This window comes from Sphaerisporangium rubeum, from assembly GCF_014207705.1.
In the GTDB taxonomy this organism is placed as follows: domain Bacteria; phylum Actinomycetota; class Actinomycetes; order Streptosporangiales; family Streptosporangiaceae; genus Sphaerisporangium; species Sphaerisporangium rubeum.
In genome coordinates this window covers 1,374,575-1,488,571 of record NZ_JACHIU010000001.1, presented here as the reverse complement: position 1 = coordinate 1,488,571, position 113,997 = coordinate 1,374,575, and the positions used below count along the sequence as shown (strand labels likewise).

Annotated in this window: 115 protein-coding genes and 1 tRNA gene (2 of these 116 only partly in view); 25 read left to right on the top strand and 91 right to left on the bottom strand. The window is 70.2% G+C overall.

The annotated features are described in order from the left end of the window. On the top strand, positions 1–66 hold the 3' end of the coding sequence (locus BJ992_RS06455) for a hypothetical protein (RefSeq protein WP_184979017.1). Its footprint begins 1,572 nt before the window's first position; the window shows 66 of its 1,638 coding nt (coding positions 1,573–1,638); its start codon lies off the left edge, out of view; the stop codon is at positions 64–66. Positions 67–553: 487 nt separating this feature from the next. Here the strand turns inward: BJ992_RS06455 and tsaD are convergent, their stop codons facing one another. From tsaD to BJ992_RS06405, 10 genes are all read right to left on the bottom strand, one after another. Beyond that, positions 554–1,618, bottom strand: coding sequence for a tRNA (adenosine(37)-N6)-threonylcarbamoyltransferase complex transferase subunit TsaD (tsaD, locus tag BJ992_RS06450; protein ID WP_221474708.1), 1,065 nt, complete (start codon positions 1,616–1,618; stop codon positions 554–556). A 408-nt stretch (positions 1,619–2,026) separates the two neighbouring features. Then, the gene (gene rimI, locus BJ992_RS06445; protein WP_184987647.1) at positions 2,027–2,488 is read right to left on the bottom strand and encodes a ribosomal protein S18-alanine N-acetyltransferase; all 462 of its coding nucleotides are present in this window, start codon (positions 2,486–2,488) and stop codon (positions 2,027–2,029) included. Between the two features lie 23 nt (positions 2,489–2,511). Next, positions 2,512–3,171 carry a tRNA (adenosine(37)-N6)-threonylcarbamoyltransferase complex dimerization subunit type 1 TsaB gene (gene tsaB, locus BJ992_RS06440; protein WP_184979015.1) on the bottom strand — a complete coding sequence of 220 codons (660 nt, stop codon included), beginning with the start codon at positions 3,169–3,171 and terminating at the stop codon, positions 2,512–2,514. Between the two features lie 156 nt (positions 3,172–3,327). Then, complete coding sequence (locus BJ992_RS06435; protein WP_184979014.1) at positions 3,328–3,873, bottom strand: class F sortase; 546 nt, start codon at positions 3,871–3,873, stop codon at positions 3,328–3,330. Positions 3,874–3,889: 16 nt separating this feature from the next. Continuing rightward, complete coding sequence (locus tag BJ992_RS06430; protein ID WP_184979013.1) at positions 3,890–4,471, bottom strand: hypothetical protein; 582 nt, start codon at positions 4,469–4,471, stop codon at positions 3,890–3,892. 205 nt (positions 4,472–4,676) lie between these two features. After that, the gene (gene tsaE, locus BJ992_RS06425; RefSeq protein ID WP_184979012.1) at positions 4,677–5,147 is read right to left on the bottom strand and encodes a tRNA (adenosine(37)-N6)-threonylcarbamoyltransferase complex ATPase subunit type 1 TsaE; all 471 of its coding nucleotides are present in this window, start codon (positions 5,145–5,147) and stop codon (positions 4,677–4,679) included. Beyond that, positions 5,144–6,277, bottom strand: coding sequence for an alpha/beta fold hydrolase (locus tag BJ992_RS06420; RefSeq protein ID WP_184979011.1), 1,134 nt, complete (start codon positions 6,275–6,277; stop codon positions 5,144–5,146). Before BJ992_RS06420 ends, tsaE begins: the two co-directional genes overlap by 4 nt. A gap of 11 nt (positions 6,278–6,288) precedes the next feature. Continuing rightward, positions 6,289–7,404, bottom strand: coding sequence for an alanine racemase (gene alr, locus BJ992_RS06415; protein ID WP_184979010.1), 1,116 nt, complete (start codon positions 7,402–7,404; stop codon positions 6,289–6,291). 66 nt (positions 7,405–7,470) lie between these two features. Beyond that, positions 7,471–8,979 (bottom strand): NAD(P)H-hydrate dehydratase, encoded by a 1,509-nt coding sequence (locus BJ992_RS06410; RefSeq protein WP_184979009.1) that lies wholly within the window; start codon positions 8,977–8,979, stop codon positions 7,471–7,473. Between the two features lie 49 nt (positions 8,980–9,028). Next, positions 9,029–9,406 (bottom strand): holo-ACP synthase, encoded by a 378-nt coding sequence (locus tag BJ992_RS06405; protein WP_246496535.1) that lies wholly within the window; start codon positions 9,404–9,406, stop codon positions 9,029–9,031. On the opposite strand from BJ992_RS06405, the gene coaA reads away from it, so the two are divergent. From coaA to BJ992_RS32600, 7 genes are all read left to right on the top strand, one after another. Beyond that, positions 9,405–10,328, top strand: a complete 924-nt coding sequence (gene coaA, locus BJ992_RS06400) for a type I pantothenate kinase (protein WP_221474706.1) — start codon at positions 9,405–9,407, stop codon at positions 10,326–10,328. The genes BJ992_RS06405 and coaA overlap by 2 nt on opposite strands. A gap of 10 nt (positions 10,329–10,338) precedes the next feature. Then, positions 10,339–11,307, top strand: coding sequence for a DUF389 domain-containing protein (locus BJ992_RS06395; RefSeq protein ID WP_246496534.1), 969 nt, complete (start codon positions 10,339–10,341; stop codon positions 11,305–11,307). A gap of 40 nt (positions 11,308–11,347) precedes the next feature. After that, a complete protein-coding gene (locus BJ992_RS06390; RefSeq protein ID WP_184979006.1) occupies positions 11,348–12,259 on the top strand; it encodes an ABC transporter ATP-binding protein in 912 nt (303 codons plus the stop codon). Then, positions 12,252–13,214, top strand: a complete 963-nt coding sequence (locus BJ992_RS06385) for an ABC transporter permease (protein ID WP_221474705.1) — start codon at positions 12,252–12,254, stop codon at positions 13,212–13,214. The genes BJ992_RS06390 and BJ992_RS06385 overlap by 8 nt, the downstream gene beginning before the upstream one ends. Next, complete coding sequence (locus tag BJ992_RS06380) at positions 13,211–14,128, top strand: ABC transporter ATP-binding protein (RefSeq protein WP_343072514.1); 918 nt, start codon at positions 13,211–13,213, stop codon at positions 14,126–14,128. Before BJ992_RS06385 ends, BJ992_RS06380 begins: the two co-directional genes overlap by 4 nt. Continuing rightward, positions 14,125–14,841, top strand: a complete 717-nt coding sequence (locus tag BJ992_RS06375) for an ABC transporter permease (protein WP_184979005.1) — start codon at positions 14,125–14,127, stop codon at positions 14,839–14,841. The genes BJ992_RS06380 and BJ992_RS06375 overlap by 4 nt, the downstream gene beginning before the upstream one ends. Before the next feature lie 130 nt (positions 14,842–14,971). Next, entirely contained in the window at positions 14,972–16,387 is a 1,416-nt protein-coding gene (locus tag BJ992_RS32600; RefSeq protein ID WP_184979004.1) for a cellulose binding domain-containing protein, read from the top strand. A 3-nt stretch (positions 16,388–16,390) separates the two neighbouring features. Here the strand turns inward: BJ992_RS32600 and BJ992_RS06365 are convergent, their stop codons facing one another. Then, a complete protein-coding gene (locus BJ992_RS06365) occupies positions 16,391–16,762 on the bottom strand; it encodes a hypothetical protein (protein ID WP_184979003.1) in 372 nt (123 codons plus the stop codon). Between the two features lie 145 nt (positions 16,763–16,907). Between BJ992_RS06365 and BJ992_RS06360 the strand changes: the two genes are divergently transcribed. Continuing rightward, entirely contained in the window at positions 16,908–17,453 is a 546-nt protein-coding gene (locus BJ992_RS06360) for a hypothetical protein (RefSeq protein ID WP_184979002.1), read from the top strand. Positions 17,454–17,592: 139 nt separating this feature from the next. On the opposite strand, the gene glmM is transcribed toward BJ992_RS06360, so the two are convergent. From glmM to rplM, 3 genes are read right to left on the bottom strand one after another with little or no spacing between them, the layout of a single operon-like run. Continuing rightward, positions 17,593–18,954, bottom strand: a complete 1,362-nt coding sequence (glmM, locus tag BJ992_RS06355) for a phosphoglucosamine mutase (protein WP_184979001.1) — start codon at positions 18,952–18,954, stop codon at positions 17,593–17,595. Next, positions 18,951–19,475, bottom strand: coding sequence for a 30S ribosomal protein S9 (gene rpsI / locus BJ992_RS06350; RefSeq protein ID WP_184979000.1), 525 nt, complete (start codon positions 19,473–19,475; stop codon positions 18,951–18,953). Before rpsI ends, glmM begins: the two co-directional genes overlap by 4 nt. Before the next feature lie 51 nt (positions 19,476–19,526). Then, positions 19,527–19,970, bottom strand: coding sequence for a 50S ribosomal protein L13 (gene rplM, locus BJ992_RS06345; protein WP_184978999.1), 444 nt, complete (start codon positions 19,968–19,970; stop codon positions 19,527–19,529). Between the two features lie 363 nt (positions 19,971–20,333). Here rplM and BJ992_RS06340 point away from each other — a divergent pair, with 363 nt between their 5' ends. The 3 genes from BJ992_RS06340 to BJ992_RS06330 all read left to right on the top strand — a co-directional run bounded on the left by BJ992_RS06340 (position 20,334) and on the right by BJ992_RS06330 (position 27,614). Next, positions 20,334–21,077: a CAP domain-containing protein gene (locus BJ992_RS06340; protein WP_184978998.1), complete on the top strand. Its 744-nt coding sequence runs from the start codon at positions 20,334–20,336 to the stop codon at positions 21,075–21,077. A gap of 35 nt (positions 21,078–21,112) precedes the next feature. After that, positions 21,113–22,999, top strand: coding sequence for a hypothetical protein (locus BJ992_RS06335; protein ID WP_184978997.1), 1,887 nt, complete (start codon positions 21,113–21,115; stop codon positions 22,997–22,999). A gap of 439 nt (positions 23,000–23,438) precedes the next feature. Then, the gene (locus BJ992_RS06330) at positions 23,439–27,614 is read left to right on the top strand and encodes a hypothetical protein (RefSeq protein ID WP_184978996.1); all 4,176 of its coding nucleotides are present in this window, start codon (positions 23,439–23,441) and stop codon (positions 27,612–27,614) included. A 282-nt stretch (positions 27,615–27,896) separates the two neighbouring features. On the opposite strand, the gene truA is transcribed toward BJ992_RS06330, so the two are convergent. The 50 genes from truA to BJ992_RS06080 form a co-directional block, all read right to left on the bottom strand. Next, positions 27,897–28,808 carry a tRNA pseudouridine(38-40) synthase TruA gene (truA, locus tag BJ992_RS06325; RefSeq protein ID WP_184978995.1) on the bottom strand — a complete coding sequence of 304 codons (912 nt, stop codon included), beginning with the start codon at positions 28,806–28,808 and terminating at the stop codon, positions 27,897–27,899. A 352-nt stretch (positions 28,809–29,160) separates the two neighbouring features. Further along, complete coding sequence (rplQ, locus tag BJ992_RS06320; RefSeq protein WP_184978994.1) at positions 29,161–29,706, bottom strand: 50S ribosomal protein L17; 546 nt, start codon at positions 29,704–29,706, stop codon at positions 29,161–29,163. Positions 29,707–29,824: 118 nt separating this feature from the next. Beyond that, positions 29,825–30,841 carry a DNA-directed RNA polymerase subunit alpha gene (locus BJ992_RS06315; RefSeq protein WP_184978993.1) on the bottom strand — a complete coding sequence of 339 codons (1,017 nt, stop codon included), beginning with the start codon at positions 30,839–30,841 and terminating at the stop codon, positions 29,825–29,827. A 116-nt stretch (positions 30,842–30,957) separates the two neighbouring features. After that, positions 30,958–31,584: a 30S ribosomal protein S4 gene (rpsD, locus tag BJ992_RS06310; RefSeq protein WP_184978992.1), complete on the bottom strand. Its 627-nt coding sequence runs from the start codon at positions 31,582–31,584 to the stop codon at positions 30,958–30,960. Positions 31,585–31,604: 20 nt separating this feature from the next. Then, positions 31,605–32,009: a 30S ribosomal protein S11 gene (gene rpsK / locus BJ992_RS06305; RefSeq protein WP_184978991.1), complete on the bottom strand. Its 405-nt coding sequence runs from the start codon at positions 32,007–32,009 to the stop codon at positions 31,605–31,607. Between the two features lie 40 nt (positions 32,010–32,049). After that, on the bottom strand, positions 32,050–32,430 hold the full coding sequence (rpsM, locus tag BJ992_RS06300) for a 30S ribosomal protein S13 (RefSeq protein ID WP_184978990.1): 381 nt from the start codon (positions 32,428–32,430) through the stop codon (positions 32,050–32,052). Positions 32,431–32,625: 195 nt separating this feature from the next. Next, a complete protein-coding gene (gene rpmJ, locus BJ992_RS06295; RefSeq protein WP_003956441.1) occupies positions 32,626–32,739 on the bottom strand; it encodes a 50S ribosomal protein L36 in 114 nt (37 codons plus the stop codon). Positions 32,740–32,844: 105 nt separating this feature from the next. Continuing rightward, positions 32,845–33,066, bottom strand: a complete 222-nt coding sequence (infA, locus tag BJ992_RS06290) for a translation initiation factor IF-1 (protein ID WP_012887858.1) — start codon at positions 33,064–33,066, stop codon at positions 32,845–32,847. Positions 33,067–33,563: 497 nt separating this feature from the next. Then, positions 33,564–34,034, bottom strand: a complete 471-nt coding sequence (locus BJ992_RS06285; protein ID WP_184978989.1) for a hypothetical protein — start codon at positions 34,032–34,034, stop codon at positions 33,564–33,566. Between the two features lie 174 nt (positions 34,035–34,208). After that, positions 34,209–34,646: a DUF1707 domain-containing protein gene (locus tag BJ992_RS06280; RefSeq protein WP_184978988.1), complete on the bottom strand. Its 438-nt coding sequence runs from the start codon at positions 34,644–34,646 to the stop codon at positions 34,209–34,211. Between the two features lie 73 nt (positions 34,647–34,719). Continuing rightward, positions 34,720–35,544 carry a type I methionyl aminopeptidase gene (gene map / locus BJ992_RS06275; protein WP_184978987.1) on the bottom strand — a complete coding sequence of 275 codons (825 nt, stop codon included), beginning with the start codon at positions 35,542–35,544 and terminating at the stop codon, positions 34,720–34,722. Between the two features lie 147 nt (positions 35,545–35,691). Further along, positions 35,692–36,345 carry an adenylate kinase gene (locus tag BJ992_RS06270; protein ID WP_184978986.1) on the bottom strand — a complete coding sequence of 218 codons (654 nt, stop codon included), beginning with the start codon at positions 36,343–36,345 and terminating at the stop codon, positions 35,692–35,694. Further along, on the bottom strand, positions 36,345–37,652 hold the full coding sequence (secY, locus tag BJ992_RS06265; RefSeq protein ID WP_184978985.1) for a preprotein translocase subunit SecY: 1,308 nt from the start codon (positions 37,650–37,652) through the stop codon (positions 36,345–36,347). The genes BJ992_RS06270 and secY overlap by 1 nt, the downstream gene beginning before the upstream one ends. 168 nt (positions 37,653–37,820) lie before the next feature. After that, a complete protein-coding gene (gene rplO / locus BJ992_RS06260) occupies positions 37,821–38,288 on the bottom strand; it encodes a 50S ribosomal protein L15 (RefSeq protein ID WP_184978984.1) in 468 nt (155 codons plus the stop codon). 2 nt (positions 38,289–38,290) lie between these two features. Continuing rightward, entirely contained in the window at positions 38,291–38,473 is a 183-nt protein-coding gene (gene rpmD, locus BJ992_RS06255) for a 50S ribosomal protein L30 (RefSeq protein WP_184978983.1), read from the bottom strand. Between the two features lie 3 nt (positions 38,474–38,476). Beyond that, positions 38,477–39,109 carry a 30S ribosomal protein S5 gene (gene rpsE, locus BJ992_RS06250; protein ID WP_184978982.1) on the bottom strand — a complete coding sequence of 211 codons (633 nt, stop codon included), beginning with the start codon at positions 39,107–39,109 and terminating at the stop codon, positions 38,477–38,479. Between the two features lie 49 nt (positions 39,110–39,158). Beyond that, a complete protein-coding gene (gene rplR / locus BJ992_RS06245; protein ID WP_184978981.1) occupies positions 39,159–39,539 on the bottom strand; it encodes a 50S ribosomal protein L18 in 381 nt (126 codons plus the stop codon). A 2-nt stretch (positions 39,540–39,541) separates the two neighbouring features. Next, complete coding sequence (gene rplF / locus BJ992_RS06240; RefSeq protein ID WP_184978980.1) at positions 39,542–40,084, bottom strand: 50S ribosomal protein L6; 543 nt, start codon at positions 40,082–40,084, stop codon at positions 39,542–39,544. A 19-nt stretch (positions 40,085–40,103) separates the two neighbouring features. Then, positions 40,104–40,502, bottom strand: a complete 399-nt coding sequence (rpsH, locus tag BJ992_RS06235) for a 30S ribosomal protein S8 (RefSeq protein ID WP_184978979.1) — start codon at positions 40,500–40,502, stop codon at positions 40,104–40,106. Between the two features lie 175 nt (positions 40,503–40,677). Then, positions 40,678–40,863, bottom strand: a complete 186-nt coding sequence (locus BJ992_RS06230; RefSeq protein ID WP_184978978.1) for a type Z 30S ribosomal protein S14 — start codon at positions 40,861–40,863, stop codon at positions 40,678–40,680. 38 nt (positions 40,864–40,901) lie between these two features. Then, a complete protein-coding gene (gene rplE, locus BJ992_RS06225) occupies positions 40,902–41,471 on the bottom strand; it encodes a 50S ribosomal protein L5 (protein ID WP_184978977.1) in 570 nt (189 codons plus the stop codon). Next, entirely contained in the window at positions 41,471–41,770 is a 300-nt protein-coding gene (gene rplX, locus BJ992_RS06220; protein WP_221475217.1) for a 50S ribosomal protein L24, read from the bottom strand. The genes rplE and rplX overlap by 1 nt, the downstream gene beginning before the upstream one ends. A 9-nt stretch (positions 41,771–41,779) precedes the next feature. Then, on the bottom strand, positions 41,780–42,148 hold the full coding sequence (gene rplN, locus BJ992_RS06215; protein WP_184978975.1) for a 50S ribosomal protein L14: 369 nt from the start codon (positions 42,146–42,148) through the stop codon (positions 41,780–41,782). Positions 42,149–42,287: 139 nt separating this feature from the next. After that, on the bottom strand, positions 42,288–42,569 hold the full coding sequence (gene rpsQ, locus BJ992_RS06210; RefSeq protein ID WP_184978974.1) for a 30S ribosomal protein S17: 282 nt from the start codon (positions 42,567–42,569) through the stop codon (positions 42,288–42,290). Beyond that, positions 42,562–42,798, bottom strand: a complete 237-nt coding sequence (gene rpmC, locus BJ992_RS06205) for a 50S ribosomal protein L29 (protein WP_184978973.1) — start codon at positions 42,796–42,798, stop codon at positions 42,562–42,564. The genes rpsQ and rpmC overlap by 8 nt, the downstream gene beginning before the upstream one ends. Positions 42,799–42,853: 55 nt before the next feature. Then, positions 42,854–43,270: a 50S ribosomal protein L16 gene (rplP, locus tag BJ992_RS06200; RefSeq protein ID WP_184978972.1), complete on the bottom strand. Its 417-nt coding sequence runs from the start codon at positions 43,268–43,270 to the stop codon at positions 42,854–42,856. Positions 43,271–43,272: 2 nt separating this feature from the next. Then, a complete protein-coding gene (rpsC, locus tag BJ992_RS06195) occupies positions 43,273–44,118 on the bottom strand; it encodes a 30S ribosomal protein S3 (RefSeq protein ID WP_184978971.1) in 846 nt (281 codons plus the stop codon). After that, on the bottom strand, positions 44,118–44,486 hold the full coding sequence (gene rplV / locus BJ992_RS06190; RefSeq protein WP_184978970.1) for a 50S ribosomal protein L22: 369 nt from the start codon (positions 44,484–44,486) through the stop codon (positions 44,118–44,120). The genes rpsC and rplV overlap by 1 nt, the downstream gene beginning before the upstream one ends. A gap of 28 nt (positions 44,487–44,514) precedes the next feature. Next, positions 44,515–44,793, bottom strand: a complete 279-nt coding sequence (rpsS, locus tag BJ992_RS06185; protein WP_184608224.1) for a 30S ribosomal protein S19 — start codon at positions 44,791–44,793, stop codon at positions 44,515–44,517. 11 nt (positions 44,794–44,804) lie between these two features. After that, the gene (gene rplB / locus BJ992_RS06180; protein ID WP_184978969.1) at positions 44,805–45,638 is read right to left on the bottom strand and encodes a 50S ribosomal protein L2; all 834 of its coding nucleotides are present in this window, start codon (positions 45,636–45,638) and stop codon (positions 44,805–44,807) included. 48 nt (positions 45,639–45,686) lie between these two features. Next, positions 45,687–45,989, bottom strand: coding sequence for a 50S ribosomal protein L23 (gene rplW / locus BJ992_RS06175; RefSeq protein ID WP_184978968.1), 303 nt, complete (start codon positions 45,987–45,989; stop codon positions 45,687–45,689). Further along, positions 45,989–46,639 (bottom strand): 50S ribosomal protein L4, encoded by a 651-nt coding sequence (rplD, locus tag BJ992_RS06170; protein WP_184978967.1) that lies wholly within the window; start codon positions 46,637–46,639, stop codon positions 45,989–45,991. The genes rplW and rplD overlap by 1 nt, the downstream gene beginning before the upstream one ends. Then, positions 46,636–47,289 carry a 50S ribosomal protein L3 gene (gene rplC, locus BJ992_RS06165; protein ID WP_184978966.1) on the bottom strand — a complete coding sequence of 218 codons (654 nt, stop codon included), beginning with the start codon at positions 47,287–47,289 and terminating at the stop codon, positions 46,636–46,638. Before rplC ends, rplD begins: the two co-directional genes overlap by 4 nt. Positions 47,290–47,303: 14 nt before the next feature. Then, positions 47,304–47,612 carry a 30S ribosomal protein S10 gene (rpsJ, locus tag BJ992_RS06160; protein WP_030912931.1) on the bottom strand — a complete coding sequence of 103 codons (309 nt, stop codon included), beginning with the start codon at positions 47,610–47,612 and terminating at the stop codon, positions 47,304–47,306. Between the two features lie 266 nt (positions 47,613–47,878). Next, positions 47,879–49,072: an elongation factor Tu gene (gene tuf / locus BJ992_RS06155; RefSeq protein WP_184888245.1), complete on the bottom strand. Its 1,194-nt coding sequence runs from the start codon at positions 49,070–49,072 to the stop codon at positions 47,879–47,881. A gap of 59 nt (positions 49,073–49,131) precedes the next feature. After that, a complete protein-coding gene (gene fusA / locus BJ992_RS06150; RefSeq protein ID WP_221474703.1) occupies positions 49,132–51,180 on the bottom strand; it encodes an elongation factor G in 2,049 nt (682 codons plus the stop codon). Between the two features lie 90 nt (positions 51,181–51,270). Continuing rightward, positions 51,271–51,741 carry a 30S ribosomal protein S7 gene (gene rpsG, locus BJ992_RS06145; RefSeq protein WP_184978964.1) on the bottom strand — a complete coding sequence of 157 codons (471 nt, stop codon included), beginning with the start codon at positions 51,739–51,741 and terminating at the stop codon, positions 51,271–51,273. Between the two features lies 1 nt (position 51,742). After that, the gene (gene rpsL, locus BJ992_RS06140; RefSeq protein ID WP_184978963.1) at positions 51,743–52,117 is read right to left on the bottom strand and encodes a 30S ribosomal protein S12; all 375 of its coding nucleotides are present in this window, start codon (positions 52,115–52,117) and stop codon (positions 51,743–51,745) included. Positions 52,118–52,674: 557 nt separating this feature from the next. Beyond that, on the bottom strand, positions 52,675–56,547 hold the full coding sequence (locus tag BJ992_RS06135) for a DNA-directed RNA polymerase subunit beta' (RefSeq protein WP_184978962.1): 3,873 nt from the start codon (positions 56,545–56,547) through the stop codon (positions 52,675–52,677). A gap of 22 nt (positions 56,548–56,569) precedes the next feature. Beyond that, complete coding sequence (gene rpoB, locus BJ992_RS06130; RefSeq protein WP_184978961.1) at positions 56,570–60,037, bottom strand: DNA-directed RNA polymerase subunit beta; 3,468 nt, start codon at positions 60,035–60,037, stop codon at positions 56,570–56,572. A 483-nt stretch (positions 60,038–60,520) separates the two neighbouring features. Next, positions 60,521–61,096, bottom strand: coding sequence for a hypothetical protein (locus BJ992_RS06125; protein WP_246496533.1), 576 nt, complete (start codon positions 61,094–61,096; stop codon positions 60,521–60,523). Then, on the bottom strand, positions 61,093–61,614 hold the full coding sequence (locus BJ992_RS06120; protein ID WP_184978960.1) for a hypothetical protein: 522 nt from the start codon (positions 61,612–61,614) through the stop codon (positions 61,093–61,095). The genes BJ992_RS06125 and BJ992_RS06120 overlap by 4 nt, the downstream gene beginning before the upstream one ends. 229 nt (positions 61,615–61,843) lie before the next feature. Continuing rightward, on the bottom strand, positions 61,844–62,233 hold the full coding sequence (rplL, locus tag BJ992_RS06115; protein WP_184978959.1) for a 50S ribosomal protein L7/L12: 390 nt from the start codon (positions 62,231–62,233) through the stop codon (positions 61,844–61,846). A gap of 101 nt (positions 62,234–62,334) precedes the next feature. Beyond that, on the bottom strand, positions 62,335–62,877 hold the full coding sequence (rplJ, locus tag BJ992_RS06110) for a 50S ribosomal protein L10 (protein WP_184978958.1): 543 nt from the start codon (positions 62,875–62,877) through the stop codon (positions 62,335–62,337). 380 nt (positions 62,878–63,257) lie between these two features. Continuing rightward, entirely contained in the window at positions 63,258–64,097 is an 840-nt protein-coding gene (locus tag BJ992_RS06105) for an SCO4651 family lipoprotein (RefSeq protein WP_184978957.1), read from the bottom strand. Between the two features lie 243 nt (positions 64,098–64,340). Continuing rightward, positions 64,341–65,060: a 50S ribosomal protein L1 gene (gene rplA / locus BJ992_RS06100; RefSeq protein WP_184978956.1), complete on the bottom strand. Its 720-nt coding sequence runs from the start codon at positions 65,058–65,060 to the stop codon at positions 64,341–64,343. Positions 65,061–65,188: 128 nt separating this feature from the next. Continuing rightward, entirely contained in the window at positions 65,189–65,620 is a 432-nt protein-coding gene (gene rplK / locus BJ992_RS06095; protein ID WP_184978955.1) for a 50S ribosomal protein L11, read from the bottom strand. 173 nt (positions 65,621–65,793) lie between these two features. Further along, positions 65,794–66,588, bottom strand: coding sequence for a transcription termination/antitermination protein NusG (nusG, locus tag BJ992_RS06090; protein ID WP_184978954.1), 795 nt, complete (start codon positions 66,586–66,588; stop codon positions 65,794–65,796). Between the two features lie 88 nt (positions 66,589–66,676). Then, the gene (secE, locus tag BJ992_RS06085) at positions 66,677–66,943 is read right to left on the bottom strand and encodes a preprotein translocase subunit SecE (protein WP_184978953.1); all 267 of its coding nucleotides are present in this window, start codon (positions 66,941–66,943) and stop codon (positions 66,677–66,679) included. Between the two features lie 75 nt (positions 66,944–67,018). After that, positions 67,019–67,091, bottom strand: a tRNA-Trp gene (locus BJ992_RS06080). A gap of 178 nt (positions 67,092–67,269) precedes the next feature. On the opposite strand from BJ992_RS06080, the gene BJ992_RS06075 reads away from it, so the two are divergent. Both BJ992_RS06075 and BJ992_RS06070 read left to right on the top strand, forming a co-directional pair. Beyond that, positions 67,270–68,475: a pyridoxal phosphate-dependent aminotransferase gene (locus BJ992_RS06075; RefSeq protein WP_184978952.1), complete on the top strand. Its 1,206-nt coding sequence runs from the start codon at positions 67,270–67,272 to the stop codon at positions 68,473–68,475. Positions 68,476–68,607: 132 nt separating this feature from the next. After that, a complete protein-coding gene (locus tag BJ992_RS06070) occupies positions 68,608–69,627 on the top strand; it encodes an adenosine deaminase (RefSeq protein ID WP_184978951.1) in 1,020 nt (339 codons plus the stop codon). Positions 69,628–70,169: 542 nt separating this feature from the next. Here the strand turns inward: BJ992_RS06070 and BJ992_RS06065 are convergent. Both BJ992_RS06065 and BJ992_RS33660 read right to left on the bottom strand, forming a co-directional pair. Next, complete coding sequence (locus BJ992_RS06065) at positions 70,170–71,843, bottom strand: hypothetical protein (protein ID WP_184978950.1); 1,674 nt, start codon at positions 71,841–71,843, stop codon at positions 70,170–70,172. A gap of 33 nt (positions 71,844–71,876) precedes the next feature. Then, positions 71,877–73,565 carry a sigma factor-like helix-turn-helix DNA-binding protein gene (locus tag BJ992_RS33660; protein ID WP_184978949.1) on the bottom strand — a complete coding sequence of 563 codons (1,689 nt, stop codon included), beginning with the start codon at positions 73,563–73,565 and terminating at the stop codon, positions 71,877–71,879. Between the two features lie 233 nt (positions 73,566–73,798). On the opposite strand from BJ992_RS33660, the gene BJ992_RS06055 reads away from it, so the two are divergent. Then, positions 73,799–74,449: a hypothetical protein gene (locus BJ992_RS06055; RefSeq protein ID WP_184978948.1), complete on the top strand. Its 651-nt coding sequence runs from the start codon at positions 73,799–73,801 to the stop codon at positions 74,447–74,449. Between the two features lie 106 nt (positions 74,450–74,555). On the opposite strand, the gene BJ992_RS06050 is transcribed toward BJ992_RS06055, so the two are convergent. Both BJ992_RS06050 and BJ992_RS06045 read right to left on the bottom strand, forming a co-directional pair. Then, positions 74,556–75,287 (bottom strand): hypothetical protein, encoded by a 732-nt coding sequence (locus tag BJ992_RS06050; RefSeq protein WP_184978947.1) that lies wholly within the window; start codon positions 75,285–75,287, stop codon positions 74,556–74,558. Then, entirely contained in the window at positions 75,274–75,858 is a 585-nt protein-coding gene (locus BJ992_RS06045) for an RNA polymerase sigma factor (RefSeq protein WP_184978946.1), read from the bottom strand. Before BJ992_RS06045 ends, BJ992_RS06050 begins: the two co-directional genes overlap by 14 nt. 188 nt (positions 75,859–76,046) lie before the next feature. On the opposite strand from BJ992_RS06045, the gene BJ992_RS06040 reads away from it, so the two are divergent. The 4 genes from BJ992_RS06040 to BJ992_RS06025 all read left to right on the top strand — a co-directional run bounded on the left by BJ992_RS06040 (position 76,047) and on the right by BJ992_RS06025 (position 79,473). Further along, positions 76,047–76,760, top strand: a complete 714-nt coding sequence (locus tag BJ992_RS06040) for a class I SAM-dependent methyltransferase (RefSeq protein WP_343072512.1) — start codon at positions 76,047–76,049, stop codon at positions 76,758–76,760. A 105-nt stretch (positions 76,761–76,865) separates the two neighbouring features. After that, on the top strand, positions 76,866–77,384 hold the full coding sequence (locus BJ992_RS06035) for a hypothetical protein (protein ID WP_184978944.1): 519 nt from the start codon (positions 76,866–76,868) through the stop codon (positions 77,382–77,384). 17 nt (positions 77,385–77,401) lie between these two features. Then, the gene (locus BJ992_RS06030; protein WP_184978943.1) at positions 77,402–78,112 is read left to right on the top strand and encodes a response regulator transcription factor; all 711 of its coding nucleotides are present in this window, start codon (positions 77,402–77,404) and stop codon (positions 78,110–78,112) included. Further along, positions 78,109–79,473, top strand: a complete 1,365-nt coding sequence (locus BJ992_RS06025) for a sensor histidine kinase (protein WP_184978942.1) — start codon at positions 78,109–78,111, stop codon at positions 79,471–79,473. The genes BJ992_RS06030 and BJ992_RS06025 overlap by 4 nt, the downstream gene beginning before the upstream one ends. A gap of 533 nt (positions 79,474–80,006) precedes the next feature. Here the strand turns inward: BJ992_RS06025 and BJ992_RS06020 are convergent. The 5 genes from BJ992_RS06020 to BJ992_RS06000 form a co-directional block, all read right to left on the bottom strand. Further along, positions 80,007–81,152 carry an acetyl-CoA C-acetyltransferase gene (locus tag BJ992_RS06020; RefSeq protein WP_184987637.1) on the bottom strand — a complete coding sequence of 382 codons (1,146 nt, stop codon included), beginning with the start codon at positions 81,150–81,152 and terminating at the stop codon, positions 80,007–80,009. Between the two features lie 119 nt (positions 81,153–81,271). Then, positions 81,272–82,153 (bottom strand): class F sortase, encoded by an 882-nt coding sequence (locus tag BJ992_RS06015; protein WP_343072511.1) that lies wholly within the window; start codon positions 82,151–82,153, stop codon positions 81,272–81,274. Between the two features lie 13 nt (positions 82,154–82,166). Beyond that, a complete protein-coding gene (locus BJ992_RS06010) occupies positions 82,167–83,063 on the bottom strand; it encodes a RodZ family helix-turn-helix domain-containing protein (protein WP_184978941.1) in 897 nt (298 codons plus the stop codon). 237 nt (positions 83,064–83,300) lie between these two features. Continuing rightward, positions 83,301–84,149, bottom strand: a complete 849-nt coding sequence (locus BJ992_RS06005) for a class F sortase (RefSeq protein WP_246496532.1) — start codon at positions 84,147–84,149, stop codon at positions 83,301–83,303. A gap of 101 nt (positions 84,150–84,250) precedes the next feature. Further along, positions 84,251–85,594, bottom strand: coding sequence for a hypothetical protein (locus BJ992_RS06000; RefSeq protein WP_184978940.1), 1,344 nt, complete (start codon positions 85,592–85,594; stop codon positions 84,251–84,253). A 217-nt stretch (positions 85,595–85,811) separates the two neighbouring features. Between BJ992_RS06000 and BJ992_RS05995 the strand changes: the two genes are divergently transcribed. Beyond that, a complete protein-coding gene (locus tag BJ992_RS05995) occupies positions 85,812–86,957 on the top strand; it encodes an acyl-CoA dehydrogenase family protein (protein ID WP_184978939.1) in 1,146 nt (381 codons plus the stop codon). Between the two features lie 90 nt (positions 86,958–87,047). On the opposite strand, the gene BJ992_RS05990 is transcribed toward BJ992_RS05995, so the two are convergent. Genes BJ992_RS05990 through BJ992_RS05975 form a run of 4 tightly spaced genes read right to left on the bottom strand, consistent with a single transcriptional unit; the run spans position 87,048 to position 94,627 of the window. Beyond that, entirely contained in the window at positions 87,048–89,801 is a 2,754-nt protein-coding gene (locus BJ992_RS05990; RefSeq protein WP_184978938.1) for an FtsX-like permease family protein, read from the bottom strand. After that, on the bottom strand, positions 89,798–92,983 hold the full coding sequence (locus tag BJ992_RS05985; protein WP_184978937.1) for an FtsX-like permease family protein: 3,186 nt from the start codon (positions 92,981–92,983) through the stop codon (positions 89,798–89,800). Before BJ992_RS05985 ends, BJ992_RS05990 begins: the two co-directional genes overlap by 4 nt. A gap of 19 nt (positions 92,984–93,002) precedes the next feature. Continuing rightward, positions 93,003–93,698 carry an ATP-binding cassette domain-containing protein gene (locus BJ992_RS05980; protein WP_184978936.1) on the bottom strand — a complete coding sequence of 232 codons (696 nt, stop codon included), beginning with the start codon at positions 93,696–93,698 and terminating at the stop codon, positions 93,003–93,005. Further along, positions 93,695–94,627, bottom strand: a complete 933-nt coding sequence (locus BJ992_RS05975; protein ID WP_184978935.1) for an ABC transporter ATP-binding protein — start codon at positions 94,625–94,627, stop codon at positions 93,695–93,697. The genes BJ992_RS05980 and BJ992_RS05975 overlap by 4 nt, the downstream gene beginning before the upstream one ends. Positions 94,628–94,805: 178 nt before the next feature. Between BJ992_RS05975 and BJ992_RS05970 the strand changes: the two genes are divergently transcribed. Next, complete coding sequence (locus tag BJ992_RS05970; protein ID WP_184989463.1) at positions 94,806–94,985, top strand: hypothetical protein; 180 nt, start codon at positions 94,806–94,808, stop codon at positions 94,983–94,985. 6 nt (positions 94,986–94,991) lie between these two features. Here the strand turns inward: BJ992_RS05970 and BJ992_RS05965 are convergent, their stop codons facing one another. The 4 genes from BJ992_RS05965 to pdxH all read right to left on the bottom strand — a co-directional run bounded on the left by BJ992_RS05965 (position 94,992) and on the right by pdxH (position 100,328). Beyond that, positions 94,992–97,214, bottom strand: a complete 2,223-nt coding sequence (locus BJ992_RS05965; RefSeq protein WP_184978934.1) for an ATP-binding SpoIIE family protein phosphatase — start codon at positions 97,212–97,214, stop codon at positions 94,992–94,994. A gap of 159 nt (positions 97,215–97,373) precedes the next feature. Continuing rightward, positions 97,374–98,078, bottom strand: coding sequence for an iron-dependent transcriptional repressor DtxR (locus BJ992_RS05960; protein ID WP_184978933.1), 705 nt, complete (start codon positions 98,076–98,078; stop codon positions 97,374–97,376). Positions 98,079–98,274: 196 nt separating this feature from the next. Next, positions 98,275–99,591 carry an MFS transporter gene (locus BJ992_RS05955; protein WP_184978932.1) on the bottom strand — a complete coding sequence of 439 codons (1,317 nt, stop codon included), beginning with the start codon at positions 99,589–99,591 and terminating at the stop codon, positions 98,275–98,277. Positions 99,592–99,674: 83 nt separating this feature from the next. After that, positions 99,675–100,328, bottom strand: coding sequence for a pyridoxamine 5'-phosphate oxidase (gene pdxH / locus BJ992_RS05950; protein ID WP_184978931.1), 654 nt, complete (start codon positions 100,326–100,328; stop codon positions 99,675–99,677). A gap of 168 nt (positions 100,329–100,496) precedes the next feature. Here pdxH and BJ992_RS05945 point away from each other — a divergent pair, with 168 nt between their 5' ends. Further along, positions 100,497–101,603: a citrate synthase 2 gene (locus BJ992_RS05945; protein ID WP_184978930.1), complete on the top strand. Its 1,107-nt coding sequence runs from the start codon at positions 100,497–100,499 to the stop codon at positions 101,601–101,603. 196 nt (positions 101,604–101,799) lie between these two features. Further along, positions 101,800–102,912: a phosphoserine transaminase gene (serC, locus tag BJ992_RS05940; RefSeq protein ID WP_184978929.1), complete on the top strand. Its 1,113-nt coding sequence runs from the start codon at positions 101,800–101,802 to the stop codon at positions 102,910–102,912. On the opposite strand, the gene BJ992_RS05935 is transcribed toward serC, so the two are convergent. From BJ992_RS05935 to BJ992_RS05895, 9 genes are all read right to left on the bottom strand, one after another. After that, a complete protein-coding gene (locus tag BJ992_RS05935; protein ID WP_281390310.1) occupies positions 102,909–103,370 on the bottom strand; it encodes a BlaI/MecI/CopY family transcriptional regulator in 462 nt (153 codons plus the stop codon). The two genes, serC and BJ992_RS05935, sit on opposite strands and share 4 nt — an antisense overlap. 113 nt (positions 103,371–103,483) lie before the next feature. After that, a complete protein-coding gene (locus BJ992_RS05930; RefSeq protein WP_184978927.1) occupies positions 103,484–104,125 on the bottom strand; it encodes a rhomboid family intramembrane serine protease in 642 nt (213 codons plus the stop codon). A gap of 175 nt (positions 104,126–104,300) precedes the next feature. Continuing rightward, positions 104,301–105,065, bottom strand: a complete 765-nt coding sequence (locus BJ992_RS05925; protein WP_184978926.1) for a crotonase/enoyl-CoA hydratase family protein — start codon at positions 105,063–105,065, stop codon at positions 104,301–104,303. Between the two features lie 32 nt (positions 105,066–105,097). Beyond that, a complete protein-coding gene (locus BJ992_RS05920) occupies positions 105,098–105,871 on the bottom strand; it encodes an SDR family oxidoreductase (RefSeq protein WP_184978925.1) in 774 nt (257 codons plus the stop codon). 48 nt (positions 105,872–105,919) lie between these two features. Further along, positions 105,920–106,261 carry an STAS domain-containing protein gene (locus BJ992_RS05915; RefSeq protein ID WP_184978924.1) on the bottom strand — a complete coding sequence of 114 codons (342 nt, stop codon included), beginning with the start codon at positions 106,259–106,261 and terminating at the stop codon, positions 105,920–105,922. 114 nt (positions 106,262–106,375) lie between these two features. Further along, positions 106,376–107,128: an energy-coupling factor ABC transporter ATP-binding protein gene (locus tag BJ992_RS05910; protein ID WP_221474701.1), complete on the bottom strand. Its 753-nt coding sequence runs from the start codon at positions 107,126–107,128 to the stop codon at positions 106,376–106,378. Beyond that, the gene (cbiQ, locus tag BJ992_RS05905; protein WP_184978923.1) at positions 107,125–107,889 is read right to left on the bottom strand and encodes a cobalt ECF transporter T component CbiQ; all 765 of its coding nucleotides are present in this window, start codon (positions 107,887–107,889) and stop codon (positions 107,125–107,127) included. The genes BJ992_RS05910 and cbiQ overlap by 4 nt, the downstream gene beginning before the upstream one ends. Further along, positions 107,889–108,917, bottom strand: coding sequence for an energy-coupling factor ABC transporter permease (locus BJ992_RS34155; RefSeq protein ID WP_184978922.1), 1,029 nt, complete (start codon positions 108,915–108,917; stop codon positions 107,889–107,891). The genes cbiQ and BJ992_RS34155 overlap by 1 nt, the downstream gene beginning before the upstream one ends. A gap of 93 nt (positions 108,918–109,010) precedes the next feature. Further along, complete coding sequence (locus tag BJ992_RS05895) at positions 109,011–110,783, bottom strand: glycosyltransferase (protein WP_184978921.1); 1,773 nt, start codon at positions 110,781–110,783, stop codon at positions 109,011–109,013. 233 nt (positions 110,784–111,016) lie between these two features. Between BJ992_RS05895 and BJ992_RS05890 the strand changes: the two genes are divergently transcribed. Both BJ992_RS05890 and BJ992_RS05885 read left to right on the top strand, forming a co-directional pair. After that, a complete protein-coding gene (locus tag BJ992_RS05890) occupies positions 111,017–111,343 on the top strand; it encodes an STAS domain-containing protein (RefSeq protein WP_343072510.1) in 327 nt (108 codons plus the stop codon). Positions 111,344–111,645: 302 nt separating this feature from the next. After that, a complete protein-coding gene (locus BJ992_RS05885) occupies positions 111,646–113,955 on the top strand; it encodes a HelD family protein (RefSeq protein ID WP_184978919.1) in 2,310 nt (769 codons plus the stop codon). On the opposite strand, the gene BJ992_RS05880 is transcribed toward BJ992_RS05885, so the two are convergent. Further along, a protein-coding gene (locus BJ992_RS05880; protein ID WP_184978918.1) for a response regulator crosses the window boundary here: on the bottom strand, positions 113,945–113,997 show its 3' portion. Its footprint extends 604 nt past the window's final position; only the last 53 of its 657 coding nucleotides appear in the window; its start codon lies off the right edge, out of view — the gene reads right to left on this strand; its stop codon occupies positions 113,945–113,947. The two genes, BJ992_RS05885 and BJ992_RS05880, sit on opposite strands and share 11 nt — an antisense overlap.

Here is a 113,997-nt window from a genome sequence, read left to right as displayed (position 1 = left end):
CTCGAAGAAACCATGCTCGCCCTCGCAGAAGCCCTCCTACGTCCCCCCCGCCCCCCCAAGGACTGACCCGACCTCACCCACCAAACCGCCGTACCAGGCGCCGATCCCACCGCGCCGGCGCCACAGCAAAAACCCCAGCCCGATGCGACGAAGAAGACACGTCCCGGACCAACACGACCCGGACCAACACGACCCGGGACGACACGACCCAGGGACGACGCCCCAAGGACTGACCCGACACATCGGCCAACCGCCGTACCAGGCGCCGAATTCACCGCACCACACCCCACCGCGCCGGCGCCACCGCAGGACCCCAGCCGACACGCCAGAAAAAACACAGCCGACCGTCACCACCGGAGTCTCACCACCAGACCCTCACGAACCGGGACGACATGAGCCGGGCTGCCACCAGGCCCTCACGACCTGGACGACACGGCCGGATAAGCCCGGCCTGGGATGGCATGGTCACGCCAACACGGCTCGGCGGCCGATACGACAGGGATGGCATGAATCCAGCCGACATGGTCTGGAACGACGGGGCGGGTGTGGTCGGCTACAGGCGGGTCGTGGTGACCGGGAGGGAGGAGTCGGCGGGGATGGTCAAAGATGACGGGGGGGCGCCGGTGGTCACCAGTTCGGAGCCTAGGGCGGCGACCATGGCGCCGTTGTCGGTGCACAGGCCGGGGCGGGGGACGCGGAGGCGGACGCCGGCTGTGTCGCAGCGTTCCTGGGCCAGGGCTCTCAGGCGGGAGTTGGCGGCCACTCCGCCGCCTATCAGGAGGTCTTTCACCCCGTGGTGGCGGCACGCTTGGAGGGCTTTGCGGGTCAGGACGTCCACTACGGCTTCTTGGAAGGACGCGGCTACGTCGGGGACGGAGACGGTGTGGCCTTCGCGCTCCCTGGCTTCAACCCAGCGGGCCACGGCGGTCTTGAGGCCGGAGAAGGAGAAGTCCAGGGTTCCGTCGTCGTACTTGCCTCTGGGGAAGGCTATTGCGGTGCCTGAGCCGCTTCTTGCGGCGCGGTCGATGTGGGGGCCCCCGGGGAAGGGGAGGCCCAGCACTCGGGCCACTTTGTCGAAGGCTTCGCCGGCGGCGTCGTCGACGGTCGAGCCGAGGGAGGTCAGGTCTCCGGCCACGTCGGGGACCAGGAGCAGTGAGGAGTGGCCGCCGGAGACCAGCATCGCGATGCAGGGCTTCGGCAACGGGCCGTGTTCCAGTTGGTCGACGGCCACATGCGCGGCCAGGTGGTTGACGCCGTACAGGGGGACGCCTAGACCCAGTGCGTACGCCTTGGCGGCGGCCACGCCTACGAGCAGCGCTCCGGCGAGGCCCGGGCCGGCGGTGACCGCTACCGCGTCGATGTCGGAGAAACGCACACCGGCCTTCTCCAGCGCGCGTTCCACTGTCGGGGCCATGGCCTCCAGGTGGGCCCGGGACGCGACCTCCGGCACGACTCCGCCGAATCTGGCGTGTTCCTCGACGCTGGACGCCACCGTGTCCGCGAGCAGTGTGTGGCCGCGCACCAGGCCGATCCCCGTCTCGTCGCACGAGGTCTCGATGCCGAGCACCAGCGGTTGATCAGTCACAGCTTCCCCACCTCGTCCAAGCCCTCGACACATGACCGCCCCGGCGCGGGACCAGGGAATCGTCCAATGCACCCGGCCGCTCCCGCATGATCCTTCCAGTCCAGGCCGGCCTCATATGACCGTCCCGGCGCGGGACAAGCGGCTCGTCCACCACATCCGGCCGCTCCCGCATGATCCTTCCAGTCCAGGCCGGCCTCATATGACCGTCCCGGCGCGGGACAAGCGGCTCGTCCACCACATCCGGCCGCTCCCGCATGATCCTTCCAGTCCAGGCCGGCCTCATATGACCGTCCCGGCGCGGGACAAGCGGCTCGTCCACCACATCCGGCCGCTCCCGCATGATCCTTCCAGCCCGAGCCGGCCTCATATGACCGTCCCGGCGCGGGACAAGCGGCTCGTCCACCGCACCCAGCCTGCCCCGCATGATCCCTTCCCGTCCGGTCATCGGGCCGGGCCGGGCTCGCCGGCCGCGTCACCGGGCAGCGTGAGCACCATCATGATCGCGTCGGTGCCGTCGTCGTAGTAGCGACTGCGCAGGCCGATGCGCTCGAAGCCGAAGCGCTCGTACATGGCCTGCGCGGCCGGGTTGTCGGCGCGGACCTCGAGGAAGACGGCGGTGACCGCGCGCCGCTCGGCCTCGGTGAGCAGTTCGCGCAGCATCGCGCTTCCGATGCCGGCGCGCTGGCGGCCGGAGGTGACGGCGATGGTCTGCACGTCGGCCTGGTCGCCGGCCGCCGCCAGGCCCGCGTAGCCGACGATCTCGCCGTCCTCGACGGCGACGATGTAGTGGCGGGTGCGCGGCTGGTCGTGCAGCTCGCCGCGCAGCATGCCTTCGCTCCAGGCGTCGAAGGGGAACGTGGCCCGCTCGATCGCGAGCACGGCGGCGAGGTCGTTCTCCTCCATCTGCCGCAACGAGACCACGAGATTCACGCCGTCACCTTCTTGGGTGGGCCGGGCACGCGTGCGTCGGGCCGGCGAAGGTAGATCGGCCGTGCCTGTGTGAGCACGTCGCCGGGGTCCTCCGCGGCGAGCCTCTCGGCGGCCAGGGCCGCGAGGGCTCCGCCGGAGGGGTACTCGGGGACCGGCAGGAGGCGGCTCTCGCCGAGCACGGCGGCGTACATGTGGCCCCCGGCTCCGGCGACCGGCAGCTCTCCCGGCACGGCGTCCGGGTGGTCGACGGCGGGGCCGTCGACCCTTGTACGGCGGTCGGCGTACCGGGCCCAGAAGACTTCTTTCCTGCGCGCGTCGGTCAGTACGAGGAACGGCTCGTCCAGGCCGCTTCCGTAGGCCACCGCGTCGAGGCTGCACACCCCGTAGGCCGGCACACCCAAGGTGCCGGCCAGCGCCTGAGCCGTCATCAGCCCCACCCGCAGGCCCGTGTAGGGACCGGGGCCCGTGCCCGCCACGACCGCCGTGACGTCCTGAAGCGACACCCGCGCCTCGGACAGGACCGCGCGGATCGCCGGCGCGAGCAACTCCCCGTGCCGCCGCGCGTCGACCACCGTCGACTCCGCGAGCACCCGCTCCCCGTCGTGCACCGCCACGGTCACAGCCGGAGTAGCCGTATCAAAACCCAAGACCAGCACGAACACGAAGCCTATCCGCTCCGGCCGACAGGACCGACCTGTGCGGTCCAAGGCGGAAGGAGGGCCACGGCCAGCCGAGGGAGGGGTCGGACGACGCGGGAAAGGTGCCGGGACCGAACCCGGGGAAGTGCGGACGACTCGAAGGGAATGCCGGGGTCAGGCCAGGGAGGCGTAGACGATGATGTTGTCCAGGTATTCGTGGGTGGAGCGGTCGAAGGCGCCGCCGCAGGTCACGAGGCGTAGGCCGTCCTCGATGTAGACGCGTTCGGTGGGGAAGTGGTCCTTGGGGATCTGTTCGACGGAGTCGACCTTGTAGTTGGCGGTCTTTCCGTCGCTGCGGACGACCTTGATGCTCGCGCCTTTCCTGACCTGACGCAGGCGGTAGAAGACGGCGGGGGCCGTCTTGGTGTCCACGTGGCCGATGATGACGGACGGGCCGGGGTCGCCGGGGACCTCGCTCTGGTCGAACCAGCCTGCCGTGGCGGGTTTCTCGTACGGCGGCAGCTCGACCTCGCCGTCGCGCGCCATGCCCAGTTTCATCAGGGGGGCCTTGAGGTTCAGGGAAGGGATCTCCAGGCGTCGCGGGGTGGCGGTGGTCTTCTTGGGCTCTTCCGGGGTGCCGGAACGGCCGGTGAGGGCGAACAGGACGGTTCCTGTGACGAAACCGGCTACGACGATCTTGAGCCACTTGGAGTCGGCCATGTTCTGCGGAAAGGCGCTATCGGGACCTGCGGCGGGCGAGGGCTATGCCACCGGCCAGGGCTCCGGCGAGTACGGCGGCGGTCAGGCCCACGGGGATGCCGGAGGGCTGGTCCTCGGCGGCGCCTGCCGCGGTGCCGCCGCCGCCGGCCCTCGGGGCCCGGGTGGGGACGGCGCGGGTGCGGGTGGGCTTGGGGCTGGGACGCGCGGTCACGGTCAGGGTGGCGGCGCCGGTGTCGTTGGTGCCTTCGCATTTGACCTCGACGCGGAAGGTGCCGGGTGCGGCGTCCTCGTCGACCAGGGCGAAGCCGCGGACCTCGGGGGACGGCGCGGTGGTCTCCTCGGGGGTGGCGCCGGCCGCCGGGGTGACGGGAGGCGGCTGGGTGAGGGTGACGACACCGGTGAAGGCGTCGGATCTGGCGGTGGCACGGTAGTCGGTGCCGCCTTGCGGGAGCGGACAGAAGGCGCGGACCCGGATGGATCGGGTGGCGCCGCCCTGCACCCGGTCGGGGATGAGCTGCACGCGGATGTCCTGACGGCTCATCGTGGGGGCCGGGGTCGCCGTGGGATCACCGGCCTGGGCCGAGGCCGTGCATCCCATGGCCGTGACTAAGCATGCTCCTGCAACCGTGATCCGCCCGACCCTGTGCACCGGCGCACTCCACTTCGCGTCCGACCTGAACCCGCTTATGACCACGCCTAGGCGTTACGCCACCTGAATACCCAGAATTATCCGGCCAACCCTTGGAACGATCTTCCTAATCGGGGAAGGGCCGCGTCAAGGCACGCCAGACTACCGGTCTAGATCAGCTCACGGCCGCCGGTTCGAACCACTCGGGGACGCGGGCCCACCTCGGGCCGACGCCGCGCACGCGGATCACGCGCTCGTCCCCGGTGTCGCCGCGCTGCACCGACACTTCGAGCCGGTCGTCGGCGAGGCCTTCGACCAGGCCCTCTCCCCACTCCACGACGGTCACGGAGTCCGCCAAGGAGGCGTCGAGGTCGAGGTCGTCGACCTCCAAGGCGCCGCCGAGGCGGTACGCGTCGGCGTGCACGAGCGCGGGGCCGCCGGCGAGCGACGGGTGGACCCGCGCGATCACGAATGTCGGCGACGTGATGGGACCGCGGACCTTGAGCCCTTCGGCGATGCCCTGCACGAGGGTCGTCTTGCCGGCGCCGAGCGGCCCCGACAGCACCACGAGGTCGCCGGGCCGCAGCTCCCGTGCCAGTTCCTCGCCGAGCACCCGCGTCGCCTCGGCCGTGTCCGCGCGCCTCACAGCACATCTCCTGCCTTCGAGTCGTCCTGAGCCTGCGTGCCGGCGGTGTCCGGACCCGGCGCTTCCAGTACGGCGGCCGGCTCGGCGTCGGCCGCCGCGACGGCCGCCAGGAGCTCGGTGACGGCCTCGCCGACCTCGGCGGGCTTCTCCAGCAGTACCAGGTGGGACGCGCCGGGGATCACGGTCAGCCGCGCGCTCGGCAGGCCGGTGGCGATGGCCCGGCTGTGCTCGACCGGGGTCAGCCAGTCCTTCTCGCCGACGACGACCGAGGTGGGGACCTTGTTGAGCACGTCGAGCGCCGAGAGCTTGTCGTGGGACATCAGAGCCGGGTAGAAGTCGGCGATGACGTCGGTCGGTGTGGAGCGGATCATCGACTCGGCGAAGTCGACCACGGTCGGGCTGATGGTGGACGGGTCGCCGAACCCGAGGTAGCGCAGCGCGAGGAACGACAGGTCGGTGCCGGCCTGCCTGCCGCGGTCGATCAGCGCGGCGCGGCGGCCGAGCACCGACATCGCCGGCGGCGTGGCCCAGTGGACGGCTTTGGAGATCAGCGCGGGCAACCCGAGGGTGATCTCGGCGAGCCGCCCCGCGGACGTGGCGATCAGCGCCACGCCGCGGATCTTCTCCCCGAACAGCTCGGGGTGGCTGTCGGCGAGCGCCATGACCGTCATGCCCCCCATGGAGTGCCCCACGAGCACGCACGGCCCCGGCACCAGGGTCTTCAGGATCTCGGCCAGGTCGAACCCCAGCCGGTCGATCGTGCAGTCCTCCGCGGGGGTGCGGGTGGACCTGCCGTGGCAGCGCTGGTCCCAGAACACCATGCGGTAGGTGTCGCGCAGGTCGCGGCGCTGGTAGTGCCAGGAGTCGAGGTTCAGCGTGTACCCGTGGCAGAACACGATGGTCAGCGGCGCGTCCTCGGGCCCATCCACCTCGGCGTGCAACTCAACGCCGTCGGACGTCTTGACGGTCACCTGACGGCCCCGCAGCTCGCCGAAGGGCTCGCTGGACTCCAGATCGGGCCGCAGCCGGATGCGTCCCACGGCGTACCGCTTCGCCAGGGCACCCGCCGCCAGCCCCGCCGACGCGGTACCGACGATCGCCCCCGCGATGCCGACCTTCCGCCGCGACATTCGACCTCCTCTTACCGGTGAACGCGCGGGACGCGCGCACCAATCCTCGTCACGATCTCATGGGTGATCGTGCCCAGGGAATCGGCCCACTCCTGAACGGTCGGCTCACCGGATGCGCCGGGCCCGAACAAGATCACCTCGTCCCCCTCACGCACGTCGTCGTCCGCCATGTCGATCATGAACTGGTCCATGCAGACCCGGCCCGCGATGGTACGCCTGCGGCCCGCGGCGAGGACCTGCCCACGGTTGGTCGCCGCACGCATCACGCCGTCGGCGTATCCGAGCGGCACCAGGGCCAAGGTGGTCTCCCGCTCGGTCGTGTACAGGTGGCCGTACGACACGCCGGTGCCGGGTGTGACGCGTTTCACCATGGCGACCCGCGCCACGAGCGTCATCGCGGGCCGCAGCCCGAAGTCGCCGAGCTCGGGGATCGGACTGAGGCCGTACACGGCGATGCCGGGCCGCACCATGTCGTACCTGGCGGCGGGGAGCGACACGGTGGCCGCGGAGTTGGCGATGTGGCGCAGGACGTGGGACCCGCCGGCGCCGGCCTTCTCGGCGACGGCGATCGCCTCGTCGAACACCGCGAGCTGGCGCGCGATGGACGGGTGCCCCGGGATGTCGGCGCAGGCGAAGTGGGACCAAAGGCCCGCGATCTCTACGGCACCGGTGGCCTGGAGCGCGAGCGCGCGGTCGACCAGCGCGGGCCAGCCGGCCACGGTGGCGCCGCCGCGCGAGATGCCGGTGTCGGCCTTGAGGTGCACCTTGGCGGCGTGGCCCGCACGGCCGGCCGCGGCGGCGATGCCGTCGAGCACCCAGATGTCGCCGGCCGACAGCTCGACGCCGGCGGCGACCGCCTCGTCGAGCGGCTCGCCGGGGGTGATGATCCACGACAGGATCGGCGCGGTCACTCCGGCGGCGCGCAGATCGAGCGCCTCACGGATGAAGGCCGTGCCGAGGCGGGACGCGCCGGCGCCGAGCGCCGCGCGCGCGCACGGTACCAGGCCGTGGCCGTAGGCGTCGGCCTTGACCGCGACCATCATCTCCGCGCCTGGCGCGTGCTCGCGCAGCCGCGCGACATTGTGCTCGATCGCCGAGAGGTCCACCCGCGCCTCGGCGGGTGTCATGAGAGATCCGCTGATGGGGAGACTCACCCTTTCAGTGTCGCAGCCACCCGGCCTGACTGGACCGGTTCACGCGTCCGCCACCAGGGAGCGGATCACACCGGGGAGCTCGCGCGCGATGTCGAGCGCCGCGATCGGCGCCTCGCCCCCCTGTGGCCCGGCCGCCGCCGCGCGGCCGGCGAGTCCATGGAGGTGCGCGGCGCAGGACGCGGCGTCGCGCGGGCTCAGCCCACCGGCGAGGAAGGCCCCGGCGATGCCGGCGAGCACGTCGCCGGTGCCTCCGGTGGCGAGCCAGGGGGTGCCCGTGACGTTCACGAGGACCGGCCTGCCTTCCTCCGCCACCAGGGTAGTCGACCCTTTGAGCAGCACCGTGACGCCGAGCTCGGCGGCGGCGCGGCGCGCGAAGTACAGCCGCCGCGCCTCGATCTCATCGGCGTCCACCCCGAGGAGGCGGCCGAGCTCCCCGGTGTGCGGGGTGATCACCGTCGGTGCCGAGCGGCGCAGCAGCGAACGGTCGCGTGCCGCCAGCGTGAGTCCGTCGGCGTCGACCAGCGCCGGCACGTCGAGGGCCAGCGCGGACGCGGCCACGGCGTGCGCGTCGTCGCCGGTCCCCAAGCCGGGCCCCACGACCCAGGCCTGGACCCGTCCCACGTCCTGGACTCCACGCTCAGGCGTGACGACCGTGGTGACCGCCTCCGGCCACCTGGCCCGCACCTGCCGTACCGGCTCCTCGGCGCTCGCGAAACGCACCAGCCCGGCCCCGGCGCGTACGGCACCCGCCACGGTCAGCACGGCGGCGCCGGTGAAGCGGTCGCTGCCGGCCAGCACCCCGATCACGCCTCTGCGGTACTTGTTGGACTCGGCGCCGGGCCGGGGCAGCAGCGCCGCCACGTCGGGCCCGGTGAGCGCCGTGACGCCGGGGGCCGGCAGGTGCGGCCGCAGGCCGATGTCCACGACCCGCAGCGACCCGGTGCGACCGGCCCCCGGGTCGACCAGCAGGCCCGCCTTGGCGGCGCCGAACGTCACGGTGAGATGGGCCTGTACGGCGTCCCCCTCGACCTCGCCGGTGCTCGCGTCCACGCCGCTCGGCACGTCCACCGCGATCACCACGCCTGGCGCCGTCGCCGTCAGCCTGGCGAGGGCCGCGTACGGCTCACGCAGCGCTCCCGCGCCGCCGATGCCGGTCAGCCCGTCCACCAGCACGTCGGCCCGCTCGATCAGGCCGCGCAGCGCGGGGTCGGACTCCGGCCCCCCGGCGGCCTCCCGCAGGTCGACCGGCCGGCCGCCTGCGCGGGTCAGCGCGGCGAGCCCGCCGTCGTGGGTGCGGCTCCCCGCGAGCACCGCGTCCACCCGCGCGCCGCGTCGTGCGAGCGCGGCCCCCGCGTACAGCGCGTCGCCGCCGTTGTCCCCGCCGCCGATGAGCAGCACGATCCGCGCGCCGTACACCTGTGGCACGGCCTCGGCGCAGGCCACCGCGAGCCCGGTGGCGGCGCGGCTCATGAGGGTGCCCTCGGGCAGCAGGGCCATCAGCGACCGCTCGGCGGCCCTGATCTCGTCGGATGTGTACGCGCTCAGCACCTCACCGAATCTAGCCGGTCCGCGATCATCCGCACGAAACCGGGCCGCGTCAGCCCTCGGCGACGACGTACGCGACGGCCAGCCCGCCGTCGTGGCTGAGCGACACGTGCCACCGGGTCACCCCGAGCGCGGCGGCCACCTCGGCGGCCCGGCCCGTCACCGACAGCCGGGGACGGCCGTGCTCCCCCGTGACGATCTCGGCCTCCCGGTGGTCGAGCCCGGGGGGTGCGCCGAGGGCCTTGGCGACGGCCTCCTTGGCGGCGAACCGCGCGGCCAGCGAGTGCGGCGGCAGGTCGCGCTCGGCCTCGGTGAACAGCCGGTCCCGCAGCCGCGGCGTGCGGGACAGCGCCGCGGAAAGGCGCGCGACGTCCACGACGTCCACCCCGATGCCGACGATCACACTGATCAGCATAGAGTTCGCAACCATGGAGGCACCGCATCCGTACGCCGAGCTCAGCCGTGCGCAGTGGCGTGAGCTGCGCCTCAACACGCCTCTGACGCTGACCGCCGGCGAGCTCGAGGAGCTGCGCGGCGTCGACGACCCGATCGACCTGGCCGAGGTCACCGACATCTACCTGCCGCTGACCCGGCTGCTGAACCTCCACTTCACCGGCGCCAGGCAGCGCGGCGCGGCGGTGAACACCTTCCTCGGCGACGACCACACGCCTCCGCCGTACATCCTCGGCATCGCCGGCAGCGTCGCGGTCGGAAAGTCGACCACGGCCCGCCTGCTGCACACGCTGCTGGCCCGCTGGCCCGAGCACCCAAGGGTCGATCTGATCACCACCGACGCGTTCCTGCACCCGAACAAGGTGCTGGAGGAGCGCGGCATCTCCCACCGCAAGGGGTTCCCCGAGAGCTACGACCGCCGCGCGCTGGTGCGTTTCGTCGCCGACGTCAAGGCGGGGGCCGAGGAGGTGCGCGCGCCGGTCTACAGCCATTTGGAGTACGACATCGTGCCGGGTGCCTCGCAGACCGTGCGGCGGCCGGACATCCTCATCGTGGAGGGTCTGAACGTGCTCCAGCCGGCGCCGCCGGCGGCGCTCGCGGTCAACGACTACTTCGACTTCTCGATCTACGTGGACGCGCGGGTCGAGGACATCCGCGCCTGGTACGTCGACCGGTTCCACAAGCTGCGCCGCACCGCGTTCGCCGACCCCAAGTCGTACTTCTCCTACCTGGCCGAGCTGTCGGACGACGACGCCACCCGGTTCGCCAAGCAGGTCTGGCGGGACGTGAACGAGCGGAACCTCGTCGAGAACATCGCCCCGACACGGGGACGGGCCGGGCTCATCCTGTACAAGGGCCCCGATCACTCCGTGAGGCGCGTACGCCTGCGCCGCACCTAGAATCCCGCTCATGCTGCTGCACCTGAGGGTGATCGCTCCTCCCGCACGCACCCCCGACGTGCTGCGCATGCTCACCGGAGCGGCCGGGGTCACCAACGTGATCGAGCTGCCGGGTGCGGGGAGGCGGCCGGAAGGCGACCTGGTGATGTTCGAGGTGACCCGTGAGGGGGCCAACGCCGTCATCGAGCACCTCAAGGAGCTCGGCATCGCCGAGGACGGCTCGATCGCGGCCGAGCGGGTCGACCTGTCGCTGTCCAGGGTGGCCGACGAGGCCGAGGAGCAGGTGCCAGGCGCGCCGGACGACGCCGTGGTGTGGGACGAGCTGGCCGCGCAGGTGTCGGACGACTGCCGGGTCACCTGGGCCTTCCTGACGTTCCTCGTCATCGCGACGCTGCTGGCGGCGATCGGCGTGATCCTGCCGTCCCTCATCGTGATCGTCGGCGGCATGGTGCTCGGCCCGGAGTTCGGCCCGGTGGCGGCGATGTCGTTCGGGCTGCTGCGCCGGGACGGCAGGCTGGTCGTCACCGCGATGCGCGCGCTGGTGATCGGGTTCCTCGTGGCCATCACCTTCACGTGGGCCTGCGCCGTGCTGCTCGAGCTGCTCGGCTGGATCGGGCCGCAGACGCTCAACGGCCACGACGAGGTCGACTTCATCGTCAAGCCCGACCGGTGGTCGTTCATCGTGGCGTTGCTCGCGGGGGCCGCGGGGGTGCTGTCGATCACCGCGGGGAAGTCGTCGGCCATCATCGGGGTGTTCATCTCGGTCACCACGGTCCCCGCCGCCGGGTACGCCGCGGTCGCCGCCGCGACCCGGCGGTGGGACGAGGTGACCGGCTCGGTCGCGCAGTTGTCGGTCAACATCACCGGCATGGTGATCGCCGGGTTGGTCACCCTGCTGGTGCAGCGGCTGGTCTGGTCCAGGTACGGCCTGCGTATCACGCCGCCCGCCGCACGTAGGAGACGCGACTCCTCCGTGTGAGGGAGTCGGCCGGGCTGCGGCCTTGGATAGTGTCCGTGGCATGACCATCCTCGCCACCGAGGGCCTCACCAAACGTTTTCCCCGGGTGACGGCGCTCGACCGGCTCACCGTCACCGCCGGGCCCGGAGTCACGGGCCTCGTCGGCGCGAACGGCGCGGGGAAGTCCACCCTGATCAAGATTCTGCTCGGCCTGCTGCCACCCACCGAGGGCCGCGCCGCCGTGCTCGGGCTGGACCCCGCCACCCAGGCGCTCGACATCCGCCGCAAGGTCGGCTACATGCCTGAGCACGACTGCCTGCCGCCTGACGTGTCGGCCACCGAGTTCACCGTCCACATGGCCCGCATGTCGGGCCTGCCGCGCGGCGCCGCACGCGAGCGCGCCGCCGACACGCTGCGGCACGTCGGCCTGTACGAGGAGCGCTACCGTCCCATCGGGGGTTACTCCACCGGCATGAAGCAGCGCGTCAAGCTGGCCCAGGCCCTGGTGCACGACCCCAGCCTGCTGTTCCTCGACGAGCCGACCAACGGCCTCGACCCGCGGGGCCGTGACGACATGCTCGCGCTGATCCGGCGCATCGGCGCCGAGTTCGGCATCAGCGTGGTCGTGACGTCCCACCTGCTCGGCGAGCTGGAACGGGTGTGCGACCACGTCATCGTGATCGACGGGGGCCGGCTGCTGCGTTCGTCGGCCATCGGGGAGTTCACCCAGGCCACCCACTCGATCACCGTCGAGGTCGAGGAAGGCGGTGAGGCGCTGGCGGAGCGGTTGCGTGCCGCCGGGCACGCCGTCACCGAGCACGGACGGCTGCTCATCGTGGACGACGGCGCGCCTGGCACCCACGACCTGGTGCGGGACGCGGTGTGCGACCTGAACCTGTCGCTGGTGCGCCTGGAGCAGGGCCGCCACCGCATCGAGGACGTCTTCCGGGAGGAGGCGGCGGCACATGTCTGAGACGAGCGCAGGGCCCGGCCCGGGGTTCGGCCCCAAGGCAGGCCCGGAGACAGGCGCTGAGGCAGGCGCGACCACTGTGGCGGGCCGGCCGTCGGGGGTCATCCACGACATCGGGTACCGCCACTACGACGGGCCGCGCCACGGACGGGGACACGCGTTCGCCGCGCTCACGGTCAACAGCCTGCGCGGGGTGTACGGTCTCGGCCGCACCGCGCGGTCCAAGATCATGCCGTTCCTGCTCTTCGGGGTGATGACACTGCCGGCGGTCGTGTCCATCGCGGTGATGGCGTTCGTCAAGCAGCAGGGGCTGACCTACCCGGCGTACGCCGTCACCATGCAGGCCGTGCTCGCGGTGTTCCTCGCCGCGCAGTCGCCGTACCTCGTGGCGCCTGACCTGCGGTTCCGGGTGCTGCCGCTGTACATGTCGCGGCCCACGACGGCGCTGGACTACGTGGCGGCCAAACTGACGGCCATGACGCTCGCGCTGCTGATCCTGATCGGCGCGCCGCTCACCTTGCTGTTCGCCGGCGAGCTGCTGGTGGACCTGCCGGGTCCCCCGCACACCGGTGAGTACTTCGCCGCGATGGGGACCGCGGTGATCTACGCGGTGCTGCTGTCCGCGGTCGGCGTGGCGCTGGCGTCGTTCACACCGCGCCGTGGTCTCGGCGTCGCCTCGGTGATCACGGTCTACCTGCTGACGTCGGCGGTGTCGGTGGTCCTGGTGGGGCTGCTGATGTCCACGAGCAGGGACGCCGCCGCCGCGTGGGCCTGGCTGGTCAACCCGTTCTTCCTGGTCGACGCGGTGCAGAACTGGCTGTTCGGCGTGCAGGCCAACAATGACAGCGGCTACCCGCCGGATCTCGGCGGCCCGGTCGCCGCGGCCGCCGTGGTGGCGATCATCGCGCTGTGCGTCGCCGCTCTCGTCCTGCGGTACCGGAAGGCGGCCTCGTCGTGAACATCGAACTGGCCCAGGTCTCCCGCTGGTACGGCAACGTGGTGGCGGTCAACGACGTCACCATGACGATCGGCCCCGGCGTCACCGGGCTGCTCGGCCCGAACGGCGCCGGCAAGTCCACCCTGCTGCACATGATGGCCGGGTTCCTCGCGCCGTCCACCGGCACCGCCACGCTGGACGGCAGGCCGATCTGGCGCAACCACCAGATCTACCGCTCCATCGGCCTGGTACCCGAGCGCGAGGCCGTGTACGGCTTCCTCACCGGCTGGCAGTTCGTGCTGTCCGGCGCCAGACTGCACGGCCTGCCGTCCCCCGAGGACGCCGCGGCCAAGGCGCTGGCGATGGTCGAGATGGAAGGCGCCAAGGACCGTCGCATCGAGACCTACTCCAAAGGCATGCGCCAGCGGGTCAAGGTCGCCGCGGCCCTGGTGCACGACCCGCAGGTGCTGCTGCTCGACGAGCCGTTCAACGGCATGGACCCGCGCCAGCGCCTCCACCTGATGGACCTGGTGCGCGAACTCGGCGCCTCGGGACGCACCATCTTGTTCAGCTCGCACATCCTGGAGGAGGTCGAGCGGGTCGCGCAGCAGATCGAGGTGCTCGTCGCGGGCCGGCACGCCGCGTCCGGCGACTTCCGGGAGATCCGCAGGCGCATGACCGACCGCCCCCACCTGTTCCGCGTGCGTTCCAGCGACGACCGGCGCCTCGCCGCCGCGCTGATCGCCGACGCGTCCTCAGGCGCGGTGTCGCTCGGGGACGCCGGGCTGGAGGTGCGGGCCGTGGACTTCCGCAGGTTCACCTGGCTGCTGCCGAGGGTCGCCAGGGACGCCGGGATCACCCTGACCGAGGTGTCCCCCGCCGACGAGGACCTCGAAAGCGTCTTCTCCTACCTGATCTCCGGGAGCACACGATGAACTCCGTCGTCGCCGGCATCACGTTCCGCGCCGTGCTCGGCCGCCGCCGCGTGCTGCTCCTGCTGCTGCTTCCCTTGCTGCTGCTCGGTCTCGCCGTGCTGCTGCGCGCGCTCGGCAGCACCGACGAGAAGGCCGCGATCACGCTCATGCAGGTGTACGCGATCGGCACCATGCTGCCGCTGCTCGGCCTCATCGCCGGCACCGGCGCCATCGCGCCGGAGATCGACGACGGCACGATCATCCATCTGCTCTCCAAGCCCATCTCGCGGCCGGTGATCGCCACCACCAAGTTCGCCGTCGCGGCGGTGCTGCTCGCGCTGTTCGCCGCGGTGCCGACGTTCCTCGCGGGATACCTGCTGCTGCGCGGCGAGGCCGGCATCGCGTACGGCTTCGCGGTCGGGTCGCTGGTCGGGGGTGTCGCGTACGCCGCGGTGTTCCTGCTGCTCGGGGTGGTCACGCGGCACGCGGTGACGGTCGGCATCATCTACGCCGTGGTGTGGGAGAACCTCGTCGGCGGCTACGTGCCGGGTGCGCGCAACTTCTCCATCCAGCAGTGGGCCCAGACGTTCGCCGCCGAGATCAGCACCTCGGGGTTCATGAACGCCACGGTGAGCATGGGGTTCGCGGTGCCGGCCGTGCTGATCGTCACCATCGGGTCGGTCGTGTGGGCCGGTCAGCGGCTGCGGGTGCTGTCGCTCACCGGCGACGAGTGACCGCGTAACTTTCACGCTCCACAGCACGGCGACCTGCGCGGATCCGGCTCCGGCCGGATCCGCGCTGTCGCGCGCGGCCGAGCGGGTCTACCGTTCGCCGCGGCCGTGCGTCCGTCCCTGGAGGCGTGTCATGATCGTCCGGGTGTTCTCCCGTCCGTTGCGGGCCGTGCTGGTGTTCGTCTGTGTCGCCGCACTCGTGGCCACCGGGACGGCCTGGCGCGCGTACGCGGTGCCGGACACCTCGTCCCCCGTCACCGGCAACTCGACGTACTTTGATGCGCTCGGCTCACCGTACGGGGGGTGCGGGCTGCCCCAGGCGCAGCTGGACAGCCCGCACTTCGTCGCGCTGAACGTCTACAACACTCCACGGGACTACAACTTCTACCCGCGGCCCATCACACCGGACCAGGCCGCCAAGATCGGCGTGTGGGACAACGGCCGCAACTGTGGACGTTTCGTACGGGTGTCGTTCGGTGACTTCTGCACCGGGGTGAACGACGGGGCGGCGAACCAGGCGTTCTGCCGTAACGGCTCGTGGGTGGCGGACGCCTACAACGGGGCCACCCTGACCATGGTCGTCGCCGACAGCTGCGGGGACACCAACGCCTGGTGCCGGGACGACCCCTACCACCTGGACCTGTCCAAGCACTCCATCAACCAGTTCGTGAAGAACGGCGCGCCGGTGGGAGACCTGCTGCCGAACCACTTCAACAACCGGCGGGTGACGTGGTCGTTCATCCCGGCACCCGACTACACCGGTGACATCCGCATCGGGTTCCTGCAGGGGTCACAGCGGTACTGGACGGCCATCGCGGTGTCGCACCTGGCGAACGGCATCCACGGGGTGGAGTACTACTCCGGCGGCACGTGGCAGCCGGCGCAGATGAACAGAGACATGGGGCAGTCGTTCCTCCTGTCGCCGATCGTGAGCGGGGGGACCGAGTACCGGATCCGGGTGCGGGACGTCACCGACCAGTTCGTCAACGGCGGCAGGGAGTACACGTTCTCGCTTCCCTCGGCCTGCGGCACGCAGTGCTCGGCGGCGTACACGGCGGCGACGTACACGACCAGCGGCGGCTCCACCGCCACCCCGACCCCGACTCCCACCGCCACGCCGGCCCCGACGCCGACGCCGACACCGACACCGACGCCGACTCCTACGCCAACGCCGACACCGACACCGACACCGACACCGACACCGACACCGACACCGACACCGACACCGGGAGCGTGCCGGGTGGCGTACTCCACCAACGACTGGGGTGGCGGCTTCGGCGCGAACATCACCATCACCAACACCGGGCCGGCGATCAGCTCGTGGACCCTGCGGTTCGTCTACCCGACCACGCAGCGGATCCTGCTCTCGCAGGGCTGGTCGGCCAACTGGACGCAGAGCGGCGCCGCCGTCACCGCCACCAACGTGGCGTGGAACGGATCGCTCGCCACCGGCGCGTCCACCCAGATCGGCTTCAACGGCACCTACACCGGCAGCCTCGTGCGTCCGGACAGCTTCACCCTCAACGGAGCGGCCTGCACGGCGACGTGAGGCTCAGCGCCGGAACATCAGGCGCACGCAGACGCCGACGGCGATGGCCCCCACCGCGAACAACAGCAGCATGCAGGAGACGGCGAGGCCGACCAGCCACAGGCCGCCGGCGTCCGGCGCGGGGTCCGCTCCGCGCCAGACCGCAAGCAGGGCCGGCGGGACCGCGAACGGCACCAGGGCCGCCACGGCCGTACGCACCGTGGCGGCCATGCCGAGGATCACCCCGCCGAGCAGCACGGCGGCGAACATCCACGGGTAGAGCAGCGAGCGGAAGAACTCCCCATCGGTGCCGGTGACCGTGAGCACCCACGTCACCAGGGCGCCTGCGGCGAACGAGCAAGTGGCGAGCAGCCGATGGCGGTACCGGTGCGTCACGAACAGCCACCCTAGAGTACATACGCCGGCCGGCGGACATGGCGCGATAAATGCGGTTGAGTCTCCAGTAACTGGAGGGTGGAGGGTTGTCCTCGGCACGCCGGAAGGCGTCGCCTTGATACCACGACCCTGGGAGATGAGAGAAATGGCGGAACTGGGAGGCCTCACCGCTCGCGAGCGGCAACTGATCATCGACGAGTTCGTCGAGCAGGCGTTCGCGGGCATCGACCCTGACGCGACGGGGGCCAGGATCGCCGAAGGCATGCGTATCCTGCCGCAGGACGCGCCGGACGAGCTCCAGCCGGAGAAGGCGGCGGCCTGGGCCGAGCTGACCGGGTTGCTCGCCGACGGCTCCTTCCGTGACCGGGTGCGGCAGATGGCGGTGACCGGAGCCCGTGGCCAGGAGGAGCCGCGCTACGACCCGGCGCCGATCACCGAGCACGCCGGCGCCGCCGTGGCGGCCGGTGTCGCGCCTGACTCCGCGCAGGCCAAGGAGATCGTGGACCGCGTCGTCGGCGCCGGCGCCACGGCCGAGGAGAAGGCCACGATCGCCGGTCAGATCGAGACGTTCGCCGACCGGCGGGTGGAGCGCTACTGGGAACTGATGGGTGTGCTCAACGACCGGCCGGCCTTCCCCTCGGCCGTCCCGGCCTTCGAGTGGTTCGCCGCCGCTCTGCGCGCGCACGCCTGACCGGCCACGTGGCGCGGTGTGGCGTCCACGACGAGAACAGGGACGTTCCTCGCACCTGACCGGACGACCACGCGGAGAAAGAGAAACAGCCGGGCCCGGATGACTCCGGGCCCGGCCGCGTGACATCTCGTCGCGACGGTCAGCCGCAGGTCCTGCGCACCACCTCGGCCAGATGACCCGCGAGGCGCTCGGCCTCCTCCTCGGACTCGGCCTCCACCATCACGCGCACCATCGGCTCGGTGCCGCTCGGACGGATCAGCACCCGGCCGGTGTCGCCGAGGGAGCGTTCCACCTCCGCCACCGCGGCGGCCAGCTCACCGGACGCCGCCGCCTTGGCCTTGGAGACGTCCCTGACGTTCACCAGCACCTGCGGCAGGCGTGACATCGCCGACGCCAGCTCGTCGAGCGGACGGCCGGACCGGGTCACCTGCGCGAGCAGGTGGAGCGAGGTGAGCAGGCCGTCCCCTGTGGTGGCGTGGTCGAGCATCACCACATGCCCGGACTGCTCACCGCCGAAGTTGTAGCCGTTCTCCCGCATCGCCTCAAGGACGTAACGGTCGCCGACCGCCGTCTCGACCATGCCGAGACCGGCCTTGCGCAGAGCGAGCTTGAAGCCGAGGTTGGACATCACGGTCGCCACCACGGTGTCCTTGGCGAGAGTGCCGGCGTCGTGCATGGCGAGCGCCAGGACCAGCATGATCTGGTCGCCGTCCACCACCTGGCCCGACGAGGTGATCGCGAGGCAGCGGTCGGCGTCGCCGTCGTAGGCGATGCCGGCGTCGGCGCCGGACTCGACGACCGCGGCACGCAGCCCGTCGAGATGGGTGGAGCCCACACCCTCGTTGATGTTGAGACCGTCAGGCGACGCGCCGATGGTCTCCACCACCGCACCCGCGCGCAGCAACGCCTCCGGCGCCACCATGTGCGCGGCGCCGTGCGCGCAGTCCAGCACGACCCGCATGCCGTCCAGCCGTCCCGGCAGGGACGTCAGCAGGTGCGACACGTAGCGGTCCGCCTCGCCGAACGCGTCACGAACGCGGCCGACCGCGGCGCCGACCGGCCGGTTCCACTTCTCACCGAGCCGCTGCTCGATGTCGTTCTCCACCGCGTCCGGCAGCTTGAAGCCGCCGCGCGCGAAGAACTTGATGCCGTTGTCCGGCGCCGGGTTGTGCGACGCGGACAACATGACGCCGAGGTCGGCGCCGAGGGCCGAGGTCAGGTGCGCGACCGCGGGAGTGGGGAGCACGCCGAGGCGCAGCACGTCCACACCCGACGACGCGAGGCCGGCGACCACGGCGGCCTCGAGGAACTCCCCCGAGGCACGCGGGTCCCGGCCCACGACGGCGACCGGGCGGCCACGCCGCCCGACGCTCGACTCGAACGCACCGGCATCACCGAGGACATGAGCGGCCGCGACCGAGAGGTCCATGGCCAGCTCCGCCGTGAGGTCGCGGCCCGCGACCCCACGGACGCCGTCGGTGCCGAACAGACGGCCCGTCAACGCTTGCTGTACTGAGGAGCCTTACGGGCCTTCTTGAGGCCGTACTTCTTGCGCTCCTTCTCCCGCGCGTCACGGGTCAGGAAGCCTGCCTTCTTCAGCGGCGGCCGGTTGACCTCGGTGTCCAGCGCGGTCAACGCGCGGGCGAGGCCCATGCGCAGCGCGCCGGCCTGGCCGGTCACGCCGCCGCCGTCGATGCGCGCGAAGACGTCGAACTGGTCCTCGGCGCCGAGCGTCACGAACGGCTCGTTGACGATCTGCTGGTGGACCTTGTTCGGGAAGTAGTTGTCCAGCGAGCGGCCGTTGATGGTCCACTTGCCGGTGCCCGGCACGATGCGCACCCGGGCGACCGCCTCCTTACGACGGCCGGTCCCGTACGAGTTGCCCGTGGTGATGGGCTTGCGCGCGGGGGCGTCGCCGGCGGGAGCGGACTCGGTGGTGTACTCGGACGGGAACTCCTCAGAGCTGTCCGTGATGTCCACTTCGCCCTCGAAGGGCGTCTCGACACCGGTGGGCTCAGCCACGGTTCTCCTCTAACTTTCGATCTTTACGTCAGCCGTCGGCCGACGGTGCGGCTACTGGGCGGTCTTGGTGAGCTCGAACGGCACCGGACGCTGAGCCGCGTGCGGGTGCTCGGAACCGGCGTACACCTTGAGCTTCTTGGCCATCCTGCGGCCGAGAGCATTCTTGGGAAGCATGCCCTTGACGGCCTTCTCGACGGCCCGGTCCGGACGCTTCTCCATCAGCTCGCTGTAGGGGACCGCGCGGAGGCCACCGGGGTAGCCGGAGTGGCGGTACGCCTTCTTCTGCTCGAGCTTGTTGCCGGTCAGAGTCACCTTGTCGGCGTTGATGACGATGACGAAGTCACCGGTGTCGACGTGCGGCGCGAAGATCGGCTTGTGCTTACCGCGGAGCAACGTCGCGACATGGGTGGCCAGCCGACCCAGCACCACGTCGGTGGCGTCGATGACGTACCACTGACGTTCGACGTCGGTGGCCTTAGGGGTGAACGTGCGCACGGTGGTAAGCCTTCTGGTCGGGTTCGGCAATCGATCACGGAGGTCATGGGCGGGCACACGACGGCCCAGACCTTCCGTCTCCACACAACGGGAGATGACGCCGGACGCGCCGCACACCGGTCTCGACGGACCGATCCGCACACAACAAATGAGCAGACTACCGGCCGGAGCGGGTGCCGGTCAAAACGGACCGCCTGCCCGGGGCCTGCTCGTCCAGTGTACGGCCCGTCCGGCGAGTGTCCGGCGAAACCGGTAACCCGTGTCTCTTCTTTAACATTGGACAACCTCTCTATATTTGACAGCGGTATGTGCCAGCGCTTCCATCTCCGGCATACCCAGCGGTTTCCCCGTCGCCGGACCCATGTGGGTCTGTTGGCGTGCCTGGCCGGCTTCCTGTTCGGCGCGATCACGATCTCCTGGCTGAACCCGGCCCGAGAGGTACCGCGTGATCTCTACCTCCAGCCCGCCACACCGGCACCCGCGAGCAGCCGTCTGCTGGCGGCACCCGAGCCCGCCGACACGCGGCCGCCGCTCGCCCCCGTGGCCCGGCCCGAGACGCAGCACACCGGCCGGCCGCACAGCGTCGCTTCCCACACACCGCGCGGCACCGACGACAAGCCCTCCAACGTCATCGACGGCTCAGGCTCCGGCGGCACGTCCGGCACCAGGGTCGGCACCGCGAGCGGCACCGGCGGCGACGGCTCCCCCGGCGCGGAGGGGCTGCCACCCGCGCAGCTGGAGGCCGCGGCCGTCCGGCTCACCAACCAGGAACGCACGCGGCGCGGCTGCGCTCCCCTGCGGGTGGACGGCCGCCTCACCAGGTCCGCGCGAGCACACAGCCGCGACATGGCCGCCAAGGGGTACTTCGACCACAACTCCCCGCAAGGCGTCACGCCGTGGCAGCGCATGGCGCGCGCCGGCTACTCCAACAGCGCGGCCGAGAACATCGCGCGCGGCTACGCGTCGGCCGAGGAGACGGTGCGCGGCTGGATGGCCAACGCGGGGCACCGCCGCAACATCCTGAACTGCCAGATCACCACGGTCGGCGTCGGCGTCGCGTACGGCGGCGGCGACATATGGTGGACCCAGGACTTCGGCTATTCCTGACCTGTCCGGTCGCGCCGCCGGGTTAGTCTCGGCGCATGGGTTACCCCGGGGAACAGCCGCCGCGCCGCCAGCCGTACCGCCCGTACGAACCCCCGCCCACCCCTGAGGGCGAGGAGTCGTCCACCGGTCCCGCCGACCCCTGGCCCAGCGCGTCCGCCACCCCTGACCCGTCGCCGTCCGGCTCCTCCTCCGGCGAGCCCTCGCCGTGGTCGGCGTGGTCGCCGTCCAGCTCAGGGCCGTCCTCCGCGCGGCCCGGCGAGACGCGCCGGCCGCTGAGCCGCATGGAGGAGCGACGGCGCCGTGCCGAGGCCGCGCAGGCCCAGACGGAACAGGCCCAGACAGAGACGTCCTCCGGTTTCGACGCCTTCGGCACCGGGTCGCGGTCCGGCGGATCCACCGGCACCGGTTCCTTCGCGGGCCTGCCGGGTGGCGGATCGCCGGAGAGCGGCGGTTCACCCGCGCAGACCTCCGGCCCGTTGCCGCCGTCGCGCGGGCCGTTCGGGACCGGGGAGTTCCAGGCGTCGTCGTTCGGAGCCGGACGCGACTTCGGTGAGGACGCGGCGGCGCGACCTCTGGAGGGCCCGCGGCGGTCCCCGGAGAGCGGGCCCTCCGGCCCCCGGCCCGCGGAAGGTCTTCCGGTCCGGTCCCCCGGCACCGGCCCGTTCCCGGCGAGGGCGGGTGCGGCAGGGCCGCAGGCCCCCGACCCGTTCGCGGCGTGGGCGGCGCCGGCCGTTCCCGCGGCCGAGCCAGGGCAGGAAAGCTCGTTCACGGCGCGGCAGGCGCCGAGCAGGCCGTTCGCCGAGTCCCGCACCGACCAGCACTTCCAGGAGCAGCGCACCGGCTCCTCCGACACGCTGCGCACCCCCACCGACCCCTTCCAGGCGGTACGCGGAGCCGGCCAGGAGCAGACCACGCGCCGCGGCCCGTTCGCCGCGCCGACCGCCGCCGAGACCACCTCCGGCCCGCGGACCACCACCGGCGACCTCGGCGACCCCCCGGCGTCCGGGACACGCGGCGGCTTCTCCGCCTTCGGCGAGTCCACGGCGGCCGGACCACGCGGCGGCACGGGTTTCGGCGAGTCCGCGGCCGCCGGGACGCGTGGAGGCAAGGCCGCCGGCGGCTCGTCAGGTCGTCGCGGCGACGGCGGCAAGGCGCAGCCACCGATGCGTGAGTACCGCAGCGAGCCCGAGGAGCCGCGCCGCCGTTCCAAGCTCCCGATGGTCCTCGCGGGCGGCGTGGCCGCGCTGCTCGCCGCGGGCGGCGCCGCCGTGATCATCACCAGCGGCGGCGACACCCCCGCCGCGCCGGCCACGACCCCCCGTCCCGCCAACCAGGTGCCGATCGTGGTCGGGGCCGACAACAAGGACGGCTACACCGCGTCCCGCAAGACCGACCCCCAGCCGCTGACCCTGAACGAGCTGTTCGGCCGCAAGAAGATCACCGCCAAGGGCCGCGACTACCACATGACCGTGCGCCGCGCCGACAAGAAGTGCAAGGACGCCGTCCACGGCACCGCACTGCAGAAGGCCCTGGCCTCAGGCGGCTGCACCCAGCTCCTCAGAGCCAGTTTCCGCGACTCCTCCAGCACCCTCATCGGCACGGTCGGCGTGGCCAACCTGCGCACCGCCGCCGCGGCCGCCAAAGCCGGCAAGACCGGCCGCGGCGGCGAGCTGGAGGACTACGTCAACCCCCTCCAAGGCAAGGACCCCGCCACCAAGCTCCTCGGCAGCGGCACCGACTCCTACGCCATCGCCTGGTCCCAGGGGCACTACCTGATCCTCCTGTGGTTCCAGTACAAGGACGGCCACAAGCCCACCAAGACCGAACTCAAGCGCCTCAACCGCGCCGCCATCGACATCACCGAGGCCACCATCTTCCCGGCCCTGGACACCCGGGTCCTCACCGGAGCGCGCACAAGCTGACCCCTCCCCACCGTCGCGCCTGTGGTCTGCCGACCCCTGCCACGTGTGTCTCCCTCCGACGCCGCATCCGTTCCCGTGCGACCGTCTCCGCCGCCGACATACGGCCACGTCCCGGTAGTGGACATGACGGATCAGGTCCCCAGCCGTCATCGCCACCAGGCAGGCAGGAAGGCTGAGCTTTTGTACAGCCGGTGCCTGGCGGAACGGAGCCCCCGGAGGTGCCGGACGGCATGGCACCGGTGCACGATCCGGCTCCAAGGCCAAGGAGCACGGCACGGCTCCTTGCAGGCTCCTCATGACGGTGGCCGTTGAAATCCAGCGAACCTCTTCCCCGAAATCCGTCTATTTGTCTACTTATGCCGACAAATCGGACGGGAACCTAGACCGGGAAACACCCATAGCGGTATGCCGGTCCTCGACTCTGGATACGCTTCCGCGTATGCGTGGCCAGGATTCCGGCTCCGAACACGACCGCCAGTCCGAGGGCTCCGGGGCTCCGGCGATGCCACCCCCGAGCTTCGGCCAGGCGCATCCCTCCGTGCCGCAGCCCGAGCAGACCAGAGCGGACCAGCCGACCTCAGGAACCTCCACCTGGTTCCGTGAGCCGGCCCCCGACCAGCCTCCCGGCCCCCCCACCGCGTCACCTGCCGGCCCCGGCCACCCCTCTGGCGCCACTCCGGCCTCCAACCGGCCCGTACCGCCTCCTTGGCCTCCCACCGCATCCCCCGCCGGCCCCGGCCAACTGTCCGGCGCCACTCCGGCCCCGGCCGACCTCGCCGGCCCCTCGCCGGCTCAAGGCATCGGCCCCGACTGGACCCTCCCCACCACCTCGGCTCCACACACCCCGCCTGCGGGCTCCACGCCGGCATCCACTCCCGGTGCGGGCTCCCCCGGCGCCACACGCCCCGGGACGGACTTCAGCTTCGGCGCCGACGCGCAACCCTGGGCACCGGACGAGCGTTTCCCCACTGAGAACGAGTGGTTCACGGCCCCGCACCCCGCTCCGGGCTCACCCGGCACCTACCGGCACTCTGACACAGCCTCCGGGACGGACCGCGACGTGACCTGGGGAAGCGGCACCGTCCCTCCGCCGCAACCCCCCTACCGGCCCTCCGACGCCGTCCCGCCGTCACCGCAGGACGTCCGGTGGCCGCTCCCCGCACCGGTCGCGTCACCTCCCCCCGCGCCGGTCGCGGACCCCGGACCGGCCCCCTGGGATCCGTTCGGCGCCGCGGCCACCAAGGACGCGCCGTACGGCCAGGACGCACCTGCGCGCGCGCCTCAGCCCGACCCGCTGACCGCGCCGTACGAGTCCCTCACCGCGCCGTACGACCCGCCGCTTTCCGCCTCGTACGGCCGTCCCCCCGCTCCGTACAGCCCTCAGCAGGACACCCCCACGTCCTCTCCGGCGCAGGACACGCGATACCAGCTCCGCGACACCCCGTACCTGCGCCAGAACCCGCCGTCCCACGCCGGCCCCCAGGACGCGCCGCTCTACCCGCACGACGCACCCCCTCTTCCCGGCATGCCCCCTCAGCCGTCATCGCCGCCGAAGGACGCGCTCCACACAGCCGGGAACGCGCCGTCCACCCCCGATCTCCCCCTCCCCGTCCCCCAGGACGCTCTGTGGTCACCGCCACACGCCGCACCACCTCAGGACGCTTCACCGTCCTCTCCGGCGGAGCCACCGACCAGTCAGGTACGGAACCGAAACCTCCCGCCGTACGGCGACATCCCGGTCTGGCCGCCGACACCCCCCGAGGGGCCTCCGGCCCCACCCCCGCCGACGGCCCGGCCCACCACCGGCGACCTCCTCTCCGCCGCACCGTCACCCGCGCCGGCGTCCCCCCTCACCCCACCGGCGACAGACCCACCGTCCACGCCGCCCCCCGGCGCACCGGCGCCGGCCGCACCCGCTTCCGGTACCGCGACTCCGGTGACGCCGTCGGTCCCCCTCTCGCCTCCGGCGGCCTGGGGCGCGTCCTCCGGGTCCGCGTCCGTGACGTCCTCACCGGTCCCCCCTCCGCCTCCTGTGCCTCCGCAGCCGGAGCCGTCCCCCACGATCCCGCCTCCCTCTCCTCCGCCTGAGCCGACCCCGAACATCCCGGCCCCGCGCCCCCCGGGCCCCGACGCCGTCCCTCCGGGCCCGGCCGATCTCGCTCCCGGCTCCGGCCAGGGCCAGAAGCCACCAGCCACGCCGCCGCGTCCCGAGTCCACCGTCCGGCCTCCCGCACCCGACACCGGCCGACAGGAACGCACCACGGCCCAGGGACCGGCCTCGCACCGGGCCCCGGGCACTCCCCTTCCTCCGGCACCGGTGACCTTGCCTGGGCTGACCTCCCGCCACTTCACCGAGCCGAGCGGGCCGGCGTCCGGAGGTGGTTCCGCCACCGACGCCACGTCACCACCACAGGGTTCCAGCCCTCCCACCGGCCCGGCCGTCCCCGGCTCAGGCGTCACCGGCCCCCCGGCCCCGGACTCGGCCCGCACCGCTCGTCCCACCCGGGACCCCTCCCGCACCGGCCGTCCCGCACCCGGCACACCGCTGCCTCCGGCCCCCCTGACCAGTACGGCCCTGTCCTCCTCACCTGCCTCCCCCACCAAGGACAATCGCCGTCGCGACGACGACCGAGCCTCGGACACCCCAGGACCGGCCTCCCCGGCCGGCCACTCGTCCACAGCCGGTGGACAGCCACCGAGCCCCACAAGCACCAGAGTTCCTTCCGCTCCTGCGGGCTCGGGACAACCATCCGGCCCCACAACCGCCGGACAACCACTTGGCCCCCCAAGCACCGGACAATCGTTCGGCCCCTCAAGCACCGGTCAGCCCTCCGGCCCCGAAGGCACTGGACGGCCCCCCGGCCTGACCGGCGATGAACAGCCGTCCGGCCCGTCCAAGACCGCGAAGCCCTCCGGCCCCACGGACGCGCGACCACTGACCGGAACCCTGCTACCTCCCCCCAGGCCACCCGGCACCCCGCTTCCCCCCGCCCCCCGAAGCCTGGACCCCCTGTCCACACCGGCCCCGGCCACGCCGCCGAACACTTCTCCCTCGTCCCACCCCGCCAAGACACCGGCGAGCGCGAATCCCACTGACTCGATCCCCTCCGGCCCTCCCGCCACCGCCGTCCCCGGCACCTCAACACCGGGAACAACCCCTGGCGACTCCACCCTCGGAACAAGCCCCGTCGGCCCCGCATCCGGGGCCACTCCCGGCGGCCCCACCCCTGGGACAAGCGCCGTCGGCCCCACATCCGCCGCACCTCCCGCCACCACATCCGCCGGACCTTCACCGACCAACCCCACCCCGGCAGCCACCGGCGCGTCCCCCGGAACCAGTGCGGCGATCCCTCCCACCACCGGCATGACGACCGGGACCCCAGCCGGTCCAGCCCCCACACCCGCCACCGGTTCGCCGGGACCGGGGCCGGCCATCGTCACCGGCGACCCGATCGACCCCACCAGCCTCATCACCCCCACCACACGCACCACCCCTCTGAAGCCGAACAGCCCCGCCTCCGCGTCCAGCCCTTCCTCAGGCACCGTGCCGCCTGCCAGGACGGCCGGTCACGGAGCAGCACCCGCCGGTACGACGGCCGGCGAGCCGTTCGGCGGCGCCATCGGCACCGGTGGGCCAGGAAGCGGTGATAGACCGTCCGGAACCGTGGAACGGCCGGCCGGAACCACGGAACGGCCGACCGGAACCACGGAACGGCCGACCGTGATCACGGCACGGTCGACCGGAGCCGCGGAGCGGTCGACCGGGGCCGTGAAGTGGCCGCCTGGGACCACCGAGGGATCGTCGGGAGTCGTCGAGCGTCCGCCGTTCGTACCGCCAGGAGCCTTGGTGCCGGTGTCGACCGGCACGCCGGTCCCCCCACCGCAGCGCAAGACGCGGAAGAGGACAGTCCTCGCGGCAGGACTCGCGGTGGCGGTCGCGGCACTCGGCACAGCGGCGTGGTTCGGCTATCAGACCTACTCGAAGCCCAGTGACTCGCTGACCCTGCCGCCGCCGATTCCCTCCGTCGACCCGCAGATCCCGGAACCCGAGAACACGGTGCCTGCCGAACCCGCGCCGGTCGAGACCACGATGCTGGACTCCGAGCAGAGCGACCCACGCAAACTGACCCTCAAAGAGGCCTTCCCACGCCAACGCGTGGTGATCAACGGCCGTACCTACCTGCGGGTCAAGGCCGACATCACCGCCAAGTGCGACAAGGTCGCCGCAGGCGTGTTCGCCGCCGCACTCAAGAAACAGAAGTGCAGCCGCGTGCTACGCGCCACATACGTCGACGCCAGAAAGAAGTACGCGATCACGACTGGCATCGCGGTCTTCCCCACCAAGGAGGCCGCGGTCGCCGCCGACCAGAAGAAGAACCTGGCCAAGACGATCTGGTTCCGCGGCCTCGCCGGCCCAGCAAGCAGCGGAGCCAACAAGGCCGACATCTCCGGCGGCTACGCGGCCGGCCTGGTCTGGGGCCGCTACATCGTCTTCAGCTTCGCCACCTACAGCGACGGCCACACCCCCACCAAACAGGAAAAAGACCTGGCCCCCGTAAGCGGCGCCCTCCGCGACCAGACAGCCACCGTCCTGGAGAAACGCCTGACCAAGTAACCCACCCCCACCGCGCCGACGCCAAAACGCTCGGCGCGGCCCCCGGCCGATCACCGCGGAACGACGCCGAATTCACCCCACCACGTCGGCACCGTCCAAGCCCTCGTCACACCGACCCAAGAACACGCGGCACGCCGCGAACGGCGCCGAATTCACCGCACCACGTCCCACCGCGCCGGCGCCTTCCGACACCCTTCCGACGACGAACAGCGTGCGCCGATCTCTCCCCGATCCGGCTACGCGACCTCCTCTCACCTCGTTCCCTCCCGGACAAGCGGAGCGTCATGTGGGCCGGGTCAGGGTGCGGAGGCGGCGGGTGAGGTGGGTTCGGGGGAGGAGTTGGTCGGGGGGTGGGTAGTGGACTTCTTCCAGGCAGAGGCCGTGGGCGGGGGCTACGTTGACGCCGGAGTCGCGGGTGCCGGAGGTCAGGACGGTGGCGGGCCAGTGGGGGGGTCGCAGGGATTCGCCTACGGCCAGGAGGGAGCCTACGAGGGCTCGGACCATGGAGTGGCAGAAGGCGTCGGCGATCACGGTGGCCGACAGGAGTCCGTCGGGGGTGCGGGTCCAGTCGAGGTGCTGGAGTTCGCGGATGGTCGTGGCACCGTCGCGGCGTTTGCAGAAGGCGGCGAAGTCGTGTTCACCGAGCAGGCCGGCGGCGGCGGTGTTCATGGCGGCGACGTCCAGGGGACGCGGGTACCAGAGGACTTCGCGGCGGCGCAGCGGGTCCACACCACCCGGAGCGTCGCAGACCCGGTACACGTAGCGCCGCCACAGGGCGGAGAAACGCGCGTCGAAGCCTTCAGGCGGCTCGGTGACGGCGTGGACCCGGACGTCGAGGGGCAGAACACCGGCGAGGCGGCGACCGAGTGCCAGGAGCCGCTCAGCGGTCGTCAGCCGGCCCTGGTCGGCCCGCCGTTCCACCGCGGCGAGGGCCGCGCGGGGGAGGTCGACGTGCGCGACCTGGCCGCGGGCATGCACGCCGGCGTCGGTACGGCCGGCGACCGTCAGAGAAGGACCGGGATTCAGCCGCAGCACCCTGGCGAGTGCCGCCTCGAGTTCCCCTTGCACCGTCCGCCGGTTCGGCTGCCGTGCCCACCCGGAGAACTCGGTCCCCTCATACGCCAGATCGAGCCGAACCCGCACCACGTCTGCCCCCGTAGGGACGTCTGTAGTCACCGCCGTCTCCTCTCCCATCTCCCGTCCTCACCTCCTCGCACTCACCGTACGTGGATCCCGCCGTCCGAACCGGTCGCCGCCGGCCACCCCACCCGCCACCGGACGAGGAGCTCGAGGACCGGATCCGTGGCCGCCGGCCTCCACACCTCCGGACCACACGATCACCATAGGGAGATCTGGACGGCCGAGCGGTCGTCGCTCGCGCGATCGCCGTACGGAGATTCGCCACGGGTGGACCGGTCCTCGACGTTCTCCCCATCTTCGATCCGTGTGGCCGGCTGGTGAGGGTCGACGCGCCATCGGGGCAAACGAACGGGCCCGCCTCACCTCGAGGTGGGGCGGGCCCGCTGTGGAACGGTGGTGCGGTGGGTCAGGACTCGTCCTTCTTGTCCGCGGGGGTGGAGTCCTTGTCCGCGGGGGTGCTGTCGGTCGCGGTGGGCTCGGTGCCGTCGGTGGTCTCGTCGGCGGGGGCGTCGGACTCGGGGAGTTCGACGACCTCCTCGGCGGGAGCCGGAGCCGGGGCGGCCGGGGCCTTGCGGGTCGTGGTGGTGGCGTTCAGGGGCTCGGAGACGAGCTCGATCACGGCCATGGGGGCGTTGTCACCGCGACGGGGGCCCAGCTTGGTGATGCGGGTGTAGCCGCCGGGACGCTCCGCGAAGGTGGGAGCGATCTCGGTGAAGAGGTGGTGGACGACGCCCTTGTCCTTGACCACGGTGAGGACCTGGCGACGGTTGTGGATGTCGCCCTTCTTCGCCTTGGTGATCAGACGCTCGGCGAGCGGCCGGAGGCGCTTGGCCTTGGCCTGGGTGGTGCGGATCTTGCCGTGCTGGAACAGCTGCGTGGCGAGGTTCGCCAGGATGAGCCGCTCGTGCGCGGGGCTGCCACCGAGGCGAGCGCCCTTGGCGGGCTTGGGCATGTTCGTTCTCCTTTGGGATAACCCGCTCCGGCCGTATCAGGTACCGGGGTCGGGCCGGGGGCCACCGAACCCGCGGATTCGTGGCCCCCGTTCTAAAAAAGGCGGGTGGTGAGCCCGGTCAGTACTGCTCGGTCTCGACGTAACGCGCGTCGTCGTCGTCGTAGTCGCCACCGGCGACGGCGCTCGGGTCGAACCCGGGAGGCGAGTCCTTGAGCGCGAGCGACATCTCGTGCAGCTTCTGCTTGACCTCTTCGATGGACTTGGCACCGAAGTTACGGATGTCCAGCAGGTCCTGCTCGCTGCGCGCGACCAGCTCGCCGACGGTGTGGATGCCTTCGCGCTTGAGGCAGTTGTACGAGCGGACGGTGAGGTTGAGCTCCTCGATCGGCAGCGCCAGGTCGGCGGCGAGCGCCGCGTCCGTCGGCGACGGGCCGATGTCGATGCCCTCGGCCTCGACGTTCAGCTCGCGGGCCAGGCCGAACAGCTCGACCAGGGTCTTGCCGGCGGAGGCCACCGCGTCGCGGGGCTTCATCGACGGCTTGGTCTCGACGTCCAGGATCAGGCGGTCGAAGTCGGTGCGCTGCTCGACTCGGGTCGCCTCGACCTTGTAGGTGACCTTGAGCACCGGCGAGTAGATCGAGTCGACCGGCACGCGGCCGATCTCCTGGCCGGGCTGCTTGTTCTGCGCGGCGGAGACGTAACCACGGCCGCGCTCGACCGTGAGCTCCATCTCGAGCTTCGCCTTGCCGTTCAGCGTGGCGATGTGCAGGTCGGGGTTGTGCACCTCGACACCGGCCGGCGGCGCGATGTCGGCGGCGGTGACCTCACCGGGACCCTGCTTGCGGAGGTACATCACGACCGGCTCGTCGTGCTCGGAGGAGACGACCAGCGCCTTGAGGTTGAGGATGATGTCGGTGACGTCTTCCTTGACCCCGGGAACGGTCGAGAACTCGTGCAGCACGCCCTCGATGCGGATGCTGGTGACGGCCGCCCCCGGGATGGAGGACAGCAGCGTGCGCCGCAGAGAGTTGCCGATGGTGTAGCCGAAGCCGGGCTCCAGCGGCTCGATCACGAACCGGGAGCGGGTCTCCTCGATCGACTCCTCGACGAGGGACGGGCGCTGTGCGATCAGCATGTAGGTCTCCCCTTTGTTCCGCGGGGCCCGCTATTTGACCACCGCGTCTGGGTACTTCATCGCCTGTGCCGTACGGCCCAGGATACGGGCCGTACGGCGTGAGGCGCTTCGAGCCGCTACTTGGAGTAGAGCTCGACGATCAGCTGCTCCTGGACCTGCGTGTCGATCTGCTGGCGGACCGGGAGCTGGTGCACCAGGACCCTCAGCTTGTCCGGCACGACGCCGAGCCAGGCCGGGACGGTGCGGTCGCCCGCGGTGGCCCGGGCCACCTCGTACGGCATGAGGTTGCGCGACTTCTCGCGGACCTCGATGATGTCGTGCTCCCGCACCCGGTAGGAGGGGATGTCGACCTTCTTGCCGTTCACGAGGATGTGACCGTGGCGCACCTGCTGGCGGGCCGCGTCGCGGGACACGGCGAGGCCGGCCCGGAACACGACGTTGTCCAGGCGGCTCTCCAGGATCTGGAGGAGGTTCTCGCCGGTCTTGCCGGTCCGGCGGTTGGCCTCTTCGTAGTAGTTGCGGAACTGCCGCTCGAGAATGCCGTAGATGCGGCGGGTCTTCTGCTTCTCACGAAGCTGAAGCTGGTACTCCGACTCCTTGGGCCGGCCGCGGCCGTGCTCGCCCGGCGGGTAGGGACGGATCTCGATGGGGCACTTCGGGGACTCGCACTTGGTGCCCTTGAGGAAGAGCTTGGTCTTCTCTCGCCGGCACAGCTTGCAGTCCGCTCCGGTGTAACGAGCCATATCTTCTGTATCTCCTGGCCTCAGACGCGACGGCGCTTGGGCGGACGGCAGCCGTTGTGGGGAACGGGGGTGACGTCCTGGATGGACCCCACCTCCAGGCCGGTGGCCTGCAGGGACCGGATGGCGGTCTCGCGACCGGAGCCCGGGCCCTTGACGAACACATCGACCTTGCGCATGCCGTGCTCCATGGCGCGGCGGGCGGCGTTCTCGGCGGCCATCTGCGCGGCGAACGGGGTGGACTTGCGGGAGCCCTTGAACCCGACGTGGCCGGCACTGGCCCAGGAGATCACGTTCCCGCTGGGGTCGGTGATCGAGACGATCGTGTTGTTGAACGTGCTCTTGATGTGGGCGTGCCCGTGAGCGACGTTCTTCTTCTCCTTGCGGCGCACCTTCTTCGGTGCGGCCTGGCGGCTCTTCGGAGGCATGTAGCCAAATCTCCTGAGGTGGTCGGTCCTGCTGCGCGGACTACTTCTTGCCGGGCTTCTTCTTGCCGGCCACGGTCTTCTTCTTGCCCTTGCGGGTACGCGCGTTGGTCTGCGTGCGCTGACCGTGCACAGGAAGGCCGCGGCGGTGCCGGATGCCCTGATAGCAGCCGATCTCGATCTTGCGACGAATGTCGGCCTGCACCTCACGGCGCAGGTCACCCTCGATCTTGAAGGTGGCCTCGATGTAGTCGCGCAGCGGGACCAGCTCGGTGTCGCTGAGCTGGTGCACCCGGAGGTCCCCGCTGATGCCGGTCGCGTTGAGGATCTCCACAGCGCGGCTGCGGCCGATTCCGTAGATGTACGTGAGAGCGATCTCCAGCCGCTTGTCGCGGGGGAGGTCGACGCCAACCAGGCGAGCCATGGTCGGGCATTCTCCTTCGTGTGGCGGAGGTCCTGCGCGTCACTACCCCTCCCCATGCCCGGGGTGAGGGCCCCGGCCTCCGACCGGGGGTCGTCCACGTGGTACGGCCGGAGCCGCCTGCGCGGATGTGATGCGCGTTTACATGTCGGCCGGGTCAGTCGCCGCCGTCGAAGAGGCGGGCCGGCCCGGGGGCGATCAGCCCTGGCGCTGCTTGTGGCGCAGGTTGTCGCAGATCACCATGACGCGACCGTGCCGGCGGATCACCTTGCACTTGTCGCAGATCTTCTTGACGCTCGGCTTGACCTTCATAGTCCTTAGTCATTCCTCAGACGGCCCGCCCACCGGCCTGGTAGGACCCGCCGTCGCCGCGCGGAGCACGGCCTGGCAGGTCTTCCTCGCCGCCGGTAAGGGGGCTTACTTGTAGCGGTAGACGATCCGCCCACGACTCAGGTCGTAGGGGCTCAGTTCGACGACCACCCTGTCGTCGGGAAGAATCCGGATGTAGTGCATCCGCATCCGTCCGCTGATGTGGGCCAGGACCTTATGGCCGTTGTCGAGCTGCACCCGGAACATCGCGTTCGGGAGCGACTCCACCACAGTGCCCTCGATCTCGATGGCGCCGTCCTTCTTGGCCATGTCCCTCGCGTTTCACTGATCGGTCGTCTGAGGTCTCGGAACACTACGCAGCCGCGACCACGCGCGAAGAGAGAGCGGCGCTCACAGGGCCGCACGACACGCGATGGTCATAGTGAACCGACAAAGGAGTGTACGACAACCGGCGAGGAATTGCGAAACGCCTGGCGCTTGTCCGGACACAACCGGCCTCCATGCTACCCCAGATCCGGCCGGCGACGTGGATCTCCATGCTCCGGCACAGGGGTACGCGCCCGCCCGCCGTACGGTTCCGCCGACACCGCCGGTCGGACGGGCGCGTGCTCATCACTCCCCTCCGCTACAGATCAGCTACCCGGCTACAAACCGGGAAACTGGCCATGAGTGGTAAAGCCTGTGTCCATTGCCTGTGAAAAGGAGAAAGAGCGGACGCTCCCCCGAGCGCCCGCTCTGATCCCCAAATCTCACCCCCGCGTCCGACACCCCCTCGCGGAGACCGGACGGTGGACCCTCCTCCAGGTCTAGAAGACGTCCTTGTAGCCACCGCAGTCGTCGAAGCGGTCGTCGCCCTCGCACACACGGATGTCGAAGTCGTCGAAGCCGTCGCTCTTGCGGAAGCCGCCGAACTTGCTGAAGTTCAGCCGGCCGAACGTCTTGTAGTACTTGGTGTGGAAGCCGCGGTCGTCGTGCCAGCGGAACCACACGTAGCTGTAGTCACGGTCGTGGTCGCGGTCGAACAGGCTGCCGTAGAACCAGTAACGGCCGTCCGACTTGGTCCAGTAGCCCTTGAAGTACGACCGGTCGCCGGAGTCCTCGCCCCTGCCGAAGCGGGAGTGGATCGGGCCGAAGAAGTGGCGCGAGGACTGCGCCGCGGCGGTGCCGCTCGTCCCCGCGGCCGACGCCGAGGCGGCGGGAGCGGTGACGGCGGCGAGCCCCGCCGCCAGCGACCCGGCGAGGGCGGTGCTGACGAGCAGGTTGCGAAGGTTTCGCACGGTTCCTCCTGGTTGCGAGCGTCCTCGGGAATCGAGGACGGTTCCCCGTGCCCGGTGAGCGGTGCCGCTCGTTTCCGGACAGCGCTCACATTAGGAAGCCGTGACCCACCGATCTGCGTACGAATACACACTCACCGCCGAACGTGCACAACGACACATTAGGACGCTTCGAAATCACTGTTCCTTGTTCGGAGGATGATGACTCATGTCGAAGCCGAAGATCGAGCCGATGAGCAGGATCACCCCCCACGGCCCCCCGACCCACATGGGCCAGAAGTAGTCGCCAGGGCTGGTCATCAGGTAGATGACCGTGCAGATCGCCACCACCATGGCCCACGACCCCCAGGCGGCCTTGAGCCCTTTGCGAACGGCGTCGTCACGGCCGGCCCGCGCCGGCGCCTCGGCCTTCGCCGGCGTGGCGGCGAGGTCGGTGCTCGGCAGGTCGGAGGTGATCCTCTGCAGCTCGCCGTACGTGCGGCTCTGGTAGACCAGCTCCAGCCGCTCGCTGAACTCCTCCATGGTGAGCCTGCCCTGCGCGGCGTGCTCGCGCAGCTCACCGGCCACCCTGTCCCGGTCGCCGTCCGACGCCCGCATCTCCGGTGCCGCCGCCATCACACCTCAACTCCCTGACGCGCATGCGACCGTCCCCAAGACAGGCGACGCGGGCCTGACGACCCGCCGCGCCTCAGGAACCGGCTCGCCCTCCCAGCAACTCGGTGAGCCGTGCCTCTCCCCCGTCAAGGGCAGTAAGCACCCAAGGCCCATTATCGGTCACGGCGACGCTGTGCTCGAAGTGCGCCGAGGGCTTGCCGTCGACGGTGACGACGGTCCAGTCGTCGGCGAGCACCCTGGTGCGCTCGGTGCCGAGGTTCACCATCGGCTCGATGGCGAAGCACATGCCGGCCTCCAGCTTCGGACCCCGGCCGGGCTTGCCGTGGTTGGCCACCCACGGGTCCATGTGCATCTCGGTGCCGATGCCGTGGCCGCCGTACTCGTGCGGGATGCCGTAACGGCCCTGAGAGCGCACGTACTTCTCGACCGCGTGCCCGACGTCCGACAGGTGCCGGCCGACGGCCAGGGCCGCGATGCCGCGCCACATGGCCTCCTCGGTGACGCGCATCAGCTCGGTGAGCGCCGGGTCGACCTCGCCGACGGCCACGGTGATGGCCGAGTCGCCGTGCCAGCCGTCGAGGATGGCACCGCAGTCGATGGACAGGATGTCGCCCTCGCGCAGCGGCCGGTGGTCCCCCGGGATGCCGTGGACCACCTCGTCGTTGACCGACGCGCAGATGGTCGCGGGAAAGCCCTGATAGCCCTTGAAGGACGGCACGGCGCCTTCGTCGCGGATGGCCTTCTCGGCGATGGCGTCCAGGTCCAGCGGAGTCATGCCGGGACGCGCCGACGTCCGCAGCAGTTCGAGCGTGCGTCCGACCACCAGACCCGCGGCCCGCATCTTGCCGAGCTGCTCAGGCGTCTTGACCTGGATTCCGTGCTTGTTCTTCTTGAACACTGAAGTGGCACCCCCTGGGCGGGTTCAACGGCTGGGCAGGCGTCGCGATTCCCCCGATTGTCCCCCAACACGGCGAACGCCACCCCTGGAGTATCACCCCAGAAGTGGCGTAGGCCAACGAACTTCTCTGTCTGCCGGCGAACTCGATCAGTCGGCGAAACGACGCAGGACCTGCATCGCGCGCTGCGTGATCTCCTCCACCGGGCCGGTCGCGTCCACCCCGTGCAGGATGCCCTCGTCGGCGTAGAACGAGATCAGCGGCGCGGTCTGCTGTTGGTAGACGACCAGCCGGTGGCGGATCGTCTCCTCGCGGTCGTCGTCGCGCTGGAACAACTGGCCACCGCAGACATCGCACACCCCCTCCTTGGAGGAGGGATCGAACACCACGTGCCACACCTTGCCGCAGGAACGGCAGGTGCGGCGCCCCGCCAGCCGCCGTACGACCTCCTCGTCGTCGACGACGAGCTCGAGGACGAGATCGAGCGAGGTGCCGAACTCGGCCAGCATCTTGTTCAGCGTCTGCGCCTGCGGCACGTTCCGCGGGAAGCCGTCCAGCAGGAAGCCCTCCTGCGCGTCCGGCTTCGCGAGGCGGTCGCGGACCATGGCGATGGTGACCTCGTCGGGCACGAGGTCTCCACGGTCCATGTACTCCTTGGCAAGCTTGCCGAGTTCCGTGCCGCCCGACACGTTGGCACGGAAGATGTCACCTGTCGAAATCTTCGGGATGGACAGGTTCGATGCGATGAACTGGGCCTGTGTCCCCTTGCCCGCTCCGGGGGGCCCGACCAGGACGAGGCGCACTACTTGAGGAAGCCCTCGTAGTTCCGCTGCTGCAGCTGGCTCTCGATCTGCTTCACGGTGTCCAGCCCAACTCCAACCATGATCAGAATGCTCGTGCCTCCGAACGGGAAGTTCTGGCTCGCACCCGCCACCGCCAGAGCGATGATCGGGACCATGGAGATCAGGCCGAGGTAGAGCGAGCCGGGGGCGGTCAACCGCATGAGCACGTAGCTGAGGTACTCGGCGGTCGGCCGTCCCGGACGGATGCCTGGGATGAATCCACCGTACTTCTTCATGTTGTCCGCGACTTCAACGGGGTTGAAGGTGATGGACACGTAGAAGTACGTGAAGAAGATGATCAGCACGAAGAACGTGATCATGTACACCGGGTGGTCGCCGGTGACGAGGTTCTGCGCCAGCCACTCGACGACGGCGTTCGGGTTCTGCTGCTGGCCGAAGAGCGACACCACGAGCTGCGGGAGGTACAGCAGCGAGGAGGCGAAGATGACGGGGATGATGCCCGCCTGGTTCACCTTCAGCGGGATGTAGGTGGACGTGCCGCCGTACATGCGGCGTCCCACCATGCGCTTGGCGTACTGCACGGGAATGCGGCGTTGCGCCTGTTCCACGAACACGACCGCCGCGATCATGAACACTCCGACCACCATCACCACGACGAAGGTGAAGGCGTTCTGGCGGAAGATGTTCAGCAGCTCGGACGGGAAGACGGCGATGACCTGAGTGAAGATCAGGATCGACATGCCGTTGCCGACGCCGCGGTCGGTGATGAGCTCACCGAGCCACATGATCACCGAGGTGCCGGCGGTCATGGTGATGACCATGGTCACGATGGTGAAGACGTCCTGGTTCACCAGGACGGACTGGCGGCAGTTCGGGAAGAGCTGCCCGGTGCGGGCCAGCGCGACGAACGCGGTCGACTGGAGGACCGCGAGGCCGATGGTCAGGTAACGCGTGTACTGCGTGATCTTGGCGTTACCGGCCTGCCCCTCCTTCTTCAGGGCCTCCAGGCGCGGGATCACCACGGTGAGCAACTGAAGGATGATGCTCGCGGTGATGTACGGCATGATTCCGAGTGCGAACACGGAAAGTTTCAGCAGTGCGCCACCGCTGAACAACTGCACCATGCCGTAGATGTTGGCGGCGTCGCTCGCCTGCGCCTCTTTCAAGCACTGCTCGACGTTGGTCGTGTGCACGCCGGGCGTCGGAAGCACCGAGCCCAGCCGGAACAACGCGATGATTCCTAGCGTGAACAGCAGTTTGTTGCGCAGGTCGGGCGTACGGAACGCCCGGGTAATCGCGGTCAGCACGGCCCCTCCTGCGCGCCTTTCAGGCGGTTTGGGTCAGCGAAGGTCTGGGAGTGATCCATCGGCACATCTCTGATCAATGAACCCTGGACAGCCCCTCTGTCCAGCGCACTCTAACGCACTACGGGCGCGGAGGCTCACAGTGATCCTCCGCGCCTCGCACTGCACCGCCTACAACTCGGTGACGGAGCCACCGGCCGCAGCGATCTTGTCTTTCGCGGAGGCGGAGAAAGCGTGCGCTCGCACGTTCAACGCCACCGAGATGTCGCCGGTTCCCAGGACCTTCACCGGCTGGTTCTTGCGTACCGCGCCACGCTCCACGAGGGTGTCCACCGTGACGTCTCCGCCGTCGGGGAACAGCTCGCCGAGCTTGTCCAGGTTCACGACCTGATAGGTCGTCTTGAACAGCGCGTTGGAGAAGCCCTTGAGCTTCGGCAGCCGCCGCTGGAGCGGAACCTGGCCGCCCTCGAAGCCGAGAGGGACCTTGGAACGGGACTTGGTGCCCTTGGTGCCACGACCGGCGGTCTTGCCCTTGGAGGCCTCGCCGCGGCCCTTGCGGACCTTGGCGCGGTTGGCTCCCTTGGCCGGCCGCAGGTCGTGGATACCGAGCGGACGCTCGTTGTTCTCTGCGTTAGCCATGACTATTCGACCTCTTCAACCACGACGAGGTGCGTCACCTTGGCGACCTGTCCCCTGACCTCGGGGCGGTCCTCCTTGACGACGACGTCGCCGATCCGCTTCAGGCCCAGCGAGCGAAGCGAGTCGCGCTGGTTCTGCTTGCCACCGATCTTGGACCGGACCTGGGTGATCCGAAGACGCGCCATCGGTCAGCTCACCGCCTTGGCGGCTGCCGCGGCCTCGGCGATGCCCTCGGCGCGGGCCTTGAGCATGCGTACGGGGGCCACGTGCTCGATCGGGAGCCCACGGCGCGCCGCGATCTCCTCGGGCCTGCTGAGGCCCTTCAGAGCCGCCACGGTGGCGTGGACGATGTTGATCGGGTTGTCGGAGCCGAGCGACTTCGACAGCACGTCGTGGATGCCGGCGCACTCCAGCACGGCGCGCACCGGGCCGCCGGCGATGACACCGGTACCGGCGGACGCCGGACGCAGCAGCACGACACCCGCGGCGTCCTCGCCCTGCGAGGTGTGCGGGATGGTGCCCTGGATGCGCGGCACCTTGAAGAAGTGCTTCTTGGCCTCTTCGACACCCTTGGCGATCGCCGCGGGCACCTCCTTGGCCTTGCCGTAGCCGACACCGACCAGGCCGTTGCCGTCGCCGACGACGACCAGGGCGGTGAAGCTGAAGCGCCGGCCGCCCTTGACGACCTTGGCCACCCGGTTGATCTTCACGACGCGCTCGATGTACGAGACGCCCTTGTCTGCGGCACCACCGCGGCGATCGTCGCGACGGTCACGCCGCTCACCACCGCCGCCGGCGCCGCGACGCGGAGCTGCAGCCATCAGTGGTTCCTCTCCTCATTGCTCTTGGTCACGTTGCTGGCCGGAGACATCAGAACTCCAGCCCGCCTTCACGGGCGCTGTCCGCGAGCGCCGCGATGCGGCCCGCGTAGCGGTTGCCGCCGCGGTCGAACACGACGGCGTTGATCCCGGCGGCCTTGGCCCGCTGAGCGAGGAGCTCGCCGACCTTCTTCGCCTTGTCGGTCTTGGTGCCGTCGGCGGTGCGCAGGGAGGAGTCCAGGGTGGACGCGCTCACCAGCGTGTGACCGGCGGTGTCGTCGACGATCTGCACGAACAGGTGCCGCGCGGAACGGTTGACGACCAGACGCGGACGAACCGCCGAGCCGACGACCTTCTTGCGGACGCGGCGGTGACGGCGCGAGCGCGAGAGAGCGCGCGCGGCCCTGTGCTTGGCGATCTTGGTGAAGGCCATGACTACTTACCAGCCTTTCCGACCTTGCGGCGGATCACTTCGCCCTGGTACCGCACGCCCTTGGCCTTGTAGGGGTCGGGCTTGCGCAGCTTGCGAATGTTCGCCGCGACCTCGCCGACCTTCTGCTTGTCGATGCCGTCCACGTGGAACAGGGTCGGCCGGTCGACGCGGAAGCTCACGCCCTCAGGGGCGTCGACGATCACGGGGTGGCTGAAGCCCAGCGAGAACTCCAGCTGCGTCGGGCCCTTGGCCTGGACGCGGTAGCCGACGCCGTGGATCTCCAGCGTCTTGCTGTACCCCTTGGTCACGCCGTCCACCATGTTGGCGATCAGCGTGCGGGACAACCCGTGCAGCGCGCGGACCTTGTTCTCGTCGTTCGGGCGGGAGACGGTGATGTTCCCGTCGTCGCCGCGACCGACCTCGATCGGCTCCGCAACGGTGTGCGAAAGTGTGCCCTTCGGCCCCTTGACCGTGACAGCCCGGCCGTCGATGGTGATATCGACACCGTTCGGTACGGGGATGGGCAGCCGTCCAATTCTCGACATGCTGTTGTGCCTCCCCTCGTCACCAAACGTAGGCGAGGACTTCCCCGCCCACACCACGCTTGCCGGCCTGCTTGTCGGTCATGAGGCCACCGGACGTCGAGATGATCGCGACGCCGAGACCGCCCAGGACCTTGGGCAGGTTGTCCTTCTTTGCATAGACCCGCAGACCGGGCTTGGAAACCCGGCGCAGGCCCGCGATGGACCGTTCACGCGTAGGCCCGAACTTGAGCTCCACCACGAGGTTCTTCCCGACCTTGGCGTCCTCGACGGACCAGGACTGGATGTAGCCCTCCTGCTGGAGGATCTCGGCGATGTGCGCCTTGATCTTCGAGTACGGCATGTTCACGGTGTCGTGATACGCCGAATTCGCGTTTCGCAGACGCGTAAGCATGTCCGCGATCGGGTCGGTCATCGTCATGGCCGGTGGCCCTCCTCACCGCGGTTTCCCGCATGGGACCTACGGTGTGGTCGTGGGCGCCGCGTGTGCGGCACCCGGTTGATATGTCTTCTTCGATGTGCGGCCGGCACCGTGCGGGCCCCTCCCGGAGGGGGCTCTCGTGACGCCGCCCCTGCAAGAGGAGCCCGCGCGGGGTCTACCAGCTCGACTTGGTGATGCCCGGCAGCTCGCCGCGGTGCGCCATCTCACGGAAGCACACGCGGCACAGGCCGAACTTGCGGTAGACGGCGCGAGGCCGCCCGCACCGCGAGCACCGGGTGTAGGCCCGGACGCCGAACTTCGGCTTGCGCGCCGCCTTGGCGATCAGGGACTTCTTGGCCATCAGGCCTTCCTTTCGCGAATCTCAGCCGTCCCGGCCACTTACGCGTCCTTGAACGGGAAGCCGAGAAGCTTGAGCAGCGCCCGGCCCTGGTCGTCGTCGGTCGCGGTGGTCACGACCGTGATGTCCATGCCCCGCTGGCGGTCCACCTTGTCCTGGTCGACCTCGTGGAACATCACCTGCTCGGTCAGGCCGAAGGTGTAGTTCCCGTTGCCGTCGAACTGCTTGGGGGAAAGGCCGCGGAAGTCACGGATACGCGGGAGGGCCAGCGACAGCAGCCGGTCGAGGAACTCCCACATGCGGTCGCCGCGCAGCGTCACGTGCGCGCCGATGGGCATGCCCTCACGCAGCTTGAACTGCGCGATGGACTTGCGCGCGTGCGCGACGGCCGGCTTCTGACCGGTGATGGCGGTCAGGTCGCGGACGGCGCCCTCGATCAGCTTGGAGTCCCGAGCCGCCTCGCCGACACCCATGTTCACCTTGATCTTGGTGAGCCGGGGGATCTGCATGGCGTTCTCGATGCCGAACTGCTCGCGGAGCTTGTCGGCGATCTCCGCGCGGTAACGCTCCTTGAGGCGAGGCGCGGGCCTGGTCTCAGTGGTGGCGGTCATCAGTTGTCCTCACCCGATTCGTCGGCCTTGGCGGCCTTCTTGGCGGGCTTGTCGTCCTTCTTCTCTTCATCCTTGAGCTTCTTGACGTTGCTCACGTGGATGGAGGCCTCCATGGTCTGCACGCCGCCTTCCTTGGCGCCGCGCGGACCCTGGTGGGTCACCTTGGAGTGCTTCTTGACCATGTTGACACCCTCGACGATGACGCGGTCCTCCCGCGGCAGCGCCTGGATCACACGGCCCTTGGCACCCTTGTCCTTACCGGCGATGACCAGGACGAGGTCACCCTTCTTCACATGCAGCTTCGGCATTTACAACACCTCCGGCGCGAGCGAGATGATGCGCATGAACTTCTTCTCGCGCAGCTCGCGACCCACCGGACCGAAGATACGCGTGCCCCGAGGGTCACCGCTGTCCTTGATGATGACCGCGGCGTTCTCGTCGAAGCGGATGTAGGAGCCGTCGGGGCGGCGGCGCTCCTTGGCGGTGCGCACCACGACAGCCTTGACCACATCACCCTTCTTGACACCCGCGGCGGGAAGGGCGTCCTTCACCGTCGCGACGATGATGTCGCCGATACCCGCGTAGCGCCGACCCGAGCCGCCGAGCACCCGGATGCACAGGATCTCCTTGGCACCCGTGTTGTCGGCGACCTTGAGCCGCGACTCCTGCTGGATCACGTCAACTCCCGTGTGTCACGCCGGTTCTCATTCTCTGAGCCTGGCGGAACTAGATTCTGGTCTCATGCGCCCGTCACCGGCCGCGCCGGTGACGGGGGTGACGCTCCGGCGAGCCCCTCGCGGGACCCGCCTGAGCGACTTACTTGGCCCGCTCGAGGATCTCCACGACCCGCCACCGCTTGGTGGCGGACAGCGGCCGGGTCTCCATCAGGAGCACGCGGTCGCCGACGCCGCAGGTGTTGCCCTCGTCGTGGGCCTTGTACTTGGTCGTACGGCGGATGACCTTGCCGTACAGCGGGTGCTTGACGCGGTCCTCGACGGCGACGACGACGGTCTTGTCCATCTTGTCGCTGACGACCAGACCCTCACGGGTCTTGCGGTAGTTCCGCGCCTGCTTGGTGGTCTCTGTTGTCTCAGCCATCGCTCGGCTCCTTCTCGACCGTGACGATGCCGAGCTCGCGCTCGCGCATCACGGTGTAGATACGGGCGATCTCGCGCCGGACGGCGCGGAGCCGACCGTGGCTTTCCAACTGACCGGTCGCCGCCTGGAAGCGGAGGTTGAACAGCTCCTCCTTGGCTTCCTTGAGCTTCTGCACCAGCTCGTCCTGGTCAGAAGTCCGCAGCTCACCGGCGGTCAGGCCCTTGGCCATCACGCCTCACCCACTTCACGCTTCACAGTCCGGACGTCCTTGATCACGCGCGTCATCAGACCTCGACCTCGCGCTTGACGAACCGGCACTTCATCGGGAGTTTGTGCATCGCGCGCCGGAGGGCCTCACGGGCCACCGGCTCGGACACACCGGACAGCTCGAACATCACGCGACCCGGCTTGACGTTCGCGATCCACCACTCCGGCGAACCCTTACCGGAACCCATGCGGGTCTCGGCCGGCTTCTTGGTCAGCGGGCGGTCGGGGAAGATGTTGATCCACACCTTGCCGCCACGGCGGATGTGCCGGGTCATGGCGATACGCGCGGCCTCGATCTGGCGGTTGGTCACGTAGTGGTGCTCAAGCGCCTGGATGCCGAACTCACCGAACGTGACCCTGGTGCCGCCCTTGGCGGCGCCACTGCGGTCAGGCCGGTGCTGCTTGCGGTGCTTGACCCTGCGCGGGATCAGCATGGTCAGCTCCCTTCAGCACCCGGCTGCTCGGCCGGGCCGCTCTCGGACGCCCCAGCGGGCGCGGGGGTTTCGGTCCGCGGGCCACGGCCGCCACCACGGGGGCCGCCGCCGTCACGGCCACGGCCGCCACCGGCGCCACGGCCGCCGCGCTGCGGACGGTCGGTGCGGTCCCGGCGCTGGCCGGCCCGCGCGCCGGCCGCCTGGGCCTCACGCTCGGCGCGGCTGGTCGGGGCCTCACCCTTGTAGATCCACACCTTCACGCCGATGCGGCCGAAGGTGGTGCGGGCCTCGTAGAAGCCGTAGTCGATGTCCGCGCGAAGGGTGTGCAGCGGCACACGGCCCTCGCGGTAGAACTCCGACCGCGACATCTCGGCGCCGCCGAGACGACCGGAGCACTGGACACGGATGCCCTTGGCGCCGCTCTTCATCGCCGACTGCATGGCCTTGCGCATGGCCCGCCGGAACGACACCCGGCTGGACAGCTGCTCGGCCACGCCCTGGGCGACGAGCTGAGCGTCGACCTCGGGGTTCTTGACCTCGAGAATGTTGAGCTGGACCTGCTTCTTGGTCAGCTTCTCGAGGTCGCCACGGATGCGGTCCGCCTCGGCGCCGCGGCGGCCGATGACGATGCCCGGCCGGGCGGTGTGGATGTCGACCTGGACACGGTCGGTGGTGCGCTCGATCTCGACCTTGGAGATGCCGGCCCGCTCCATGCCCTTCTGCAGCATGCGGCGGATCGCGACGTCCTCGGCGACGTACGACTTGTACAGCTTGTCGGCGTACCACCGGCTCTTGAAGTCGGTCGTGATGCCGAGTCGGAACCCGTGCGGGTTAACCTTCTGGCCCACTAGCGGGTCCTTCCCTTCGGCCTGCCCTGGCCCTCGGGCCGGGACTCGACGATCACAGTGATGTGGCTCGTCCGCTTGTTGATCCGATAGGCACGACCCTGCGCGCGGGGACGGAACCGCTTCAGCGTCGGCCCCTCGTCCACCCACGCGCGGCTCACGACCAGCGTCTCGCGATCGAGCTTGTAGTTGTGCTCGGCGTTCGCGACCGCGCTCGACAGCACCTTGTAGATCGGCTCGCTCGCCGCCTGGGGGGCGAACTGCAGCACGGCCTGCGCCTCCGAAGCGGGCAGCCCGCGAATGAGGTCCACCACACGGCGGGCCTTCTGGGGCGTGACACGGACGAACCGCGCCTGAGCCCTGGCTTCCATCGCTTACTCCTCGTTTCCTGAAGGCGCTTTACCGCCGGCTACGCCGGTCTTCCTTGACGTGGCTGCGGAAGGTCCGCGTCGGCGCGAACTCGCCCAGCTTGTGGCCGATCATCGACTCGGTGACGAACACCGGGACGTGCTTGCGGCCGTCGTGGACGGCGATCGTGTGGCCGAGCATGTCCGGCACGATCATGGAGCGCCGCGACCACGTCTTGATGACGTTCTTGGTGCCCTTCTCGTTCTGCGTGTCCACCTTCTTCATCAGGTGGTCGTCAACGAAAGGACCCTTTTTAAGGCTACGTGGCATTTACGCTGCTCCTACCGCTTCTTCTTGCTCCGCCGACGGATGATCAGCCGGTCGCTGGCCTTGTTGGCACGGCGGGTGCGGCCCTCGGGCTTGCCCTTGGGGTTCACCGGGTGGCGACCACCGGAGGTCTTGCCCTCACCACCACCGTGCGGGTGGTCGACCGGGTTCATCGCGACACCGCGGACGGTCGGACGCTTGCCCTTCCAGCGGTTACGGCCGGCCTTACCGATGTTGATGTTGGCCTGCTCGGCGTTGCCCACCTGGCCGACCGAGGCGCGGCAGCGCACGTCGACCTGGCGCATCTCACCCGAGGGCATGCGCAGCGTGGCGAGCTGACCTTCCTTGGCCAGGAGCTGGATCTGCGCGCCGGCCGAACGGCCGAGCTTGGCACCGCCACCGGGCTTCAGCTCCACGGCGTGGATGAAGGTACCGGTCGGGATGTTGCGCAGCGGCAGGCAGTTGCCCGGCTTGATGTCGGCCGCGGGGCCGTTCTCGATGCGGTCGCCCTGCTTGATGCCGGTGGGGGCGAGGATGTAACGCTTCTCGCCGTCCGCGTAGTGAAGCAGCGCGATGCGCGACGTGCGGTTCGGGTCGTACTCGATGTGCGCGACCTTGGCCGGGATGCCGTCCTTGTCGTGCCGCCGGAAGTCGATGATCCGGTACGCGCGCTTGTGCCCGCCGCCCTGGTGACGCGCGGTCACCCGGCCGTGGACGTTGCGGCCGCCCTTGCTGTGCAAGGGGGCAAGCAGCGACTTCTCCGGCGTGCTGCGCGTGAGCTCGGCGAAGTCCGAGACGCTCGCGCCGCGACGACCGGGTGTCGTCGGCTTGTATTTACGGATGCCCATCTTTTTCGTTCATCCTTCAATCAGTGATGCGGTGCGGTGCGGAAGGGGTCAGCCGACCGGGCCGAAGATGTCGATCCGGTCGCCCTCGGCGAGGCTGACGATGGCCCGCTTGGTGCTCGGGCGCTGGCCGTAGCCGAACCGGGTCCGCTTGCGCTTGCCCTGGCGGTTGATCGTGTTGACGCCCGTGACCTTGACGCCGAAGATCTGCTCGATGGCGATCTTCACCTGCGTCTTGTTGGCCGTCTTGCGCACCAGGAACGTGTACTTGTTGTGCTCGTCGATCAGGCCGTAGCTCTTCTCGGAGACGACCGGCTTGATGATGACGTCACGCGGGTCGGTGATCTTCTCCATCAGGCTTCTTCCTTCCCGCTGTCACTCAGCCGGGCGACGACCTGGTCGTACGCCTCGCGGGTGAACACGACGTCCTCGTGGACGAGCACGTCGTAGGTGTTGAGCTGGCCCGCCGACAGGAGGTGGACCTCCGGGGCGTTGCGCAGGCTCAGCCAGGACAGCTCGTCGTTCTCGTCGAGGACGACGAGAACGCTGCGGGCCTGGGAGATCTTGCGCAGGGCCGTGATGGCCGCGCGGGTCTTCGGGGTGTCCCCGTCGACGAGGCCGCTGACGACGTGCACACGGCCGCCGTTCGCCCGGTCGCTGAGGGCTCCGCGCAGCGCGGCGGCCTTCATCTTCTTCGGGGTCCGCTGGGAGTAGTCGCGCGGCACCGGGCCGTGGACGACGCCACCGCCGGTGAACTGCGGCGCGCGGGTCGAACCCTGGCGGGCCCGGCCGGTGCCCTTCTGGCGGTACGGCTTCTTGCCGCCGCCGCGGACCTCGCCACGGGTCTTGGTCTTGTGCGTGCCCTGCCGGCGAGCGGCGAGCTGCGCGACCACGACCTGGTGGATCAGCGGGATGTTGACCTTGGCGCCGAAGACGGCCTCCGGCAGCTCGACCGTCCCGGTCTTCGCGCCGGCCGGGTCGAGGACGTCGATGGTGGTGCTCACTTGTCGGCCCCCTTCTTGGCGGCGGTGCGAATGAGAACGAGGCTGCCGTTGGCACCGGGGAGCGCACCCTTGATCAGGATGATGCCCTTCTCGGCGTCCACGGCGTGCACCTTGAGGTTCTGGACGGTAGTGCGGACGTTGCCCATGCGGCCCGCCATGCGCACGCCCTTGAAGACGCGGCCGGGGGTCGCGCACCCGCCGATGGAACCCGGCGAACGGTGCTTGCGCTGGGTGCCGTGCGAGGCGCCGAGGCCCTTGAAGCCGTGACGCTTCATGACACCGGCGAAGCCCTTGCCCTTGCTCTTGCCGGTGACGTCCACGAACTGGCCGGCCTCGAAGGTGTCGGCGAGGAGCTCCTGGCCGATCTCGTAGTCGGAGGCGTCCGGGGTCCGGATCTCGGTGAAGTAGCGGCGCGGGGTGATGTCGTGCTTACGCAGGTAGTCACCCAGGGGCTTGTTCACCTTGCGCGGGTCCACCTGCCCGTAGCCGAGCTGGACGGCCGAGTAGCCGTCCCTGTCCTCAGTGCGGACACGGGTCACCACGCACGGACCGGCCTCGACGACGGTGACCGGGACGATCCGGTTGCCCTCGTCGAAGACCTGGGTCATGCCGAGCTTCTTGCCCAGGACGCCCTTGATCTGCTTAGCCATGTCAGTGCGTTCCCTCAGAGCTTGATCGAGATGTCGACGCCGGCGGGGAGGTCGAGACGCATGAGCGAGTCGACGGTCTTCGGCGTCGGGTCGATGATGTCAATCAGCCGCTTGTGCGTGCGCATCTCGAAGTGCTCGCGACTGTCCTTGTACTTGTGCGGCGAGCGGATGACGCAGTACACGTTCTTCTCGGTCGGCAACGGCACCGGGCCCGCGACCTTCGCGCCGGTACGCGTCACCGTCTCGACGATCTTCTTGGCCGAGACGTCAATGACCTCGTGGTCATAGGCCTTAAGCCGGATGCGGATCTTCTGTCCCGCCATAGTGGCCTCGGTGTCCTTCGCTGTCGTCCAACAAGTTTCGTGCGGCCTGTGCCGCTTTGGCGTGTCCCACCTGTGCGGTGACCCGGACGCGCATGCCTCCGTGATCTTGCAGCCGTCTCGGCCATCAGGAACGAGCCTGCTGCGAGATCACGGCCTGGCCCGGGGTGCGGGCCCGCTGTGGGCTCCGGGGCCGCCCTGAGGTGGCCCCCTCGTGGTGCGGCGGCCGGTCCCGGTCTCCCGAGCCCGGCCGCCGACCCGCGGTCGAACTACTTGATGATCTTCGTGACGCGGCCGGCACCGACGGTGCGGCCACCCTCACGGATGGCGAACTTGAGACCGTCCTCCATCGCGATCGGCTGGATGAGCTGGACGGTCATCTCGGTGTTGTCACCGGGCATGACCATCTCGGTGCCCTCCGGCAGGGTCACGACGCCCGTCACGTCCGTGGTGCGGAAGTAGAACTGCGGGCGGTAGTTGTTGAAGAACGGCGTGTGGCGGCCGCCCTCGTCCTTGGACAGGATGTAGACCTGCGCCTCGAACTCGGTGTGCGGGGTGGTCGTGCCCGGCTTGATGATGCACTGGCCGCGCTCGACGTCCTCGCGCTTGATGCCGCGCAGGAGCAGACCGACGTTGTCACCGGCCCGGCCCTCGTCAAGGAGCTTGCGGAACATCTCGACACCGGTGACGGTGGTCGTGGTGCTCTTCTCCTTGATGCCGATGATGTCGACGGTCTCGTTGACCTTGACGATGCCGCGCTCGATACGGCCGGTCACGACGGTGCCGCGGCCGGTGATCGAGAACACGTCCTCGATCGGCATGAGGAACGGCTTCTCGGTGTCACGAACGGGCTCGGGGACGTTGTCGTCCACGGCGTTCATGAGCTCGATGATGGAGTCGCCCCACTTCTCGTCGCCCTCGAGCGCCTTCAGCGCCGAGACGCGCACGACCGGCAGGTCGTCACCCGGGAACTCCTGAGCGGAGAGGAGCTCGCGCACCTCGAGCTCGACGAGCTCCAGGATCTCCTCGTCGTCCACCATGTCGGCCTTGTTCAGCGCGACGACGATGTACGGCACACCGACCTGGCGGGCCAGGAGCACGTGCTCCTTGGTCTGCGGCATCGGACCGTCGGTGGCGGCGACCACGAGGATCGCGCCGTCCATCTGCGCCGCACCCGTGATCATGTTCTTCACGTAGTCGGCGTGACCGGGGCAGTCCACGTGAGCGTAGTGCCGCTTCTCGGTCTGGTACTCGACGTGCGCGATGGAGATGGTGATGCCTCGGGCCTTCTCCTCCGGCGCCTTGTCGATCTTGTCGAACGGAGTCGCCTCATTGAGGTGAGGGAACCGGTCGTGGAGCACCTTGGTGATCGCCGCGGTCAGAGTGGTCTTGCCGTGGTCGATGTGCCCAATGGTGCCGATGTTCACGTGCGGCTTGGTCCGCTCGAACTTGGCCTTGGCCACTGCTCTGTCTCCTTAGAGATTCTGACTTGACTTGCTAGTCGTCCGGCTGCGAGGCGGTACTACTCGCCCCGAGCCTTCGCGACGATCTCCTTGGCGATGCCAGGAGGCACCTCCGAGTAGGAGTCGAACTGCATGCTGTAGACCGCCCGGCCCTGGGTCCTGCTGCGCAGGTCGCCCACGTAACCGAACATCTCCGACAGCGGAACCAGGGCGCTGATGACCTTGGCCCCGGTCCGGTCCTCCATCGCCTGGATCTGCCCGCGGCGACCGTTGAGGTCACCGATGACGTCACCCATGTAGTCCTCGGGCGTGGTGACCTCGACGGCCATCATCGGCTCCAGGATTACGGCGTCCGCCCGGCGCGCGGCCTCCTTGAAGGCCATCGAACCGGCGATCTTGAAGGCCATTTCCGACGAGTCGACCTCGTGGTAGGCACCGTCCCGGAGGGTGACTTTGACACCCACCATCGGGTAGCCGGCCAGCACGCCGAACTCGGCGGCCTCCTGCGCGCCCGCGTCCACCGACGGGATGTACTCCCTGGGGATGCGGCCACCGGTGACCTTGTTCTCGAACTCGTAACCGTCGTTGCCCTCGCCGAGCGGCTCCACGTCGATGATCACGCGCGCGAACTGACCGGAACCACCGGTCTGCTTCTTGTGCGTGTACTCGACCTTCTCCACCTTGCGGCGGATGGTCTCGCGGTAGGCGACCTGCGGGCGGCCGACGTTGGCCTCGACCTTGAACTCCCGGCGCATGCGGTCCACCAGGATCTCCAGGTGGAGCTCGCCCATGCCCCAGATGACGGTCTGGCCGGTCTCCTCGTCCCTGCGGACCTGGAAGGAGGGGTCCTCCTCGGCCAGGCGCTGGATCGCGGTGCTGAGCTTCTCCTGGTCGCCCTTGGTCTTGGGCTCGATGGCCACGTTGATGACCGGGGCGGGGAAGTTCATCGACTCCAGCACCACCGGGCTGGACGGGTCGCTGAGGGTGTCACCGGTGGTGGTGTCCTTCAGGCCCATCACGGCCACGATCTGACCGGCGTGCGCCGACGAGCGCTCTTCGCGCTTGTTGGCGTGCATCTGGTAGATCTTGCCGATCCGCTCCTTCTTGCCCTTGACCGAGTTCACCACGCTGGTGCCGGTCTCCAGGGTGCCGGAGTAGATGCGGATGTAGGTGAGCTTGCCGAGGTGCTGGTCGCTCATGATCTTGAAGGCCAGAGCGGAGAACGGCTCGGTGGTGTCGGCGTGACGCTCGATGACCTTCTCCTCGTCGCCGACCGCGTGGCCCTTGAAGGCCGGGATGTCGATCGGGGCGGGGAGGTAGGCGACGATCGCGTCGAGCAGGGGCTGCACACCCTTGTTCTTGAACGCCGTGCCGCACAGCACCGGGTTCACCGCGCTGCTCAGAGTGGCCCGGCGGATGCCGGCGACCAGCTGCTCCTCGGTGGGCTCGACACCCTCGAGGAACAGCTCCATGAGCTCGTCGTCGTTCTCGGCGACGGTCTCGACCAGCTTGTCGCGCCACTCACGGGCCACCTCGGCGTGATCGGCCGGGATGTCGACGGTGTCGTACATCTCGCCCTTGGCCGCCTCGGCGCTCCAGAGCAGGCCCTTCATCTTCACCAGGTCGATGACGCCCTTGAAGTCGGCCTCCACACCCCACGGAAGCTGGATCACGAGCGGGGTCGCGCCGAGACGCGAGACCATCATGTCGACGCAGCGGTGGAACTCGGCGCCGACGCGGTCCATCTTGTTGACGAAGCAGATACGCGGGACGCCGTAACGGTCGGCCTGACGCCACACCGTCTCGGACTGCGGCTCGACGCCGGCGACGGCGTCGAAGACCGCGACCGCGCCGTCGAGGACGCGCAGCGAGCGCTCCACCTCGACCGTGAAGTCGACGTGGCCGGGAGTGTCGATGATGTTGATGGTGTGATCGAGCCACACGCAGGTGGTCGCGGCGGAGGTGATGGTGATGCCGCGCTCCTGCTCCTGCTCCATCCAGTCCATGGTGGCTGCGCCCTCGTGGACTTCACCGATCTTGTAGTTGATACCGGTGTAGAACAGGATGCGCTCGGTCGTCGTGGTCTTTCCCGCGTCGATGTGGGCCATGATCCCGATGTTTCGGACCCTGGCCAGGTCAAGAGCGGTCGTAGTGGCCACTTCTCTCGCGTCCTCGTCGTCTCGTCGTCGCCGCCGGGGTTACCAGCGGTAGTGGGCGAAGGCCTTGTTGGACTCGGCCATCTTGTGGGTGTCCTCGCGCCGCTTCACGCTGGCGCCGAGGCCGTTGCTGGCGTCGAGCAGCTCGTTCATCAGCCGCTCGGTCATGGTCTTCTCGCGGCGTGCGCGGGAGTACTGCACCAGCCAGCGGAGGGCCAGAGTGGTGCTGCGCGCGGCGCGCACCTCGACCGGCACCTGGTAGGTGGCACCGCCGACGCGGCGGCTGCGCACCTCGAGAGTGGGCTTGACGTTGTCCAGAGCGCGCTTCAGCGTCACCACGGGGTCGTTGCCGGACTTGTCGCGGCACCCCTCAAGCGCGTTGTACACCACGGTCTGCGCGAGCGAACGCTTGCCGTTCAGCAGGACCTTGTTGATGAGCGCGGTGACCAGCGGCGAGTTGTACACCGGGTCCGCGACAAGCTGGCGACGCCCAGCGGGGCCTTTGCGCGGCATGTCAGCTCTTCTCCTTCTTCGCGCCGTAACGGCTACGGGCCTGCTTGCGGTTGCGGACACCCTGGGTGTCCAGCGAACCGCGGATGATCTTGTAGCGAACACCCGGCAGGTCCTTCACACGGCCGCCGCGCACCAGCACGATGGAGTGCTCCTGAAGGTTGTGGCCGACACCCGGGATGTAGGCCGTGACCTCGATGCTGTTGGTGAGCCGCACACGGGCGACCTTCCGCAGCGCCGAGTTCGGCTTCTTCGGAGTCGTGGTGTAAACGCGGGTGCAGACGCCGCGCCGCTGGGGGCTCCCCTTGAGCGCCGGCGTCTTGGTCTTACTGACCTTGTCCTGCCTGCCCTTGCGGACCAGCTGCTGAATCGTGGGCAACCGCGTCTCCGTTCGTACTTCGCCGGTGAATCGAAAAGTCATGCGATTCGCAGGTACTGCCGGTGTCATGACCTGCTGTTTTCCCACCCGCTCCGACCCCCGCGCTCGGGCGTGTCGCGATCTTCGCCGACTACTCCCGGCGAGGCCGGACCGTGGAGGGTCACGCGCCGCCCGGCCGACCTCGTCAGAGGCGCACGGTGCGCACGCATGTGAGCCCGCGAGACCACGGGCACGAAGGGCAAGACTACCCACCCCACCGCAACACGTCAAAACGGTTGCGCCACCAGCCGCCACGTGAGCGGCTCCTGTGCGTGCCGTGCCCCCCGGAGCCGGTTTCCGTCCGGCCGCCGATCGGGCTCTTGTCAAGTTTACCGGCACGCGGAGAGTTCTCTCGACGATTTACGCGTGTTGATCGCCTGACCTGATCCGCGCCGGGGAACCCCTGCGAACAGGTGTGCGGACCGGCCGCAGGCGCATCGTCCGGAGCAGGAAAAGCAGGAGGCGCCCCACCCCCGTAGGGGCGGGACGCCTCGCGCCTGGCTCTGCGCCGACCCGCGTCAGCGGTTGTACTGCCCGAAGTCGTACTCCTCCAGCGGGACGGCCTCGCCGCTGCCGGTGCCGAAGGTGTAGTCGGTCGCGGAGCCGTCGTAGCCGCCGACGGTGTACATCGCCGCCTTGGCCTCCTCGGTCGGCTCCACCCGGATGTTGCGGTACTGCGACATGCCGGTACCGGCCGGGATCAGCTTTCCGATGATGACGTTCTCCTTGAGGCCGAGCAGCGAGTCCGACTTGGCGTGGATCGCCGCGTCGGTGAGGACTCGCGTCGTCTCCTGGAAGGACGCCGCCGACAGCCACGACTCGGTGGCCAGCGACGCCTTGGTGATGCCCATCAGCACCGGACGGCCGGAGGCGGGGGTGCCGCCCTCGGCGACGACCTCGCGGTTGACCATCTCGAAGCGCGGACGCTCCACGAGCTCACCGGGCAGCAGGTCGGTGTCACCGGACTCCAGCACGTTCACGCGCTTGAGCATCTGCCGCACGATGATCTCGATGTGCTTGTCGTGGATCGACACACCCTGCGACCGGTAGACCTGCTGGACCTCGGCCACCAGGTGCAGCTGCACGGCCCGCGGGCCGAGGATGCGCAGCACCTCGTTGGGGTTGACGGCGCCGGCGATGAGCTGCTGGCCCACCTTGACGCGCTGCCCCTCCGACACCAGCAGGCGCGACCGCATCGAGACCGGGTAGGCGATCTCGTCGGAGCCGTCGTCCGGAGTGATGACGATCTTGCGGGTCTTGTCGGTCTCGTCGATCCGCACCCGGCCGTCCGCCTCGCTGATCGGTGCGACACCCTTGGGGACGCGCGCCTCGAACAGCTCCTGGACACGGGGCAGACCGTGGGTGATGTCGGCGCCGGCCACACCACCGGTGTGGAAGGTCCGCATCGTCAGCTGGGTGCCGGGCTCACCGATCGACTGGGCCGCGATGATGCCGACGGCCTCGCCGACGTCCACCAGCTTGCCGGTCGCGAGCGAACGGCCGTAGCAGGTGGCGCAGACGCCGATCTTGGCCTCGCACACCAGCGCGCTGCGGGTGCGGACCGTCTCGACGCCGGCCTCGACCAGCGCGGTGACGATGACGTCGTTGATGTCGACGCCGGCCGCCGCGACGACCTTGCCGTCCACCTCGACGTCCTCGGCCAGGATGCGTCCGTGCACGTTGCTCTCGGCGTTCTCGGCCTTGGACAGGGTGCCGGCCGAGTCACGCTCGCCGACGTGCAGGGGAACGCCGCGGTCGGTGCCGCAGTCGATCTCACGCACGATGACGTCCTGCGCGACGTCGACCAGGCGCCGGGTGAGGTAACCGGAGTCGGCGGTGCGCAGCGCGGTGTCGGCGAGACCCTTCCGCTGGCCGTGGGTGGAGATGAAGTACTCCAGCACCGACAGGCCCTCGCGGAACGAGGACTTGATCGGCCGCGGGATCGTCTCACCCTTGGTGTTGGACACCAGGCCGCGGATGCCGGCGATCTGCCGGACCTGCATCTTGTTGCCGCGCGCGCCGGAGTTGACCATCATCCAGACCGAGTTGGTGGCCGGGAAGGCGTTCACCATGTCGGTCTCGACGTCGGCGGTGGCGTGCGTCCAGATCTCGATGAGCTCCTGGCGGCGCTCCTCGTCGGTGATCAGGCCGCGCTCGTACTCGCGCTGCACCTTGTCGGCGCGGCGCTCGTACGACTCCATGATCGCCGCCTTGTTCGGCGGGGCCACCACGTCGTCGATCGAGATCGTGACACCCGAGCGGGTCGCCCAGTGGAAGCCGGCGTCCTTCAGCGCGTCGAGCGCCGCGGCCACCTCGACCTTGGGGTACTTCTCGGCCAGCTCGTTGACGATCGTCGAGAGCTGCTTCTTGCCGATCTGCGCGTTGATGAACGGGTAGTTCTCCGGGAGCGTCTGGTTGAACAGGCACCGGCCGAGCGTGGTCTCCAGCCGGTAGGAGTCACCGGCCTCCCAGCCCTCGGGGGCCGACCAGCCGCGCGGCGGCGGAGCGGTGACCCGGACCTGGATCTTGGCCTGGATGTCCAGCTCGTGCCGGTCGTGGGCCATCAGCGCCTCGGAGACCGAGGCGAAGACCCGGCCCTCGCCCTTGGCGTCGTCGCTCTGGGTGGTCAGCCAGTAGAGACCGATGATCATGTCCTGGGTGGGCATGGTCACCGGCTTGCCGTCGGCCGGCTTGAGGATGTTGTTGGTCGAGAGCATCAGGATGCGTGCCTCGGCCTGGGCCTCCGCCGACAGCGGCAGGTGGACCGCCATCTGGTCGCCGTCGAAGTCCGCGTTGAACGCGGTGCAGACGAGCGGGTGGATCTGGATGGCCTTGCCTTCGACCAGCTGCGGCTCGAAGGCCTGGATGCCGAGGCGGTGCAGGGTCGGCGCGCGGTTGAGCAGCACCGGGTGCTCGGTGATGACCTCTTCGAGCACGTCCCAAACGACCGCGCGAGCACGCTCGACCATGCGCTTGGCCGACTTGATGTTCTGCGCGTGGTTCAGGTCGACCAGGCGCTTCATCACGAACGGCTTGAACAGCTCCAGCGCCATCTGCTTGGGCAGGCCGCACTGGTGCAGCTTGAGCTGCGGGCCGACGACGATGACCGAACGGCCGGAGTAGTCGACGCGCTTGCCGAGCAGGTTCTGGCGGAACCGGCCCTGCTTGCCCTTGAGCATGTCGGACAGCGACTTGAGCGGCCGGTTGCCGGGACCGGTGACCGGACGGCCGCGCCGGCCGTTGTCGAACAGCGCGTCCACGGCCTCCTGGAGCATGCGCTTCTCGTTGTTCACGATGATCTCGGGGGCCCCGAGGTCGAGAAGCCGCTTGAGGCGGTTGTTCCGGTTGATGACCCGGCGGTACAGGTCGTTCAGGTCGGAGGTCGCGAAGCGGCCACCGTCGAGCTGGACCATGGGACGCAGGTCCGGCGGGATCACCGGGATGCAGTCCAGCACCATGCCGTTCGGCGAGTTGCGCGTGGTCAGGAACGCGGACACGACCTTGAGCCGCTTGAGCGCGCGGGCCTTCTTCTGGCCCTTGCCGCTGCGGATGGTCTCGCGCAGGGACTCGGCCTCGGCGGCGAGGTCGAAGTTGTTCAGCCGCTCCTGGATGGCCTGGGCCCCCATGCCGCCGCGGAAGTAGCGGCCGAAGCGGTCGCGCATCTCGCGGTACAGCAGCTCGTCGCCCTCGAGGTCCTGGACCTTGAGGTTCTTGAAGCGGCTCCAGACCTCCTCCAGCCGGTCCAGCTCACGCTGGGCCCGGTCACGGAGCTGGCGCATCTCACGGTCGGCGCCTTCGCGCACCTTGCGGCGCACGTCACCCTTGGCGCCGGACGCCTCCAGCTCGGCCAGGTCGGCTTCGAGCTTCTTCTGCCTGGCCTCGATGTCGGCGTCGCGGCGCTGCTCGATGTGCTGGCGCTCGACGGAGATCTTGGCCTCCAGGGACGGGAGGTCCCGGGAGCGCATCTCGCCGTCCACGAACGTGATCATGTAGGCGGCGAAGTAGATGACCTTCTCGAGGTCCTTCGGCGCCAGGTCCAGCAGGTACCCGAGGCGCGACGGGACGCCCTTGAAGTACCAGATGTGCGTGACCGGCGCGGCCAGCTCGATGTGGCCCATCCGCTCGCGGCGCACCTTGGCGCGCGTGACCTCGACGCCACAGCGCTCACAGATGATGCCCTTGAAGCGGACGCGCTTGTACTTGCCGCAGTAGCACTCCCAGTCGCGGGTCGGACCGAAGATCTTCTCGCAGAAGAGCCCGTCCTTCTCCGGCTTGAGGGTGCGGTAGTTGATGGTCTCGGGCTTCTTGACCTCACCGTGCGACCACTGGCGAATATCGTCGGCCGTGGCGAGGCCGATGCGGAGCTCGTCGAAGAAGTTGACGTCGAGCACTTGTTATCCCCTCGCTTGGAAATCAGACCTCTTCGACACTGCTCGGCTCACGCCGGGACAGGTCGATGCCGAGCTCCTCCGCCGCGCGGAAGACGTCCTCGTCGGTGTCACGCATCTCGATGGACATGCCGTCGCTGGAGAGCACCTCGACGTTGAGGCACAGCGACTGCATCTCCTTGATGAGGACCTTGAAGGACTCAGGGATGCCCGGCTCGGGGATGTTCTCGCCCTTGACGATGGCCTCGTAGACCTTCACGCGGCCGAGAACGTCGTCGGACTTGATGGTCAGCAGCTCCTGGAGCGCGTACGCGGCTCCGTAGGCCTCCAGGGCCCAGACCTCCATCTCACCGAAGCGCTGGCCACCGAACTGGGCCTTACCGCCGAGCGGCTGCTGGGTGATCATGGAGTAGGGACCCGTCGAGCGAGCGTGGATCTTGTCGTCCACCAGGTGGAGCAGCTTGAGGATGTAGATGTAGCCGACCGAGATGGGGTGCGGGAACGGCTCCCCGGAACGGCCGTCGAACAGCCTGGCCTTGCCGTTGACGCCGACCATGCGCTCGCCGTCCCGGTTGACCAGGGTGTTCTCCAGCAGGCCGGTGAGCTCTTCCTCGTGCGCGCCGTCGAACACCGGAGTGGCGACGTTGGTGCGCGGCTCGACCTGGCCGAAGCCCTTGTCGCGCAGCCGCTCGGCCCACGCCTCCTCGATGCCGGAGATGTCCCACCCTCTGGCGGCGATCCACCCGAGGTGGGTCTCCAGCACCTGGCCGACGTTCATGCGGCCCGGCACGCCGAGCGGGTTGAGGATGATGTCGACCGGGGTGCCGTCCTCGAGGAACGGCATGTCCTCGACCGGCAGGATCTTGGAGATGACACCCTTGTTGCCGTGACGGCCGGCCAGCTTGTCGCCGTCGGTGATCTTGCGCTTCTGCGCGACGTACACCCGCACCAGCTCGTTCACGCCGGGGGGGAGCTCGTCGCCCTCCTCGCGGCTGAACACGCGGACACCGATGACCTTGCCCATCTCGCCGTGCGGCACCTTGAGGGACGTGTCGCGGACCTCGCGGGCCTTCTCGCCGAAGATGGCGCGCAGCAGGCGCTCCTCGGGGGTCAGCTCGGTCTCACCCTTCGGGGTGACCTTGCCGACCAGGATGTCACCGGGGACGACCTCGGCGCCGATGCGGATGATGCCGCGCTCGTCGAGGTCGGCCAGCACCTCCTCGGAGACGTTCGGGATGTCCCGCGTGATCTCCTCGGGGCCGAGCTTGGTGTCACGAGCGTCGACCTCGTGCTCCTCGATGTGGATCGAGGACAGCACGTCGTCCTGCACCAGGCGCTGCGACAGGATGATCGCGTCCTCGTAGTTGTGACCCTCCCACGGCATGAACGCCACCAGCAGGTTCTTGCCGAGCGCCATCTCACCGTCGTCGGTGCACGGGCCGTCGGCGATCACCTGGCCGAGCTCCACCCGGTCGCCCTCGTGCACGATGGGCTTCTGGTTGAAGCAGGTTCCCTGGTTGGAGCGCTTGAACTTCGCCACGCGGTAGGTGGTGCGCGTGCCGTCGTCGTTCATCACGGTGACGTAGTCGGCGGAGACCTCTTCGACGAGGCCGGCCTTCTCGGCGGTGATGACGTCACCGGCGTCGGTCGCCGCGCGGTACTCCATGCCGGTGCCGACCAGCGGGGCCTCGCTCTTGAGCAGGGGCACCGACTGGCGCTGCATGTTGGAGCCCATGAGCGCGCGGTTGGCGTCGTCGTGCTCGAGGAACGGGATCATGGCGGTGGCGACGGACACCATCTGGCGCGCCGACACGTCCATGTAGTCGACCTCGCTCGGCCGGATGAACTCGACCTCGCCGCCCTTGCGGCGGACCAGGACGCGGTCCTCGGCGAAGGTGCCGTCGGCGCGCAGCGGCGTGTTGGCCTGCGCGATGACGTGGCGGTCCTCCTCGTCGGCGGTCAGGTAGTCGATCTCCTCGGTGACGCGGCCGTCCACGACCTTGCGGTAGGGGGTCTCGACGAAACCGAAGGAGTTGACCCGGCCGAACGACGAGAGCGAGCCGATGAGGCCGATGTTGGGGCCTTCAGGCGTCTCGATCGGGCACATGCGGCCGTAGTGGGACGGGTGCACGTCGCGGACCTCGAAGCCGGCCCGCTCACGGGACAGACCACCGGGGCCGAGCGCGGACAGACGCCGCTTGTGCGTCAGGCCGGCCAGCGGGTTGGTCTGGTCCATGAACTGCGACAGCTGCGAGGTGCCGAAGAACTCCTTGATCGACGCCACGACGGGGCGGATGTTGATCAGGGTCTGCGGGGTGATCGCCTCGACGTCCTGCGTGGTCATGCGCTCGCGGACGACACGCTCCATGCGGGCCAGGCCCAGGCGGACCTGGTTCTGGATGAGCTCGCCGACCGTGCGCAGGCGCCGGTTGCCGAAGTGGTCGATGTCGTCGGTCTCGACGACGACCTCGCCGTTCGCCCCCGGCATCGCGACCTCGCCGGCGTGCAGCCGGACGATGTACTCGATGGTGGCGACGATGTCCTCTTCGGTGAGGGTGCCCTGGTTGATGTCGGAGTCGACACCGAGCTTCTTGTTGATCTTGTAGCGGCCGACCTTGGCGAGGTCGTAACGCTTGTGGTTGAAGTAGAGGTTCTCCAGCAGGGTCTGCGCGGACTCCTTGGTCGGAGGCTCACCCGGCCGCAGCTTGCGGTAGATGTCGAGCAGCGCGTCGTCCTGACCGGTGGTGTGGTCCTTCTCCAGGGTGGCGCGCATCGACTCGTACTGGCCGAAACGCTCCAGGATCTGGTCGCTGGTCCAGCCGAGCGCCTTGAGCAGCACCGTGACGGCCTGCTTGCGCTTGCGGTCGATGCGGACGCCGACGCTGTCGCGCTTGTCGATCTCGAACTCGAGCCAGGCGCCGCGCGAGGGGATCACCTTGCAGCCGTACAGGTCCTTGTCGGACGTCTTGTCGACGCTGCGGTCGAAGTAGACGCCGGGGGAACGCACAAGCTGCGACACCACGACACGCTCGGTGCCGTTGATGATGAAGGTGCCCTTGGACGTCATGAGCGGGAAGTCGCCCATGAACACCGTCTGGCTCTTGATCTCACCGGTGGTGTTATTGATGAACTCCGCCGTGACGAACATCGGGGCGGAGAAGGTCATGTCCTTGTCTTTGCACTCGTCGACCGAGTACTTGGGCGGCTCGAACCGGTGGTCGCGGAACGACAAAGACATCGTGCCGGAGAAGTCCTCGATGGGACTGATCTCCTCGAAGATCTCTTCTAGCCCGGACTGGGCCGGGACGTCCTTGCGGCCGGCCTGGCGAGCCGCGTCGACCCGCGCCCGCCATTTCTCGTTCCCGAGCAGCCAGTCGAACGACTCGGTCTGCAGGGCGAGAAGGTCGGGAACTTCGAGCGGCTCCTGAATGCGCGCGAAAGAGACGCGGCGGGGACCAGCGGGTACGGCGAAGGCGTTGCGCGAGGCTGCCAACAGATGTCCTTCCGAGGGCTCGCGGACTGACTACACGCACGCCAGACGACCACACACTCGAAGGCCACGAAGGTTACCTAGAGAAGCGGGTCGTCAAAGGGCAGCGCAAAGGGGCAGTGTAGCCGATGGGCATACACCTGTCCACTCAGTCTCGCTCTGCGCACTCACGTTGGACGCAGCATCGCCCGTCAGCGCCGAAACGTCAAGCCCGTAAGCCCGGATTCGCGACGATCGTGAGTCGTCACGCAGGGTTTTCTCCCCGCGGCGGACCACACGGTCAGCCGGATCCAGACGATACCCGCGAGGCGGATCGGCTAACGCTCGGTCACGCCGTGGGTCGAAGGCTTACCCGCCGTCGACACTGACGTGCCTGGTATCTGCCCGGTCCACACCAAGGCCAAACCCGGCCTTTGCTAACAATTTGATAACCCGCCCCGCCCATCACCGGCGTGTCCGGACGTGCGGCATCCGACCTGGTCACGCTCAGTCAGTCGGTGCGTTGCCGATCAAGGTCGACAGCTCGGACACCAGCCAGCGGCCGTCACCGTTGACCAGGACGAATCTCGCGCGGTTCTGCGAAACCTGTTTCAAAGGGACCGATCCCCCGGCGGGGATCTTGGTGGTGGCGAGGTTCATGAAGATCACCACCTGTACCCGGTCAGGTGTGGCCGACTCGACCGCCGCGGCGGCGACCACGGCCTGCTGCACGGTCTGCTGACGTTTGACGGCCGGCGGCAGCACCGTGCCGAGTTCGCGGTAGTGGTCGGCGAGAGCCCCTGTGGCGTACCCGCGGGCCCGCGCGAGATCGGCGTCGATGGTGCGGTAGTCGTAGGAGAGCATGTCAGGCGCGTACGTGCGAGCCGCCGCGAGCGCCTCGGCGGCGGCCGTCTCGCTCTGCCTCAGCTCACGCAGGCGCAGATAGCCGGCCCCCACCAGGAACGCCAGAGTGACCACCAGGACGGCCAGCAGCGCCACCAGCACGCTGAAGGACCACGAACGCGTGCGCGTGCGGCGACGGCGGCTGGGTATCCCCTGCATCGCCTCGGCGGCGGTGCTCATGGGACGTTCTCCAGCTTCGAGGCCCACCACAGGCCGTCTATCTTGGTGACCTCGACGTTCCATCGGTAGTAGCGGTCCTGCGGCGCGGTCTTCGCGCCCTCCCAGCTCACCACCGAGTCGGCCACCACCAGCACGCGGGCCACCGACCGGTGCGCGTCCATGGACACCAGGCCCGCGGCGCGCACCACGCCGGTCTGCACGGCCTTGTTGGCCCGGGTCGCCGCCTTCAGCCGCTCGGCGTCCCTGGCGTAGTCGGCCCTCGCCTGGCCGGTGGAGGACTCGATGACGCGTTCCACGTCACGGTCCACGGTGCGGTGGCTGACCGCGAGCAGGCTGAGCGCGTACCGCTGAGCGGCCTGGATCGCGGCCACGCGGTCGAGCGCCGCCCCGCGTGCCTGGTCGAGCTCGGCCCCCACCCGCACCCACGCGAACCCCAGCACCGCCGCCGGCACGAGCAGGAAGACCAGCACGGTCAGGCGCCGCCGCCGCGGACGGGGCCGTGCCGCGTGCTGCGCCACGTGCGCCCTCCTCTCGCCACGGCCCTCGGAAAGGGCCGAACCGGCCCGTACGGTCGGGCGGATCATAACCCGATACAGGTCCCGCGATCCCGGTCCATAGCGGTCCGTTCACCCTCGGAACCCGGGAAACACGAAAGGGACGGACACCCGGCACCTGGGTGGCCCGTCCCTTTCGGATGGAGCGTTTCGACGCGCGCGTCGGCGCGTCAGATCCTCGGAGAGGAGAACGTCACTTGACGGTGACGGTGGCGCCGGCGCCCTCGAGGGCGGCCTTGGCCTTCTCCGCGGCCTCCTTGTTGACCTTCTCGAGCAGCGCCTTCGGCGCGCCGTCCACGAGGTCCTTGGCCTCCTTCAGCCCGAGGCTGGTGAGGGCCCGGACCTCCTTGATGACCTGGATCTTCTTGTCGCCGGCGGCCTCGAGGATGACGTCGAACTCGTCCTGCTCCTCGACCTCCTCGGCGGCACCCGCGCCACCACCGGCCGGGGCCGCGACAGCGGCGACCGGCGCGGCGGCCTTGACGTCGAAGGTGTCCTCGAAGAGCTTCACGAAGTCGGACAGCTCGAGGAGGGTCATCTCCTTGAACGCGTCGAGCAGCTCGTCGGTGCTGAGCTTCGCCATGGTGGTACTTCCTTCGCTTGTGTCAAAACGGTGTTAAGGACCGCGGTGTGCGCAGCGATCCCCGCTCGCGAGCCCGCACAGGACGGGCCGCGGGTCCCGAGCTACTCGGACTCGGCCTGCTCCGCGCCGGCGCCGGCCTGCTTCTCGCGCAGAGCCTCGACGAGGCGCACGAGCTGCGTGGGCAGCGCGTTGAACGTGGCGGCGGCCTGGGACTGCTTGGCCTTCAGGGCGCCTGCCAGCTTGGCGAGCAGGACCTCACGCGACTCGAGGTCGGCGAGCGTGGTGATCTCGGCCGGCGTCATCGCCTTGCCGTCGACGACACCACCCTTGATCACCAGCAGGGGGTTGGCCTTGGAGAAATCACGCAGGCCCTTCGCCGCCTCGACCACGTCGCCGGTGACGAACGCGATCGCGGTCGGGCCCTGGAACAGATCGTCCAGGGAGCTGACCCCGGCCTCGTTGGCCGCGATCTTGGACAGGGTGTTCTTCGCCACGGCGAACTTCGCGTTGCCCCGCAGAGCGGTGCGAAGCTCCTTCAGCTGCGCCACGGTGAGGCCGCGGTACTCGGTCAGGACCGCCGCGCTAGAGCCCTCGAAGCGATCCTTGAGCTCGGCGACAGCGGTCGCCTTCTCAGCCCTCGCCATGGGCCTCCTTCCAGATGTGCCGCCGGTACACGGCCGAAGGACCCATGGAAAAGCGAACGAGCCCCGGCGCAGGCGCGCGGGGCTCACACAGACGGCGTGCGGCACGAGGCGCACGCGGACCATATGGAAACTCTCGACACACCTGCGCTGGTCGCCCACGATCGTGGGACCTTCGGCCACAGAGCCAGGACAAGGCTCAGTGACGACCGGCGGTCTTCGGCGAGACCACTGTACGCGCCAGGACGGCCTCCCACCAAATCGGTTTCCCCGTGACGGTCCTGTACGGCATCGAGCCACGGCCGGAAGGCCGGTTCCCGCCACAGACAACGGTACGTCCCGCACCGGCCGGTGCGGGACGTACCGAGGCGTACAGGCGGTGGTCAGCCACCGATGGCGCCGCCGTTGCCGTTGAGGCCCTTCGGCAGGTCGCCGACCTGGTCGGCCGGCGGGGCCGTGACCTCGGCGGCCTCGTTGAACTGGCTGAACTGCAGAGCCGCCTTGAAGGTGCCGCCCTCGGCGGCGCCGTTCATCTCCATCTTGCGCGGCAGGTTCTCGGCGTCGATCCACGCGTCGAACTTCATGTCCTTGAGCTCGCCGAGCTGAGGCTCCAGCTTCTGGCGCATCTCGGGGTCGAGCTGCTGCACGGCCGCGGCCACCGGGAAGGTGCCCTTGTAGTGCGTGGTGTCCACACCGCCGACCGTCTCGGTGCCGACGGCCTTGACGTCCTTGGACCCAGTGATCATCTTGACGCTGGTCTTGAGGTCGAGCTGCTGCGCCTGAGCGAGGAACTGAGAGGCGTCGACACCGGCCGAGCGGCCGAGCTCGGCGAGGTCGAGCTTGATCCAGGACTTGGTGCCGCCGAGGAGCTTGTTCAGCATCTCGACCTTCATGTACGCCGTCTGCCCGAGCAGGATCACCCGCACGCCACCCGGCACGTTCTGGCCGCCGGCCGAGATCTTGTCCAAGGTGACGTCCGAGGCCACCTGGGGCTTCTGGTGGTAGACCATGGTGCCGGTGACCGAACCCGCGCCGTCCTTGGGTGAGGTGAAGTCCACCGAGATCTGCGCCTGGTAGGAGTCCACCGACTCGGCGCTCTTCACGCTCGCCTGCAGCGCCTCCGCCGCTGCGAGCTTGACCGAGCCGAGAGGCTGCGCCGTGCTCTGCGTCGGCTGACCGCAAGCCGAGACCGCGATCAGCATGGCCGCGCCGGCAGCCACCATCGCGGAAGTAGTTCGCCGCTTCACTTCGATTCCCTTCTATCCCCCCGGACGTGTTTTCGACCCTACGCGCCCCCTCTACCCCGTGCGGCGAGTTCTTTCCAGCAGACATGCCCGCACGCAGCGGGCCGACGCGATCACAGATGATCTGACCTGCGAGGACACGACCTGAGGAGGAAATGAGAAAAGGCCCCGCGCCGACGTGGCGTGGGGCCTTTCCCGCGGCTGCGCTGCCGGTGAGGACCGTCAGGCGTCGAGCTCGGCGGTGATGCCGCGCGTGATGTTGGGGTCCACCGGGATGCCGGGGCCCATGGAGGTGGAGAAGGTGATCTTCTTCAGGTAACGGCCCTTGGCCGCGGTCGGCTTGAGCCGGACCACCTCGTCGAGCGCGGCGGAGTAGTTCTCCAGGAGCTGACGCTCGGGGAACGACACCTTGCCGATGATGAAGTGCAGGTTCGCGTGCCGGTCGACCCGGAACTCGATCTTGCCGCCCTTGATGTCGGTCACGGCCTTGGCGACGTTCGGCGTGACGGTGCCGGTCTTGGGGTTCGGCATGAGGCCACGGGGGCCGAGCACGCGGCCGAGACGGCCGACCTTGCCCATGAGGTCCGGCGTGGCGACGACGGCGTCGAACTCGCTGAGCCGGTTGCCCTTGGAGATGTCGTCGATCAGCTCGTCCGCGCCGACGATGTCGGCACCCGCGGCGCGGGCCTCCTCGGCACGGTCACCGGTCGCGAAGACCAGGACCCGGGCGGTCTTGCCGGTGCCGTGCGGGAGGTTGACGGTGCCGCGGACCATCTGGTCGGCCTTGCGGGGGTCGACACCCAGCCGCAGGGCGACCTCGACGGTCGCGTCGAACTTGGTGACCGAGGTGCTCTTGGCGAGCTTGGCGGCCTCGACCGGAGAGTAGAGGTTCTCCGGGTTGATCTGGTCCGCCGCCTTGCGGTAGGTCTTGCTGCGCTTCATTTCTCTCCTCGTGGAGTGCGTGGTCGTGGGCCAGCGCGTGGCCCTCCCACCGATGGCGCCGGTACGGCCGTGCCGTCCGGCCCGTGATTCGGGTGCCACCGACGCGGATCATCCAGATGGACGACCGGTCAGTCGGCGATGGTGATGCCCATCGACCGCGCGGTGCCGGCGATGATCTTCTCGGCGGCCTCGATGTCGAGCGCGTTGAGGTCCGGCATCTTCGTCTCGGCGATCTGGCGCAGCTGCTCCTTGGTGAGCTTGCCGACCTTGTCGCGGAGCGGGTTGGCGCTCGCCTTGTCGAGGCCCGCGGCCTTCTTGATCAGCTCAGGCGCCGGCGGCGTCTTCGTGATGAAGGTGAAGCTGCGGTCTTCGAAGATGGTGATCTCGACGGGGATGATGTTGCCCCGCTGGGCCTCGGTGGCGGCGTTGTACTGCCGCACGAAGTCCATGATGTTCACGCCGTGCGGACCGAGCGCGGTACCGACCGGCGGCGCGGGTGTGGCCTGGCCGGCCGGAAGCTGCACCTTGACCAGTGCCGCGATCTTCTTCTTTGGAGGCATTGTCCTACTCCGGGTCCGTTTACTCCTGCGAGACTTCCACGGAGGTGGAAGCCACCGAGGGCATGCGCCGGCCAGGCGGCCATCCCTCGGGATTCACCCCGCGTCGGCTCTCGGCCCGCGGGGACGACTTACCAGTGTATGCGTGGCGGCGGATCACCGAGACCCGGACGGCGTCAGATCTTGGAGACCTGGTTGAACGACAGCTCCACCGGGGTCTCACGGCCGAAGATGGACACCAGCACCTTGAGTTTCTGCGACTCGGCGCTGATCTCGCTGACCGTGGCGGGGAGCGTGGCGAACGGGCCGTCCATGACGGTGACCGACTCGCCGACCTCGAAGTCGACGGTGGCGGCCGCGGCCTTGGCGGTGGTGGTCTTGGCCTGCTCGGTCGGCTCAGGCGCGAGCAGCTTGGCGACCTCGTCCAGGCTGAGCGGGCTCGGCCGGTTGGACAGGCCGACGAAACCGGTCACACCCGGCGTGTTGCGGACCGCGGACCAGGACTCGTCGGTCAGCTCCATGCGCACCAGGACGTACCCCGGCAGCACGCGCTCCTTGACCGGGGTGCGCTTGCCACCCTTGATCTCGGTGACGGTGTGCGTCGGCACCTCGACCTGGAAGAGGTAGTCCTCCATGTTGAGGGACTGGGTGCGCGTCTCGATGTTGGACTTCACGCGGTTCTCGTAACCCGCGTAGGAGTGGATGACGTACCACTCGCCGGGGAGGCCGCGCATCGTGCGCTTGAACTCCTCGACGGGGTCCACGTCGGGAACGACGTCACCGTCTTCGTCCACACCGGTTTCGTCAACGGCGACGGCCGGGGTCTCGGCCTCGCCGGACTCCTCGGCCTGCTCGGTCTCACCGGCACCGCCGGCCTCGCCGGTCGCGTCGGTGATCTCGATCGCCTGCTCCGGCTCGCCCTCCCACTCGTCGTCGTGGGACGCGCCGGCCGGCAGTGGGGACTCGGACACAGTGACTCTTTCTCTCTCGTCGATAATGCGATTATCCGCCGTGCCTCAGCCTAGGGCCTTGAGGACACGGCGGTCGCGGCGCCGGGCTCTACGGGGTGCTGGACCCGCCGAAGACCGCGAGCACACCCTTCGTGAGCAAGAAGTCCAGCCCGGCCACGATGCCGACCATGATCAGCACGAAGATCAGGACCACGGTGGTGTAGTTGATCAATGCCTTCCGCGTCGGCCAGATGACCTTGCGGAGCTCCGCCACGATCTGCCGGTAGTAAAGGGCCGGAGAAGTGCGCTTCTTCGCGGGCTGGCCAGACGGCTTGCTCGGCCGGTCCGCGGCCTCGCCGCGCGTGTCGATCGCCACAGTCCTCACCTGATCCGTCGTTCCAACGCAACTTTACGGCGGCATACACGCCATCGGTGCGCGGACCGCACTCCGCAGGGCACGAGGGACTCGAACCCCCAACCGCCGGTTTTGGAGACCGGTGCGCTACCAATTGCGCTAGTGCCCTCTGCCGTGAGCCAGCTTACCCATGTGTCATGGGCCGCGTCGCTCACTAGTTGCAGAAGTGTACGGGGGAATGGGCCCCACGTCGAACCAACCCGTCACGCAGGACGGACGAACCCCCGCGTGTCCACATCATGGATATGCGGCGGAAGCGGTGGGAGACGTCTGGAAGCATGGTACCCATGACCCGTCCTCGCATCTCAGCGCGCATCTCCGCCATATCAGAGTCCGCCACGCTAGCGGTGGACGCCAAGGCCAAGGCCATGAAGGCCGCCGGTCGCCCGGTCATCGGCTTCGGCGCCGGCGAGCCCGACTTCCCGACACCCGACTACATCGTCGAGGCCGCCGCCGAGGCCTGCAGGAACCCCCGGTTCCACAAGTACACCCCGGCGGGTGGCCTGCCGGAGCTCAAGAAGGCCATCGCCGCCAAGACGCTCCGCGACTCGGGCTACGAGGTGGACGCCTCCCAGGTGCTGGTGACCAACGGCGGCAAGCAGGCCGTGTACGAGGCGTTCGCCACGCTGCTCGACCCCGGTGACGAGGTGCTGGTCATCGCGCCGTACTGGACCACCTACCCCGAGGCGATCAAGCTGGCCGGCGGTGTGCAGGTCGACGTGCCGACCGACGAGACCACCGGCTACCTGGCGTCGGTCGAGCAGCTCGAGGCCGCGCGCACCGAGCGCACCAAGGTGCTGCTCTTCGTGTCGCCGTCCAACCCGACCGGCGCGGTGTACTCCCCCGAGCAGGTCGAGCAGATCGGCCGCTGGGCCGCCGAGCACGGCCTGTGGGTCGTCACCGACGAGATCTACGAGCACCTGGTGTACGGCGACACGCGGTTCGTCAGCATCGCGACCGTCGTCCCCGAGCTGGCGGACCGCGTCGTCATCCTGAACGGCGTCGCCAAGACGTACGCCATGACCGGCTGGCGTGTCGGCTGGCTGATCGGCCCCGCCGACGTCGTGAAGGCCGCCACCAACCTCCAGTCGCACGCCACGTCCAACGTCTCCAACGTCGCGCAGTGGGCCGCGCTCGCCGCCGTGTCCGGCGACCTGTCCGCCGTGGAGCGCATGCGTGAGGCGTTCGACCGGCGACGGCAGACCATGGTCCGCATGCTCAACGAGATCCCCGGCGTGGTGTGCCCCGAGCCGTTCGGCGCGTTCTACGCCTACCCGTCGGTCAAGGCGCTCCTCGGCAAGGAGATCCGCGGCCGGCGGCCGTCCTCGTCGGCGGAACTGGCCGAGCTGATCCTGGAGGAGGCCGAGGTCGCGCTGGTGCCTGGCGAGGCGTTCGGCACGCCGGGCTACTTCCGGCTGTCATACGCGCTCGGCGACGACGACCTCGTGGAAGGCATCAGCCGCCTCGCGAAGCTGCTGTCGGAAGCGCACTGAGGTTCCGGCCGGGTCCACCCGACGGCACATCGGACGCATCAGGTGACACACCGGACGTACCAGGTCAGGAGTAGCCGGCGGCAGGTCCGTTCGCCGCACTGAGGGCCTCTCGGGTTGCGGCAGGATATGGAGATGGCACGCCCGCTCCACACCCTGCCCAAGGCTCACCTGCACCTCCACTTCACCGGCTCCATGCGGCACACGACGCTGCTGGAGCTGGCGGCCGAGCAGGGGGTGCACCTGCCGGACGCACTGGTGCAGGACTGGCCGCCGCGGCTGCGTGCGACCGACGAGCGCGGCTGGTTCCGCTTCCAGCGCCTGTACGACATCGCGCGCTCTGTGCTGCGCCGCGAGTCCGACGTCCGGCGGCTGCTGCGTGAGGCCGCGCAGGACGAGGCGGCCGAGGGGTCCCGCTGGCTGGAGATCCAGGTGGACCCCTCGGGCTACGCGTCCCGCTTCGGCGGCCTCACCGCGACTCTTGAGCTGGTCTTGGACGCGGCCCGCGACGCCGCGGCCGCGTCCGGGACCGGCATCGCGGTGATCGTGGCCGCCAACCGCACCCGGCACCCCCTGGACGCCAAGACCCTCGCGCGCCTCGCCACCCAGTACGCCGGCCAGGGTGTCGTCGGCTTCGGCCTGTCCAACGACGAGCGCCGGGCCCGCGCACGCGACTTCGACGGCGCCTTCCGCATCGCCAAGCGCGCCGGCCTGCTGGCCGTCCCCCACGGCGGCGAGCTCTCCGGCCCCGCCAGCGTCGCCGAATGCGTGGACGACCTGTCCGCCGACCGCATCGGCCACGGCGTCCGCGCCGCCGAGTCCCCCCGCCTGATGGAACGCCTGGCCGACCGCCAGATCACCTGCGAGGTCTGCCCCACGTCCAACGTCGGCCTGGGTGTGGCCCGCACCGCCGAGGACGTCCCCCTGAAACGCCTCTTCGACGCCGGCGTCCCCATAGCCCTAGGCGCCGACGACCCCCTGCTGTTCGGCGCCCGCCTCCTCCCCCAGTACGAGCTCGCCCGCTCGTCCTACGGCTTCACCGACCCCGAACTCGCCGAACTGGCCCGCCAGTCCATCCGCTCCTCCACGGCCCCCGAGTCGTACAAGAAGGAACTCCTCGCCGGCATCGACACCTGGCTCACCGAAGACCGGTAAACCGCACCGCCGTACAACGGCGCCGACTTCACCGCACGTGGTCCCGCCGTCGCGGCGCCGGGTCAGAGGGCCGGAGCAGAGACGGGGACATGGCCGGACAGGACGGCCGGAACAGACCACGCGGACCGCCGTACGACCGCGCCGACTTCACCACACGTAGATCCCACCACCACGACGCCAGGTCAGAGGGCCGGAGCAGAGACGGGGACAGGGCCGGACAGGACGGCCGGAACAGCGCGACGCGGACCGCCGTACGACCGCGCCGACTTCACCGCACGTAGATCCCACCGTCGTGGCGCCGGGTCAGAGGGCCGGAGCGGGGACGTGGCCGGACAGGGACGCGCCGGGTCGGTTCACGGGTCGATCGGGGCATGGGGCGCCGAGCGGGATGTGGTGGATTTTTGATCTGGGGGTGTCTCTGGCTCTCGGCGGTTACGGCGGCATCGCCTCGGTGGGGTGCCGATTCGTAGCACGTGTGTACACGTGCATGGCAACGGCCGTCCGGCGGAGGTGCCGGACGGCCGTCGCTGGGGTCGGTGGGGTTACTGGGAGTGGATGTAGATGACGTTGAAGACTTCGGAGAGTTTGTTGAGGTCGGCGGTGATGCTCTTTTCGGGGTCGCTGGCGTCGAAGGTGACGGCCAGGCGGCCGAGGCCCTTGCGTGCCTGGAGGGCTTTCCACATGGTGTTGTTCGCCAGGCCCTGGTCCAGGAGGCGCCAGGTGGTGCCGTCCCAGTTCTGGCGGTGGGTCCAGAGCATGACGGTCTGGACGCCGGCCTGGAGGGGGAGGTCGACTCTCAGTTTGGCGGCGGCTTCCGCCTGGGCTGCCGTCAGTTTGTTGGCACCGCTGTGAGCCAGGCCGACCTCGCGTGCGCCGATGTGGACCCGGGTGTCCCAGCCTCTGGCGCGGACGCCGATCCACTGGTTGCGGAGGGCCTTGTCGGGGGTGATCTTGTACTTGGAGTACTCGCTGGCGAACAGGCCGCTGGAGACGTTGACGTGGTCGACGTCGCCGGTGAGGACGTACTTCTCGACGTTGGCGCGGGTGATCAGCGGGTACTTGGTGCGCAGCGCGGCGACGCAGGTCTCGGAGGCGCCGCAGCCCATCTCGGGGACGACGACGTCGACGGCGAGCTGGCGGCCGGCCGGCATGGCGGCGCGCAGGGCCGTGGAGGAGTCCTTGACGAACTTGCGGACGTCGGCGGCGGTCTTGAAGCCCCAGTAGCCGAGGTCCTGTGCGAACTTGACGCCGACGACGCCGGGACGGCTGGCCTGTGCGGCCATGCTGGCGACGGCGGCGTCGAACTGGTCCTTGCCGGCCTGCCACGCGGGGGCCAGTTCACCTTCGATCCAGACGCGCATGTTGAGTTTGACCGCGGCGGCGGCGGCCTTGCCGGTGGCGTCGTTCGGCGCGGTGAGCTGACGCTTGGTGGGGGTGGCCGAGGGGGCCGGGTCGGCGGGCTGGGACGGCTCGGGGGCCGTGGAGGCGGTCGGCTGCGGGGCCGTGCTCGGGTCGGCCTCGGCGGTGGGGTCGGCGGCGGGTGGCGCGCTGGGGTCGGCCGACGGGTCGGCGGGGCCGTTCGGGTCGCCTTGGCCTGTCGGTGGCGCCGAGGGGTCGGACGGCGGGGCCTGGGACTTGTCGTCCACCGGCATCTGGGTCACGTCCGGCTGGACGTCGGGGGCCGCGGTGGCCTGGCCGGAGCGGGTGCCGCCGTCACCGGGGGCCGGGGTGGCCCCGGTGGCGCCTGCGCCGCCTGAGCAGTCGAACTCACCGCCTTGGCAGGCCTTGGCGGGGGGTTTGGTGATGTTGCCGTCGACGTCCTTGCAGACGTACTTGCCGGCGTCGTGGTCGTACTTGCACAGGACCTGGTCCTTGTCGGCGCAGTCCTGCATGCCGGGGCCCTTGTTGGTCTGGTCCATGCAGAACAGCACGGGGCCGGGGTACGGCACGGCGTCCTGGAGCTTCTGGCCGTCGTTACGAGCCCAGAAGCGCACGATGTCCAGCGCCTCCCTGGGGGTCTTGGCCATCCACTTGCAGTACATGAACTCGGGGGTGCCGGTCCCGAGGATGTCGTCACACTCGTTGTCCGGCGCCTCCTCGGTGCCGGCCGCCGGTGCGGGGTCGGCCAGGGCCATGCCGGTGGGTACGCCGATGGTCAGCGTCACGAGCACCGCGATGAGCGCGATGATCCACTCGCGTTTGTGGAGCCGGGGCATACGCGGTCTCTCCTCGGGGTCGGAGTGGGTCGGTCAACAGGGCTGGTTGTAGCTGACGTTCACCCTGATCGTTCCGGAGTTCTTGGTGCCCTGGTTGTCGCCTGACCATGAGATGGACACGAGCGCGGTCTTCTGACCACAGCCACTGCCCGAGCGCGGTGAGACGACGATGGCGGCGGAACCGCCGTTGGAGATGCTTCCGGAACCAGGTGAGACGACAAGATCTGATCCGATCGCGGACCACTGGATGGCGCCGGGCTGCGATCGCACGGTGACGGTCCCCTCGCGAGCGGTCCCGAGGTCCACGGAGCTGGACGACGCGGCGAGCACCGGAGGCGGCGGCGGAGGGGGAGGCGGTGGCGGCGAGCTCGTGCGCGGCTGCGACTGCGGCTGCGAGCTCTGCTTGGGGGACGAGGACGTCTTCGGGGACGACGTCGGCTTGGACGTGGTGCGCGGCGGAGGCGGCGGGTCGTCCGGGTTGCCGTTCGTCGGCGCGCTGGTGGAGCGCTTCGGCTTGCTCGTCGGTGTGGTGGACGGCGCGCCGCTGCTCGGCGGCGGCACCAGCGGCACCGAGCCGGACGGCAGGCCGGCGCCGGGACGGCTCACCGCCGGCAGGCTCGCGCCTGGCGAGACCGTCGGAGCGGCGGTGCCGCCGGGAGGCGGCGGGTCCTCGACCAGCGGTGGCAGGCCTTCTCCCGGGGTGACGAACACCGAGCCGCCGCCGGCCGCCGTGACGTCCACGGGCTGCTTGGCCTGTGGCGTGAACAGCAGCGACCAGATGGCGCCGGCGACGGCGACCGACACGACGGTGACCAGGGAGACCCGGCCCCAGCGGATGCGGCTCTCGGGGTTGTCGGCCTCGGGGTCGGGCTCCCAGAACTCGGGGATCTTGGCGGCGCCTTCGGCACGTTCCGGAGCGAACCCCTCGTCCACCGACAGCGGCGCCTGCGCGGGTGGCGGGTCCTCCAGAGCGTCCGGCTGAACGGGGAACCCGTCGGGGTGCCAGCTCTCGGTGCGGTTGTCGGCCGCGGTGATCGACTCCCCGGAGCCGCTGAACAGCCGCTCGGCGGGCTCGGGGCCGGCGAGGATCGGCAGGCGGGTCATGAGGGCCGTGATGGTGACGCCTGACTTGATGGCCTGGCAGTCCTTGCAGGAGCGCACGTGCCTGCTGATGTGCGCGCGCAGCAGCCGGGTGGGGGACTCGGCCCAGGACTTGACGAGGCCCGGCAGCACCGAGCAGCGCGGGTCGTGGCCGCGTGCGTCCATGACGGCGGCGAGCCACTGCTCGGCGTGCTTCCTGCCGGCCGCGGCGAACGACTCGACGGCGTCGACGGAGATGTCGAGGACCCGTGCAACCTCGTCGGACTTGAGCCCGTGGCGCAGCGTCAGGTCGAGGATCTCGCGTTCGCGCGGCTCCAGGCAGGCGAGCACCTCGATGCCGAGCTCCGGCGAGCCGCTGCGTCCCTGGCGCGCGTAGGAGCCGGTGTGGGTGACGCCGGACAACCTGGCCTGGCATTCGGCACGTGCGAGGGAGTAGAGCCAGGCGCGTAAGCGGGTGGGGTCGTAGAGCCGGTCGGTGTGCGCCACCGCTCCGTACAGCGCTCCGATCGTCGCCGAGAGCGCGTCCTCGCCGGCGATCAAGGATTGGCAGTAGTCGTAGAGATGGTCGCCGTACTCGCGGCACAGGCGTTCCAGCGCGGCGGGGTCATCCCTCCTCAGCACGGGACTCAGCTCTCCTGACATAGTTGCAAATGATAAATCTGACGCAGGCAAAGCAGACAGAAATATACGGGAGGAAGTGCTGTTGTCTCATATCACTTTTGTTACATAACAACCTTCTATACTCTGTTGACTGTCTAGTGGTGTTAACCCCCACATGAATGCACATCAAGCCACAAGTCGCCCTGATGTGCGGGCCACAAGTCCCCCGATCCGCCGACCGGAGACAGAGCATCGTGCGAGACGACAGCGACGAGCCTTCCGCGCAGCGGCACCGGCCGCCGTACGCCGGGAGTTTTTCCGGTTCCGGCCCCCGGGAGGACCGGTGGCGCACCTGGGACGACGCGACCGGCATGGACGACGAGGAGGAGACCCCCTGGCAGCGGCTCGGCAACAGCCGGAGCGGGCCCATCGTGATCGGCCTGACGCTGTTGCTGGCGGCCGGCACCGGCATCTGGTTCGCCTGGCCCGAGTCGGACACGCCTCCCCCGCCGGCCGCGGTGCCGTCCGCGCCGGCGCCGGCGACTCCGAAGCAGCCGGTCTTCGGCGTGGACTCGCCTCCGCCGCCGCCGGACGTGCGGCCGTCGCCGAGCCGCACGCGGCGTGGCGCGAACCAGGACCCGGCCCGGCCGGGGACGGTCACCCCGCCTCCGCCGCCGGTGACGCGATCGGCGCCGCCGAGCTCCGCGCCGCCGACCAGGAAGCCGAAGCCGCGCAGGTCGCCGGACGGCCAGTCCGGGCCGACCGAGCCGCCGCCGCCACCTTCGTCGTCCAAGCCGACGTCCAGGCAGTCGCCGCGGCCGACATCGCGTCCGACCACGGCGCCGCCGGACGACGACGACACGCAGACGGGGCCGTCTCTCCCGCCGCCGCCACCGGGAAGCTGAATCACCACACACCGAGCGTGGGCCCGGTCGGATGGTCATTTCCTGCGGTATGGCAATCCGGCATGGATTGTTTTCGGTCAACCTTTATAGGGGACCAAATCGACCATTATCGGAGCGACATCGCGATCTCCCGGGCCCGCGCCAGCTCAGGCAGCCCTTCGAGGCGATACCCGGCCTGGTCACGCTGCCAGACGAGGGTCGGTCCCGCCACCCGGGCCAGGTCCTTGGAGCCGATGCCGTCACGCGACAGGTACGTGAGGCCGTGCGGTGCCCGCACCCACCACCCGTGCGACGTCCCCACCGTGACCTCCTCGGGGAACGGCGCGCCGACGTCCTTGCGCCACAGCACGTCCAGCACGCCGGCGTAGGCGTCCAGCCGGATCCCCGGCCAGAACATCGACACCACGCGGCCGCCGTCGGCCACCCGCACGTCGGCGGGGTCGCCGAGCGCGGCCGGCACGAGGAACTCGAACGGCACCGCCTCCCTGGCCTCGGCCAGCGTGACCCGCTTCTCACCCGGCAGCGCGCGCGGCACCCCCGACGGCAGCGGCCCGGGGTCGCCGATGTGCAGCTCGATGCCGGCGAACCGCAGCACACGCTCCACCGCCGCCTGCCCCTGCGGCGTGAAGCCCAGCAGCACGGCGAGCAGCGCCGCGACGACCGCGGCGATCCACCGGCCACGCGGACGCCACCACCGGCCCGCCGGCGCGCCGGCGGCCGGCTCGGCCTCAAGGCGCGCGCGTACGGCACGCGCGACCCCGTCAGTCGGGGGTGCGGACGGGCCGACGTGCTCGCCGAGCTCGCGCAGGGCCGCCTCCAGGTCGTCATGCGAGCCCATCTCCCACCTCCTCCCGCAGCCGGGCCAGCCCGCGGAACGTGCGGGACTTGACCGAGCCGAGCGGCCAGCCGAGGATCTCGGCCGTCTCGGCCTCACTCAGCTGTAGGAAGTACCGGCAGACCACCGCTTCGCGTTCCCGTTCCGGCAGAGCGCGGACCAGGCCGAGCAGCCGGGTGCGGCGGTCGGTGGCGATGGCGACGCCTTCCGGGTCGTCGGGGAGCCGCTCGGGCTCGGCACCGGCCCGCAGCGCGAGCTCGGCGCGGCGGCCCCGCGCGCGGGTGGCCGTGTGGGTCTCGTTGGCCACGATGCGCAGCAGCCATGGCTTGAAGGCGGCGTCCCTGCGGAACTTGGACAGATGCCTGAACGCCTTGACGAACGCCTCCTGTACGACGTCCTCGGCCTCCTCGGCCGCACCGAGCAGGGCCGCGGTGCGATGAGCTATCGCGCTGTAACGCGCGACCAGCGCCTCGTACGCGGCCAGGTCGCCGGCCAGCGACCTCGTTATGGCCTCGTCGTCGTCCGTCGGGGCTCCTTCTCGGGGGGTGTGTGCGCGACAAAAGGTAGTTTCCATCAGGCCGTTCCGCAAAGGGGAGGTCTCGCCGCGAAGGCCGGCGTTTACCGCCTGGTTGTCCGGGAAGCGGGACGTGGCGTGGAACAGGGCGGCTAGACTCGGAGCCCATCCGTGACCGTGGCCCCCTCGCGGAGCCACGGTTTTTGAGTGAGCGAAACTGGGCGGAACGCATGTCTGGGTATGACCGCGTGGTGCAACCTGCGGCCGGGGACGAAGCCCTGGAGAACCACCTCGGTGGAGATGAGGCCCGCAATTACCGGCAGTACGAATTCGACATGGTCGCTCCGCACGTCGGCAGGTCCATGCTGGAGATCGGCTCCGGCCTCGGCCACTTCGCCGAGCAGTTCCTGCCCCGCCTGGACCGTCTCGTGGTCAGCGACTTCGACCCCTACTGCGTCGAGCAGCTCACCAAGCGCTTCGACGGCCGCGACGACATCGGCGTGCTCCAGTTCGGGCTGCCGGCCGAGATCCCGCTGGACGAGCCGGTCGACACCGTGGTCATGATGAACGTCCTCGAGCACATCGAGGAGGACGTCGAGGCGCTGCGCTCGCTCGCCAAGGTCACCGCGCCGGGGGGCCGCATCGTCATCTGGGTGCCGGGTTACATGCAGCTTTACGGCGACTTCGACCGCAAGGTGGGGCACGTCACCCGGTACACCCCCGCCACGCTCGGCCGCACGGTCGCCGCGGCCGGGCTCACGGCCGAGGTGCTCAAGCCGATCAACTTCCTCGGCGGCATCGCGTGGTGGGTGGCCGTGCGGCGCGGCGGCGTGGGGTATCCCGACCCGCGTCTGGTGAAGATCTACGACCGCACCGTCGTCCCCGCCACCCGCCTCATCGAGCGGTTCATCCGGCCGCCGTTCGGCCAGACCGTGTTCTGCGTGGCCCGCGTTCCCGGCTGAGCCCTCACCGCCGAGGCCGGAAATCCGGTGAAAGATTCATACCTCACCGGGTTGTCTCAGTGTTTCCCCGGCTTTCTCCCAGCCGCCGGTTGTGCCATGAACGGCATGAGAAAACTGTCCAAGGCGCTGACGGCCGGTGCGTTCGCCGGCACGCTCACCGTGGGGCTTCTCGGCGGCGCCGCACTGGCCGGCCGGGACGGCGGCGGCGCCGCGCCGTACGAGCTGACGGCCGCCGATCCGGTGGCCGCGGAGGCCGCCTCGCTCACGGGGACCTCTCCGGATCTCCTCACCGCCGGCGACCCGGCCGACCGGCCCCGGCTGCGGCTCGGAGCGCGCAGAGCACTGGTCGGCGTGCACGGCGAGACGACCGTGCGGGTGCGCGGCGGCTTCGACACGTTCACCTGGCAGCGCGGCGCGGTGACGTCGGTGTCCGCGTCGGCGCTCACCGTGAAGAGCGCCGACGGCGTGAGCTGGGCCTGGACGGTCACCGGCGACAGTAGAGTCCGGAAGAATGGCGAGAAATCCACTCCCTCGGCGCTGAAGGCAGGCGACGACGTCTTCGTCCTCGGCCGTCCGTCCGGTGACACCCGGACCGCGCTCGGAGTGGTGGTGCCCAAGCGCTAGGAGTGAGCGGCGGACCCATGACCGAGCAGACGAACCGACCCCGGGTCCTCGTCGTGGACGACGAGCGCAACATCCGCGACCTCGTGGCCGTGGCGCTGCGCTTCCACGGCTTCGACGTGATCAGCGCGGCGCGGGGCTACGAGGCGCTGGACCTGGCCGGGTCGTCGTCCCCCGACCTGCTTGTGCTCGACGTCATGCTGCCCGACCTGGACGGGTTCGAGCTGTGCAGACGGCTGCGTGCCAGAGGCGACGACGTCCCTGTCATCTTCCTCACGGCACGTGACACCGTCGCCGACACGGTGCACGGTCTCACCCTCGGCGGCGACGACTACGTCACCAAGCCGTTCTCGGTGGAGGCGCTGGTCGCCCGAGCCCGCGCCGTGCTGCGGCGCGGCGCGCGAGGCGGCACCGAGGCCGAGGCGCCGGCCGAGCACGCCGTGCTGTCGGTGGCGGGTCTCGAACTGGACGAGGCCCGCTGGGAGGTCCGCCGCGACGGCACGCCGGTGGACCTCTCCCCCACCGAGTTCCGCCTGCTGGCCTTCTTGATGCGTCATCCCGGACAGGTGCTCACCAAGGCGCAGCTCCTTGAGCACGTCTGGGGGTTCGGCACTCAGTCCCAGGTCGTGGAGACGTACATCTCGTACCTGCGCCGTAAACTGGACCCGCTCGGGCCGCCGCTCATCCACACGCAGCGCGGCGTCGGCTACGCCTTGCGTCCCTCGTCATGACACTCGGGGGACGGCTCCTCGCCGGCCTGCTGTCGGTGACCGCGGCCGGTCTCGCGGTGCTGTCGGTGGTGAGCGTTCTGGTGCTGCGCGGACACCTGCTGGACCGCACCGACGCGTCGCTGACGGCGGCGGCGCAGGGGTCGGCGGCACGGCTGGTGCGCGCGTCCGGCATCGCGCTGGTCAACGCCAGCCCGACGTACGCGGTGGCGCTGCTCAACCTCACCACCGGACGCGGCCGGCTGCTGGCGGGGGACGACGCCGAGGCCGAGCACATGCCGGAGATGCTGGAACGGCTCGGCGAGACCCGGCTGTCGTCACTGGCCGACAGCGGGAGACCGTTCCCACTGAGCGGCCGGCTGCGCGCGGCGGCGGCGCGCATGGACATCGGGGACCGCATCGTGGTGGTCGCCGTTCCGCTGGACGAAGTGCGCGACGCCGTGCGGCGGCTCATCCTCACCGAGCTGGTCACCGGCGTCGTGCTGATCGTGCTGCTGCTCCTGCTCGGCCGGTCCCTCATCGCGAGAGGCCTCGCGCCGCTGAGCCGCATGGCGAGCACGGCGCAGCTCGTGGCCGAAGGCGGTGATCTGTCCGAACGCATGCCGGAGGGCCGTTCCGAGGCGGGCCGGCTCGGCGCGGCCATCAACGTCATGCTGACCCGCATCCAGAACGCCTTCGCCGCGCGCTGGGCCTCCGAGGAGCGGGTGCGCCGCTTCGCCGCCGACGCCTCCCACGAGCTGCGCAACCCCCTCACCACCATCCACGGGTACGCCGAGCTGTACCGGCAGGGTGCGATCCCCCCCGAGGAGACCCCCCAGGTCATGCGGCGCATCGAGGACGAGGCGGCCCGCATGACCCGTCTGGTCTCCGAGCTGCTGGAACTGGCCCGGCTCGACAAAGGCGCTCCGCTGACCGTGGCACCCGTCGACCTCACCACCCTGGCCACCGAGGTCGTGGACGACTTCACCGCGCTCACCCCCGACCACCCGGTGACCCTGGACGCGCCGCCGGAGCTCGTCGCCACCGTGGACGAGGCCCGCATCCGCCAGGTGCTGGTCAACCTGCTCGCCAACGTCCGCGCGCACACCCCGCCGGGGACCCGGGCCACCGTCCGCCTCACCGCACCCGCCACGCTGGAGGTCACCGACACCGGACCCGGCATGCCTCCCGAGATGGCGGCGCTCGCCTTCGACCGGTTCCACCACCACGCCGAGAGCGACGGCACCGGTCTCGGCCTGTCCATCGTGCAGGCCATCGCCATCGCGCACGGCGGCCAGGCCACCGTCCGTTCCCTCCCGGGCCAGGGCACCACGATCCAGGTCACCCTCCCCGCCACCGCGAACCCCGCCCCCACGTTCTTCTGACCGGCCCGTCCGGTCCGCACGGCGAGCGCGCGAAAAACCGGTTGCCGTGCGCGCGGGGGGAACCGTAGCTTCGGGGTATGCGGATTCCTTCTTACTGAGAGCGCCGACCGGCCACGGCCGGTCCCCACGCTCGCTTCGGCTTTCTGACCCGTCCGAAACAGACGCGGTGGCTGAGGCTCCCGACCGGCATGTTCCCTGCCGCGTCGTGATCCGTAAGGAGATTCATATATGCGTACTCGTGCTGCCAAGAAGGGCCGCAAGGCCCCCGGGACCACTCCCCTGCCGGAACCCAAGCCGCCGCTTCCCGAGCCGGGACGCGTGGTGCCGCTCTCGCTACCGGAGCACGCCGCACCGCCGCTGCCGCGCCCTGAGCGGAAGCAGCCATCGGCGCCGCGCCGGATCACCCCGCCGCCGATGCCCGTACGGCGAACGCCGCCTCCCAGGCGGCAGCCGAAGGGACGCTAGGGCGAGACCGGCGACGCGGGCCCCACCCCCTCGGCCAGGGTGGGGCCCGCCGTCACTTCTCTCGCGGGTCAGAGCCGTTCGATGATGGTGACGTTGGCCTGGCCGCCGCCTTCGCACATCGTCTGCAGGCCGTAGCGACCGCCGGTGCGCTCCACCTCGTGGAGCAGCTTGGTCATCAAGATCGCACCGGTGGCCCCGAGCGGGTGGCCGAGCGCGATGGCGCCGCCGTTGGGGTTGGTGCGGGCCGGGTCGGCGCCGAGTTCATGCGTCCAGGCCAGCGGCACCGGCGCGAACGCCTCGTTGATCTCGACGACGTCGATGTCGTCGATGGACAGGCCCGAACGGTCGAGCGCCTTGCGGGTGGCGGGGATGGGTGCGGTGAGCATGTACACCGGGTCGTCCCCGGTGAGCGCGAGCGTGACGATGCGGGCCCGCGGCGTCAGTCCGTGGTCGCGTACCGCCTGCTCCGAGGCGATCAGCACGGCACCCGCGCCGTCGGAGATCTGCGACGACGTGGCCGCGGTGATGCGGCCCCCCTCGCGCAGGAGCTTCAGTCCCGCCATCTTCTCCAGCGTCGTGTCCGGCCGCGGGCCCTCGTCGTCCTCGACGCCGTTCACCGGGGTGATCTGGTCGCGGAAGTACCCGTTGGCGATGGCTTTGGCGGCCCGCTGGTGGCTCTCGTAGGCGTACCGTTCGAGGTCCTCCCGGCTGTACCCCCACTTCTCGCACATCAGCTCGGCGCCGCGGAACTGCGAGATCTCCTGCTTGCCGTACCGCTCCACCCACATCTCGCCGAACGGGAACGGCATGCCCTTCTCCAGGGCCGTGGTGATGCTGGACCCCATCGGCACGATGCTCATCGACTCGACGCCGCCGGCCACCACCAGGTCCTGCGTGCCGGACATCACGCCTTGCGCGGCGAAGTGGATGGACTGCTGGGACGACCCGCACTGCCGGTCGATCGTCACCCCTGGCACCGACTCCGGCAGGCCCGCCGACAGCCAGGCGTTGCGCGCGATGTCCATGCTCTGCGGGCCGAACTGCATGACGCAGCCGAGGATGACGTCCTCGACGGCCGCCGGGTCCACGCCGGTGCGGTCCATCAGCGCCTTGAGCGTGTGCGCCGCGAGATCGGTGGGGTGGACGGTGGACAGGCCGCCTTTCTTCCTGCCGACCGGGGTGCGGACCGCACCGACGATGTACGCCTCTGCCACAGTGCCTGCCACGGTGCCTCCCAGGGTCTCCGACCTGTCCGCTCACCAAACCGAGCTATGTTCGGTCACTGCCGAGCGTATAACAGAATAATCGTCCGTGAGAGTCGCTGTGCTCCCGGTCAGCCGCCTGTCCCACCACGCGTGCCGGTCATCCTGGCGTACACGATGACATTGTCCTGATAGTGGCCGGTCGACCGGTTGTACGTGCCGCCGCAGGTGATGAGCCGCAGCTCGGCGTCGTCGGCGTTGCCGTACACCCGGTTGGTGGGGAACGTCAGCTTGTCGGCCTGCTCGATGCCACCCACCGTGAAGATCGCCACAGTGCCGTCCATGCGGGTGACCTCGATCGTGTCGCCGTACTGCAACTCGTGCAGCCGGCTGAACACCGCCGTGCGGGTCATCGTGTCCTTGTGGCCGAGCATCACCGCGGGACCCGACTGGCCCGCCGTCGGACCGTAGCGGTACCAGCCGACCAGGTTGTGGTTGCCGATCGGCGGGGTCTGGATGGCACCGTTCTTGTCCAGACCCACCGACTTGATCGGCGCGTTGATGCCGAGCTTCGCGATGACCAGCCGCTTCGGCGTGGACGGCTGCATCGGCGGCGCCGCCGGTAGCGGCGGCGCAGGGGCCGCGGCCGTCGGCGCCGCCTGCGTCAGCGGCTGCCCCGGCCCGCCGGGGCCCACCGACGGCGCGAACCCGTCCGGCGGCTGGGCCCCGAGCTTCAACGGCGTGCGTCCGGAATCGGCGAGACCGTACTCGGCAGGCGCGTTCGCCATCAGCAGCACACCGATCACCACCGTGACGACCCCCGCCACGGCGGCCAGGATGAGGATGCCGCGCAACATCGAGCCCCGGTCGGCCCGGCGCTCCGGCTCCTGCCACGACCCGTAGCCGTAGTAGACCTGCTGCATGTACGGCTGGCCGTGCTGCGGGTAGCCGGGGTGACCCGGCTGCTCGTGGCCCTGGCCGTAACCCTCGGGGTACTCAGGGGGGGTCGTCACTCAGGCCTCCCGGTCAGCCTCGCTCCGGCCGGCGGCGGCGCATCATCAGCCCGCCGGCACCGGCCGCGAGCACCATGGCCGACCCGACGGCGAGGAAGAGCCGCGCGTCCGGCCCGATACCGCCGCCACCACCGGTCGCCGCGCCACCACCGGGGGTGCGGGTCACCTGGTTACGCGGACCCGACGTCACGGTCTCGTAGACGGTGCGGGTCTGGCGGGGGGTGGGGCTGGTCAGGGTCGGCGTGGGGGTGGCGGTGGGGGTCACCGTGGGGCTGGCACTGGTCGAGGGTGACGCGCCTGCGGTCCCGACGCCGATCGCGAGCGCAGGCGGGGTGGCGGACGCCGGGCTCGCGGCCGCGGGGACTGTGCAGTCGTAAATGGTGTCCGTACCGGTCGTGCCCGTGCTCACCCGCAGGGAGAAGGTACCCGGCCTGACGTAGAACGTGCCTGTCGCCGTGGGGGTGAGCGTGGCGCGCAAGGTGGGGATCGGCAGAGGAGCTCCAGGCGCCAACGACGTGCCGGGGGTCTGCGTCGCGGCCGGCGACACCGTGGTGGCGCTCGGACTGGGGAGGATCGGCTGGCCAATGGCCTCCAGATCACCTTCGACGGTGATGGTCGCCGTCGTCGGCACGCCGGCGGCGCTGGCGGTCAGCGCCGGGGACGGCGAGGTCTGAGCGATCCCCCATGTCACGGTGACGGGCTGGTTCAGCACCGCCGCCGTCGTCGGCCCCGTCAAGGTCACCGAGAAGTTGTAGGCCGGACTGCCTGCCGGAGGCGTGCACGTGTACGTGACGGGAACAGGACCCACCGCGGCGCTCAACGCCGGGAACAGACCGATCAGTGCGGCACCCATGGTTCCGGCCACGACAGCTCTGGTCGCGACGCGACGCCGTGCTCTGGACTTCAGCACGTATCTCTCCATTTCAGCGGCGATGACCGGTTTGCTCAGGCGCAACAGGATGGCAGACCCTGGTCACGGTTCGGTACAGATCCTACGGATCCTGCATCACCCCTGGCTGTGATTTGGGGTCGAAAATCCAATTTTTCGGAGATCATCGCAGCTCAGAGAGGTTTACTCGTTGCAAGATAAGTTCGTCGGATCAGCACGACGCGATGCGATGTCACTCTTCGTGAGCGACCGTTGCGCTCAGCCACGGGACGACAGCGTGGCGTAAACAATGATGTTATCGGTGTAACTGTGACTGCGGGGGTTCAGCACGCCACCGCAGGTGATCAGCCGCAGGGCCGCGCCGTCCACATGGCCGTACACCCGTTCGGTGGGGAAACGGTTCTTGCTCGCCTGCTCGGTGCCGTCCACGGTGAACACCGCCGTGGAGCCGTCCGAACGGACGACGGTCACCTTGTCGCCGCGGGTCAGCTCACGGAGCCGGTTGAACACCGCCGGGCCGCGCCTGGTGTTCACGTGGCCCAGGATGACCGCGGGACCCTGCTCTCCGGGGCTCGGGCCGAGGTGGTACCAGCCGGCGAGGCCGGGCCGGTCGAGCGGCGGCACCTCGATCTCCCCCGACCTGAGCACGCCGACGGAGGCGAGCGGAGCGTCCACGCCGATACGGGGGATCTTCACCCTGGTCGGCGCCGACCTGCGCAACGACGGCACTCCTGGTGTGGACGGCCCTGTGGTCGCGGTCCCCGCCGGTGGTCTCCCCGCTCCAGGGCCGGCGTCCCCGCCGGGCCCGGTGGCCGGCGTCCCGGCCGCCGGGACGTCGTCGGCGACGGCCTGAGCGCCACGCGGCGCGGACACGTCCCCTCCCGGCACGCTCGGCCCGCCTGCGGCGACCTGAGCACCGGACGTACCGGCCGCCTCGGTGGGATGCGGATCAGCGGCCTGCGGGGCCGGCGCGAGGTACGCCAGCAGCCCGGCCATCACCAGGCCGACCCCGGCGAGCGACGCGAGGGTCAGCAGGACGGACGGCAGCGCGGCCCTGATCCGGCTCCGCGACGAACCGCCACCTTCGTCATCCGGCGTCACCGTCATCGGCCGTCCCTCTCACCGTCACCCGGCGTCGCCGTCATCGGCCGTCTCCCTCACCGTGGTACGCCGTACCGTAGCCGTGTCCGCTGTCATCGGCGAGGCCTTCATACAGCGGTACGACGCCTGCGACGCCTCAACGCGCCACCCGCGACCCCCGTGACGGTCAGCACCGTCCCGTACCCGATGAGCAGCGGCGCCGCCGTGCCGTCCCCCGACGCCTCACCGGTCTGCGCGCCTCCCTTGGGGGTGACCCGGACCTGCGGCGTACGGCTCGGCTCAGGCGTCGGCTTACGGGTGACGGTCGCGGTCGCCGTCGCGGTCGGCGCGCCGTGTCCCTGACCGCCGCCGGACAGCACGTTCACGCCGCGGCCCGAGTCGTCCCCGTCGGTGATGTGGCCGTTTCCACCGGGGCTCGTGCTGGTGCTGGTCGGCGTCGGAGCCGGGAGCACTTCGACGGTCGCGGACTTGACGGTCTTGGTGGTGCAGGTGGTGCGGAAATAGTTGTCCGGCGGGGTGGACAGTTCGCGGGTGATGAAGTCGAAGGCGTCCACGGCCATGACGGTGCCGGTCGGAGCGACGTTCTTGAACTTGACGGTGTGCTCGCCATAGGGGAAGTCCGTCTTGGACCAGAGCACTTCCTGCGCCTTGGGAGTGGCTTCCGGCGCGGGGTCGTACGCGTTCACCGTGGCGATGACCTTGGGGTCGGTACCGAGGGACACCTCGAACTCGCCGACGGTCTTGACCCGCTCGCCGATGTAGGCGAGCCCGGTGCCGACGAATGTCACCGTGACCGAGTCGTCTTTCTTGGCGGTGGCGTGCAAGTCGTCCTTGTAGTCCTTGTAGGCCGACCGGTCCGCAGCGCGGAACCAGGACGACTCGTTGTAGGTGATGGGACCGTGCTTGTGCTGCACGGTCGCCTCAGGTTCCCCGTCGATGTCGCCGTTGTCGTTGACCCTGATCGTGTCGGCCGGTGGGATGAAGTCCAGGACTAGTTGGCCAGGCGTAATGGTGAGCTTGCCGGTTTCGGTGGTGGTGACCGAGCCGGAGATCGCGGACGGAAGTTTTAGAGGGCCGTTCTTGGCGAGTACGGCCTGGTCCTTGTGTCCTGTGGAGTCGAGTTGTCCGCTCCATAAGCCTTTGACCCCGGAGGTGCCGGTGGCGATGAGGCGGCCGCCGGCCTTGAAGGCGGCGGAGGCGGCGAGCGGGGAGTCGCTGAGCGTCCAGTCCACGGCGATGCGCTCGCCGACCCGTACCGAGGTGGGGATGGTCACATCCACAGTGATGTTCTTCGGACCGTCGTCACGGAGGAGATGACCGCCGGTGCACGTGTACTCGTAGATGTAGTGGCGGGTGTCGGCGGCCGCCGGGGTCTGTAAGCAGACACCCGTGCAGGCGGCGAGCGCCGACGCCGCGAGCACACCTCGGAACCTGATCGCCCGACCGCTCACGGGAGGGCCTCCGTAACCATCGCTGACCAACCTCGAACCAGGGAGAGGATCGTATGACGAATGACGAGCGCGGCCATCGGCAATGGACACAGAAGGCGGGGAAAGTAGTGGATTTGTGACGTCGGTACGTGGTCGTCACGTCACAGGGGTACGTATCGAAGAACCCGCAGCAGAACAGTATTCTGTTCCTTGATTTCCCCCAGAGAGGACAGGACGAATGCGGCGAGACCTCTTCGAGGAGGAGCACCTGCTCTTCCGGGACACCGTGCGCGAGTTCATGGCCCGCGAGGTCGTCCCCCACCACGCGCAGTGGGAGAAGGACGGCATCGTGCCGCGTGAGGTGTGGAAGAAGGCCGGGGAACTCGGCATGTTCGGCTTCTCGGTGCCGGAGGAGTACGGCGGTTCCGGCATCACCGACTTCCGGTACAACACGGTGATCGTCGAGGAGATCATCAGGGCCGGGGCCTCGGGGCTGGGGTTCGGCCTGCACAACGACATCATGGCGCCGTACCTGGTGGACCTCACCGACGAGGAGCAGAAGCAGCGCTGGCTCCCCGGTTTCACCTCCGGCGAGCTGATCACGGCCATCGGCATGACCGAGCCCGGCGCCGGCAGCGACCTGCAGGGGGTGCGCACGACGGCGCTGCGCGACGGCGACCACTATGTCGTCAACGGCCAGAAGACGTTCATCACCAACGGCATCAACTCCGACCTGGTGGTCGTGGTCGCCAAGACCGATCCGGCCGCCGGCGCGCGCGGCACCACGCTGCTGGTGGTGGAGCGCGGCATGGAGGGCTTCACCAGGGGCCGCAACCTGGAGAAGATCGGCATGCACGCGCAGGACACGGCGGAACTGTTCTTCGAGAACGTCCGCGTGCCGGTGGCCAACCGCCTCGGCGCCGAGGAGGGCCAGGGGTTCTTCCAGCTCATGGCGAACCTCCCCCAGGAGCGGCTGTCGATCGCCGTGGCCGCGGTGGCCGCCGCCGAGACGGTGCTCGAAGCGACCATCGAGTACTGCAGGAACCGCCAGGCGTTCGGCCGCACCATCGGTTCGTTCCAGAACACGCGGTTCGTCCTGGCCGAGCTGTCCACCGAGGTGGAGATCGCGCGGCACTACGTGGACAAGTGCGTCCTGGCGCTGAACGCCAGGGAGCTGACCGTGGTGGACGCCGCCAAGGCCAAGTGGTGGACCACCGAGATCCAGCAGAAGGTCATCGACCGCTGCCTCCAGCTGCACGGCGGGTACGGCTACATGACGGAGTACCCGGTGGCCAAGGCGTGGATGGACAGCCGCGTGCAGACCATCTACGGCGGCACCACGGAGATCATGAAGGAGATCATCGGCCGGTCCTTCGGCTTCTGAGCAAGATCACCGGCCGGTTCCTCCGCCTCACCGGTCAGGTCTTCCGCTCCTGAAGAGATCACGGGCCGGTCGTTCCGCTTCCGGCCCGCGTCACGAACCGCCGGCGCGGAGCACCTCGCTCAGCCTGCGGCGGCGGCGCAGCGCGGCCTCGACGGGAACCACGACGGCGACCGCCGCCACGAAGCCGGCGGCCATCACCGCGAGCCACCACCACGGCGGCACCAGGGCCGGGTCGGTGGTCTGTCCGGTGATCAGCCGCAGCGCGAGCGAGCCGAGCGTCAGGCGCGCGAGCAGCACCCCGAGCAGGGGACCGAGCACGGCGGCGGCCACCACCGGCGGCAGCAGTTCACCCGCGGCGACCCAGCGGGTGTCGCGTGGCCGAAGTCCAAGGGTGCGCAGCCGGGTCAGGGTCTGCCAGCGGTCCGGCGCGCTTCCCGCGGCGCCGAGCGCGAGCCCGAGCAGCCCGAGCGCGAGGAGCATCGCGGCCGAGGCCCAGGCCAGCCGCAGCAGGCCCGAGGTCAGCGGCGCCGCGCGCCGTTCCTCCAGCACGTCCGCGCGGACCAGCGGTGCGGCGGCGACGGCGTTCGCCGCGACGGCACGCGCCGCGCCGGGGCCGGTCACCCAGATAGTGTTGGGCTCGGGTGGCATGCCGGCCGCGGTGAGCGCCGCGGCGTCCACGAGCACGAGGTCGGTGGCGTCGCCGATGGCCGGCGCCGTGCCGACGGCGACCAGCGGGATGGGTGGCGCGTCGGCGCGCAGCAGCCGCAGCTTCATGCCGGGCCGCAGGGTGCCGTCCGACGAGCGCACCAGCGCGGGGACATCGCCGGTGCCGGCCGCCGCGAGCCGGTCGAGTCCGGGGGTCTTCGGCAGTGGCGTGGCGGCCTCCAGCCGCCGGAGCGCGCGCGTGTCCACCACCACCAGGCGCGGCTGGACGAACGCGTCCGGCGTGGAGACGCGGGTGAACTCGCTGACCTGTCCGGCGAGTGCCTGCGTGACTCCCGGTGCGGCCGCGACGCGCTCGGCGACGGCGGCGGTCGAGCCGGCCGCGACGGAGGCCATGTCGAGGCGCGCGTCGGCGCCGACGGTGCGCCACGCGCCGTCCTCCATGCCGCGTCCCGCCGTGGCGTCCAAGGTGAAGGCGTACGAGGCGAGCGCGGCGGACGTCACGAGGATCATGAGCGGCAGCACGCGCGCGGACGTCGCGACGGCGCGCGCCGAGCCGAACACCGCGAGCGGCCGGCGTGACCGCAGCGCGCGCTTCAGCGCGGCACCCGTGCCGGCGGGGAGCAGCCGCAGCAGCAGGAGCGTGCCGGCGACGACGCCGAGGGCCGGCGCGCTCGCCGGCAACGACGCGCCGCCGTCCTGTCCGGTCGCGTCGGCGGCGGTGCCGGCCGGCACGATGCCACGCTGGAACAGCGCGACGAACGCGGCGACCGCGGTGATCATGGCCGCGACCTCGACGGTGGCGCGGCGCAGTTGCACGGTGCGCTCGGCCGAGCGGCGCGCGGCCCGGTTGGCGGGGACGCGTTTGTCGCGGGTGGCCCGTGCGGCGGCGAGCACACCGAACGCGGGCCCCGCGACGACGGCGGCCACCACCACCGGTACGGCCCACTCCAGGGAGGTGCCGGGGGCGACCAGGCCGGCCAGCGCCAGCCCGGTCGCGGCGGCGGCCAGCGCGACCAGAGTGGACTCCAGGAGCAGTTCGGCGGCGAGATCGGGAAGGCCCGCGCCTCGCTGCCTGGCGCCGGTCAGCCCGGGGGCCCGTCTGCGGACCAGCAGCTCGGCGGCGAGCAGCAGGACGAGGACCGCGGCGGCGAGTATGCCGGTGAGCAGGACCGACGACTGCGCGAACATGGCGGCGACCCTGGTGCGGATGTCCACCAGCACGTTGTCGAGCTGTGTGGCCCACTTCAGGGAGCTGTCGAAGACGGCCGAGGAGCTGGAGTTGGCCTTGAGCCCGACCACCGATGTGGTGAGCGCCTCGGCGGCCTTCAGGTCGAGCACAGAGGCGTCGGGGCTGAACGAGACGGCGCGGTCGAACTGCTCCGGCTCCAGGGCGAGGCGTGCGTCCGGAAGGGAGTCTCGGGACAGCAGGCCGGCGAGGCGGGTGCTGCCGATGCCGTCGGCCCCCTTGGCGGGGCTCAGCAGCCAGGGGAGGAGCCGCCAAGCGGGGTCGGCGGGGTCGGCGGGCCGGAAGACCCCGCTGACCTTGACCTTCTTGACTTGCCTGTTGTCGTCCATGAGCGGGATGTCGTCGCCTGGCCCGCGGCCGAGGGCCTTGGCGTCGGCCTCGGACAGGCCGACCTGCACCGGCCATGGCGGCGCCTGGTAGGGGATCTCGGCGATGCCGCCCGGGGTGGTGACCGAGGCCTTCGGCGGGCCGCCTTCGACCCAGGTGACCCGGGGGCCGCCGTTGTCGTCGGCGAGGTAGGCGAGCGTGAAGGTGCGCAGCACGCTACCGTCGGTGATCTTGAGCGGGACGCTGGTGGCGCTGGCCACGGGAGCCCGCAGCGCGGCGGTCAGCGTGGGGTCGAGGTTGTCCACCGCGTGTTGGCGGAAGGTGTCGATGTCCTCGGGGAGCTGCGGCTGGCGTGCGCGGCCACCGCCGGGCCCGTCGTCGCGTTCCCAGTTGGCGTGCGCCGTGACGTCGGCGTCGGTGCCGGCGCGGCGGACGGCGTCCTGTACGGCGGCGTCGGCGGTGGCGCGCATCAGCGGCGGTACGGCGCCGGCCAGCAGCGTGACGACCACGACGACGGCGGCGACCAGCAGCAGGGGCCCGGCGTCGGCGCGGGCCCGGCCGCGTACGCTCGGCCAGTGCAGGACGGGGAGCCGGGGGATCCTCATGACGCCACCCGTAGGTGCGCGACGTCGGCGCGTCTCGCCTGCACGGTGACCACGGCGGTCACCGCGACCGTGCAGCCGAGCAGCAGCAGGGCCACCAGGCCTGCCTCCGCGGCCCACGGCCAGCTCGGCAGTGCGGCCGGCAGCGGCGCGGCGCCGGTGTCGGAGCGGACGAGCAGCGGTGCGACGACCCAGGTGGCGAGCGCGCCTGCCGCCGCGCCTGCCGCCACCAGCGGCAGCAGGATGCCGACGTGCTGGCCGAGCAGCACCGTGCGGATCTCCCGCCGGTACATGCCGATGCCGCGCAGCCGCGCCACTTCGAGAGCACGGGCCTGCACGTCGCAGGTCACGTGCAGGATGACGCCGGTCAGCAGCAGCAGCACGGCGGCGGGGACGAGCAGCCGCAGCGCGGCCGGCAGCCCCGCGCGCAGGGGGCCGCTGGACAGCCGGGCCTCCTCGCCGGCGCGGGTGGTGACGGCGCCGAGACCGAGCGCGGTGGCACGCGCGGCGGCGTCGCGTACGGTGGGGCCGCCGACCCACCAGGCGTCCACCGGGGAGTCGAAGTTGCCTGCGGTGACGAGGGCCCGGGACAGGTTGTCGATGTCGGCGAGCACGGCGGCGGCGCCGGGGGCCGAGGGGATGACCGGCAGGACGGTGGCGATGCTGACCTGCACGGGGAACACGCCGACGGTGAGGCTGAGCTGCGAGCCCGGTCTGACGCCGAGCTTGTCGGCGAAGCGGCTGGTCACGGCCACGGGGATCGCACCGGGGTCGGGGAACGCGGTGGCGACGAGAGTGCGGGCCGCGTCCGGGGGGCCGGCGAGGTTGACGGTCGCCGTCATCTTCAGCGCGGCGCCGGTGACGGCCGCGGTCTGCTTGAAAAGGTACTGGGGAGCGGGCTGGAGCGAGGTCGCGGTCCACTCGCCGGCTTTGGCGGCCGATCCCGGTACGCCGAGAGTGACGGAGATGGTGACCTCACCGAAGCCGAGAGGGTCCCAGGACGAGCGGTCGGCGTTGGCCGGCGAGGTCGAGTCGAGCATGACCGGCAGGGACACCGCGACCACCTCCAGGCCGGTGTCGCTCGCGCACGGCGGCAGCGGATGCGGTTCGCCGTCCAGCGGCACAGGGGACCCGGTGCAGGGGGTGCGCAGGCCCGTGGCGTCCTGCACCAGCAGCCGGGGGGTCACCGCGAGCGCCGTGTGCCCGGTCGCCGTGCCGGTCATGGTGAGCGTGGCGCCGGACGGGACCGGCACGCCGGCGACGGGGGCCGGCGGCGCGAGCGCGGCCCCCACGTCGTTCCATGCGCGTCCGTCGTCCAGCCGGCCGCGCAGCAGAGCCCCCGCGCGGGTGGCGTCCACGGCGATCAGCCGTGACGGCTCGCCGGCGTCGCCGAGCCACTGTCCGACCGCGATGCCGCGGTCGGTGGCCGGGCTCACCACTCCCCCGGTGGCCGCGGCGACGTCCGCTCCCTGACCGGTGACCGGCGGGACGGCGAGCGGCAGCGCGAGGTCGGTGCCGACCGACAGCGCGGCCTGGTCGCGCTGCGAGCGCTGCCACGTCGCGTCGAAGCCGACCCCGAACGTGCAGGCCGCGCAGGCCAGGCCGATCAGCAGGCCCGCGGCGACCGCCTGCGGCCGGCGGGCCGCCTCTAGTGTGGCCAGTGGGACGACCAGTCCGCGTGCGCGGCGGGCCAGCCGGTCGGCGCCGCGCAGCGCGGGAGTGACGAGGCGCAGCGCCAGCACGGGGCCGGCGGTGAGCAGCAGCGCTGGAGCGAGCACGCGCACGGCGTCGGTGCGCGCGCTGGAACCGGTGGGCTGCGCGTAGAGCTGCCACCAGCCGACGGCGGCGAACACCACGAGCAGCAGGTCGGCGCCGGACCTGGCCAGCAGCTCACGCCGGCCGCGGCGCTCACCCGGCGCGGCCGAGGGCCGTACCGCGAGGAACACGAGCATCACGGCGAGGGCCAGCACCCCGGCGGCGACGGTGACCGCCTGGACGCCGGTCACGGCCGGTGGGACGGCGAGGCCGGCGCCGGCCATCAGCGGCAGGTGGGTGAGCAAGGAGTGCAGCAGGGACGACGCGGGGATCGCGAGCGCGGTGGCGAGCACGGCGAGGATCGCGGCCTCGGTGGCCGCGGCGGCGGCGAGCTGGCCCCGGCTCACCCCCATGGCCGACAGCAGAGCGATCTCCCCGGCCCGTACGGCGGCGACGAGGCGGCCCGCGAGAGCGAGCGCGGCGGCCGTGAGCACGCTGCCGAGCAGCGCGACGGCCAGCACGGTGGCGGTGGTGACCTGCTGCTGCTCGCGTGCGGCCAGCAGGGTCCCCGGCAGCGCGGAGGCGACGCGTTCGATGCGTATCCGGTCGCCGAGGATGCGTTCGAGGCGGCGGTCGGCGCCGAGCACGGCGGCGGCGACGGTGTCGAGGTCGCGGCGGTCCGGCGCCGACAGGTCGGGCTGAGCGACGACCTCCATGCGGTCGATGGTGGAGCCGCCGGCGAGCATGTCGGTGAGGTCGAGGAGGAAGGGCCCGTAGGCGCGGACCGGCTTGCCTGACCGGCCGTCGTTGTAGGCGAGGTCGAAACCCGCCGCCGACAGCGGGTCGCGGTCCCAGCCGGCGGCCGGCAGGGGACGCACGACGCCGACGACGGTCACGTCGGTCGGCGGCGCGGGCTCTCTGGTCAGCTCGGGGCCGAGCTTCACGCGGTCGCCGACGCGGAGACGGAGCATCCGCGCGGTGGACTCCAGCACGACGGCTTCGAGCGGCGCGGCGCCAGGCGAGGGCCAGCGTCCGGCGGTCAGCCGCGCGCGGGACTTCAGTCCGTCCATGCCGGACAGGTAGGTCACGTCCGCCGGTCCGTCGCGGCCGGTGCCGGGGATCGACCGCAGCAGGGACGACGCGCGCGTGGCCGTCGTGGTGGTGAACGGGGTGAGTGCCGAGGTGAGCAGGCCGCGGGTGTCCTCGGCGACGGACCGCGCGTCCGGCCCGCGCACGGTGACGATGTAGGCGGTGACGGCCGTGTCGGCGGCGGAGGCACGGGACGCCGCGGTCTCCAGGGCTCGCTCGGCGGTGCTGGTGACGAGGAGCGCGCAGGTGCCGAGCAGCGTGGGGCCGACCATCACGACCGCGAGCAGCGCCGCGAGCAGCGGCCACTGGGCCCGCGCGCGCAGGCCGAGCACCCTCAGCACGTACCGCTCCAGATCCGCGTCATGCGTCGTCCTTCTGCTCGTCCAGGCGGCCGTCGCTGATGTGGATGGTCCGGTCGGCCAAGGCGATCATGACGGGGTCGTGGGTGGAGACCAGCACCGTGACGCCTTCGGACTCCACGACCCCGCGCAGCAGGGCCATCACGGCGAGGCCGGTCTCCGCGTCGAGCTGACCGGTCGGTTCGTCGGCGATGAGCAGCCGAGGTGAGGCGGCGAGCGCGCGTGCGATCGCCACGCGCTGCTGCTGACCGCCGGAGAGCTCGCCGGGCCGCTGCTGCGCGTGGTCGGCGAGGCCGACGAGGTCGAGCAGCAGCTCGACGCGGCGTTCGCGTTCCTCCGGCGCGACGCGGGCCAGCCGCAGCGGTGCTCCGACGTTCTCCGCGGCGGACAGCACCGGGATCAGGCCGAACGTCTGGAACACGTAGGCGACCTTCTCGCGCCGCAGCCGGGACAGGCCGTCCTCGTCGAGCGCGGTGACCTCGGTGCCGTCGACGTGGACGGTGCCGGCGTCGGGACGGTCGAGGCCGCCGATGACGTTGAGCAGGGTGGTCTTTCCCGAGCCGGAGCGGCCGACCAGAGCGACCATGGTGCCGGCCTCGACGTCGAACTCCACGTCACGCAGCGCGTGCACAGCGGTGGGACCGGACCCGAAACGCCGGTTGACGCCGCGTACGGTGAGCAGCGGCCCGGCGGTCACGCGTCACCGTCGAGGTCGGGGTGGATCGTGACATGGTCGGATTCGAGGGCCAGCCGGACCCGTCTGGTCAGCGCGAGCGCCTCACGGTAGTCACGGGGCACCTGGACCCGTCCCGCGCGGTCCATCACGGCGTACTCCTCGGCGATGACGTGGGTGCCGCCGTCGTCGCCGGTGGCGGTGCGGCGCAGCACCTCGGTGCTGGTGCGTCCGTCCCGGATCGCGACGGTCCGCTCGACCTGGCCGCTGACCTCGGGATCGTGGGTGACGATGACGACGGTGACGCCGAAGTGCCGGTTGACGTCGCGTAACGCGGCGAAGACCTCGGCGGAGGTCGCGGTGTCCAGCTCGCCGGTCGGTTCGTCGGCCAGCAGCACGCGCGGACTGTTGGCGAGGGCCACCGCGATGGCGACCCGCATCTGCTGTCCGCCGGACATCTGGCCGGGACGGCGGTCGGCGCAGGCCCCGACGCCGAGGGTGTCGAGCAGCTCGACGGCGCGTTCGCGGCGTGTGCGAGCCGGGGTGCGGGCCGCCGTCATCGGCAGGTCGATCATCTGCCTGGCGGTGAGGTACGGCAGGAGGTTGGATGACGTCTGCTGCCGGACGAACCCGACGGTGTGCCGCCGGTAGTGCACGCGGTCGGCCCGTGACATGGCCAGCAGGTTCCACCGGTCGACGCGCGCACGGCCCGCGGTCGGCGCGTCGATGCCGGCGAGGATGGACAGCAGGGTCGACTTGCCCGAGCCGGACGCGCCGACGATGGCGATCATCTCGCCGCTCTCGACGACCAGGTCGAGCCCCTGCAGCGCCTGCACCTCGACCGAGCCGGACTGGTAGATGCGCACGAGGCTCTCGCAGACGACCAGCGCGTCCCGTCCGAACTCCGGTGCCTTCTGGGGTGGCTGCGGCAGGGACAGCGGCGAGATGGACATCCCCCTCCTCGGTCAGGTCGGGTCAGGCGACGCGCCAGACTCTATAGGTCGGATGTGTCCGCACGCCAACATGCGGTGATTTACGTAGTTTGTCCTTCTGGGTTTCCCGGTGCCGCCGCGCCGTTCGCGCGCCGGACGCCGAAGCGCCGCATACTGGTCTGCGGTAGCGAAGGTTTTCGTGGAGGCGGTGGCGGTGGACAACGGCGGGCTGATCCTGCTGATCTTCCTGGCGTTCCTGTTCGCGTGGGGCCTGAACCGCGTCAGGCGGCGCCTGCGCTTCGGCCCCATGGCCTACACCGGCGTGATGCTGACCTTCATGGTCGTGATCCTGGCCGTGTACACCCAGACCTTCCGCTGAGCCGGGTCAGCGGCGGGTGGGGATCTCGAACCAGACGGCCTTGCCTTCCTTGGTGGGCCGCGAACCCCAGCGGCGCGCGAGCTGGTCGACCAGGTAGAGGCCGCGGCCTCCCTCGTCGTTCTCGCCGGCGCTGCGGATGCGCGGCAGGCGCAGGTCCTGGTCGAAGACCTCGACCCAGACCGACTCATCGCCGCGGCGCAGGCGCAGGGTGAACTCCTTCTCGTTCACCACGTCGTTGTCCAGGCCGGGGACGTCCCATGACTCGTCGAACGGCAACGGAGGGCCGTCCATCATGATCAGCTCGCGCCGGGGGACGCTCGAACCGGCGGCGTGCAGCACGACGTTGGTGACGACCTCGGAGACCAGCAGGCAGGCGAGCTCCGCGCTGTCCTCCGGCACACCCCAGCCGGTGAAGGCCTCGGCGGCCATGCGCCGGGCCTCGCCGACCATGATGGGCTGCGCGGGGAAGGTGCGCTCCTCGTAGGCGAGCTCCTTGCCGGCCGACCGGATGACCAGGATCGCCATGTCGTCGTCGATCTCGCCGGGGATGGCGTCGGTCGCGGCGTCGGCGATGCGCTCCACGCTCTCGGTGGAGACCTTGGCGACCTGCTCGCGCAGCGCGCCGAGCATCTCGTCGTAGCTGAGCTGCGGGTCGCCGGACTCACGGGCCGGACGGCGGTCGAGCAGGCCGTCGGTGTACAGCAGGAGCGCGGCGCCGGGAGGCAGCACCCGGGTCTCCTCCTTGTACACGAGGTCGGCGTGCATGCCCTTGGCGCTGACGCCGAGCGGCTGGCCGACCTCGGAGATGTCGAGCTCGGTGACCGTGCCGTCGACGATCAGCAGCGGCGGAGCGTGGCCGGCGTTGGCGAACGACAACTGGCGCGACCATGCGTCGTACACGAGGTACTGGCAGGTCACGATGGGGGGGACGCCGACGCCGAACGCGTCGTCGTCCGGCGCGGCGACGACGCGGGTCCACTCGTCGAGCCGCGCGAGGATGTCGGCCGGCGGCTTGTCGTCCTGCGCGAACGCGCGCAGCGCGGCACGCAGCTGGCCCATGACGGCGGCGGCCTTGGCGCCGCGGCCCTCGACGTCGCCGATGACGATGCCGACCCGGCCCGCCGACAGCGGGATCACGTCGTACCAGTCGCCGCCGACCTGGGTCTGGATGCCCTGGCCGTGGGAGGCGAGCGGCGCGGCGGGCTCGTACCGCACGGCGATCTCCAGGCCGTCGAGCTGCGGCAGCGCGCGCGGCAGGAGGTACTTCTGGAAGGACTCGGCGGTGTGCCGCTCCTCCTCGAACAGCAGAGCGTTGTCGATGGCGATGGCGACGCGGGTGGCGATGGCCCCCACGAAGTCACGGTCGAAGGCGTCGTAGTGCGGCGAGCGGCGGTCGGTGAGGTTGGACAGGCCGAGGTACATCAACCCGAGCGTCATGCCTCTGGCGCACAGCGGCGCGACGATGGCGGACGTCATGCCGATCTCGCCGCACAGCCTGCTGCTCGCCTCGCTGACCGCCGGGTAGCCGCTCTGCGCGAAGTCCTCGACGAGGATGGTCTCCTGACGGCGCAGCGCGATCTCGGCGTAGTGGCCCGGCGGGTAGCGGATGTCGGAGCCGACCGGCTTCCAGGTGCCGGGTGGAGGTGTCCAGCCCTTGACGTGGGTGGAGACCTTGCGGATGAGCCGCTCACCCTCGGTGAGCTCGATGAAGCAGTGGTCGGCGAACTGCGGCACGAGCATCTCGGCGACGCGGCTCAGGGTCTCGCCGACGTGCAGCGACCCGGCGAGACGCTCGCCGATGCGCTCCAGCAGCCCGAAGCGGTCCTTCTCGCGCTCGTTGCTGCGCATCGCCTCACGCGCGGTGATGACGATGCCGGTGACCGAGCCGGTGGTGTGGCGCAGGGGGACGGCCTGGGCCCGGACGTAGATGATGGAGCCGTCCGCGCGTGAGATGTCGAACGTGCCCTCCCACACCCCGCCTTTGAGCACGTGCTTGGCGAGCTCGATGGCGAGGGGGTGGTCCTTCTCCATGATCCCTAAGGACGGCGCGGCCCGCTCGGCGCCGGCCGGCCGCTCGGCCTGGCCGAAGAGCCGCTCGGCGAAGGGATTCCAGTACAGGACGTTGCTGAAACGGTCGGTGACGACCACGGCCAGCTCGGCGTGGTCGAGGACCGACCCGGCCGTCATGTGGTCGGCGGCGTCCTGTGAGAGGTCACCCCAGTGCTTCATGACGCGACCGCTCTGAAGAGGGCGCAGACGACCACGTGTGCTCCTGCGGCGGTCTCGACGGCATGGTGAGGAAGGCCCGGACGGGACGGGCCTGACACATGGTGCACCTCGGAACGGGGGAAGCCCATGGCGGGAATCGACCAAGAACGCCGTGGGCTGTCAGCGTCTGGACACGAAGACGTGCGCGGCGACATCGCGGGGGATGTTCGCGGGGGTACTGTCCGCCTCATCGTCACCTGTCACCCGTACACCGTCGTCGCTCGCCGCGAGCGTCACCTCGCGTCCGGGTTGTATCCCAACTTGCTTGAGTTTAAGCATCACGGTGGGATCACTTTGCACTTGTTCGCTGATTCGCCTCACCACCACCGGCAGGTCGCCGGAGCCCACGAGGTCGAGCATGGCCGCGATGGTCTCGGCCTCACCCTTGTCGGACTCGATGACGCCGAGCTCGTCGAGCCCCGGGATGGGGTTGCCGTGCGGGCAGACGACGGGGCTGTCGAGCAGGCTGACCAGCCGCGTCTCCACAGACTCCGACATGACGTGCTCCCAGCGGCACGCCTCGACATGGACCTCCTCCCACGGCAGGCCGATGACCTGGGTGAGGAGGCACTCGGCCAGGCGGTGCTTGCGCATCACCCGGGTGGCGAGGGTGCGTCCGAGATCGGTCATGGTGAGGTGGCGGTCACCCTCGACCCGGACGAGGCCGTCGCGCTCCATGCGAGCGACCGTCTGGCTGACCGTCGGACCGCTCTGCTGCAGTCGCTCGGCGATGCGGGCCCGCAAAGGGACGATTCCCTCTTCTTCCAGCTCGTAGATCGTCCGGAGGTACATCTCCGTGGTGTCGATCAGGCCGTGTGCGGTCAAGGCTCCTCCCCTCCCGATATCCCGATGCTACGTCCAGCTCCGGGGTGGAAAGCCGCGTGCGAGCAGGCGGAGAGGCACCTCTCCCCGGAGTCGCGGTCTCGACGTCCGAACGAAGCTTACGCAGACCGACCGACGGAAACGGTCGGGCAGGCAGGCGGCAGCGGCGCGGGAGGACGTGATTCCGGCCTCTAGCATCTCATTGTTCGGCGTCGCCGTCGCGTGTATGTCCAGAACGTGATCGTTGATCCGCGTCATCCGGCCCCCGCGCGAGCCGCAGCCCCGCGTCGTACCGCCGGAACGCGGGGACGGCGAGCCCGGCGGCCACGACGAGCACCGCGCAGATCAGCCCGCCGCCGGCCCAGGCCGGCACCAGCCCGAAGGCGCTGGCCGTGGCCCCGGCCCGCAGGTCGCCGAGGCGCGGCCCGCCGGCCACCACGACCATGAAGACCCCCTGCATGCGGCCGCGCATCTCGTCGGGTGCGTAGGTCTGCAGGATGGTCTGCCGCCACACCGCCGACACCAGGTCGAGCGCGCCGCCGACGGCGAGCAGCGCGACCGCGAGCCACAGGTCGTGGGTGAACGCCGCCGCCGCGACGGTCAGGCCCCACAGAGCGATCACCCAGGTCAGCGCGAGACCCTGGCGCCGTACCCTGCCGACCCAGCCCGACAGCAGGCCGGCGGCGACCGATCCGATGGCGATGCTCGCCGACAGCCAGCCGAACGCCACCGGCGACCCGCCGAAACGTTCGGCGGTCAGCTCGGGGAACAGGGCTCTCGGCAGCGCGAACGCCATGGCGATGATGTCCACGACGAACGACATGAGCACCACGGGGTGGCCCCCGATGTACCGCAGTCCGTCGACGACCGAGCGCAGGCCGGGACGCACGATGTCGCCTATCGGGGGGAGGCGCGGCAGCCGCAGCGCGGCGTAGAGACCGGCGGTGAACAGCACGGCGTCGATGAGGTAGGCGGTGGCGTACCCCGACCTGGCGAGCACGAGGCCGGCCAGCAGCGGCCCCGCGACCGAGCCCGCGCTGCTGACCAGGAAGTTCAGCGTGTTGGCCGCCGCGACGCGCTCGGTCGGCACCAGCCGGGGGATGATCGCGCCACGGGTCGGCGAGGTGACCGCGAAGCCGGTGGACTGCACGGCGATCACGACGATGATGAACAGCACGCTGTCCACCCGGGCCCAGGCGTGCAGCAGCAGCGCCAAGGTCGCGGCCCACGCGACGAACGAGCCGGTGATCAGCAGCCTGCGCCGGTCCACCGCGTCGGCGACCGCGCCGCCCCACAGGCCGAACACCACCAGGGGGATGAGGTTGGCGGGGCCGAGCAGCCCCACCCACAGCGACGACCTGGTGATGTCGTACACCTGCGCGCTGACCGCCACCGAGGTGAGCTGGAACCCGATGAACGAGACACCCTGGCCGGTCAGCAACCGGCGGTAGGCGGGGATGCGCAGCGGCCGGGTGTCCACGGCGACGCGTCTCAGGCCTGACTGGACCCCCGGCATTCCCCCACCTCACGCACTCCGGACAACACGCCAGACTCTGGGATGACTCCGGCACCTTATCCGTACGGCCTGGGTGATCTTCGTCAGGGTGCGAGCCGCTCCACGATCCAGGAGTCCCCGGAACGGCGGTAGCGCAGCCGGTCGTGCATGCGGTCCACCTGCCCCTGCCAGAACTCCACCTCCGCGGGGACCACCCGGAAGCCGCCCCAGAAGTCCGGCATCGGCGGCTCCTCCGGCCACCGCTCCGCGAGCTCCTGGTACCGCTCGTCGAGCTGCTCGCGCGACCCCACCACGGCGGACTGCCGCGAGGCCCACGCGCCGATGCGTGAACCGTAGGGACGAGAATGGAAGTACGCGGCGGACACCTCGCGCGGCAGCCGCACCACCGGCCCCTCCACCCGCACCTGGCGGCGCAGCGGGTGCCAGGGGAACACCAGCCCGGCCCGCGCGTTCTCCGCGAGGTCGCGTCCCTTGCGTGACTCGTAGTTGGTGTAGAAGACGAAACCCTCGCTGTCGTACCCCTTCAGCAGGACGGTCCTGGCGCTCGGCCGGCCGCCCGCCGAGGCGGTGGCGAGGATCATGGCGTTCGGCTCCGGCAGGCCCGCCTCGACGGCGTCGGCGAACCATGACGCGAACTGCGTGACAGGGTCGGCGGCGAGATCGGCCTCACGCAGAGGCTTGCCCTCATATGTACGGCGAAGCCCGGCGAAGTACGGCGGGCTCGATGCGGCATCCACGGATCGGTATTCTCCCGCGTCCCGCCACGATCACGACAGTAGCCCCCCACCTGCGCCGATCCCGTTCCGGCGGGTCCGGGGGCGGAGCACTCATGCCAAGGGGGTTGAATATGACCCGCCGGTATCTCGACATCAAGGCTTTGACTTCAGAAAGGGAGGCGGCCGCGAATGTCCGACTTCAAACCCGGGCTGGAAGGCGTAGTAGCGTTCGAGACCGAGATCGCGGAACCGGACAAAGAAGGGGGCGCCCTTCGCTACCGGGGCGTCGACATCGAAGAGCTGGTCGGCAGGGTCTCCTACGGGCACGTCTGGGGCCTGCTCGTCGACAACAAGTTCCAGCCGGGCCTTCCCCCGGCCGAGCCGTACCCCATCCCCGTCCACTCCGGTGACATCCGCGTCGACGTCCAGAGCGCCTTGGCCATGCTGGCCCCGGCCTACGGCTTCCGGCCGCTGCTCGACATCGACGAGGCGCAGGCCCGCGACGACCTCGCGCGCGCCTCCGTCACGGCGCTGTCCTTCGTCGCGCAGTCCGCGCGCGGTCTCGGTCTTCCCATGGTCCCGCAGGCCCGTGTGGACGAGGCCGGTTCGATCGTCGAGCGGTTCATGATCCGCTGGCGCGGTGAGCCTGATCCCAAGCACGTCAAGGCCATCGACGCGTACTGGACCTCCGCCGCCGAGCACGGCATGAACGCCTCCACGTTCACCGCCAGGGTCATCGCCTCGACCGGCGCCGACGTCGCGGCGGCGCTGTCCGGCGCGGTCGGCGCCATGTCGGGCCCGCTGCACGGCGGGGCTCCGGCACGCGTGCTGCACATGATCGAGGAGGTCGAGCGCCTCGGCAGCGCGGAGACCTATGTCAAGCAGGCCCTGGACAGCGGTGAGCGCCTGATGGGCTTCGGCCATCGGGTGTACCGCGCCGAGGACCCCCGGGCCCGTGTGCTGCGCCGCGCCGCGCAGGAGCTCGGCGCACCCCGGTACGAGGTCGCGGTGGCCCTGGAGAACGCCGCGCTGGCCGAGCTGCACGCGCGCAAGCCGGACCGTGTGCTCGCCACCAACGTGGAGTTCTGGGCCGCGATCATGCTGGACTTCGCCGAGGTCCCCCCGCACATGTTCACCTCGATGTTCACCTGCGCTCGCACCGCGGGCTGGGCCGCGCACATCCTGGAGCAGAAGCGCACGGGCAGGCTGGTCCGCCCCAGCGCACGCTACGTCGGCCCTCCGCAGCGCTCGATCGGCGACGTGCCGGGTGCCGCGGAGGTCGCCGGCTCCTTCTGAGGTCCCCCCGGCCTATCTCCCACGCACCGGCCGTTCCGCACGTCTCCCGCACGCCCCCGACAGACGGCCCGCAGCCCTGGTTGCGGGCCTTCCGGCGTGCACCGGCCCCTACGCGGCCGTTTCCTCACCCCTGGACACGCGTCTCAGGATCCGGACCCGCGACATGACCACCGGCAGGCGTCACTACCCTGGATGGGTGGCTGACATCGTGATTCCCGCTGAACTCAAGCCCGCTGACGGCCGTTTCGGCTCCGGGCCTTCCAAGGTACGACCCGAGCAGCTCGCCGCGCTCGCGAGCGGCGGCGCGAGCGTGATGGGCACCTCTCACCGGCAGAAGCCGGTGCGGGCCGTGGTGCGCCGGGTGCGCGACGGGCTCAGCGAGCTGTTCTCGCTGCCCGAGGGGTACGAAGTGGTGCTCGGCAACGGCGGCACCACCGCGTTCTGGGACATCGCCGCCTTCGGGCTGATCAAGGAGCGCTCCCAGCACCTGAGCTTCGGCGAGTTCTCCTCGAAGTTCGCGACCGTGGCCGCCAAGGCCCCGTGGCTGGCCGACCCGAGCGTGATCAAGTCCGAACCCGGCACCCACCCGCTGCCGCGGGCCGAGGAGGGTGTCGACGTCTACGCGCTGACGCACAACGAGACCTCCACCGGTGTGGCGATGCCGATCGAGCGGGTCGGCGGCGACGAGGCGCTGGTGCTGGTGGACGCGACCTCAGGCGCCGGCGGCCTGCCGGTGCGGATCTCCGAGACCGACGTCTACTACTTCGCGCCGCAGAAGAGCTTCGCCTCCGACGGCGGCCTGTGGCTCGCGCTGTTCTCGCCGCGCGCGCTTGAGCGCGTGTCCGAGATCGAGGCGACCGGCCGGTTCGTCCCCGAGTTCTTCAGCCTGCCGACGGCGATCGACAACTCGCGCAAGGACCAGACCTACAACACGCCGGCGCTCGCGACGCTGCTGCTGCTCGCCGACCAGCTCGACTGGATGAACGGCAACGGCGGCCTCGACTGGACGGCCTCGCGCACCGCGGACTCGGCGTCCCGGCTGTACAACTGGGCCGAGAAGACGTCCTACACCACGCCGTTCGTGGCCGACCCGGCGCAGCGGTCCAACGTGGTCGGCACGATCGACTTCACCGGCGAGGTGGACGCCGCCGAGGTGGCCAAGGTCCTGCGGGCCAACGGCATCGTGGACACCGAGCCGTACCGCAAGCTCGGCCGCAACCAGTTGCGCATCGCGATGTTCCCCGCGGTGGACCCGGCCGACGTCGAGGCCCTGACCGCGTGCGTCGACCACGTGGTGGAGCGGCTCTAGGGACGGCGGCCGTCCCCGGCCTCCGAGGCCGGCCGGGACGGCTCAGGCGCGGGCGGGGGCACCCAGCCGGGGCCCCCGACGGGCTTGTGGCCCGCCGTGCGGCGGGCCAGTTCCTCCAGCAGGCGCAGTGCGTCGTCGAGGTCGACGCTCTGCGCGAAGCACGACAGCACGGGTGCGCGGTCGGAGGTGCCGGCCAGGGCCTCCAGCATCACGGCGGTGACGTGCTCGTCGCGGGTCCGGCACGCGGAGTAGCGGAACGCCTTGCCTTCCGGCGTGCGGCTGAGCAGGCCCTTCTTGACGAGGCGTTCCGCGACCGTCTGGACGGTGGTGTAGGCGAGCGGTTTGGCGGCGCCGCAGTTGAGTGCTTCCTGGAGTTCGCGCACGAGCGTCGGTCGCGAGGAATCCCAGAGCACCTCCATGATGGCGCGCTCTAACGACCCCAGATTATGCACTCTCATATTGTCCCTCAGGCGTCCCTGTCGCGACTAGTTAAGTTCCATATCGCCTGAGTTTGTATGGATAAGCGAAGTTTCATGGTTTCTGCCACTTAATGCCCCTCTATGAGGGGAATTCAGGCCACCGCCTGCCGCCTCCTGCGGCGCAGGATCCAGGCGGCGAGCACCCCGCCGATGAGCCCGAAAAGGTGCCCCTGCCAGGAGATTCCCGGCTGTCCCGGCAGCACCCCCTGGATCAGCGAGTAGTACGCCACGGCGACGACCAGTCCGAGCACGATGTCGAGCAGGTGCCGGTCGAACAGCCCCCGAGTCACGACATATCCGAAATAGCCGAAAACGAGGCCACTGGCCCCCACCGTCAGCGCTCCCGGCGGGCTGAGCAACCACACACCCATGCCGCTGACCACGATGATGATCAGACTGGCCGCGAGGAACCGGCCGATCCCCCGCAGCGCGGCGAGGAACCCGAGTATCGCCAGCGGCACCGTGTTGGCGATGAGATGAGCGAACCCGGCGTGCAGGAACGGCGCCGCCAGGATGCCGGGAAGGCCGTACCGATCGTGCGCGACGATGCCGTACTGGTCCAGCCTGAGTGACAGCGCGTAGTCGGCGATCTCCAGGCCCCACTCGACGGCCACCAGGAGCATGACGATGAGCGCCGCGCCGAGCGCACCCGTCAGCACGCCGACGACCCGCCGCTTGACCGCGTCGCCGGAGGGCCGGCCGGTCGGCGCCAGCCGCGTGGCGTAGTCGCCCATGTCTCTCCCGCTTTCCTGATGGCTCTCCACAGGAGGCCCGCCTCCCTCCGGAGGCGCTGTGGAACGTGCTTTGCCTCCTTTTACCGTAAGCGATCGGTGTTTAACCTGTGTTGCGGCGGAAAACGAAAGGCGCGCGCCGGCAGGCCGGCACGCGCCTCGCGAGGTCGGCCGTCGGTCACTCCCCGGTCCACCTCGGCGGCCGCTTCTCGGCGAACGCCGCGGCCCCCTCCATGGCGTCCTTGGAACGGAACACCGGGTCCACCACCTCGGCCTGCTTGGTGAACATCTCGTCCTGCGACCAGTCGGCCGACTCGACGACCAGCCGCTTGGTCCCGAGCAGCGACAGCGGCGCGTTGGCCGCGATCCTCGCCGCCAGTTCCCTGGCCGCGGCGAGCGCCTCACCCTCGGGGGTGACCTTGTTCACGAGGCCCAGCTCGTACAGCCGCGCCGCCGGGTAGAAGTCGCCGGTCAGAGCGATCTCCATGGCCACGTGGTACGGGATGCGGCGCGGCAGCCGCAGCACGCCGCCGGCCGCCGCGACCAGGCCGCGCTTGGGTTCCGGCAGGCCGAACTTCGCCTCCTGCGAGGCCACCACGAGGTCGCACGACAGCACCACCTCGAAGCCGCCGGCCAGCGCGTACCCCTCGACCGCCGCGATCATCGGCTTCTTCGGCGGGTTCTCCGTGATGCCGCCGAACCCCCTGCCCTCCACATGCGGGAAGTCGCCGGTGAGGAAGGCCTTCAGGTCCATGCCGGCGCAGAACGTGCCACCCGCGCCGGTCAGGACGTACACCGCGACGTCCTTGCGCTCCTCCAGCTCGTCCAGCGCCGCCGCCATGGCGCGGGCCACCGCGCCGTTGATGGCGTTGCGCGCCTTCGGCCGGTTGATGGTGATGACGGCGATGCCGCCGTCCACCTCGACGAGTACTTCGTCAGACACCCGAGCACCTTTCGTTCGGTCCGGCTCCCTGGTCACTTGGGCTGGAAGCGGATGCCGCCGTCGAAACGGATGACCTCGCCGTTCATGTAGTCGTTCTCGATCAGCGCGCGCACCAGCTGCGCGAACTCCGAGGCGCGGCCCATGCGCTTGGGGAACGGCACCGGCGCCGACAGCTTGGCCTTGAACTCCTCCGCCTGCGGGCCCGAGCCGTAGATCGGGGTGTCGATGATGCCGGGGCAGACGGTGAGCACCCGCACGCCGATGGCCGCGAGGTCACGGGCCGCCGGCAGGGTCATGCCGATGATGCCGCCCTTGGACGCGGAGTAGGCGACCTGTCCGGTCTGCCCCTCGATGCCGGCCACCGACGCGGTGTTGATCACGACACCGCGCGCGCCGTCCTCGTCGGCGGCCTCGGTCTTCGCCATGGCGGCGGCGCCGATGCGCATGAGGTTGAACGTGCCGATCAGGTTGACGTCGATCACCTTGCGGTAGCTCGCGAGGTCGTGCGGCGACCCGTCGCGGTTCACCGTGCGGGAGGCCCAGCCGATGCCGGCGCTGTTGACCACCGCGCGAAGCGGCTTGCCGGTCGCGACGGCCGCCTCGACGGCCGCCTGCACCGAGGCCTCGTCGGAGACGTCGGTGTGGACGAAGACGCCGCCGAGCTCGTCGGCCAGTGCCTTGCCGCGCTCGGTGTTCAGATCGGCGATCACGACGGTCGCGCCGATGCCGGCCAGCTCGCGCGCCGTGGCCTCACCGAGGCCGCTGGCGGCGCCTGAGATGATTGCTGCTGCTCCGTTCAGGTCCATAACCTGGACCCTAACGTGCCAACCGAACGAAGTTCTACTGCGAGTGGCTCAAATCTCGGCGGAGATCGCGGCGTCGACATCGGGGTAGACCTTGATGCGGCGATCAAGGCCCGTGGTGCGCAGAATGCGCGCCACCGGTGCCTGCGGCGCCGCCAGCGCGACCCCACCACCCTCACCGGTCGCCAGCCGCCACGCCTCGATCAGCACCGACAGGCCGCTCGAATCCATGAACGACAGCTCACCGAGATCGAGCACCAGCTTGCTGCTGTCCTGCATGATCGCCTCGCGCACCTCGTCGCGCAGGAACGGCGCGGTGAACAGGTCAAGCTCGCCCTCGACAGCGACGACGACGGCGTCCCCGAACGCTCGCCGCGCGAGTCGCAGCTTCATGTGGAACCTCCTCGCGGGCCCACTTTACTTCGCCTACACCGTGCCTCAGGTCACCCAACCACAAGACAAGGTGATCTCACCACATGGCGGGGGCACCACATTTGACCGGACGGGTCAAGGACCGCCGACAGGCACGGAGAACCCGAACGGCAACTCCAGCCGGTGCGCCGCCAGCAGATCCGGATCGGAGAGGATGTCGCGGGTCGGCCCGTCCGCGGCGATCACGCCGCCGGACAGCACCAGCGAGCGCTCGCACAGCTCCAGCGCGTACGGCAGGTCGTGCGTCACCATCAGCACCGTGACGTCCAGGGAGCGCAGGATCTGCGCGAGCTCGCGCCGGGCCGCCGGATCCAGGTTGGACGAGGGCTCGTCCAGCACCAGGATCTCCGGCTCCATCGCGAGAACCGTGGCCACCGCCACGCGGCGGCGCTGGCCGAACGACAGGTGATGCGGCGGCCGGTCGATCACCTCCGGCAGCCCCACCCGGTCGAGCGCCGCGCGGACCCGGCGGTCCAGTTCCTCGCCGCGTAACCCGAGGTTGGCCGGGCCGAACGCGACGTCCTCGCGCACCGTCGGCATGAAGAGCTGGTCGTCGGGGTCCTGGAACACCAGGCCGACCCGCCGCCTGATCTCCGGCAGCGTGTCGCGCCGCACCGGCATGCCCGCGACCTCGACCGTGCCGTGGCCGGCCGTCAGGATGCCGTTCAGGTGCATGACCAGCGTCGTCTTGCCAGCGCCGTTCGGGCCGAGCAGCGCGACCCGCTCGCCGGCGGCGATGGTGAGGTCCACGCCGAACAGCGCCTGCGTGCCGTCGGGATAGGCGTACGCCAGCTCGCTGACCCGCAGGGACGGCGGAGCGGTGGTCAAAGGAGGCTCCAGGAGATCGTGGCCGCGAGCAGCGCGGCGGCCGGGAGTACGGCGGCGGCGCGCCAGTCGCGCGCGGTGGCCCGCCGGTCGTCGATCACCGGCATCTCGCCGGTGTACCCGCGGCTCAGCATGGCCAGGTGGACCCGCTCGCCGCGCTCGTAGGAACGGATGAACAACGCGCCGGCCGAACGCGCGAGGACCGGGGCCTGACGCAGGTCACGGGCCCGGAAGCCGCGTGACTCCCTGGCCACCCGCATGCGGCGGACCTGGTCGAGGATCACGTCCAGGTAGCGGAGCATGAACATCGCGATCTGCACCAGCAGCGACGGCAGGCGCAGCCGCCGCGCGCCGAGCAGCAGCGCACGGGGCTCGGTGGTCGCGGCGAGCAGGACGCTCGCCGCCACGCCGAGTGTCGCCTTGGCGAGGATGTTCCACGCGGCCCACAGACCCGCCACGCTCAGCGACAGGCCGAGCACCTGGACACGCGCACCGAGGCCGATGACCGGCAACGCCACCGCGAACAGCACGAACGGCACCTCGACCACCATGCGGCGCAGCACGAACCCCGGCGGGACGTGCGCCACCGCCGCCACCGCCGCGAGCAGCGCGGCGTAGAACGCGAAGGCCCAGAAGGCCTCACGCGGGGTGGCGACCACCACCACGGCGAACGCGACCACCGCCGCCAGCTTGCACTGCGGCGGCAGCCGGTGGACCGCCGTGTCTCCCGGCAGGAAGAGCCTGTGGTGGTGGCCCGCCCCCATCAGACCTTGGTCCGCTCCCGGCGCCGCACCGCCGTGAAGATCGCGCCACCGGCCGCGACCGTGATGACCACGCCGGCCACCCCCGCGAGCCCGACCGCCAGGCGTTCGTCGCCGACGCCGCGCACGCCGTAGTCGGCCAGCGGCGAGTCACCGAGGGGGTGGTCGCGCTTCTGCGCGTCGAGCCCCTTGTCCCCGGCGACCTTCTCCAGGCCGTCGGGGCTGCTGGAGGCGTAGAACGAGACGAATCCGGCGAGCAGCAGCGCCACCAGCGCGCCGCCGACGAGGAGGGGACGGGTGCCGGCCTTCTTCGGAGCCTGCTCGGCCCCGGCGGCCGGCGCAGTGACCGGTACAGCGCCGTCCGCCGTGCGCAGCAGCAGCGGCGCGGTGAGACCGCGCGCGCCGTACACCAGGTCGGGCCGGACGGCGAGGACGCTGCTCACGGTGAGCGCGGTGATGACGCCTTCGCCGACACCGATGAGGACGTGCACGCCACCCATGGCCGCCGCCACCGCACCCACGTCGATCGGCGCGGTGCCGCCGATCCAGAACAGCACGGTGAAGACCAGCGCCGCGGCCGGCACGGACACCAGCGCGCCGGCGAACGCGGCCACCGGCACGACTGCTCGGCGCGGCGCGGCCCGCAGGACCAGCCGGAACACGGCCCAGCCCACCACGGTCGTCACGATGGCCATCAAGGTGATGTTGACGCCGAGCGCCGTCAGGCCGCCGTCGGCGAAGAAGAACGCCTGGACCAACAGCACCACGGCCACGCACAACACCGCCGTGTACGGCCCCACGAGCACCGCCGCCAGCGCTCCGCCGAGCAGGTGGCCGCTGGTCCCCGCCGCGACCGGGAAGTTCAGCATCTGGACGGCGAACACGAAGGCCGCCACCAGGCCCGCCATCGGGGCCGTCCTGTCGTCCAGTTCCCGCTTGGCGTTCCGCAGGCCGACCGCGACACCCGCCGCCGCGACCCCACCCGCCGCGACGGACACGGCCGCGTTGAAGAAACCATCAGGTACGTGCACGAGAATCCTCCGATGACCGATTCACCGTCACTCTAGGCCATGCTCTTGTAGTTGCAAATAACTGGCATTAAGCGGCCGGTGTGAGAACTTCGGTCAGCGGACCAGGCGGAAGGAGTTGCGCACGACGGACTTGGGGCCGCGGGAGAGGACCGAGACGATGAGCCTGCGGCGAAGTTTGGAGACTCGGGTGGAGGCGGTCCAGCGGTGGGAGCCGCGCCACCATGTCGTGGTGGCGGTCAAGGTCGAGTCGGTGACCTGCACCGGGTAGCGGATGGGGGGGCCACCGAGGTTGAGCTCAAGGGTGGCCTCCCAGGTGCCGGGTGCGTCCAGGTGTGCGGCGGCGGTGAAGCGGGTGTCGCCGAGGTCGGTGGCGGGGACGCGGCGTTCGTGGCCTGTGGTGCGTTCGCGCCAGATCAGGTGGCGCGCGCGGCGTGCGGCGGGACAGCCGGGGCCGACGGTCACGGTGCCCTCGATGGTGAGCAGGCCCTTGGCACCCCAGGCGGCGCGGGTGAGGCGGACGGTGCCGGGGACGGGGGCCAGGCGGCCACCGATGTCGATGCTGAGGTTGCCGTGCGCGCGGGTGAAGTAGGGGACGGCGACGGCGGACAGCAACCGGGGGCCGGGGGCCTCCACGCCGGGGACGCGGTCGGCGCCGAAGCGGACCACCCGCCGCACGCCTTCGCAGGCCAGCACGACGTACACGTCCCACACGCCGGGAGGCAGCCGGGAGACCCGCACGGTGCCGGCGAACACGTCCGCCACGGCGGTGACCGGCACGCGGCGCTCGGCGGTGGTGAAGCGCTCGCGTAACAGCAGGCCGACGGTGACGCCGTTCCAGGCGTCGGCCAGCGAGGCGGTGCCGGTGACCTCGAGCCGGTCGCCGGCCCACTCCAGCCCGGTGAGCCGCCGCCGCAGCTCGGCCGCCTCGACCTGCGCGATGCGCACCAGCCGGTCGACGTCCCCCGCGCAGGCGACCCGGAGCCGGTCGACGGGCCGCAGCAGGTCGAGCGTGCCCTCGGTCAGCCAGGCCTGGCACATGGCGGCCACCTCGCGCGCGATGGCCCGCCGGGTCGGCGGGTCGGCCGCGAGGAACGGCGCGCCGAGCTGCGCGAGGATGTCGAAACGGAAGTGCCGCCGCAGCAGGTGGTCGCGCAGCGGCCCCGGCGGGACGTGGCGCGTCATGAGCTCGATGGGGGTGTGGACCATGCGCAGCCACGCCAGCGGGTGACGGCTGCCGGGCTCCTGCATGACGCTGGTGCCGTCGGGCCGGGACACGAGGTGGTAGCAGTCGTGGTCGGCGACCACGGAGATGGTGCGCGCGTGGCAGTAGGCGTGGACCGAGAAGACCATGTCCTCCCCCACGCGCAACGACTCGTCGAACACAATGCTGTGGCGGACGAGCATCTCGCGGCGGAACAGTTTGAAACAGGTGAGCGCGTTGTAGACGGTGCTGTCGCCGAGCGGCGCGTTGTCGCGGTTCTCACGGAACATCGAGGTGGGGACCTTGCGTCCGTGACCCACCATCTTGCCGAGCACGATGTCGGAACCGTTGCGCTCCGCCATGGCGACCATGCGCGGCAACGCCTCGGGCCCGAGGTGGTCGTCGGCGTCGCAGAAGAAGACGTACCGGCCGGTGGCGTGGGCCAGGCCCCGGTTGCGCGGACGGCCCGCGCCGCCGGACGCGGGTTGGTGGAAGACCCGTATCTCGGCATATTTCTCCGCGTACTCGGCGAGGAGCTCCCGGCTGCCGTCGGTGGAGCCGTCGTCCACCACGATGATCTCCTTGCCGACGGCCTGGGCCAGCAGCGACGTGAGGCACCGGTCGAGGTAGGGGCGGCAGTTGTGGACGGGCACCACGATGCTCACGTCGACAGGCCGGTCACTTTCCGTCTCCATTACGATTCATTATGTGACCGTTGACCGGGGACCTGGAAGTCAATCCCCGCCTTGTCTCCGCTGCGACCCAATGTCTTTTCGCTGCTGAGGGGCTTATTACCGTTTTAGGAGGGTAACGAGGGTCGCAACGGAGGTGATGGAGGATGGTGACTACGGCGCGAGAGACTGGAATCGACACCCGCGTGTGGCGCGAGGGGCCGTGCGTGGTCGTCGGCATCGCCGGCGAGCTCGACATGAACGCGGTCCCACGGCTGCGCGCCGAACTGGACACCGCTCTGGACGGGGAACGGCCTCCCCGCCTGGTGCTCGACCTGACGGAGACGACCTTCTGCGACTCGCTGGGCCTCGGACTGCTGGTCGGCACGCTGACCAGGGTGCGGGACGCCGGAGGAGATCTGGCCCTCGTGGTGGCGAACGGCATGATCTCCCGGCTGCTGACCATAACGAATCTCGATCATCACTTCGCCACCTTCCCCACGGTCGGCGAGGCGGTGACAGCCATCGCACCGCACGACAGAGGGACCGAGTGACTAACCGGCGCCTCGGCTTTCCGGAGCAGCGCGCGGCCTGAACGCACAGAGCCGCGTGTCCGGAGAACCGGGGCGGCCGCATGTCAGGAGTCCGCGGTCGCCGGACGGCGCCTGGGGTCGCCGGACAAGGCGGAGAAGGCGGAGAAGGCGGCGGCTCGGTCGCCTGCGACTCGGTGATCAGCCGGTGGCCGGCCTTACGCGCTGCCGGGGCCCACGGCGGGGAGCGCAACTGTTACGCTGGGACATTGACATGTCCAGAACCAGCGATGCGTACAGCTCTCCACTAGGAGTATACCACACCGATGGCGCCTCGTGAATCCTCCTCCACCCTCGCCGAAGCGCTGCGTGCCGAGCAGCGCCACGTCTCCATGGTCTACGACCGGCTCGACGCCGCACGCGAGCGCGCGGCGTCGGCCCTCAGCGCCGAGCACCGCCGCGGCGGTCCAGGCGGCACCCACCAGGCCCGCCTCGAACGCGACATCTCCGCGGCCGAACACGCTCGCCGGTTCGCGCAGCTCACCAGCCTGGAGCGCGGCCTGTGCTTCGGCCGTGTCGACGACACCGGCGGCGAGACCTACTACATCGGCCGCACGGGACTTCGTGACGCGCACAACGAACTCGTCCTCATCGACTGGCGCGCACCCGCCGCACGGCCCTTCTACACCGCGACGCCGAGCGACCCCGGCCCCCTGGTGCGCCGCCGCCACCTGCACACCCGCGGACGCACCGTCGTCGGCCTCGACGACGAGGTGTTCGACCTGACCAGGCTCAGCGAGCCCGACCGGCGCGGCCTGGTCGGCGAGGCCGCGCTCATGGCGGCGCTGCGGCGCGGCAGGACCGGCCGCATGGGTGACGTGGTGGCCACCATCCAGGCCGAGCAGGACCAGGTGATCCGATCGGGACTCGCCGGCGCGCTCGTCGTCCAGGGTGGCCCCGGCACCGGGAAGACCGTCGCGGCGCTGCACCGGGCCGCGTACCTGCTGTACACGCACCGCGACACCCTGGCCCGGCGCGGCGTGCTGGTCATCGGCCCGAACGCGGTGTTCCTGCGGTACATCGGCCAGGTCCTGCCGTCGCTCGGCGAGACCGACGTGGTGCTGACCACCGTCGGGGAGATGTTCCCCGGCGTGCGCGCCACCGCCGCCGACACCCCGGAGGCCGCCGTGGTCAAAGGCGACACGAGGATGGCGGACGTCGTCGCCGCCGCGACGCGCGACCGGCAGCGGGTCCCCGGCGGCGACCTGGAAGTGCTGATCGACGTACGGACCTCCGTGCGCGACGGCGTCGAGGTGGCCGTCGAGCGCATGGCCCTGCGGATCGACCACGCCACCTGCGTGCGCGCACGGGACAGGGCACGCGCCGTCCGCTCGCCGCACAACGTCGCACGCAAGCTGTTCGTCGACACCGCTCTCACCGCGCTCGCGCACGACGAGGCCCGCCGCCTCGACATGCCACCCCTGGACGCCGAGGACCTGCGCCACGCACGCGCCGCGCTGTGGTCCCAGCCGCCGGTGCGGCAGGCCCTCGACGCGCTGTGGCCCGAGCTGACCCCGGCGCGACTCGTCGGTGACCTGCTGTCCGACCCCGCGCTGCTGTACCCGGCGGCCCGCGCCGGCGGCCTGCGCGAGGAGGAGGCCACAGCCCTGCTGCGTCCCCCCGGCTCGCCGTGGACCGCCGGCGACGTGCCGCTGCTCGACGAGGCGGCGGAACTGCTCGGCGAGGACGACGTGACGGGCCGCGCGTCCGCCAGGGACGCCGCTCGGGACCGCCGGGAGGCGGAACGGTACGCGGCCGAGGTCCTCACCATCACCGGGGTCGGTGAGACCGAGCTGGTGGAGGCCGCGGAACTGGCCGACCGCACCGCCGGCGACGGCGGCGAGCGCACCACCGCCGACCGAGCCGCGGCCGACCGCCGCTGGGCCTACGGCCACGTGATCGTGGACGAGGCGCAGGAGCTGTCCGCCATGGCCTGGCGCATGGTCATGCGACGCGTACCGGCCCGCTCGCTGACCGTGGTCGGCGACATCGCGCAGACCGGCTCGGCGGCCGGTGCGCGGTCGTGGGGCGAGATGCTCGACCCGTACGTCAAGGGCCGCTGGCGCGAGACGCGGCTGCTGGTCAACTACCGCACCCCCGCGCAGATCATGGCCGTCGCCACCGGCGTCCTGCGGGCCGTGGCCCCCACGCAGGAACCCCCCGTCTCGGTACGCGACGGCGACACCCCGCCGCGCGCGCTGCGCGTCCCCGCCGCCGACCTCCCCACCATGCTGCCGGCCCTGGTGGCGGAGGAACTGACCGAGATCGGCGACGGCCGCCTCGCCGTGCTCACCCCCGACGCGCGCCACCTCGAGATCGCCGCACTCCTGCCAGGCGCCGCCGCCACCCTCACCCCCGACGCGCTGGACTCCCCGTCCGCCGTGCTGACCGTCACCCAGGCCAAGGGCCTGGAGTTCGACTCGGTGATCATCATCGCTCCGGAGGAGATCCTCACCCAGTCCCCCAAAGGCGGCCAGGACCTCTACGTGGCGCTCACCCGTCCCACCCGCCGCCTCACCGTCGTGCACCACGCGCCGCTGCCGGACCTGCTGACCGGGGAGCACTTCACGGACTGAACCCGGGATCCTGCGCGTCCCTGACCAGCAGCGCCGCCTGCA

Bases quoted from the DNA above. Each gene is read 5' to 3' on its own strand.
- tsaD (WP_221474708.1), bottom strand. From the start codon at position 1,618: ATGTGTCGAGGGCTTGGACGAGGTGGGGAAGCTGTGACTGATCAACCG.
- rimI (WP_184987647.1), bottom strand. From the start codon at position 2,488: ATGGAGGAGAACGACCTCGCCGCCGTGCTCGCGATCGAGCGGGCCACG.
- BJ992_RS06435 (WP_184979014.1), bottom strand. From the start codon at position 3,873: ATGGCCGACTCCAAGTGGCTCAAGATCGTCGTAGCCGGTTTCGTCACA.
- BJ992_RS06430 (WP_184979013.1), bottom strand. From the start codon at position 4,471: ATGGGATGCACGGCCTCGGCCCAGGCCGGTGATCCCACGGCGACCCCG.
- BJ992_RS06420 (WP_184979011.1), bottom strand. From the start codon at position 6,277: ATGTCGCGGCGGAAGGTCGGCATCGCGGGGGCGATCGTCGGTACCGCG.
- alr (WP_184979010.1), bottom strand. From the start codon at position 7,404: ATGACACCCGCCGAGGCGCGGGTGGACCTCTCGGCGATCGAGCACAAT.
- coaA (WP_221474706.1), top strand. From the start codon at position 9,405: ATGGAGGCACCGCATCCGTACGCCGAGCTCAGCCGTGCGCAGTGGCGT.
- BJ992_RS06405 (WP_246496535.1), bottom strand. From the start codon at position 9,406: ATGGTTGCGAACTCTATGCTGATCAGTGTGATCGTCGGCATCGGGGTG.
- BJ992_RS06395 (WP_246496534.1), top strand. From the start codon at position 10,339: ATGCTGCTGCACCTGAGGGTGATCGCTCCTCCCGCACGCACCCCCGAC.
- BJ992_RS06390 (WP_184979006.1), top strand. From the start codon at position 11,348: ATGACCATCCTCGCCACCGAGGGCCTCACCAAACGTTTTCCCCGGGTG.
- BJ992_RS06385 (WP_221474705.1), top strand. From the start codon at position 12,252: ATGTCTGAGACGAGCGCAGGGCCCGGCCCGGGGTTCGGCCCCAAGGCA.
- BJ992_RS06375 (WP_184979005.1), top strand. From the start codon at position 14,125: ATGAACTCCGTCGTCGCCGGCATCACGTTCCGCGCCGTGCTCGGCCGC.
- BJ992_RS32600 (WP_184979004.1), top strand. From the start codon at position 14,972: ATGATCGTCCGGGTGTTCTCCCGTCCGTTGCGGGCCGTGCTGGTGTTC.
- BJ992_RS06360 (WP_184979002.1), top strand. From the start codon at position 16,908: ATGGCGGAACTGGGAGGCCTCACCGCTCGCGAGCGGCAACTGATCATC.
- BJ992_RS06335 (WP_184978997.1), top strand. From the start codon at position 21,113: ATGGGTTACCCCGGGGAACAGCCGCCGCGCCGCCAGCCGTACCGCCCG.
- BJ992_RS06330 (WP_184978996.1), top strand. From the start codon at position 23,439: ATGCGTGGCCAGGATTCCGGCTCCGAACACGACCGCCAGTCCGAGGGC.
- truA (WP_184978995.1), bottom strand. From the start codon at position 28,808: ATGGGAGAGGAGACGGCGGTGACTACAGACGTCCCTACGGGGGCAGAC.
- rplQ (WP_184978994.1), bottom strand. From the start codon at position 29,706: ATGCCCAAGCCCGCCAAGGGCGCTCGCCTCGGTGGCAGCCCCGCGCAC.
- BJ992_RS06315 (WP_184978993.1), bottom strand. From the start codon at position 30,841: ATGCTGATCGCACAGCGCCCGTCCCTCGTCGAGGAGTCGATCGAGGAG.
- rpsD (WP_184978992.1), bottom strand. From the start codon at position 31,584: ATGGCTCGTTACACCGGAGCGGACTGCAAGCTGTGCCGGCGAGAGAAG.
- rpsK (WP_184978991.1), bottom strand. From the start codon at position 32,009: ATGCCTCCGAAGAGCCGCCAGGCCGCACCGAAGAAGGTGCGCCGCAAG.
- rpsM (WP_184978990.1), bottom strand. From the start codon at position 32,430: ATGGCTCGCCTGGTTGGCGTCGACCTCCCCCGCGACAAGCGGCTGGAG.
- rpmJ (WP_003956441.1), bottom strand. From the start codon at position 32,739: ATGAAGGTCAAGCCGAGCGTCAAGAAGATCTGCGACAAGTGCAAGGTG.
- infA (WP_012887858.1), bottom strand. From the start codon at position 33,066: ATGGCCAAGAAGGACGGCGCCATCGAGATCGAGGGCACTGTGGTGGAG.
- BJ992_RS06280 (WP_184978988.1), bottom strand. From the start codon at position 34,646: ATGGCGGCGGCACCGGAGATGCGGGCGTCGGACGGCGACCGGGACAGG.
- rplO (WP_184978984.1), bottom strand. From the start codon at position 38,288: ATGGCTAACGCAGAGAACAACGAGCGTCCGCTCGGTATCCACGACCTG.
- rpmD (WP_184978983.1), bottom strand. From the start codon at position 38,473: ATGGCGCGTCTTCGGATCACCCAGGTCCGGTCCAAGATCGGTGGCAAG.
- rpsE (WP_184978982.1), bottom strand. From the start codon at position 39,109: ATGGCTGCAGCTCCGCGTCGCGGCGCCGGCGGCGGTGGTGAGCGGCGT.
- rplR (WP_184978981.1), bottom strand. From the start codon at position 39,539: ATGGCCTTCACCAAGATCGCCAAGCACAGGGCCGCGCGCGCTCTCTCG.
- rplF (WP_184978980.1), bottom strand. From the start codon at position 40,084: ATGTCGAGAATTGGACGGCTGCCCATCCCCGTACCGAACGGTGTCGAT.
- rpsH (WP_184978979.1), bottom strand. From the start codon at position 40,502: ATGACGATGACCGACCCGATCGCGGACATGCTTACGCGTCTGCGAAAC.
- BJ992_RS06230 (WP_184978978.1), bottom strand. From the start codon at position 40,863: ATGGCCAAGAAGTCCCTGATCGCCAAGGCGGCGCGCAAGCCGAAGTTC.
- rplE (WP_184978977.1), bottom strand. From the start codon at position 41,471: ATGACCGCCACCACTGAGACCAGGCCCGCGCCTCGCCTCAAGGAGCGT.
- rpsQ (WP_184978974.1), bottom strand. From the start codon at position 42,569: ATGGCTGAGACAACAGAGACCACCAAGCAGGCGCGGAACTACCGCAAG.
- rpmC (WP_184978973.1), bottom strand. From the start codon at position 42,798: ATGGCCAAGGGCCTGACCGCCGGTGAGCTGCGGACTTCTGACCAGGAC.
- rplP (WP_184978972.1), bottom strand. From the start codon at position 43,270: ATGCTGATCCCGCGCAGGGTCAAGCACCGCAAGCAGCACCGGCCTGAC.
- rplV (WP_184978970.1), bottom strand. From the start codon at position 44,486: ATGGAAGCCAGGGCTCAGGCGCGGTTCGTCCGTGTCACGCCCCAGAAG.
- rpsS (WP_184608224.1), bottom strand. From the start codon at position 44,793: ATGCCACGTAGCCTTAAAAAGGGTCCTTTCGTTGACGACCACCTGATG.
- rplB (WP_184978969.1), bottom strand. From the start codon at position 45,638: ATGGGCATCCGTAAATACAAGCCGACGACACCCGGTCGTCGCGGCGCG.
- rplW (WP_184978968.1), bottom strand. From the start codon at position 45,989: ATGGAGAAGATCACCGACCCGCGTGACGTCATCATCAAGCCGGTCGTC.
- rplC (WP_184978966.1), bottom strand. From the start codon at position 47,289: ATGGCTAAGCAGATCAAGGGCGTCCTGGGCAAGAAGCTCGGCATGACC.
- rpsJ (WP_030912931.1), bottom strand. From the start codon at position 47,612: ATGGCGGGACAGAAGATCCGCATCCGGCTTAAGGCCTATGACCACGAG.
- fusA (WP_221474703.1), bottom strand. From the start codon at position 51,180: ATGGCCCACATCGACGCGGGAAAGACCACGACGACCGAGCGCATCCTG.
- rpsG (WP_184978964.1), bottom strand. From the start codon at position 51,741: ATGCCGCGCAAAGGCCCCGCTGGGCGTCGCCAGCTTGTCGCGGACCCG.
- BJ992_RS06125 (WP_246496533.1), bottom strand. From the start codon at position 61,096: ATGAGCACCGCCGCCGAGGCGATGCAGGGGATACCCAGCCGCCGTCGC.
- rplL (WP_184978959.1), bottom strand. From the start codon at position 62,233: ATGGCGAAGCTCAGCACCGACGAGCTGCTCGACGCGTTCAAGGAGATG.
- rplJ (WP_184978958.1), bottom strand. From the start codon at position 62,877: ATGGCGAGGGCTGAGAAGGCGACCGCTGTCGCCGAGCTCAAGGATCGC.
- BJ992_RS06105 (WP_184978957.1), bottom strand. From the start codon at position 64,097: ATGGTGGCTGCCGGCGCGGCCATGCTGATCGCGGTCTCGGCTTGCGGT.
- rplA (WP_184978956.1), bottom strand. From the start codon at position 65,060: ATGAAGCGCAGCAAGACCTACCGCAAGGCGGCGGACCAGATCAACCCG.
- rplK (WP_184978955.1), bottom strand. From the start codon at position 65,620: ATGCCTCCAAAGAAGAAGATCGCGGCACTGGTCAAGGTGCAGCTTCCG.
- BJ992_RS06075 (WP_184978952.1), top strand. From the start codon at position 67,270: ATGACCCGTCCTCGCATCTCAGCGCGCATCTCCGCCATATCAGAGTCC.
- BJ992_RS06070 (WP_184978951.1), top strand. From the start codon at position 68,608: ATGGCACGCCCGCTCCACACCCTGCCCAAGGCTCACCTGCACCTCCAC.
- BJ992_RS06065 (WP_184978950.1), bottom strand. From the start codon at position 71,843: ATGCCCCGGCTCCACAAACGCGAGTGGATCATCGCGCTCATCGCGGTG.
- BJ992_RS06050 (WP_184978947.1), bottom strand. From the start codon at position 75,287: ATGGGCTCGCATGACGACCTGGAGGCGGCCCTGCGCGAGCTCGGCGAG.
- BJ992_RS06045 (WP_184978946.1), bottom strand. From the start codon at position 75,858: ATGGAAACTACCTTTTGTCGCGCACACACCCCCCGAGAAGGAGCCCCG.
- BJ992_RS06035 (WP_184978944.1), top strand. From the start codon at position 76,866: ATGAGAAAACTGTCCAAGGCGCTGACGGCCGGTGCGTTCGCCGGCACG.
- BJ992_RS06030 (WP_184978943.1), top strand. From the start codon at position 77,402: ATGACCGAGCAGACGAACCGACCCCGGGTCCTCGTCGTGGACGACGAG.
- BJ992_RS06025 (WP_184978942.1), top strand. From the start codon at position 78,109: ATGACACTCGGGGGACGGCTCCTCGCCGGCCTGCTGTCGGTGACCGCG.
- BJ992_RS06005 (WP_246496532.1), bottom strand. From the start codon at position 84,149: ATGACGGTGACGCCGGATGACGAAGGTGGCGGTTCGTCGCGGAGCCGG.
- BJ992_RS05995 (WP_184978939.1), top strand. From the start codon at position 85,812: ATGCGGCGAGACCTCTTCGAGGAGGAGCACCTGCTCTTCCGGGACACC.
- BJ992_RS05990 (WP_184978938.1), bottom strand. From the start codon at position 89,801: ATGAGGATCCCCCGGCTCCCCGTCCTGCACTGGCCGAGCGTACGCGGC.
- BJ992_RS05975 (WP_184978935.1), bottom strand. From the start codon at position 94,627: ATGTCCATCTCGCCGCTGTCCCTGCCGCAGCCACCCCAGAAGGCACCG.
- BJ992_RS05965 (WP_184978934.1), bottom strand. From the start codon at position 97,214: ATGAAGCACTGGGGTGACCTCTCACAGGACGCCGCCGACCACATGACG.
- BJ992_RS05955 (WP_184978932.1), bottom strand. From the start codon at position 99,591: ATGCCGGGGGTCCAGTCAGGCCTGAGACGCGTCGCCGTGGACACCCGG.
- BJ992_RS05945 (WP_184978930.1), top strand. From the start codon at position 100,497: ATGTCCGACTTCAAACCCGGGCTGGAAGGCGTAGTAGCGTTCGAGACC.
- BJ992_RS05935 (WP_281390310.1), bottom strand. From the start codon at position 103,370: ATGAGAGTGCATAATCTGGGGTCGTTAGAGCGCGCCATCATGGAGGTG.
- BJ992_RS05930 (WP_184978927.1), bottom strand. From the start codon at position 104,125: ATGGGCGACTACGCCACGCGGCTGGCGCCGACCGGCCGGCCCTCCGGC.
- BJ992_RS05920 (WP_184978925.1), bottom strand. From the start codon at position 105,871: ATGGACCTGAACGGAGCAGCAGCAATCATCTCAGGCGCCGCCAGCGGC.
- BJ992_RS05915 (WP_184978924.1), bottom strand. From the start codon at position 106,261: ATGAAGCTGCGACTCGCGCGGCGAGCGTTCGGGGACGCCGTCGTCGTC.
- cbiQ (WP_184978923.1), bottom strand. From the start codon at position 107,889: ATGGGGGCGGGCCACCACCACAGGCTCTTCCTGCCGGGAGACACGGCG.
- BJ992_RS05885 (WP_184978919.1), top strand. From the start codon at position 111,646: ATGGCGCCTCGTGAATCCTCCTCCACCCTCGCCGAAGCGCTGCGTGCC.